Annotated in this window: 79 protein-coding genes and 1 other annotated feature; of the genes, 62 read left to right on the top strand and 17 right to left on the bottom strand. The window is 44.2% G+C overall.

Going from position 1 to position 81,607, the window contains the following annotated elements; genetic code table 11:
* The 3 genes from RT269_RS10530 to RT269_RS10520 all read left to right on the top strand — a co-directional run.
* On the top strand, positions 1–802 hold an 802-nt coding region (locus RT269_RS10530), incomplete at its 5' end, for an MBOAT family O-acyltransferase (protein WP_313182454.1).
* 11 nt (positions 803–813) lie between these two features.
* Positions 814–1,920 carry a DHHW family protein gene (locus RT269_RS10525; protein WP_313182452.1) on the top strand — a complete coding sequence of 369 codons (1,107 nt, stop codon included), beginning with the start codon at positions 814–816 and terminating at the stop codon, positions 1,918–1,920.
* A 63-nt stretch (positions 1,921–1,983) separates the two neighbouring features.
* Positions 1,984–2,580 carry a DNA-3-methyladenine glycosylase gene (locus RT269_RS10520; RefSeq protein WP_313182450.1) on the top strand — a complete coding sequence of 199 codons (597 nt, stop codon included), beginning with the start codon at positions 1,984–1,986 and terminating at the stop codon, positions 2,578–2,580.
* Positions 2,581–2,709: 129 nt separating this feature from the next.
* On the opposite strand, the gene RT269_RS10515 is transcribed toward RT269_RS10520, so the two are convergent.
* Positions 2,710–3,042 (bottom strand): winged helix-turn-helix transcriptional regulator, encoded by a 333-nt coding sequence (locus tag RT269_RS10515; RefSeq protein ID WP_313182449.1) that lies wholly within the window; start codon positions 3,040–3,042, stop codon positions 2,710–2,712.
* Between the two features lie 114 nt (positions 3,043–3,156).
* Here RT269_RS10515 and RT269_RS10510 point away from each other — a divergent pair, with 114 nt between their 5' ends.
* Genes RT269_RS10510 through RT269_RS10500 form a run of 3 tightly spaced genes read left to right on the top strand, consistent with a single transcriptional unit; the run spans position 3,157 to position 4,780 of the window.
* A complete protein-coding gene (locus RT269_RS10510) occupies positions 3,157–3,807 on the top strand; it encodes a flavodoxin family protein (RefSeq protein ID WP_313182447.1) in 651 nt (216 codons plus the stop codon).
* Positions 3,797–4,192 carry a VOC family protein gene (locus RT269_RS10505; protein WP_313182446.1) on the top strand — a complete coding sequence of 132 codons (396 nt, stop codon included), beginning with the start codon at positions 3,797–3,799 and terminating at the stop codon, positions 4,190–4,192. The genes RT269_RS10510 and RT269_RS10505 overlap by 11 nt, the downstream gene beginning before the upstream one ends.
* 60 nt (positions 4,193–4,252) lie before the next feature.
* Positions 4,253–4,780, top strand: a complete 528-nt coding sequence (locus tag RT269_RS10500; RefSeq protein ID WP_313182444.1) for a nitroreductase family protein — start codon at positions 4,253–4,255, stop codon at positions 4,778–4,780.
* A 216-nt stretch (positions 4,781–4,996) separates the two neighbouring features.
* On the opposite strand, the gene RT269_RS10495 is transcribed toward RT269_RS10500, so the two are convergent.
* On the bottom strand, positions 4,997–5,728 hold the full coding sequence (locus RT269_RS10495) for a class I SAM-dependent methyltransferase (protein WP_313182442.1): 732 nt from the start codon (positions 5,726–5,728) through the stop codon (positions 4,997–4,999).
* Between the two features lie 364 nt (positions 5,729–6,092).
* Between RT269_RS10495 and RT269_RS10490 the strand changes: the two genes are divergently transcribed.
* The 5 genes from RT269_RS10490 to RT269_RS10470 all read left to right on the top strand — a co-directional run bounded on the left by RT269_RS10490 (position 6,093) and on the right by RT269_RS10470 (position 10,928).
* Positions 6,093–6,668: an NUDIX hydrolase gene (locus tag RT269_RS10490; protein WP_313182440.1), complete on the top strand. Its 576-nt coding sequence runs from the start codon at positions 6,093–6,095 to the stop codon at positions 6,666–6,668.
* Positions 6,669–6,721: 53 nt separating this feature from the next.
* Positions 6,722–7,672, top strand: coding sequence for a peptide-methionine (R)-S-oxide reductase MsrB (msrB, locus tag RT269_RS10485; RefSeq protein WP_313182438.1), 951 nt, complete (start codon positions 6,722–6,724; stop codon positions 7,670–7,672).
* A gap of 39 nt (positions 7,673–7,711) precedes the next feature.
* Positions 7,712–8,254, top strand: coding sequence for a beta-class carbonic anhydrase (locus RT269_RS10480; RefSeq protein WP_313182436.1), 543 nt, complete (start codon positions 7,712–7,714; stop codon positions 8,252–8,254).
* Positions 8,255–8,319: 65 nt separating this feature from the next.
* A complete protein-coding gene (locus tag RT269_RS10475; RefSeq protein ID WP_313182435.1) occupies positions 8,320–9,309 on the top strand; it encodes a Gfo/Idh/MocA family protein in 990 nt (329 codons plus the stop codon).
* Between the two features lie 78 nt (positions 9,310–9,387).
* Positions 9,388–9,642, top strand: a binding site (T-box leader).
* 68 nt (positions 9,643–9,710) lie between these two features.
* The gene (locus RT269_RS10470; RefSeq protein WP_313182457.1) at positions 9,711–10,928 is read left to right on the top strand and encodes an aminotransferase class I/II-fold pyridoxal phosphate-dependent enzyme; all 1,218 of its coding nucleotides are present in this window, start codon (positions 9,711–9,713) and stop codon (positions 10,926–10,928) included.
* Positions 10,929–10,984: 56 nt separating this feature from the next.
* On the opposite strand, the gene RT269_RS10465 is transcribed toward RT269_RS10470, so the two are convergent.
* The 8 genes from RT269_RS10465 to RT269_RS10430 all read right to left on the bottom strand — a co-directional run bounded on the left by RT269_RS10465 (position 10,985) and on the right by RT269_RS10430 (position 19,275).
* Positions 10,985–11,950, bottom strand: a complete 966-nt coding sequence (locus RT269_RS10465) for a hypothetical protein (RefSeq protein ID WP_313182433.1) — start codon at positions 11,948–11,950, stop codon at positions 10,985–10,987.
* Positions 11,951–11,961: 11 nt separating this feature from the next.
* Positions 11,962–13,545 carry an MBOAT family O-acyltransferase gene (locus tag RT269_RS10460; RefSeq protein WP_313182431.1) on the bottom strand — a complete coding sequence of 528 codons (1,584 nt, stop codon included), beginning with the start codon at positions 13,543–13,545 and terminating at the stop codon, positions 11,962–11,964.
* Positions 13,546–13,548: 3 nt separating this feature from the next.
* Positions 13,549–13,776, bottom strand: a complete 228-nt coding sequence (locus RT269_RS10455; RefSeq protein WP_313182430.1) for an acyl carrier protein — start codon at positions 13,774–13,776, stop codon at positions 13,549–13,551.
* Between the two features lie 13 nt (positions 13,777–13,789).
* A complete protein-coding gene (locus tag RT269_RS10450; protein ID WP_313182428.1) occupies positions 13,790–14,962 on the bottom strand; it encodes a diaminopimelate decarboxylase family protein in 1,173 nt (390 codons plus the stop codon).
* Positions 14,959–16,476, bottom strand: a complete 1,518-nt coding sequence (locus RT269_RS10445; protein WP_313182426.1) for an amino acid adenylation domain-containing protein — start codon at positions 16,474–16,476, stop codon at positions 14,959–14,961. The genes RT269_RS10450 and RT269_RS10445 overlap by 4 nt, the downstream gene beginning before the upstream one ends.
* Positions 16,477–16,482: 6 nt before the next feature.
* Positions 16,483–17,811, bottom strand: a complete 1,329-nt coding sequence (locus tag RT269_RS10440; RefSeq protein WP_313182425.1) for a HAMP domain-containing sensor histidine kinase — start codon at positions 17,809–17,811, stop codon at positions 16,483–16,485.
* Entirely contained in the window at positions 17,801–18,514 is a 714-nt protein-coding gene (locus RT269_RS10435; protein ID WP_313182423.1) for a response regulator transcription factor, read from the bottom strand. The genes RT269_RS10440 and RT269_RS10435 overlap by 11 nt, the downstream gene beginning before the upstream one ends.
* Positions 18,515–18,636: 122 nt before the next feature.
* On the bottom strand, positions 18,637–19,275 hold the full coding sequence (locus RT269_RS10430) for a DUF1801 domain-containing protein (protein ID WP_313182421.1): 639 nt from the start codon (positions 19,273–19,275) through the stop codon (positions 18,637–18,639).
* Positions 19,276–19,434: 159 nt separating this feature from the next.
* Here RT269_RS10430 and RT269_RS10425 point away from each other — a divergent pair, with 159 nt between their 5' ends.
* From RT269_RS10425 to RT269_RS10360, 14 genes are all read left to right on the top strand, one after another.
* Complete coding sequence (locus RT269_RS10425) at positions 19,435–20,301, top strand: MBL fold metallo-hydrolase (RefSeq protein ID WP_313182419.1); 867 nt, start codon at positions 19,435–19,437, stop codon at positions 20,299–20,301.
* 440 nt (positions 20,302–20,741) lie between these two features.
* Positions 20,742–22,649 (top strand): NADH-quinone oxidoreductase subunit 5 family protein, encoded by a 1,908-nt coding sequence (locus tag RT269_RS10420; RefSeq protein ID WP_313182417.1) that lies wholly within the window; start codon positions 20,742–20,744, stop codon positions 22,647–22,649.
* A 1-nt stretch (position 22,650) separates the two neighbouring features.
* Positions 22,651–23,511, top strand: a complete 861-nt coding sequence (locus RT269_RS10415; protein ID WP_313182416.1) for a respiratory chain complex I subunit 1 family protein — start codon at positions 22,651–22,653, stop codon at positions 23,509–23,511.
* 48 nt (positions 23,512–23,559) lie between these two features.
* Positions 23,560–23,982, top strand: coding sequence for an NADH-quinone oxidoreductase subunit B family protein (locus RT269_RS10410; protein WP_100303978.1), 423 nt, complete (start codon positions 23,560–23,562; stop codon positions 23,980–23,982).
* A gap of 18 nt (positions 23,983–24,000) precedes the next feature.
* A complete protein-coding gene (locus tag RT269_RS10405; RefSeq protein ID WP_313182414.1) occupies positions 24,001–24,342 on the top strand; it encodes an NADH-quinone oxidoreductase subunit C in 342 nt (113 codons plus the stop codon).
* A gap of 36 nt (positions 24,343–24,378) precedes the next feature.
* Entirely contained in the window at positions 24,379–25,458 is a 1,080-nt protein-coding gene (locus RT269_RS10400; protein WP_313182412.1) for a hydrogenase large subunit, read from the top strand.
* Positions 25,459–25,512: 54 nt separating this feature from the next.
* The gene (locus RT269_RS10395) at positions 25,513–25,878 is read left to right on the top strand and encodes a 4Fe-4S dicluster domain-containing protein (RefSeq protein ID WP_025233828.1); all 366 of its coding nucleotides are present in this window, start codon (positions 25,513–25,515) and stop codon (positions 25,876–25,878) included.
* Entirely contained in the window at positions 25,845–26,183 is a 339-nt protein-coding gene (locus RT269_RS10390) for a hydrogenase maturation nickel metallochaperone HypA/HybF (RefSeq protein WP_313182410.1), read from the top strand. The genes RT269_RS10395 and RT269_RS10390 overlap by 34 nt, the downstream gene beginning before the upstream one ends.
* 14 nt (positions 26,184–26,197) lie before the next feature.
* On the top strand, positions 26,198–26,860 hold the full coding sequence (hypB, locus tag RT269_RS10385) for a hydrogenase nickel incorporation protein HypB (protein WP_313182409.1): 663 nt from the start codon (positions 26,198–26,200) through the stop codon (positions 26,858–26,860).
* Positions 26,824–29,181, top strand: coding sequence for a carbamoyltransferase HypF (gene hypF / locus RT269_RS10380; RefSeq protein WP_313182407.1), 2,358 nt, complete (start codon positions 26,824–26,826; stop codon positions 29,179–29,181). The genes hypB and hypF overlap by 37 nt, the downstream gene beginning before the upstream one ends.
* Positions 29,138–29,353 carry a HypC/HybG/HupF family hydrogenase formation chaperone gene (locus RT269_RS10375; RefSeq protein WP_100303984.1) on the top strand — a complete coding sequence of 72 codons (216 nt, stop codon included), beginning with the start codon at positions 29,138–29,140 and terminating at the stop codon, positions 29,351–29,353. The genes hypF and RT269_RS10375 overlap by 44 nt, the downstream gene beginning before the upstream one ends.
* A 3-nt stretch (positions 29,354–29,356) precedes the next feature.
* Positions 29,357–30,394, top strand: coding sequence for a hydrogenase formation protein HypD (hypD, locus tag RT269_RS10370; RefSeq protein WP_313182406.1), 1,038 nt, complete (start codon positions 29,357–29,359; stop codon positions 30,392–30,394).
* A gap of 23 nt (positions 30,395–30,417) precedes the next feature.
* Positions 30,418–31,395, top strand: a complete 978-nt coding sequence (hypE, locus tag RT269_RS10365; protein WP_313182405.1) for a hydrogenase expression/formation protein HypE — start codon at positions 30,418–30,420, stop codon at positions 31,393–31,395.
* Positions 31,396–31,506: 111 nt separating this feature from the next.
* Positions 31,507–32,076, top strand: coding sequence for an N-acetylmuramoyl-L-alanine amidase family protein (locus tag RT269_RS10360; protein WP_313182403.1), 570 nt, complete (start codon positions 31,507–31,509; stop codon positions 32,074–32,076).
* Between the two features lie 107 nt (positions 32,077–32,183).
* Here RT269_RS10360 and RT269_RS10355 read toward each other — a convergent pair whose 3' ends face one another.
* Entirely contained in the window at positions 32,184–33,146 is a 963-nt protein-coding gene (locus tag RT269_RS10355; protein WP_313182402.1) for an aromatic acid exporter family protein, read from the bottom strand.
* Positions 33,147–33,296: 150 nt separating this feature from the next.
* Here RT269_RS10355 and RT269_RS10350 point away from each other — a divergent pair, with 150 nt between their 5' ends.
* The 13 genes from RT269_RS10350 to RT269_RS10290 all read left to right on the top strand — a co-directional run bounded on the left by RT269_RS10350 (position 33,297) and on the right by RT269_RS10290 (position 54,428).
* Positions 33,297–33,815, top strand: a complete 519-nt coding sequence (locus RT269_RS10350; RefSeq protein WP_313182400.1) for a DUF1456 family protein — start codon at positions 33,297–33,299, stop codon at positions 33,813–33,815.
* 214 nt (positions 33,816–34,029) lie between these two features.
* Positions 34,030–34,809, top strand: a complete 780-nt coding sequence (locus RT269_RS10345) for a hypothetical protein (protein WP_313182398.1) — start codon at positions 34,030–34,032, stop codon at positions 34,807–34,809.
* A gap of 155 nt (positions 34,810–34,964) precedes the next feature.
* On the top strand, positions 34,965–35,288 hold the full coding sequence (locus tag RT269_RS10340; RefSeq protein ID WP_313182397.1) for an RNHCP domain-containing protein: 324 nt from the start codon (positions 34,965–34,967) through the stop codon (positions 35,286–35,288).
* A 14-nt stretch (positions 35,289–35,302) separates the two neighbouring features.
* Positions 35,303–35,989, top strand: coding sequence for an MgtC/SapB family protein (locus RT269_RS10335; RefSeq protein ID WP_313182395.1), 687 nt, complete (start codon positions 35,303–35,305; stop codon positions 35,987–35,989).
* Positions 35,990–36,082: 93 nt separating this feature from the next.
* Entirely contained in the window at positions 36,083–36,796 is a 714-nt protein-coding gene (locus RT269_RS10330; RefSeq protein ID WP_331664131.1) for a DUF554 domain-containing protein, read from the top strand.
* Positions 36,797–36,927: 131 nt separating this feature from the next.
* Positions 36,928–37,797 (top strand): shikimate dehydrogenase, encoded by an 870-nt coding sequence (locus RT269_RS10325; RefSeq protein ID WP_313182393.1) that lies wholly within the window; start codon positions 36,928–36,930, stop codon positions 37,795–37,797.
* Between the two features lie 45 nt (positions 37,798–37,842).
* On the top strand, positions 37,843–38,316 hold the full coding sequence (locus RT269_RS10320) for a GNAT family N-acetyltransferase (protein WP_313182391.1): 474 nt from the start codon (positions 37,843–37,845) through the stop codon (positions 38,314–38,316).
* 225 nt (positions 38,317–38,541) lie between these two features.
* Positions 38,542–39,531, top strand: a complete 990-nt coding sequence (locus tag RT269_RS10315) for a LacI family DNA-binding transcriptional regulator (RefSeq protein WP_313182389.1) — start codon at positions 38,542–38,544, stop codon at positions 39,529–39,531.
* A gap of 323 nt (positions 39,532–39,854) precedes the next feature.
* Complete coding sequence (yiaK, locus tag RT269_RS10310) at positions 39,855–40,862, top strand: 3-dehydro-L-gulonate 2-dehydrogenase (protein ID WP_313182388.1); 1,008 nt, start codon at positions 39,855–39,857, stop codon at positions 40,860–40,862.
* Between the two features lie 400 nt (positions 40,863–41,262).
* Positions 41,263–45,978 carry an Ig-like domain-containing protein gene (locus tag RT269_RS10305; RefSeq protein ID WP_313182386.1) on the top strand — a complete coding sequence of 1,572 codons (4,716 nt, stop codon included), beginning with the start codon at positions 41,263–41,265 and terminating at the stop codon, positions 45,976–45,978.
* Between the two features lie 59 nt (positions 45,979–46,037).
* Positions 46,038–51,545 (top strand): polysaccharide lyase family 8 super-sandwich domain-containing protein, encoded by a 5,508-nt coding sequence (locus RT269_RS10300; RefSeq protein ID WP_313182384.1) that lies wholly within the window; start codon positions 46,038–46,040, stop codon positions 51,543–51,545.
* A 16-nt stretch (positions 51,546–51,561) separates the two neighbouring features.
* Positions 51,562–52,581, top strand: coding sequence for a hypothetical protein (locus RT269_RS10295; protein ID WP_313182382.1), 1,020 nt, complete (start codon positions 51,562–51,564; stop codon positions 52,579–52,581).
* A 236-nt stretch (positions 52,582–52,817) separates the two neighbouring features.
* Positions 52,818–54,428, top strand: a complete 1,611-nt coding sequence (locus tag RT269_RS10290) for a response regulator (protein WP_313182381.1) — start codon at positions 52,818–52,820, stop codon at positions 54,426–54,428.
* Positions 54,429–54,575: 147 nt separating this feature from the next.
* Here RT269_RS10290 and RT269_RS10285 read toward each other — a convergent pair whose 3' ends face one another.
* Positions 54,576–55,160: a class I SAM-dependent methyltransferase gene (locus RT269_RS10285; RefSeq protein ID WP_313182380.1), complete on the bottom strand. Its 585-nt coding sequence runs from the start codon at positions 55,158–55,160 to the stop codon at positions 54,576–54,578.
* Between the two features lie 18 nt (positions 55,161–55,178).
* Positions 55,179–56,987 carry an aminotransferase class I/II-fold pyridoxal phosphate-dependent enzyme gene (locus RT269_RS10280; protein ID WP_313182379.1) on the bottom strand — a complete coding sequence of 603 codons (1,809 nt, stop codon included), beginning with the start codon at positions 56,985–56,987 and terminating at the stop codon, positions 55,179–55,181.
* A gap of 205 nt (positions 56,988–57,192) precedes the next feature.
* On the opposite strand from RT269_RS10280, the gene RT269_RS10275 reads away from it, so the two are divergent.
* From RT269_RS10275 to hcp, 3 genes are all read left to right on the top strand, one after another.
* The gene (locus RT269_RS10275) at positions 57,193–57,804 is read left to right on the top strand and encodes a sugar O-acetyltransferase (protein ID WP_313182377.1); all 612 of its coding nucleotides are present in this window, start codon (positions 57,193–57,195) and stop codon (positions 57,802–57,804) included.
* A gap of 151 nt (positions 57,805–57,955) precedes the next feature.
* Positions 57,956–58,177 carry a permease of phosphate ABC transporter gene (locus RT269_RS10270; protein ID WP_313182376.1) on the top strand — a complete coding sequence of 74 codons (222 nt, stop codon included), beginning with the start codon at positions 57,956–57,958 and terminating at the stop codon, positions 58,175–58,177.
* A 241-nt stretch (positions 58,178–58,418) separates the two neighbouring features.
* Entirely contained in the window at positions 58,419–60,050 is a 1,632-nt protein-coding gene (gene hcp, locus RT269_RS10265) for a hydroxylamine reductase (RefSeq protein ID WP_313182374.1), read from the top strand.
* A gap of 71 nt (positions 60,051–60,121) precedes the next feature.
* On the opposite strand, the gene RT269_RS10260 is transcribed toward hcp, so the two are convergent.
* Positions 60,122–60,493: a nuclear transport factor 2 family protein gene (locus RT269_RS10260; RefSeq protein WP_313182372.1), complete on the bottom strand. Its 372-nt coding sequence runs from the start codon at positions 60,491–60,493 to the stop codon at positions 60,122–60,124.
* Between the two features lie 129 nt (positions 60,494–60,622).
* Positions 60,623–60,865, bottom strand: coding sequence for a cytidine deaminase (locus RT269_RS10255; protein WP_331664130.1), 243 nt, complete (start codon positions 60,863–60,865; stop codon positions 60,623–60,625).
* 253 nt (positions 60,866–61,118) lie between these two features.
* Between RT269_RS10255 and RT269_RS10250 the strand changes: the two genes are divergently transcribed.
* The 8 genes from RT269_RS10250 to RT269_RS10215 all read left to right on the top strand — a co-directional run bounded on the left by RT269_RS10250 (position 61,119) and on the right by RT269_RS10215 (position 69,747).
* Positions 61,119–61,307 carry a ferredoxin gene (locus RT269_RS10250; RefSeq protein WP_024346194.1) on the top strand — a complete coding sequence of 63 codons (189 nt, stop codon included), beginning with the start codon at positions 61,119–61,121 and terminating at the stop codon, positions 61,305–61,307.
* A gap of 101 nt (positions 61,308–61,408) precedes the next feature.
* On the top strand, positions 61,409–62,629 hold the full coding sequence (locus RT269_RS10245; RefSeq protein WP_313182370.1) for a DUF438 domain-containing protein: 1,221 nt from the start codon (positions 61,409–61,411) through the stop codon (positions 62,627–62,629).
* A 687-nt stretch (positions 62,630–63,316) separates the two neighbouring features.
* A complete protein-coding gene (locus RT269_RS10240) occupies positions 63,317–65,011 on the top strand; it encodes a methyl-accepting chemotaxis protein (protein ID WP_313182368.1) in 1,695 nt (564 codons plus the stop codon).
* Positions 65,012–65,224: 213 nt separating this feature from the next.
* A complete protein-coding gene (locus tag RT269_RS10235; protein WP_313182367.1) occupies positions 65,225–66,007 on the top strand; it encodes a shikimate kinase in 783 nt (260 codons plus the stop codon).
* Positions 66,008–66,118: 111 nt separating this feature from the next.
* Positions 66,119–66,544: a bacteriohemerythrin gene (locus tag RT269_RS10230; RefSeq protein ID WP_313182365.1), complete on the top strand. Its 426-nt coding sequence runs from the start codon at positions 66,119–66,121 to the stop codon at positions 66,542–66,544.
* Positions 66,537–66,983, top strand: a complete 447-nt coding sequence (locus tag RT269_RS10225; RefSeq protein ID WP_313182363.1) for a chemotaxis protein CheX — start codon at positions 66,537–66,539, stop codon at positions 66,981–66,983. Before RT269_RS10230 ends, RT269_RS10225 begins: the two co-directional genes overlap by 8 nt.
* 139 nt (positions 66,984–67,122) lie before the next feature.
* On the top strand, positions 67,123–69,000 hold the full coding sequence (locus tag RT269_RS10220) for an urease accessory protein UreH domain-containing protein (protein ID WP_313182361.1): 1,878 nt from the start codon (positions 67,123–67,125) through the stop codon (positions 68,998–69,000).
* A 192-nt stretch (positions 69,001–69,192) separates the two neighbouring features.
* Complete coding sequence (locus RT269_RS10215; RefSeq protein WP_313182360.1) at positions 69,193–69,747, top strand: DUF2318 domain-containing protein; 555 nt, start codon at positions 69,193–69,195, stop codon at positions 69,745–69,747.
* Here the strand turns inward: RT269_RS10215 and RT269_RS10210 are convergent.
* Positions 69,744–70,112, bottom strand: a complete 369-nt coding sequence (locus RT269_RS10210) for a winged helix-turn-helix transcriptional regulator (RefSeq protein ID WP_313182358.1) — start codon at positions 70,110–70,112, stop codon at positions 69,744–69,746. The genes RT269_RS10215 and RT269_RS10210 overlap by 4 nt on opposite strands.
* A gap of 230 nt (positions 70,113–70,342) precedes the next feature.
* Between RT269_RS10210 and RT269_RS10205 the strand changes: the two genes are divergently transcribed.
* The 9 genes from RT269_RS10205 (at position 70,343) to RT269_RS10165 (ending at position 78,457) form a co-directional block, all read left to right on the top strand.
* On the top strand, positions 70,343–72,823 hold the full coding sequence (locus RT269_RS10205; RefSeq protein WP_313182357.1) for a heavy metal translocating P-type ATPase: 2,481 nt from the start codon (positions 70,343–70,345) through the stop codon (positions 72,821–72,823).
* A 7-nt stretch (positions 72,824–72,830) separates the two neighbouring features.
* Complete coding sequence (locus tag RT269_RS10200) at positions 72,831–73,553, top strand: hypothetical protein (RefSeq protein ID WP_313182355.1); 723 nt, start codon at positions 72,831–72,833, stop codon at positions 73,551–73,553.
* Positions 73,554–73,575: 22 nt separating this feature from the next.
* Entirely contained in the window at positions 73,576–73,782 is a 207-nt protein-coding gene (gene copZ, locus RT269_RS10195; RefSeq protein ID WP_313182353.1) for a copper chaperone CopZ, read from the top strand.
* A gap of 83 nt (positions 73,783–73,865) precedes the next feature.
* Positions 73,866–74,573, top strand: a complete 708-nt coding sequence (locus RT269_RS10190; protein ID WP_313182352.1) for a response regulator transcription factor — start codon at positions 73,866–73,868, stop codon at positions 74,571–74,573.
* The gene (locus RT269_RS10185) at positions 74,570–75,955 is read left to right on the top strand and encodes a HAMP domain-containing sensor histidine kinase (protein WP_313182350.1); all 1,386 of its coding nucleotides are present in this window, start codon (positions 74,570–74,572) and stop codon (positions 75,953–75,955) included. The genes RT269_RS10190 and RT269_RS10185 overlap by 4 nt, the downstream gene beginning before the upstream one ends.
* 128 nt (positions 75,956–76,083) lie before the next feature.
* Positions 76,084–77,055, top strand: a complete 972-nt coding sequence (pta, locus tag RT269_RS10180) for a phosphate acetyltransferase (protein ID WP_313182348.1) — start codon at positions 76,084–76,086, stop codon at positions 77,053–77,055.
* Between the two features lie 253 nt (positions 77,056–77,308).
* Positions 77,309–77,704: a YbaN family protein gene (locus RT269_RS10175; protein ID WP_313182347.1), complete on the top strand. Its 396-nt coding sequence runs from the start codon at positions 77,309–77,311 to the stop codon at positions 77,702–77,704.
* A gap of 13 nt (positions 77,705–77,717) precedes the next feature.
* Positions 77,718–78,002, top strand: coding sequence for a DUF4491 family protein (locus tag RT269_RS10170; protein ID WP_313182346.1), 285 nt, complete (start codon positions 77,718–77,720; stop codon positions 78,000–78,002).
* A gap of 263 nt (positions 78,003–78,265) precedes the next feature.
* Complete coding sequence (locus RT269_RS10165; protein ID WP_313182345.1) at positions 78,266–78,457, top strand: hypothetical protein; 192 nt, start codon at positions 78,266–78,268, stop codon at positions 78,455–78,457.
* A 118-nt stretch (positions 78,458–78,575) separates the two neighbouring features.
* Here RT269_RS10165 and RT269_RS10160 read toward each other — a convergent pair whose 3' ends face one another.
* On the bottom strand, positions 78,576–79,112 hold the full coding sequence (locus RT269_RS10160) for a PadR family transcriptional regulator (protein WP_313182344.1): 537 nt from the start codon (positions 79,110–79,112) through the stop codon (positions 78,576–78,578).
* Between the two features lie 128 nt (positions 79,113–79,240).
* Between RT269_RS10160 and RT269_RS10155 the strand changes: the two genes are divergently transcribed.
* The 4 genes from RT269_RS10155 to RT269_RS10140 form a co-directional block, all read left to right on the top strand.
* Positions 79,241–80,641 carry an MATE family efflux transporter gene (locus tag RT269_RS10155; protein ID WP_313182342.1) on the top strand — a complete coding sequence of 467 codons (1,401 nt, stop codon included), beginning with the start codon at positions 79,241–79,243 and terminating at the stop codon, positions 80,639–80,641.
* Positions 80,642–80,782: 141 nt separating this feature from the next.
* Positions 80,783–80,944, top strand: coding sequence for a hypothetical protein (locus tag RT269_RS10150; RefSeq protein WP_313182459.1), 162 nt, complete (start codon positions 80,783–80,785; stop codon positions 80,942–80,944).
* On the top strand, positions 80,923–81,105 hold the full coding sequence (locus RT269_RS30380) for a DUF4368 domain-containing protein (RefSeq protein ID WP_313182341.1): 183 nt from the start codon (positions 80,923–80,925) through the stop codon (positions 81,103–81,105). The genes RT269_RS10150 and RT269_RS30380 overlap by 22 nt, the downstream gene beginning before the upstream one ends.
* A 262-nt stretch (positions 81,106–81,367) precedes the next feature.
* On the top strand, positions 81,368–81,607 hold a 240-nt coding region (locus tag RT269_RS10140), incomplete at its 3' end, for a hypothetical protein (RefSeq protein ID WP_313182339.1).

The raw sequence follows: 81,607 nt of genomic DNA, 5'->3' as shown, positions 1-81,607 counted from the left end.
CGCCAATACACTTGGAGAATTGTGCAAGGTCTTTGCAGATTCTCCGGAACGAAATGTTTTATTCTACTGGCTTTATGCAGCGGCCTTTACTTTACAGATTTACTTTGACTTTTCCGGATACAGTGATATGGCAATCGGTTTAGGCAAGATATTTGGCTTTGATTTTCAGGAGAATTTCAATTATCCGTTTATTTCCCAAAGCATTACTGAATTCTGGCGCAGGTGGCATATGTCCCTGGGAACCTGGTTTAAGGATTATTTATACATTCCTTTAGGAGGAAACCGTGTTGGCCGGACGCGCTGGCTCTTTAATATTTTTTTGGTATGGATGCTGACCGGCTTATGGCACGGCGCTGCATGGAATTTTGTTATATGGGGAATGTTATTTGCTGTTCTCCTGATGCTTGAGAAGCTGTGGCTCGGCAGTTTCTTAAAGAAAATGCCGAAAAGCATTTCTCATTTGTATGTCATGCTTCTTGTAATCATAAGCTTCGTCATATTTGATGCGCCTGATCTGAGTACAACAGCAGAACGGCTTCGTTCCATGTTCGGGATGAGCGGTCTGCCGCTCACAGGAGTCCAGTCAGCCTATTATTTAAGAAGCTATCTTATCCTATTTGTGATAGCCATAACCGGAAGTACTGATTTGCCAAAGAGAGTCATAGGCAGGATCCGCAAAACACCATTTGGAGCAATTGCCCTAGCTGGGGCAGAGCCTGTGGTATGTGTGGCACTGCTTCTGCTGACAACGGCATACTTAATCGATGCTTCCTTTAATCCATTTCTGTATTTTCGCTTTTAAGGAGGGCAGGAATGAAGAATAGAAAAACAAATCGGATGTTAGTGATTCTGGTAGGGACGGTATGGTTTCTTCTGGCACTTTCTTCCTGGCTTTCACCAACACAGGAAATATCAGCCAGCGAAAGAAGAAAGCTTGCCGGGTTTCCGGAATTTACCTTAAAAAGCTTTGCCACGGGAGATTTTATGGAGGGCTTTGAGCAATATGCCAAAGACCAGTTTCCCTGCAGATTTTTATATCGTACCATAAAAGCGTATGTCAAGTTTTATCCATTGGGTCAGAAGGATAATAACGGCATCTATATTCAGGACGGCTACGCCGTAAAAATGGAATACCCCTTGAATGAAGCTTCCATTCAAAAAGCGGCGGAAAAGTTCCGGTATCTTTATGAAAAGTATATGGATGGTAATAACGTAAAAACATATCTGACCATTGTTCCTGACAAGGGGTATTTTCTCTCTCAGGCAAATGGCTATCCATCCATGGACTACCAGAAGCTGTTTGAAATGATGAAGGCGGATACAGACTTTGCGAAGTATATCGATCTATCGGATATTTTGGAAATCGATGATTATTATAAGACAGATATTCACTGGAAGCAGGAGAGGATTACTAAGGCTGCGGATAAAATCCGTAATGCTTTAGGAAAAGAGAAGGAAAGCGCCGGACAATATAAGGAAATCGAAGTAGAAAAACCCTTTTACGGAGTATATTATGGGCATTCTGCCCTTCCCATGAAACCGGACAAACTGAAATACCTTACCAGTGATCTCATAGATGCCTGTACGGTTTATAATTGGGAGACAGGAAAAACCACGTCCGTGTATGATACCCAAAAGCTTACAGGGAATGATCCTTATGATGTGTATTTATCCGGTGCGGCGGCCCTTTTGGAAATCACCAATCCAAATGTAAAAAACGGAAAAGAGCTGGTGATATTCCGGGATTCCTTTGGAAGCAGCCTGGCGCCCCTTTTGCTTGACGGGTATTCCAAAGTGACCATGGTTGATATCCGTTACATTGCCAGTGATTTGATCGGTGATTATATTACCTTTGATGATCAGGATGTGCTTTTTGTATACAGTACTTCGGTACTAAATTCCAGTGCAATGTTCAAATAGGGCAGATTATAATCTGCTTTTAAATATTTATCGCAGCTATCATACGAAAGGAAGGCTGAGGGGATGAAAAAACTAGACAGAGAATTCTATAACAGGGATTCGGTCCTGGTTGCCAGGGAGCTATTGGGAAAGGTGCTTGTCCACGAGATTGAGGGACAGAGACTCGCCGTTAAGATTATAGAGGCAGAGGCATATATGGGCGTTGAAGATAAGGCTGCCCATTCTTACGGCGGAAAGAGGACACCAAGAGTGGAGATCATGTATGGAGATCCCGGTTATGCTTATATGTTTCTTATCTATGGGATGTACTGCTGCTTCAATGTGGTAACAAGGGAGAAGGGGACCCCGCAGGCAGTTTTAATAAGGGCTGCTGAGCCATTGGAGGGATTCCAGTGGATGGCGCAGCAGAGATATGGAAAGCCTTATGAGGAGCTGTCCAAAAGCCAGTTAAAGGGCTTTACAAACGGGCCGGGAAAGCTGTGTAAGGCATTATCCCTGGACCGAAGCCATAACGGCATAGACTTATGCGGTGATCAGATATATCTTGAGGAGGGCACAGGAGAGAACTTTCATATCATAGCCACAAAACGTGTGGGAATTGACTATGCTGAGGAAGCAAAAGACTACCTTTGGCGATTTTATATAGAAGGGCGCCTGTAGGTGCTTTAAAATATTTTCCATAAGAAACAAAGAATCTGCAATGCAGATTCTTCAGGCCGTCGGCATTTGATCTGTTGACGGCTTTTTAATATCTTTTTATCGTAATAGGACCATGTTATCAGGGTTGTATCAGTCAGCTTTTATCGCCGCCATTTGTTCAGCTCCCCACTCTTTTATCGCCATTAGAGCAGGTATCAATTTTTTACCTGCCTCCGTGATAGAATATTCCACATGAGGCGGTATTTCAGAATATTGGTTACGATACACAAGGCCGTTTTCCTCAAGTTCTTTCAAACAACGAGTGAGCATGATATTAGTAATGCCGTTTGTTTTTCTTTTCAATTCATTATATCGCAGATCAGATTGCGATAAATACCATAAAATAGGCATTCTCCATTTCCCGCCAATAACATTCAGCGCATATAGTACAGGGCAATTATTATCGTATAAATTATCTTTCAATGTAAATACCTCATTCCTAAAATAGCTAAGGCACAAAAAAGTGCGTACTTGCTTTTTTGTCTCCTCTGCTTATAATCATAAATTACAGATTGATTTTTGTAAAGGGGGATTTAAATGCCAAAGGTAATCGCAATAAATGGTAGTCCGAGAAAAGATAATAATACGGCAACACTTTTAAAAGAAGCTCTAAAGGGAGCTGAGTCCGCAGGCGCTCAAACGGAGCTGGTTCATCTTTATGACATGACATATAAAGGTTGTGTCAGCTGTTTTGCCTGCAAACGAAAAGGAAATACTCAGCTAGGCAGATGTTTTATGAAAGACGACTTAACAACGATTCTCGAACAAATAATGGAAAGTGATGCTCTGATTTTGGGATCGCCAATTTATCTTGGTGATGTTACTGGAGCCATACGTTCGTTCATGGAAAGGCTTTACTTTTCAAATCTTTCTTATGATAGTACGGAGAATCGTTCAGTCTGCAAAAAAAGCATTTCGACGGCTTTTATCTATACGATGGGTGTAACCGCGGAGCAAATGGAGCAGTACGGCTATAAAACGATGTTTAATCTTCACGAATTGTATATGTCACTTCTGAAAGGTAAGGTTGAACGGCTTGTATCTTACGATGCTTACCAGTTTGACAATTATTCAGACTATGCCGCATCTAATTTTGATGAAACGCACAAGGCGAAAATTCACTTAGAACAATTTCCAAAAGACTGTCAGAATGCTTTTGAATTGGGATATAGAATAGTTGATTGCTGATTCAAATAAAGGAAGAGGTCATCAAATGCAGGTACATAAAATTGTAACTCCTGTTTATGTTAATGATTTAGAAAGCACAATTGCTTATTATGAAGAATTTTTGAACAAAAAAGTAACTAACAGATTTTCATACAAGGAAAAGGGACTAGATATTGCGGTTATAGATACATTACTTATCATTGCCGGAAATGAGGAGGCTCTTAAATCTGTTAATTCAATATCTCTGTCTATTTTGGTTGATAATATAAAAGAATGCAGGCAATGGCTCCTTGCTCATGGGGCAACGATTGTAGAAGATATAACAAATGTGCCAACGGGTTTTAATATGATCGTACAACAGCCTGATAATTTGACTGTAGAAATCGTTGAACATGTCAAGCATTAAGAAATTTTCTGAATTATTTATATGTTATAAGACTTTAAAACTGAAATGAAAGGAGACTATATGGAACTATCAAAGGTAATTGCAACAAGAAAATCTACTCGTAAGTATAAAGAAGACCAGATTTCACGGGAAGAACTAGATGCTATATTACTAGCAGGAAGTTCTGCTCCTGTTGGTATGGGAGCATACAATGATCTTCATTACACTGTGATTCAAAACAAGGAATTGCTGCTTAAAATATCAAAAGCCTGTGCCAAAGCCATAGGAAATCCTGATTTGAATCTTCTTTACGGTGTGCCTACACTTGTTATACTTTCATCAGTAAAAGAACTTCGGTTTCCGGGCGCTGAGTATGCCAATGCGGGCTGTATGATTGAGAACATGCTATTAACAGCGACCGACCTCAATGTTGGCAGTGTTTATTTAATGGGATTTCTTTTAGGGCTTCAAACTGAGCCTGAACTCATTACCCAACTTGATTTGCCCGATGGATTTTCTCCTGTTTCGGCTGTTGGGCTTGGTTATCCTTTAGAACCATTCACAGAGAAGGAAATGAAAATGAAAATTGATGTAAATATAATATCTTAAAATAACCTTAGATAAACGTATAATAAGCAAAATGTTTTTAGCTGATAGTTTCCCATTATACCATAAATATTTAGCGTATACAGATGAAAAAGTATACGCTATTTTTGTACGCTCCCCCAAGAAACAACAGAAATGAAATTGCTTCTTGATTTTGAACAAACCAAGAAGCAATAAGCCAAGAATCTGAAGAGCCTGCAAAGCAGACTATTGTGTCGGTTACTTTTTTCTTGCTGAAATGATCAGCATCATGGGCCTGCGAAGCTCATTTTCCATGCCTTCCACGGTTTGAAGCAGGTGTTCTGATGGCTGAGGCTCCACAACACCGGTTAGTTCAAAACCTGCCTGTATCAGACCATTCAAATAGGTGGTCAGGGTCTTATGATATTTCGTAACATTTTCTCCAAGGAAGCTGGCCTGTCTCTGTCCCTCAAAAAAGTAATTGTCGACCGGAAAGTGAAGGATCTTTCCGGTTTCATCGTAATACCATTCCTGACTGCCATAAGCTGTAAAAACCGGATGCTCTACAGAAAAGACAAAATCACCGCCCTTTATAAGGCAGCAGGAGACCTTTTCAACAATCTGTTCAAAAAATTCTAAATAGTGGAACGCAAGAGAGCTTATGACTGCATCAAATGAATTCTCACTGAATGATATCTCTTCTATTGGCATGTGGTGATAGCAGATTTTATCACTTGTCTTTTCCTTTGCAATTGCAAGCATTTTTTCGGAAATGTCAATGCCTGTGACTGCTTTGGCCCCATGCTCTACGGCATACTGACAATGCCAGCCAAATCCACAGCCCAAATCCAGAACCCGCCTGTCTTTAAATTCAGGCAGCATTGATTCAAGAGTCTTCCATTCCCCTGCACCGGCAAGTCCTTTTGTGGAGCGGTCCATTTGGCTGTATTTTTCAAAGAATGCTTTGTTATCGTAAGGATTCTGTTTCATTGTTGCTTTCTCCTCTTCCTGCATTTTTATCGCATACCCCCATGGATATGTTTCTTTTATTTGAAGATTTAAAAGGATTATAGCATAATTATCTGTAAAAAGCTCTAAAATTCCAATCATAGCTCGCGGCAGCTATAGGTTTGTCCGATATTATTCTGCAGTTCTGGCACATGGAAAAAAGGATGAATATATAGTATATAAGTAGGAATTACTATTGTTATTATATAAGATTTAGTGTAAAATTTATATAGCATTTATCCCATGATTTTGGGGACCGGTCCATGCCTGGACTGATTTGCAAAACGACTAGTGGAAGGAGGCCATTATTCTGGAGAAAGAACATTTTTCAATCCGGCATCCTGGAATGATCGGAGAAGAAAGATTCAGGAAGTATGCAGTTCTGATTCCCCTGATTCATATTTCAGGGGTTACTTATTTATTATTTGAAAAAAGGTCTAATGAGTTAAAGCGGCAGCCGGGAGAGGTTTGTTTTCCAGGCGGAAAGCTTGAAGCCGGGGAATCCCTTCAGGAATGTGCGGTACGTGAGACAGTTGAAGAACTGAACATACTGCCGCAGCAGATTGAAGTGATGGGACCTGGAGATATTTATCTGTCACCCTTTCACTTAATGATCCATCCTTTTATAGGCGTTATAAGTGATTATCAGGACACATTCAGCAGAGATGAAGTAGAAGAGGTCATAAAAATACCACTGGATTATCTCCGCAGTCAGGAACCGGAGAGATTTGTGAGTAAACTGATTTCGGAGCCGCCGGAAGATTTTCCGTATGAATGGATACCGGGAGGGGTAAAATACCCTTGGGCAAAAGGAACTTATGACGTCTTGTTTTATAAATATGAAGACTGGATCATATGGGGTATGACGGCTCAGATCGTAGAGTCAGCGGTGAAGCTGATGGAAGAATATCAAATCATTTGATTCCATGACAGAGAAAAAGACAGTTTTTATACGTCTAAAGAGAGGTGTTTTCTATGAAGAAAGAAATTTATCTGGCAGGCGGCTGCTTTTGGGGAACAGAAAAGTATCTGGAAAATATCCCGGGCATCCTGTTTACAGAGGTGGGATATGCCAATGGCAGTACAGAGAATCCGACTTACAAAGAAGTGTGCAGCCATGATACCGGACATGCAGAAACGGTGAAGGTGGAATACGACGACAGCATCATAGGCCTTACCTATTTGCTCCAGCTTTATTATGATGTGATCAATCCCATAAGCGTGAACCGCCAGGGAGGCGATGTTGGTTCCCAGTACCGGACAGGAATTTATTTCACGGATGACAGGGATGAGACGGTGATCCTGGATTCCATAAATGAGCTTCAGAAAAAATATAAAGAAAAAATAGCGATTGAAGTGAAACCTCTTTCCAGTTACTACCGGGCAGAGGAGTACCATCAGAAATATCTGGACAAAAACCCAGGCGGATACTGCCATATTGGTACCGATAAATTTGAAAAGGCAAAGAAGGCAGAGGATAAAAGCAAGAAATACGGAAAAAGAACATCGGAAGAATTGAAAGAAAACTTAACGAGCCTGCAGTTTGAAGTAACACAGAACAGTGCAACGGAGCCTCCCTTTCAAAATGAATATTTTGATAAATTCGAAGAGGGAATTTATGTAGATATTACAACAGGGGAGCCGCTTTTTATGTCGACTGATAAATTTGAGTCAGGCTGCGGCTGGCCCAGCTTTTCTAAGCCGATTGACTTAGGAACTCTGAATAACATTGAGGACCGGAGCTTTGGAAGGATTCGTACGGAAGTGAGGAGCAAGCTGGGAGATGCCCATCTGGGACATGTATTTGAAGATGGTCCTATAGACCGTGGAGGACTGCGCTATTGTATTAACAGCGCTTCTTTAAAGTTTATTCCCAAAGAAAAGATGGAGAAAGAAGGATACGGAGATTATTTAAAGCTGTTTTAATGGCAGGACTGAAAGAATGATGCGGAAGAAGAATGAAGGATGATTAATGAAATACTGAAATTTAATAAAGAATTTGTTGAAAACAAAGGATATGTAAAATATATTACCAATAAGTTTCCGGATAAAAAAGTCGCCATTGTATCCTGTATGGACACTAGATTAACGGAATTACTGCCGATGGCCCTTGGGCTTAAAAACGGGGATGCAAAAATCATCAAAAATGCCGGTGGAATTATATCCCACCCATTTGGAAGTGCCATGAGAAGCCTGCTGATCGGTATTTATGAATTGGATGTCAAGGAAATCCTCGTAATCGGCCATACCGATTGTGGGGCCAGACATACGGACAGCAGGAAAATCATTGAAAAAATGAAACAGCGTGGAATCGAACAAAAGAATATCGACCTGGTAAAATACTATGGCATTGATTTTGATTCATGGCTGGGAGGATTTAAGGATCTGGATTTATCCATTAAAAAGTCCGTTGAGCTGATACGCAACCATCCCTTTGTCCCGGAGGAGATCCTGATACACGGTCTGGTAATAGATTCTGTTACAGGAGAATTAAGAAAGGTCATTTAAGAAGCGGATGCCGGCGATAGTATGGGATAAAGTAACCACTAAATTGTACTTGAGAGGAGATAGGGATGAAATTAGGTATCGTTGGATCAGGAATGATTGTAAAGGAGTTTCTGCCAATCGTTCATTATTTGGATAAGGTGGAGCTTGCGGCCATTTGCTGTACGAAAAGAAGTGAAGCAGTGGGAAGAGAGCTGGGTGAAAAATATAATATAAAACATATTTTTACAGATTATCAGGACTTCTTAAGCAGTGATGTGGATACGGTTTATGTGGCTCTGCCTAATCATCTGCACTTCCAGTTTACGAAAGAGGCACTGGAGGCAGGAAAGCATGTGATTGTAGAAAAGCCCTTTACCACAACCTTTAAAGAAGCTCAGATATTAAGCGGGCTGGCAAGAGAGAAAAAGCTGTTTTTATTTGAAGCGGTTACAACCCTTTATCTGCCCAATTATAAAAGAATAAAAGAGCTGCTGCCATCCCTGGGAAATATAAAAATCGTTCAGTTCAACTATTCCCAGTATTCCAGAAGATATGACAGCTTCAAAGAAGGCTGCATTCTGCCCGCCTTTGACCCCAATTGTTCCGGCGGTGCGCTCATGGACATTAATATTTATAACATCCATTATGTTGCAGGATTATTTGGAAGGCCGCTTAAGGTGGAATACTTCCCCAATGTGGAGAGAGGGATTGATACCTCGGGAATCTTGATTTTGGACTACGGTACTTTTAAATGCACCTGTATAGGCGCAAAGGACTGCAAGGCTCCTGCCGTAAATTATATCCAGGGGGAGAAGGGGGTCATCCGTCAGGAGACGCCTGCCAGCATCTGCAGAGGCTTTGAAATCATCATGAATGATGAGACGAAAACCCTTGTAAATGAAGATGATTTCGATCACCGGATGGTGAATGAATTTATGGAATTCCAGGATATGATCTGCGGTCATGATCTGGAAAGGTGCTATCAGCTCCTGGACCACACCCTGCTTGTAAGCGAAATCCAGACAACTGCAAGACATAAGGGAGGAATCCGGTTCCCGGCAGATGAGGAAATTTAAGACGGGGTTATCTGTGGTGTTAAAATATTTTTAGTAATTGACAATTACTCCTGCCTGTGTTATTATTGCGGAAATAGTGAAAAGGCAATGAAGAGAAATAGTACATATACAATGAATTTCAGAGAGAAGATGGTTGGTGCGAATCTTTATTTTAGTATATCGAAGCAGTCTCGGAGCTTTGAACCGAAAAATGGTTTCCCTGATTCCAGGGAGATGGTTTAGTAGGCTTCAACGTTTTCCCACGTTACAGGGGCACGATATGATGGTATCGTAGAGAGTGCAGAGATTTCTCTGAATTTAGGTGGTAACACGGATTGTACATTCGCCCTAAACGTTTCGACGTTTAGGGCGTTTTTTTATTACCTTCACTTATTAAATTACATAGAAAGAGGAGAGCAATGATGAGAAATTTTGAAAAATCCAGTAAGCTGGATCATGTGTGTTATGATATCAGGGGCCCGGTCATGGATGAAGCAAACCGGATGATCGATCAGGGAGTTGATATATTAAAATTAAATATAGGAAATCCGGCTCCCTTTGGTTTTCGTGCGCCGGAGGAACTGCTTAAGCGAATGAACGAAAACCTGTCCCATACGGAAGGCTACTCGGATTCCAAAGGGCTGCTGTCAGCCAGAAGGGCCATCGTAAAATACTGTCAGAAAAAAGGGATCGAACAGGTCACTGTGGATGATGTATACACGGGAAACGGCGTAAGCGAGCTGATCACCTTAGCCATGCAGGGGCTGTTAAATTGTGGGGATGAGATTCTGGTCCCTTCTCCGGACTATCCTTTATGGACTGCTTCCGTAACCCTTTCGGGAGGAACCGCTGTCCATTACATGTGCGACGAAGGGGCGGAGTGGTACCCGGATATCAACGATATCAAAAGTAAAATTACAAGCAGAACCAAGGGGATCGTCATCATCAACCCCAACAATCCCACCGGTACCCTGTATCCCAGGAAAGTCCTTAAGGAGATTGTGGAAGTATGCCGGAAACATGGGCTGATCATCTTTGCAGATGAAATTTATGACAGGCTTGTTTTTGACGGCCTGGAACATGTATCCATTGCCTCTCTGGCACCGGATCTTTTGACCGTCACATTCAACGGCCTTTCAAAGTCCCATTTAATCGCAGGATACCGCTGCGGCTGGATGAGCCTTTGCGGCGATAAATCCTTTGCTAAAGGCTATGTGGAAGGGATAAACCTGTTGTCCTCCATGAGGCTTTGCTCCAATGTTCCTGCCCAGTCCGTGATCGAAGCTGCACTGGAAATGGAAGAGGAAACAAAACAGTTGATGATACCGGGCGGGAGAATATACGAACAGAGAGAATACACCTGCCAGGCGTTAAATGAGATTCCGGGAATTTCCGTCATAAAGCCCAAAGCAGCCTTTTACATGTTTCCTAAAATCAATACCGGTAAATTTAATATCTATGATGATGAAAAGTTTGTATTAGACTTTTTAAAGGATAAGAAGATCCTGCTGACTCATGGGGGCGGGTTCCACTGGGAAAAACCGGATCATTTCCGGGTCGTTTACCTTCCGGAGCTAAGCCAGTTAAAAATGGCATGTGACAAGCTGTCGGATTTCATGTCCTATTACATACAAAAATAGTGATAAAAGAGCATTGGAAACAGCCTGTATTCCAGCTGCCCAATGCTCTTTAAGTGTTAATGCTGTTCTGTCAGTTTGAGATAATTTTTAAACTCTTTGTTCCAGCCTGCAAACAGATCATTCTTCCGGTGGTCGGTTAAGTCGGTGTGCTCTGTTAAATATTTTCCCATATAGTCTGACACTTTTTTTGCTCCAAAGTAATTTAAGTGATCCCCGTCATCCCGGGAATCTTTTGCCCAGTCAATGCCCAGGGTATCGATGTCTAAATTTAAGTCGATGTAAGTCAGCTGATTTTCGTTGGCAAAAGCTGCGGCTGCATTGTGCTTGGCGTAGGACCAGCACTTTGGCGACGGCGCGCTGTATAGGATCAGCTGGATATCCTTATCCCTGCACAGGCCTGCGATTTTGTTTAAGTATAATAAGGGCTGCTCGTCGATCACATAAACATCGTCTGTTTCAGTGACATAAGGTCCGCGTTTGTAGGGATTCACGATTGCGCTGTACTGATATCCCTTATATACCGTAATTTGCTCCTGCGTTATCTTATGGCCTAAAGATTTCAGCATATAAAAATGAAAGTATTTCCAGTTGTCATGGTATTTGTAAATAGGAAATATTTTTTTGACTGTTTCTTCGATGGAAGTTTCAAGGGTATTGATGTATTTAAAATCCCGGTAAAATGTATTGGTTTCAAGGAAAACAACCTTTGGATGCTGGTTTTTAAGCACCCGCTCCAATAGATAGTAAGTATCCTGAAGCTGCTGGCTTGGGACGCCGCAGTTATATCCTGTGTAGCCATAATCATTCCATACCTCCATGGGTGAAATGCTGGCGCTGCATTCGCTGTCCCCGATCGCCACATAGTCTATGGTATTTCTGGGTTCCTTTAGGATGCCGTTTGCCTTTTTATACAGGCTGTCTCCCATGTTATTGTAGGGAATCAGCAGGTAGGAGGCAATGTATAATAAAAGAAAAAGTCCGGTTAAAAATGATATTGTTTTTATCCTGTTTTTGCTCTTCATCTCATCACCCCTTAAAATCCGGCATAAATCAGTTTTGCAGGTATATATCCGTCGCCGTAAGCCCCCAATACTATGACAAGAAGGATAGCGGCGTAAAGAAAGCTCCAGCGGGCGAACATATTCCAGCCGGAAATACTATCACGAATAGAGATCCCACGTTCATGGATCACGCCCACGGTATATACCGTAAGAAAACCAAAGAATACGGCAATGAAATCAGGCAGAGACAAACCAAGCTTAAGGAGTGAACCGTCAGTGACCGCAGACCAGTGGAAGCCGGTAAAAATGGACCGGAACATATTCATGCCGGTGGTCAGATTGTTGGCCCGGAAGAAAAGTTCTCCCGTAAAAACAATGAAAAGCAGCTTCACTGTCTGAAAACTCCTGTACAAGCAGCTGGTCCGGTCGATCCTTAAGGTACTTGTAATCCTTTGGACCGCCGGTTCCAACAGATTCCCCATGAGAATGAGGACAAAATAATACATTCCAAAGAAAATATAGTTCCAGCCCGTTCCATGCCACAGTCCGTTTAAGATCCACACGCCAAACAGAGCGGCAGAAGAAGAGATGATCTGCCCAAAATGCTTTCCGAATTTAGCCCGTGATTTCTTTCCAAGATTCTTGACAAATTTGGTTAGGGATATGGGATAAAAGATATAATCCTTTAACCAGGCGCCAAGGGTGATATGCCAGCGTCTCCAGAATTCCGATGCGGTTTTGGAGAAAAAGGGCTGACGGAAGTTTTCGGGAATGGTTACTCCAAACATTTCTCCTGTACCGATGGTCATGTCAATGCAGCCGGAAAAATCCGCATATAGCTGAAAGGTATATAAAACGGCACCTGCGATAACGATGATCCCGCCGTAATGATTGGGGGTGTCGAAGATCGTTTCCACAAGCAGATTAAGACGGTCTGCAATAACAAGCTTTTTAAATAATCCCCATATGATCCGCTGAAGGCCGTAAGCGACGTTCTTGTATTCCAAAGGTTTTCCCTGACAGAGGGCTTTGGCAGTCTGAGAGTAGCGGCAGATAGGACCTTCCAACAGGGTTGGAAAAAAGGAGAGATACAAGGCCAGTCTGCCTAAATTGTCATCAGCCTCTATTTTTTCATAATAAACGTCGATCAGGTACGAGATCGCCTGCAGGGTGTAAAATGAGATACCGATAGGCAGGGCAAACTTCATGGCAGGCAGAAGCCTTGGGAAAGAGATGGCTTTTAACACCAGGTTAAAGTTTTCAAAAAAGAAACCAGAGTATTTTAAAATCAATAAAAAGCTAAGCTGCAATCCGATCCCAAGCCATAAGATCCTGCGGCATTTGGCCTCATAGGCTGCTTTTTCTGCCTTTTTATTCTCAGGGGCGTGAGCCGCCGATCGAAAGTCCTTTTTACAGGAAGTAAGCCATAGACCGATGTGGTGAATGGAAAGGGTGGAAAAAAGCAGGTATACCAGCAGCTTTCCGCTAAAAGAAAGAAAAAAGACATAACTGGCAGTAAGCAGTACTTTATAACGGAAGCTTTGGGGTGCAAGCTGGTAGGCCAGCAATACAACCGGCAAAAAGATGAAAAGGTACAGGAGTGAATTGTAGGCCATCTTTTATTCCTCTTTTAACCGATGGATCATATCCCAAATTGCCTGTGCAGAGTTAAAATTAGCGGGTACCATGTCTATGGGAGTGATCTCAATGCCAAATGCATCTTCAAGCTCCGGAATGAGAGAGAGAATGGAAAATGAGTCTAAGAGTGCTCCGTCAATGAGCCTTGTTTCTGTTTCATAATCAATTCCTGGGTTAATATCGTTTAAGATCTCTAATAATTGTTCCATGGTTTTGTCTCCTTTATAGTTGAAAATAATTTAAAACATTCGTTTGTAAATGAGGTCTTGCAATACGGAAGCTGTCTCTTGCAGAATAAAGAAGGATCTGGGGTAGATCCCGGCTTAAAAATAAGGACATGCCTTCTGTTGCTGAATAAGCACCGGTTTTTTGAAAAATAAGCCGGTCTCCGGTCTGCAGGTTTTGAAAAGGATATTTCTTTACAAGCACATCATTCACCGTGCAAAGAGAGCCGCAGACCGTCCAATCTTTTTTCTCTCCTTCCCGGTGATTAAAAGGAAGGATAGGCGGCTTTTTCATGGCCAGCATTTGCCCGTAATAATTTAGCTGGTGGATACCGCCGTCAACAATGCAGTAGGACTCTCCCTTGTTTGTTTTCTGATCCACCACGCTGGTCACGTAGAAACCGCAGGGGGCGGCGATAAATCTACCCAACTCCAGTGCGACCCTGCCGCCGAACGTAAGATTTTTGATAAACCCGGCAAGGCCATTTAACATCTGATCTTCCTCATTTTTCTCTTCTTCAAAATAGCAGACAGGAAGACCGGGACCATACTCCAGCCGTTTGACAGGAAAGCCGTATTCCTGATTTAAATCCCGGCAGAACTGGTCCAGCATATGAAGTTCGTTTTCCAGTTTTGCTACTGATTTCTTTTGGGTTCCGGAAAAGTACTGGATCCCTTCAATGGTTATAAATTCATGGGCGCCGCCTTCCATGATTTGCCGGATCAGGCTTTCATCCATACCGAACTGATTCCCGGAGGTCAGGCGGAGGAGGACGCGAATTGGTGTTTGAAGCATTGAGCTGCAGTCTGCAAGAATCTGCCAGTGGGAGAGGGACTCGGCGGTATAAATGATCTTATCTCCATAATGTTTCAACACGTATTCCAGGTCCTCATGCTTCTTATGTACACCGGACATGATAACTTTCCCCATATTGATTCCGGCTCTTTCGCAGATGGCGAATTCACCGGGAGAGCAGACCTCAAAGGAATCCACCACTTCCTCTAAATCCTTAATTACAAATGGATTGGCCTTCATGGCATAGCATAATTCCACGTCCTCTCCAAGGACACCCCTGATTTTTCTGACCTGTTCAGCCAGGATATCCGTATCAAAAATGTAGAAAGGGGTTTGGTACTCATGAATGTCATATTCAAACCTCATCTCGTTCATGGCTGTTTTCCTTTCCGCACTTCCAATAATTTTTTTCTGTCTATTTTTCCGTTGGCGGTGACTGGCAGTTCCGGCAGGGAATAAAACGCGGATGGAACCATATAAACCGGAAGGGATTCCCTCATCCGTACAGAAATTTCCCTTCCTTCCATCTCTCCAACATAAAATGCCCCGATCCGGTTTTTCTCCTCATCAAAGACGCAGCATGCCCGCTGAATGAGAGGGTAGCTGTTTAAGACGGCTTCGATTTCTTCCAGCTCTATGCGGTGTCCCATATGCTTGATCTGAAAGTCCTTGCGTCCGGCAAAGCAAAGCTCCCCGTTCTCATGATAGAAGGCCAGATCCCCGGTCCGGTAAATCGTTTCCAGGCAGTGAGCGTTAAGGGGATTCTGGACAAATACCTTTTTTGTCTGCTCCGGATTGTTATAATATCCCAGGGCCAATGCGGTTCCGGATACGCAAAGCTCTCCAATCTGGTCCTTTTCTGTGACCAGTTTGTCATCCTGATCCAAAAGGAAGACCTTTTCATTGGGAAATGCCTTTCCTATGGGAAGGGTTTCATGGGCTTCAAATTTCCGGTCCACAGGATAGTAGGTACAGTTGCATGTGATTTCTGTAGGTCCGTATAAGTTTACGTATCTCGCATCAGGAAGGTATTTCTGCCAGGTTGTTAAATGCTTAACAGGCATTGCTTCACCGCTGAATAAGACTTTATTAACCCTGGAGGGGACCTTATAGGTAAACCCCTTTAATTGGGGTATCAGGCACAGGGCGGAAACCGCCCAGATCAGGGTCGTTACCTGGTGTTCGCATAAGAAGTCAAGGAGCTCCGTCGGAATGGAAAATAATTTTTTCGGGATAATGACCATGGTGGCTCCCACTTTAAGGGTGGAGTAAATATCCTTAACAGACACATCAAAGTCAAAGGGGGCCTGATTCCCGATTTTATCCTCCCCGGTTATTCCGAACATGGAAGGAAAATATTCCATAAAATCAATCACCGACCGGTGGCTGACCAATACCCCCTTAGGAACGCCGGTAGAGCCTGAGGTAAAGTTGCAGTACAGAGGATCGATATCCAGGGACAGATTGCGGATGAGCTTTAGGGGATCCTCCCTGATTTCGCTATTCACCATCTCATGGTAATCAAACAGATTGCCGGAAAATTCCACGCCTTCCGGCAGGGCGCTGGAATCCCCTAAGGTGATGATGGAATCTGCTTCCAGCACCTTAAGAATCTGGCTGATCCGCACAGCAGGCTGCGCGGGGCTGATCAGTACATAAAAGCATCCGGCATATACAATGCCCATGAATGCGGTAAGAGCCTCCACGCTTTTATCCATAAAAACCACAACAGGGTTTCTGGGTGATTCATAACCGGAAAGAAAGCTGCCGATCCGTTTTGCATGTAATAACAGTTCCTTATAAGAGCAGCTGTTTGCCTGATCTGCCGCAGCAATTTTCTCCGGATAGATGCTTGCAGAGTGCTCAAGATACTCCAGTACGTTTCTCATGGGTTGTTACTCCTCTCTGTCTGGTTCGATTGGAAACGTCACACGGACTTTAAAATTTGTCCGGTTTTTTTGTATCTCAAAGGTACCATTCATCTGTTCTACTATTTTCAGGCAGGTTTTGAGTCCAATGTTGGTACTTTCTAAAAACATGCTGTCCCTGCGGATCTCATTGGAGATGGTGATAATCAGGTCATTGCCGTCTATATGGCTTTTGACAAAGACCGGTCCATCGCTGCCGGCGTATTTTCTTACATTGGAAAACAGATTATCGAATAATCGTCTTAAATATTGGATATCAGCGGTTATGCTGCAGGATTCCTCTGCAAATTCTGTTTTAACGTCAAGCCCCAGGTTGCCAAGATCAAATACGTATTCCATAAGCAGCTGCTGGAGAAGGATCTTAGCGTCAAAGGTCTCCAACTGCATCAATATCTTCTCTTTGCCGAACACAAGAAAATACTGGAACAGCCGGTCAGATAAATCCTTTAGCTGAATGGATTTATCCCTGCAGCTTTTGATGTATTTGTCAAACTGTTCTTCCGAATGATAGCTTTTTGAATCCAGTATTTCCAGGTAGCCGATCAGTGAAGTAAGGGGAGTCCTGATGTCATGGGACATGGAAGTGATCAGCTCACTGTTTGCTTCCCAGGCTTCTTTTTCGCTTTTATACCTTGTTATGATGGAATTTCTCATGTTATCCGCATTTTTTGCCAGCAATGCAATTTCATCGTTTCCTTTATAGAAAATCGGCTGCTCCAAATCCCCTTTTTCAATCAGGGATACCTCTTTTGACAAAAGCATGATCCGGGCAATGATCCGGTGGTTGTAGAAAATCAGGATCACAAACAGAAACAGGAAAAAGACTCCCCATGAAATATAAGTTACCAGGTTATACCATTTGATTTCCGAGGAATCAATGATGGATACGGAATAGGTGCCGTCGCTGAAGGAAATATCCCGTATGGCCTGTTTGCTGTCTTCCCCAATGGAGCTGGCGGTTTCATAGGGAGCGTATGCATCATTCCAGAATCCGGATTCGTAGATGATCTCGTTGCCGTTAAAAATAGTTACGTAAACGTATTTATGGTTCTTTACCCATTTGGAAATGGATCTGACATTTTTCACTGATATGTTATATTTATTAATGTAATTTTCAAACGAGTTTTGATAACCGGTCAATCGTTTCCAGGCGGCATCTTCATTCATATGGTTCCTGGATACCAGATAATCGCCAAAAGCCTGGGAGGCAAAGTACATCCCAAAGCTGATGACCGCGCCAAAGATCAATACAAATATTTGCTTATATCGTAAAGACGAGATCCACTTATGCTTCATCGATCTGATAGCCCTTTCCCCAAACGGTTCGTATGATGACAGGATTGTTAAAATCCAGTTCCAGTTTTTTCCGAAGCTTTAAAATGTGTACCATAACAGTATTCGTGGAAGAAGGGAGGAACTTATCATTCCATACGCCCTCGTAGATTGACTGTGCATCCTTGGCTTTTCCCCTGTTCTTGACCAGATACATCAAAACCTGGAACTCTGTGTCCGTAAGCTCGATTTTTTGATTTTCCCGATAGACAAAATGGCCTGCGGTATCGATCATAAGATCCTGCAGCCGGATTTCCGAACTATTGGAAGGAGGTGTTCCTTTCCCTTTATAAACAACATATCGTCTTAAAAGAGAACGGACCTTCATGAGAAGCTCTGCCTGTGAAAATGGTTTTACAAGATAATCATCACCGCCGTTTTCATAGGCTTCTGTTTTATCGCTTTCTTTTGACTTTGCGGTTAAAAACAAAACGGGGGCAGAAGATATCCCCCGGATCTGGGTACAGGCATCGATTCCTGATAAACCTGGCATCATGATGTCTAAAATAATAAGGTCAATATCAGGATTATCTGCGACTGCTGCGACTGCGTCACTTCCGTTTGCTGCTTCTGACACGGAATAGCCTTTGCTTTCCAGCTGAATGCGAAGGACTTCCCGGATGTCAGCATCATCATCCACTACCAATATCTGCTGCAATGTACACATGGATCGGCAGCCTCCTTTTATTATTTTAATATGAAAAATTATATCATTTATGGATAGAATAACAATGAAATCCAGGGGAATTAAGAATTATTAAGATTTGGTCCGCGAGTAAAAAAGACCGGTCAGGAAAGACCGGTCTTTGTGTCCTTTTTAGGGGAATATACCATGCCCATATAGGCATCGCCGGACCGCAGCTCATCTAGCATCTGGCCGATCCGCTTTCTGCGGGTTTCCGGACGCCTTGCCCTTGTGATCCAGCCGATATAATCATTTTTTTGATAGGGAGGACGGGCATTGTAGGCCTCTGTTAGATCCTCCTTTTGAAGCTCCGCCATTACATCGTCGGGCATGGGATAGCGGGGACGCAATGTCTTTTCCTTTGCTTTCCCCGCTTTTTTCTCTTCCAGAAGAACGGCCTGTTCGGCTGTCCGAAAGCGGACGATCCTTCCTATGAGTTCAAGGGGGAGGGGCTTGTCATATGGAAACTGGACCGTACCCTTTGAGTAATGGTATTCCTTCAGTTCTTCCTGAAAGGCATTGATGGCGGATGGAGCCGGATGAAATCCGACATGCTTTTTCCCTGCTGAGAAATGTACCAGATTGCCGTAATAGTCAAATGTGGCCATTCCCCAGCTGATTTTTTCCGTCGCTTCCGGTGCTGCCTCTTTTATGGTCTGGTACAGCTTTTCCAGAACAGGCTGTATGTCCAGGCGTTGGCCTGCAATGTATTCTCCAATGGTAGTTGGAAGCTTCTGTTCCATAGGATACCTCCTCTTTCTGCATCTTTGTTATATAATATCATATTTCCAATAATTTTGCCTGAAACCAACCCTGGTTATACGAAAATATTATGGAATTGTTGAAATTATGATATGATAAACATACCAGAGAAAGCAGCAAAGACGAAAGGTGGAAAACATATGGCCATTACGGAAAGCAATTCTGAAAACTGTGGTACCGGGATTATGAAAGAAGGTGAGGAATTAATACATGAGATGAATGAGAGCGCTCCGGCTTATGGAGAAGCAGCTATCTGGTGGCTAGGGCAGATGGGCTTTGCCGTAAAGCTTGCCGGCAGGATTTTTTATCTGGATGCGTTCTTATCCCAGCATCCAAACAGGAAGATACCGTCCCTGTTGAAGCCCGAGGAAGTGACCAATGCAGATTACTTTTTTGGCAGCCATGATCATACGGACCATATTGACAGGAAGGTCTGGCATCAGCTGTCAGTCAGCTCTCCTAATGCCAGATTCATAGTGCCAAAGCTGCTTATTCCTTCACTTTCCAATGATCTGCATATAAACCCGGACCGGTTCATTGGCCTTGACGATGGGATCACCCTGGAGCTTTTGGAGGGGATCCGCATAACAGGAATCGCGTCTGCCCATGAATTCCTTGACCAGGACCCGGCTACAGGTTCCTACCCCTATATGGGCTGTGTTTTGGAAGGCGGCGGATGCTCCCTGTATCATTCCGGCGACACCTGTGTTTATGAAGGAATGTACGGGAAGCTTAGGAAATTCGGGAAATTTGATGTAATGTTCCTTCCTATTAATGGGCGTGACGGCAGGAGATACAGAGAGAACATCATCGGCAACATGACGTATCAGGAAGCAGCGGATATGGCAGGGACTTTTCGGCCCGGCCTGGTCGTTCCGGCGCATTATGAGATGTTTGCTAAAAACAGTGAAGACCCATTGCTGTTTGCGGATTATCTTGCGGCCAAATATCCTGGCATAAACCACTGGATCGGCAGGCATGGAGAGAAGTTTCTGATTAAGCGTTAAGTGAATAGAAAAGGGCATCCGAAGGACTATTTGGATGCCTTTTTCTATTAATTTAACGGTTTCTTCACACTCCGATTTCTGTAAAGAAATTAAGAATTCGTTAAAGAATCGTATATTTTCTTTGGAAGTATGTTAAGAAGTTGTATATATTTTTGCAAAAATACATAATTTATTCCTGTATTTTTCCGTTTTATTCTAATTTGTTAGGAACTCTCACTTTCTTTTGAATTGATTTTTTATACTGTGTTTTTAGGTGTAAAAACTGTGTAAATTGTACATAAAACAAAACATTGACAACCACTTTTAGTGTGATATAATGAGCACGAATTAATCGATGATGCGGTAAAGAGCATACAGCTGGAGAATTTTGACGGTATCGTTGATTTTTTTTATTCTCAATTGTGACAGATATAATAAAACAAAAGCAAGGTGATGAGTGTATGGGTGCGATTACAGTATTGATTTTATTTCCATTGGCTGCAGCGTTAGGAATCTTACTGGTCAAAAATGATGAGGTAAGAAATATGATCGTCAGGGTAGGAGCCGTAGGTACGGCTGTTTTGACACTGACAGTTGTAGGGTTATATTTTAAGAGCGGAATTGCTTTGTCCTTCCGTTTGGAAAAGGCAATTGAGGTTATCATGGCAATTACAGAGACGGCAGTCGCTGTGTATGTAATCTCCATCGGAATCAGGTATAAAAAGTATGTTATTTCGGTTTTGTCGTTTGTACAGGCGGCTGCAATGCTTTGTTTTGAATTTACGGTAAAACATAATATTGAAGTTAAGCAAGCCATGATTTTCGACAAACTTACGGCAATTATGGTACTGGTTATTGGACTGGTAGGGAGCCTGATTTGTATTTATGCCGTGGGATATATGAAGACTTACCATATCCACCACAAAGAATACAAAGAAAGGAAAGGTTTCTTCTTCGCAGTTCTATTTTTATTCCTTTCTGCCATGTTTGGAATCGTATTGAGCAATAATCTTACCTGGATGTATTTTTGCTGGGAGCTTACGACACTTTGCTCCTTCCTGCTGATCGGTTATACAAGGACAAAAGAAGCCAGAGACAATTCCTTCCGTGCCCTGGTGATTAATCTGGGCGGCGGCATTGCTTTTGCGGCTGGGATCATTTTCATCGGCATTTATTATAAAACCTTGGAATTGTCAGTGGTCACTTCCATGAAGCCGGAAGCGGCAATGATGATACCCGTATTTTTCCTGTCCCTGGCTGCATTGACCAAATCAGCCCAGCTTCCATTTTCCTCCTGGCTTCTCGGAGCAATGGTGGCACCAACTCCTTCTTCCGCTTTGCTGCATTCCGCCACTATGGTAAAAGCAGGTGTGTACTTAATCATCCGTCTTGCGCCACTGTTAGGATCGACTCCTGTTGGAAGAACCGTAACCTTTGTGGGAGGAATCACGTTTCTTGCCTGTTCCCTGATGGCTATTTCCCAAAGTGACGCCAAGAAGATTTTAGCTTATTCCACTTTGGCAAACCTAGGGCTCATCGTAATATGCGCCAGCATCGGAACCCAGGAATCCTTATGGGCTGCCATTCTTTTGATCATATTCCATGCAGTATCCAAATCCCTGCTTTTTATATCCGTTGGTTCCATCGAGCATCAGATCGGAAACCGGGATGTGGAAAACATGGATGTCCTCCTTGGGATTTCAAAAAAGCTAGCGCTCTATATGATGATCGGTATTGCCGGAATGTTTCTTGCCCCCTTTGGAATGCTGATATCAAAATGGGTAGCCATGAAGGCGTTTATTGATTCCAATAACGTTATCACTGTTATTATTCTGGCCTATGGAAGCGCCGCCACCTTGTTTTACTGGACAAAGTGGATGGGGAAACTGGTTTCAAGGGCCAATATGAACCAGCAGATTGAGAGCAAATTCCACCTGGATGAGGAGATTCCTATTACAATCCTTGCGGGAATGGTCGTGGTATCCTGCTTTACCTTTCCGCTGATATCAAAATACGCTCTGATTCCTTATCTGACGGAGGTATTTGGAAAGACGGCTTTGATCCCCATCGGAACGAGTGATATTAAGCTGATGCTGTGCATGCTTAGTATGCTCATCCTTCTGCCGATCAGTTTTATTCCGATGTATAAAAATGATAAAAGAAGAAAAGTTCCGGTTTATATGGCAGGAGAAAACACCGGAGATAACGAAACCTTCTACGGAGCCATGAATGAAAAACGAAAGATGGAACTGAGCAACTGGTATATGGAAGATTATTTCGGCCCCAAGAGATTAACTCCATGGAGTGATATGATAGCTGCCGCAATTTTAGTTGGCGGAATCATAATGATGATAGGAGGAATGGCGTAATATGAATATTTTAATCATGATAGGGATCGCCGTGCTTGCTCCTCTGGCCGGAGGGCTGCTGACAGGAATTGACCGTATTATATCAGCCAGGCTTCAGGGGAGACAGGGACCGCCCTTATTTCAGCCATTTTATGATGTACTGAAGCTGTGTCAGAAGGAATCCATTGAGGTAAATTCCATGCACCGTTTCTTCGTGTATATCTCCCTTGCATTCGTGGTATTCACCACGGTGATCCTGCTTTCAGGGGGAGATATCCTGTTAGCGATATTTGCCCTGACTCTTGGCTCTGTATTTTTCGTATTAGGCGGCTATGCATCCAATTCTCCTTATAACACCATTGGTTCGGAAAGGGAATTGCTGCAGATCATGGCTTATGAGCCAATGGTACTGCTTACCTGCGTTGGCCTTTACTATGCGGAGAACAGTTTTTTTGTAAGGGATATCGTAATGGCGCAAACGCCCTCGATCATCTATCTTCCGGGAGTGTTTGTTGGACTTTTGTTTATCCTGACATTTAAGCTTAGAAAATCCCCCTTTGATTTAAGCATGTCCCATCATGGACATCAGGAAATCGTAAAGGGAATTACCACCGAGTATTCCGGTAAGGATCTGGCTGTGATTGAGGTAACTCACTGGTATGAGGTGATTATTACTCTGGCTCTTGTGTATGTGTTTTTTGCAACGGCTGCGCCGATGAGCCGTGTGTTTGCGGTCATCGTATGCCTGTTTGTTTATTTTCTTGAAATCATCATAGATAACGGAGCTGCCAGGGTGAAATGGCAGCAGGCTCTTAAATCAGCGTGGATCGTAACCGGAATCATGGGCACGGTGAACTTAATCATCCTGTCATTTTTCAGATAAATTCCCGGCAGATCATGAAAGCTGCCAAGAGGCGGAATGGAGGATATTATGAGTGTTGTAAAAAAATCGCCATGGATTCTGCATTATGACGGAACCAGCTGCAATGGCTGTGACATAGAGGTACTGGCATGTCTTACGCCTCTTTATGATGTGGAGCGTTTTGGAATCATCAATACAGGCAATCCGAAGCATGCGGATATTTTACTAATTACCGGCAGCGTAAATGAGCAGAATATCCCAGTTGTAAAGCAGCTGTATGAACAGATGCCTGATCCAAAGGCAGTGGTGGCTGTTGGAATCTGCGCCACCTCAGGAGGCATATTTGCAGAGTGCTATAACGTGGTTGGCGGAGTAGGGAAGGTGATCCCGGTGGATGTTTACGTGCCGGGCTGTGCAGCTCGTCCGGAATCGATTATTGATGGCGTTGTGAAAGCGCTTGATATTCTGGAAGAAAAGAGAAAGAAACATTGATTCATTAGGAGGCAAATTATGGCTGAACAGATATTAAAAGAGATCTCCGCAAATGATCTGCTGGCGGAGACACTGAAAATAAAAAATGACGGTTACCGACTTGTTGCTGTTACCTGTACCAATAAAGACGGAATGGAATTGACCTATACCTTTGATAAGGATCATGAGCTTATAAACCTGCGGATCTTAACCGATACAGAGACAGAACTGCCTAGTATCAGTATTATTTATCCCTATTCCTTTCTATATGAAAACGAGATAAAGGAACTGTTCGGAGTAAAGATCACGGGTATAACGCCGGACTTTAACGATACCTTATATAAGATTCCGGTCAAAACACCGTTTCATATGAACGATTAGGTATGATGCCATTTGGCGTCAGAATGGAGGCTACTTATGGGAAACAGGACAATTGTTCCGTTTGGTCCTCAGCATCCGGTGCTTCCGGAACCGATCCATCTGGATCTGGTTTTGGAGGATGAAAGGGTTATTGAGGCGATCCCCAGAATCGGATATATTCACAGAGGTCTGGAAAAACTGGTAGAAAAGAAGGATTATCAGCAGTATGTCTATGTTGCGGAGCGGATCTGCGGCATCTGTTCCTTTATGCACGGCATGGGCTACTGTATGTCTATAGAAAGCATTATGGAGGTGGAAATCCCGGAGCGGGCAAAATTCCTGCGGACCATATGGGCAGAGCTGTCCCGTCTCCACAGCCACCTTTTATGGCTGGGCCTGCTGGCAGATGCCTTTGGCTTTGAAAGCCTGTTCATGCATTCCTGGAAGTTAAGAGAGCAGGTTCTGGATATTTTTGAAGAGACTACCGGAGGCAGGGTCATATTTTCCGTATGCGATGTCGGCGGTGTGAAAAAGGATATCTCTTCTGAGACCTTAAATAAGATGAAAGAGGTCTTAACCGGCATGGAGAAGGAATTAAAGGAGGCTGCCGCCGTATTTTTAAACGATTCCACCGTAAAGCTCCGCACAAAAGGAGTTGGCGTACTGTCTAAGGAGGCAGCTTTCGAACTGGGAGCGGTCGGTCCCATGGCAAGGGCCAGCGGGATTGAAATGGATATAAGGTCCCAGGGATATGCTGCATATGATCAACTGGATTTTAAGCCGATCACAGATCAGGGCGGGGACTGCTATGCAAGAACCAAAGTCCGGATCGGGGAACTGTTCCAGTCCATTGATCTTATCAGGCAGTGCATTGCCATCATACCCGATGGTGAGGTAAAAAGAAAGGTGACTGGAAATCCAAAGGGAGAGCATTTTACCCGTTTGGAGCAGCCGAGGGGAGAGGTGCTTTATTATGCAAAGGCAAACGGAACAAAATTCTTAGACAGAGTCAGGGTCCGTACTCCTACCTTTGCCAATGTCCCGGCCTTGCTGGAGACTTTAAAGAACTGTTCTCTTGCCGATGTGCCGATTCTGATTCTAACCATTGATCCATGCATCAGCTGTACCGAGCGATGACAGGCCCGGTTCATAGATATCATTGCTGGGAAGAACAGCGGAATTGAGGATAGTATGTCGATATTAAGGATGTCAAAGACGCTTTTAAAAAACCTGTTACATGGTCCCTATACGGTTCCATATCCGGTTAAGCGTAAGGAAACATATGAACGCACCAGAGGAAAGATCGAGATATCGGTGGATGATTGTATATTCTGCGGGATGTGTGAAAGAAAGTGTCCCACAGGAGCCATTCAGACAGATAAATCGAAAGCTCTTTGGAGCATTGAGAGGCTTCAGTGTATTCAATGCGGTTATTGCAGTGAAGTATGTCCGAAGAAATGTCTGAGGATGGAAAATCAATACACAGAGCCATCATACGGAAATGTAAGGGATGAATATGTGAAATGCATGAATACCCAATCACCCAGCGAATCATAGAAATTGCCGGAGAATATGCTGAAAAGCACCACGCAGAGGAAGTAAAGGTCATCAATCTGGTGGTGGGAGATACCTGCGGTTATGTGGCAAGTTCCATTGAACTTTATTTTGACATAATAGCGGAAGGAACTCCTTGTGAAAAAGCAAAGCTTCATATTAAGAGGGTAACACCCAAGCTTCAGTGCAGCATTTGCGGAAAATTATTTGTCCGGAAGCCCTTCACCTTTGAATGTCCTTTTTGTAAAGGAGAAGGCCGTCCCACAGATATCGGACAGGAATTTTATGTAAAGTCGATTGAAGTTTAGAAATGGAGGAAACGATGTCTGAGAATAAGGAAATAGAAATCATGGAGTCTGTCTATGACAAGAATGACCAGGTTGCATCACAGATCAATGCATCATTAACGAATAACGGCATTTATGCCATCAATGTAATGGGAGCACCGGGAGCGGGAAAAACCACTTCCTTGATACAGATTATCAAACGCCTTACGGATGTGACCTCTTATGTCATCGAAGGAGATATTGAGGCGGACTTTGATACAAAAACCCTCCAGTCCCTTGGGGTAAAGGCCATTCAGATCAATACGGGGGGAGCCTGCCATCTGGATTCTCCCTTGATCGGAGCTGCGGTGGATGAACTGGAGATCAGCGATGGAATCCTGTTTATTGAGAATATCGGCAATTTAGTGTGCCCTGCCGAATTCATGATCGGTGAACATGCAAAGATGCTGATTTCAACCGTAACAGAGGGCAGCGACAAGCCATATAAATATCCCCTGGCATTTGAAAAAGCCGATTTGATTTTATTGAATAAATGTGATCTTCTGCCATATATTGATTTTGACGAGGACTTTTTTATGAAGGGAGTCCGGGCTTTGAATCAAACGGCTCCGGTGATCAAGGTATCGGGAAAGACGGAAGAAGGTTACGAAAAGGTAGTAGAATGGATCGAGGAAAAAACAAGGTCATTACAAAAATAATAAAGGTTTACGGCATTGTACAAGGGGTTGGATTCCGGCCCCTTGTTTATCGTGCAGCCAAACAATACGGAATAAAGGGAACGGTCCGCAACGTAGGCGGCTATGTTGAGATCGTGGCACAGTCTGAAGAGGCATCTCTTAGCCGGTTCCTATCTGACCTTAAGGAAAACAAGAGGGGCGGCTATGAAATCATAAAGATGGAAGCAAAGGAACTTCCTTTCGCGGAGTTTAAAGATTTTCTCATTGTAAAGAGTGAGTCCAGTGCGGAAATATTGGTGATTCCGCCGGATCTGCCGGTTTGCCCGGAATGTATGAGAGAGCTTTCCGATGCATCGGACAGAAGATATCAGAATCCCTTTATCAGCTGCATGACCTGCGGTCCCAGATATACCATCATGGAAGACCTGCCTTATGACAGAAACCGGACTTCCATGGAGGACTTTCCCATGTGCGATGCCTGCCGGGAAGAATACACCTCACCTGAAAGCAGGCGTTTTCACGCCCAGACCATTTCCTGCAATGACTGCGGCCCTTACTTAATCTATCAGGATAAGGAAGATGGTTTTCATGAATTGCTGGAAAGAGGAGCGTATGAAAAGACGGTTAAGGTTCTGTCTCAAGGAGGAATTGTTGCGGTTAAGGGGATCGGAGGCTTTCATCTGGTTTGTTCTCCTTTTATGGAAGAAACCGTGAACCGGCTTCGTAAATTAAAGGGGAGGGAGAAAAAGCCTTTTGCGGTCATGTTTCCGGAAATTTCGGAGATCAGAAAGCTCTGTCTGGTCTCTGAGGAAGAAAAGGCATTGCTGGAATCAAAAGCAAGGCCAATCGTGCTGTTATCCATGAAACAGGATCTTATGGCACCCTCCACAGGGAATGGAAGTCTTTATTGCGGTGCTTTTCTGCCTTATACACCCCTTCAGCATATGCTGACTGCAGAACTTGGGCCTCTTATCATGACAAGCGCCAATTTTTCCGGACAGCCTGTGATTCGGGAGGATGGCCCCATGCTGGCTCTTGCCTCCCCTTATTTAAGCGGTGTATTATATAACAAAAGAAGGATCGTCCGTTCGGTGGATGATTCTGTTGCCAAAATCATAGAGGGTAAGCCCCAGCTGATCCGAAGAAGCAGAGGCTATGTCCCTTATCCTGTTTTTCTTTCTAAGGAAGAGGAAGAAAATCGGATAAATACCGGTATTTTTGCGGCGGGTGGAGACTTAAAGGCCGCCTTCTGTCTCTGCCAGAAGGGAAGTGCAGTGGTATCCCAGTATTTCGGAGACTTAGAAGAAGACGCAGTAATGGAGGAATATCAAAGATCCTATGAAGATCTGACCAGGCTGCTACGAATGGCTCCGGAATTAGCGGTATGTGATCTCCATCCAAACTACCACTCCGCACGTTTTGCTAAAGCCCTGGGGCTCCCGGTTCTTAAGGTGCAGCATCACCATGCTCATATTGCGTCGGTCATGGCGGAACACAATTTAAAGGGGCCTGTGATCGGAGTTGCGTTCGACGGGACAGGCTATGGAACGGATGGGAATATATGGGGCGGAGAGTTTCTTATCTGTGAAGGTAGTGGCTTCATACGGGCAGCCCATGTAAGCATGTTTCCCATTCTGGGAGGTGACGGATCTATGAGGGATGCCAGGAAAACGGCGTCCTGCTGTCTGCTTCACGCAGGCCTTGAAGCTTACGTCCAGGATGAGAGAATCAGTGTGATAAAAGCAGCCCTTGAGCATAACGTCAACAGGGTCTTTACTTCCAGCATGGGGCGTCTGTTTGATGGGGCAGCGTCCGTATTAAATATCGGCCATGAGAACCGTTATGAAGGGGAATGCGCCATATTGTTTGAAAAAGAGGCAGTGCTTGCAGAAAGAAACAATAAAAAGCCGGCTGACTTATGTTTTGGCATAAAGGAAAGAGATGGGATCCTGGAATTAGATCCCCGGCCGGTTTTTAAGGCTCTTTGCACCATGAGAAACAAGGTGGAGACAGGTTCCCTGGCACTTGGTTTTCATCTTGCGCTGGCACAAGCCACAGCATCTGTGTGTGAAAGGATGGAGAGAAAATACTTAAGCAATACCGTAGCCTTAAGCGGCGGCGTTTTTCAGAATTCCCTGCTGGCAGGGCATACGGTCAGGCTTTTAAAGGAAAAGGGATTTAACGTATACTTAAACAGGGCGGTTCCTCCAAACGATGGAGGAGTGAGCCTGGGCCAGGCTTATCTGGGAAATAAATATTTAAAATCCGATCATATGGATTTGGAAGGGACAGGATGCCATGTGTGTTGCAGTACCGGGAAAAATAATTCAGATAAAAGGTGATTATGCAAAGGTCAATATTATGGACAACATCACCGATGCCAATATAAAGCTGGTGGATGCGAAAATAGGAGATTATGTTCTCATACATGCCGGCTGTGTTATTGATGTCTTAAAGGAAGACGTAGCCGAGGAAATTCTCACGATATTTTCCCAGCTCCAGGAGGAACTGTAGAATATGATTGACCAGGTGATAAAGGAACTGAAAAATTATGACGGAAGGCCGGTGAAGATCATGGAAGTATGCGGGACCCATACGTCCAGCATCTTTAAAAACGGCATTCGTTCCATGATCTCTCCTAAAATCCAGCTGATTTCAGGACCAGGCTGTCCGGTCTGTGTTACCCCCTCCGCCTACATTGATCAGCTGACGGAATATTCCCTAAAAGAGAACCATTGTGTGCTGACCTTTGGAGATATGATGAAAGTCAAAGGAAGCAAGATGACCCTGACAGAGGCAAAGGCGGCCGGAGGCAGGGTAAAGATCCTCTATTCCCCGCTTATGGCAGTTGCGGAAGCGGAACAAAACAGAGAGATCCAATATATTTTTGCAGCTGTGGGGTTTGAAACCACGGTTCCAGTTTATGCCCTGCTTCTTGAAGAAATCCAGCAGAAGAAACTGGAAAATTTAAAACTCATGACCTCCTTAAAGACGATTGTACCGGCTCTTTCCTTTATCTGCGAAAATGAGAAAAACATTGACGGCTTTTTAAGCCCCGGACATGTCAGCGTGATCACCGGAAGTATCGCATACCGGGAGCTGGCAGCCAGATACCGGAAGCCTTTTGTAATAGCAGGCTTTGAAGGAGAGCATATCCTGGCCGCCATATATGAGATCATGACCCAGATAAAGAAGCAGCGCTTTGAGGTGAAAAATATGTACGCCAGCGCTGTGACAGAAGAGGGGAACCAGAAAGCGGCTGCTTTTATCAAGGAATATTTTGAAGCTGCAGATGGCTTTTGGCGAGGAATCGGGGTCATAGAAGGATCCGCTCTGAGACTTAAGGAAGAATACGGAGCCTATGATGCAGGAAGCGCGGAAGAAGAGCATATAGAGGTTATGCCAATTGGCTGCAAGTGTACGGATGTGATACTTGGGCGGATCAATCCGTCGGATTGCCCGCTGTTTAAGACTGTCTGCAATCCGCTTCATGCGGTAGGCCCCTGCATGGTGTCTCCGGAAGGATCCTGCGGCATCTGGTATCAGAATTCATGATCATAGGAAGAGGAGGCAAAGCCATGAAAATCGATATGTCCTACGGCAGCGGAGGAAAGCAGACCGGCAATCTCATCAATGAGGTATTCCTAAAACACTTTAATAATAAAACCTTAAATAAACTGGAAGATGCCGCAGTATTAAATATAAAGGGGAAAATTGCCTATACCACGGATTCCTTTGTAGTCACGCCCCTGTTTTTTAAAGGCGGAAATATCGGAAAGCTTGCGGTATGCGGGACAGTGAACGACCTTTCCATGATGGGAGCCGTCCCCAGATTTCTGACTGCAGGGTTTATTATAGAAGAAGGGGCTGAGCTTGAGATCATCGAGCAGATTGCCGCCTCCATGGCCCTGGCAGCAAAAGAGGCAGGCGTAAGGATTGTAGCCGGTGATACAAAAGTGGTGGAAGGAAACGGTGGAATTTATATCAATACCTCTGGAATTGGAGAGATCCGAAAGGGAGGGATCAGCATCTCAAACTGCAAGCCCAAGGATGCCATTATTCTTTCCGGGAATCTGGGAGAGCATCACGCGGCCGTTCTATCTCATCGGATGGGGATAGAGAATCAGATCGCAAGTGACTGTGCTCCACTATATTCCATCGTAAAAAATCTTCTTGATGATAATATCCGGGTCCATTGTATGAGAGATGTTACCAGGGGAGGGCTTGCTACGGTCCTTAATGAGGCGGCGGACCAGTCCTCCTGCAAAGTGGAGATATGGGAGGAAGCTCTTCCGGTCAGCGCCCAGGTGAGAGGCTTCTGCGGTATTCTTGGCCTGGACCCTCTCTACATGGCAAATGAAGGGAAAATGATAGCAGTTGTCCCTGGAAGCCAGGCACAAAAGGCTTTACAGGCAGTTCAAAAAAGCAAATACGGCAAAAATGCCAGAATCATCGGAACTGTTATGGAAGGCAGGGGCGTAACAATGAAAACCAGGCTGCAGGGAAGCAGAACCATTGATGTGTTATATGGAGAGGGCCTGCCCAGAATCTGCTAGGGAAAAATCGTGTTTTTGTATGTAAAAATAGCCAAAAAACTGGATAAAATGTGGCATTTGCAGGATCATGTCATATATTTATTATAGTTAAGTATGAAAGGAAATGCTAATATGGCTATTAAAATATTTATTGATCAAGGTCATAATCCTAGCGGATTTTTTAACAGTGGGGCGGAGGCCAATGGTTTAAGCGAGTCTGAAATCAATTTTCAGGTTGGAATTTATCTGCAAAATTTGCTGAACAGTGACCCAAGGTTTGAGGCGCGCGTATCAAGGCCGGAACCCAATACCGTATTAGGAACCAATAATACTACCAGTTTGGCGCAAAGAGTAGCGATGGCAAATGAATGGCCGGCCGACTATTTTATCAGCATACATTGTAATGTGAATCCCAATCCAGCAATTAATGGTACGGAAGTATATATTTATCAATTTTATACCCAGTCCCAGTGGCTGGCAGAACATGTTATGGAAGGGATAAACCAGGTGGCCGGAACGGCAAACAACGGAATCAGGGAAAATCCGTCTCTGTATGTATTAAGAAACACAAACATGCCGTCAAACCTTGTTGAATTAGGCTATTTAAGCAATTTGTCGGATGCCAATAAGCTGCGAGATGATCAGTATGGATTTGCTTATGGCATTTTCTTAGGCCTTATGAGATATTTTGGTTTTGCATAATGTTTTCAAACAGGCTGCTGCGATATGCTCCCTTTGTGGTAATTGGATGAGGAATCCGTCTATTTGCTGCAAGGAGGGCATTTTTCCGTATAAGGCAGCAAGCGGTCCTATCTATGGTGGGCCAGAATGAATTCCCTCTTTATCATCAACAGTTCTTTTGTCTGCTTTAAAATATAAAACAGGATCGCCCTGGCCTCAAATTCCTCCCGGTTAGAAGGAAGCTCATGATTTTTTAATTCCTGAAATAAAAGGTCTAAATTCTTTAAAAGACCTTCTGCCGTATTTTCTCTGTGATACCCTTGTTCAATTCCTTCAAAAAGCAGCGCCACCTGCTTTGCCTGTCTGGGCAGGCAGGTGATGCTTTTGATATTTTCATAGATTTCCTGAAGCACCATGCTTTGCTGCTGGCGCATCTGGATATAATCAATTTCATAAGAGTCCTTTTTCCAAAGGGCATTGTTGTAATTATTAAGCGCGCATGTTCTTGCCAGGTCCAGGCTTTCCTTAAGCTGTATCAGACAATCCGGGTTATATCCGCTTTTATCTTCCTCCATCAGCCAGTGGGACATGCGGCTTAGGATCCCCTTTATCTGTGAATCCACATCATTTGCCAGCTTCTGAAATGCTTTTTCCTTTTTCCGAAGATGCATATTGACCAGGACCCCAACCGTAGTGCCGATCAGGAACAGGGCAATCTCATTTCCTATGAGAGGCGCAGACATGGACCGCTCGGACAGAAAATGAGTGATGAGGACAGAATCCATGGCAATTGCTTCCCCCCAGTCCGCATACAGGCAAAGCAGGGCGAATAATAAAAGGTACCAGGCAAATGCAAAAAGAGTGAAGCCCAAAAGTCGGAAGGAAGCGGCAGCAAGTATTAACGCGCACACAAAGGCCAGCGTCCGGTTTCTGGCGCTTTTAATGGTTTCTCTCTTGGTATTCTGGATGCTGAGCACCGTGATGATGCCGGCCGTAGCAGAATATTTTAAGCCAAGCTCAGCCGCAATGGTAATTGCCAGCACAGCGGCGGCTGCAATTTTAATGCTTTTAATGATCGTTTCCTTATCCATGTGTGTTACCTCTTAAAAAGCAGTTTGTATTACCAGTATACCATATTTTTAAAAACATCCCATCAGAAAGATTGCTATTTCCTTCACAAATTAGTATAATTCCTATATTGCAGTTTTCATGTATAAATGTATTTCCTAAGGAGGAACCGTGTGGATAACAACGATATATTAATAAGATTGCGGTATGCAATGGATATTAAGGATTCTGATATAATTGAAATATTCAAACTGGGCGGAATCACGATTACAAAGGAAGGGGTCCGAAGGCTTCTGGCAAAGCCTCAAGCCGATTTAAGTGATTCCGGAGAGCAAAAGGCAATTGCTGATAAAAACAGGGACATCTGCAATGATTTTACGCTGGAGTCCTTTTTAAACGGTTATATTATTTTTAAACGGGGAAAGCAGGAGTCAAAGCCGGGAGAGCCGGAAAAACCGCTGTTCATGGTGAAGGATCACCGATCAGTCAATAACGTCCTGCTTAAGAAAATTAAAATTGCTCTGTCCCTCACCGGTGATGACATGCTTGATATTTTTAAGTCTGTTGGAATCAATCTGTCCAATGGTGAATTAAGTGCACTTTTGCGAAGGGAAGGGCAGCGCAATTATAAGGAATGCCAGGACCGGTATGTGAGAAATTTCTTAAAGGGCCTTGCAATCAGATACAGATAGCCGGAAGAAGATGGTGGAGAGGGGCCTTGCTAATTCCTTTTTTTTGTGTTATAATGTAATCAGACGTTAAATCCGAGCGTTGAAGAAGATTTGATGTTTCATGAACAATCTTATAATTGACATGTAAAGAACCGTCTTTTTAAGAAGGGCTTTTAGTATTGTGCCAATGGCATGGATATGAAAAGCCCTTCTTTTTTTTGAAAGGAGGAATATTATGCAGTTGGAAGGAATGGAAGTCAGCCACATGAAGTTCGGTGAAGGGAAGGTCATGGAGCTTAAGGAGAAATACATCACCATACTGTTCCCTCAGGGTGAAAAAAAGTTTTTGTATCCAAATTCCTTTAACAAATTTCTTACACTCAAGGATAAAAAAGTGCAAACAGAAATGAACATTATGCTGAAGCATATCATGGAGGAAGAAGAAAGCAGGCGGGCAGAGGAGATCAGTGAGCAGGAACGTATGGAGGAAATACAAAACTTAAAGATCCGTCCCGATTCTCAGGCGTCCTTTGGATTTGTAGAAAATAGCAAGGAATGTGTTTTTTCTACGTGGTCAGTCTATGCTGGTTCCTATCAGAGCGGAGCCTCCAAAGGAAAGCCCAAGCTTCCGGTAAGGCTTAAGCTGAATTCAGCCTGTCTCCTTACGGAATGTCCCAAGGGAGTGGCAGAAAAGAGGCGGCGCATCATAGGGGCCTTTATGCTGCAGGATAATTTTGAAAGCTCTGCTTGCAGAGATGGGATGATTCAAAGTCACGAAAAATACAGGATTCAGCTAAATGATAAAGAAACTTTGTTCTACTGGGATTATTTTTCCGATGGAGCGGAGATTACGAAATGGGGAAATGTGGAACTTAAATATTTTTCCAATATGATCATGCAAAAGATTCTTTTTGATATGAAAAATGGTCTGACTGATGCGGAGCGTCGGAAAGATGCAGAAGAATTTTACCAGTACTTCTGTCTGATAAACAGGTTAAAGCCTTTGGATCAGTAGAGAGTTGGGGAAAGAATAGGAGTGATGCGTATGGAATATGAGCGGAACAGAAGAAGAGAATATGAAAAACGGAGGCTGCATATGTTTTAATATGCGGCTCATTGTCATAGGATCATGAGATACCGCCTCCGTTTTTTTTATGGAGGCGGTTTTTTGTGAAGAAAAGAAAATTGAATACAGCATTCGTCTGTCAAAATTGTAAAAGAGAGGTACTGCCGATACCAAACGGCAGCTACAGAAACCATTGCCCCTTTTGCCTGTTTTCTCTCCATGTAGATGGTGAAGTCCCTGGTGACAGAAAAAACAGCTGCAAGGGGCTTATGGAGCCGACAGGGATCCGTTATCATTCGAAAAAGGGATTTCAATTGGTCCACCGGTGTACCAGGTGCGGGACATACAGGCACAATGTCATTTGTGAAGGTAATTGCCAGCCAGATAATAGAGAATTAATTCAGGAACTTATGTATCTGATTACATAGAGCGGGAGAGGTGATTGATTCATTATATGTTATCACAGGTAAATATAGCCTCCATTGCATTCCGGCTTTTTCTGTCCATTATTTTATGCGGGGCGATCGGAATGGAAAGGGGCTTAAGAAACCGACCGGCAGGTTTTATGACTTACCTTCTGGTGGGATGCGGCTCAGCCCTTATTATGATTACCAATCAATATATTGCAACAATCTATACCAATGTGGATCCTACCCGAATGGCATCCCAGGTGGTGAGCGGAATTGGCTTTTTAGGAGCCGGAACCATTATCACCACCTCTAAAAACGAGATCAGGGGCTTGACAACAGCAGCAGGCATCTGGGCGGCCGCAGCAGTTGGGCTGGCGGTTGGAATCGGTTTTTACGGCGGAGCCATTCTGGGAAGTATTTTTATTATTTTTTCCCTGATGTATTTAAAAAAGATTGACCTTTACATAAAAACACATGCAAAAACCATGGAAATATATCTGGAATACAACGAAGAATTTTCCATGCAGAATCTATCTCTGTATACAGAACAATCCCAGTACGAAATTTTTGATATGGAAGCAGGCAAAATAAAGACCCTAAACGGGGAATTCGGCACCCTGACCTTTGATGTCAATTTCCGCCATAAGGTAAACCATTTAAAGATTATAGAAGAGATCAGGCAATTGCCTGGTATTCTTTATGTGAGAGAGGTGGCATAAGCGGGCAAAGAATCGTAGAACTGGACGGATACAATATCTTGCAAAATGGAAGGAATCTGTTATACTGTTTTTCATAGGAAAAACATGAAATCTATGGAAGACTTGTTATTACAGAGAGGAAGAATGACCGTGATAGGGACTATTGTAAATACAGCTGCGATTCTGACCGGCAGTTTAATCGGTACTTGTGTGAAAAAGGGGATCGAAGAGAAATATCAGGATGCATTATATAATGCCATGGGACTTTCCGCCTGCGGACTGGGCATTCATGCAGTCGTACAGAATATGCCAAAAAGCAGCTTTCCTGTGCTGTTTATCATCAGCCTTGCAGCAGGCAGCCTCCTTGGCGCCAGGCTAAATCTGATGGAGAGATTTGATAAGGTGGTAGCCCGCTTCTCAAAAGGAGATTTGGGTCAGGGGCTGTCTACGGCCATATTGCTGTTTTGTATCGGAACGCTTTCGATTTTAGGTCCCATGGAGAGCGCTCTTCATGGAAACAATACTTATCTTTTTACAAATGCAACTTTGGACTTTGTTACATCCATGGTTCTGGCTTCCACCTATGGGATCGGGATTGCATTGTCCGCTGTGGTTCTGTTTTTGTGGCAGGGAAGCATTTATCTTTTTTCCGGCCGCCTGTCTGTTTTTTTAACTCCTGAATTATTGACCGAGATTTCACTTGTAGGCGGTTTTTTAATCTTTAGCTCCGGTCTTTCCATATTAAAAATCAAGGACTGTAAGGCGCTAAATATGCTTCCTTCATTGTTTGTGCCTGTCTTATGGTTTTTAATAAAAGCCATTCTATGATTGAAAACGGCTTTAAGTCTGCCGAAAGGAAATTGTTGACAAGCCGGTGAAATAAGTGTATCTTATCGTTAATACAGACATACCTTTACACCTGGTAAAGATGGGCAATAGAGTGAGAAGGAGAAAAAACGATGGAAAAAAGAATTTCGGGAAAAACAGGTTTGTTAGGTTTGATTGGCTCGCCGGTAGGGCATTCCGGTTCACCGGCTATGTATAATTACTGTTTTGAGAAGCTGGGGCTGGATTATGCATATCTTGCTTTTGATATCAAGGTAGATGAGGTAGAGAAGGCAATTGACGCCATAAAAACATTCCGCATGAGGGGCTGCAACGTGACCATGCCCTGTAAAAATGAAGCTGTGAAATACATGGATGAGTTATCGCCAGCCGCCCGTATCATAGGCGCAGTCAATACTATAGTAAATGAAGATGGAAGACTGATCGGACATATTACAGATGGTCAGGGCTTTGTAGACAATCTCCGGGATCACGGAGTAGAAATCGCTGGCAAGAAGATCATTGTCTGCGGCGGAGGCGGAGCGGCAGCCGCAATCCAGGTGCAGTGCGCCTTAGAGGGAGCCAGGGAAATTTCTGTTTTTAACATAAAGGATGCATTCTTTGAAAGAACCCTTCAAACCGCAGAAAAGATCAGGCAGGAAAAGCCGGAATGCGTTGTAAATGTATTTGATATTGCGGATAATGAAAAGATGAGAGAAGAGATCGCGTCCAGTGATATTTTGGCGAATGCCACCATTGTTGGGATGAAGCCAATGGACCAGGAGAGCGTTGTAAAGGATGTGACCATGTTCCGCCCTGGCTTAGTCGTGGTTGATGCGGTATATAATCCAAAGGAAACGAAGATGTTAAGAGAGGCAAAGGCTGCCGGCTGCACATGCATTGACGGACAGGGAATGCTTGTATGGCAGGGGGCTGAGGCTTTTAAACTCTATACCGGGCAGGAGATGCCTGTACAGGAAGTGAAGGAACTGTTTTTTAGTTAATGAGTTTCCCGGTTATGTGGATCTGAATGAGAAAGTGATGAGCGCATGAAAAGGATCGTTGTAACAACAAAAAGACTTTGTATGATGCCTCAAAGCATGGCAGAACTCGCCGCACTTTATGAAAAAGAGCTGGATGGGGACATGAAAAAGGCATACGGGGATATGATGGAAACCATGAGTCGGCTGCCTGGTCAGGAAGAATGGGGCGCGAATTGGAACATCAATTTGGCATCCGGATTGACCATAGGCGGAATTGGCTTCAAAGGAGCACCTGATGCAGAAGGAACTGTTGAAATCGGATATGGGATTGATGAGGAATACCGGAGAAACGGCTATGGGACGGAGGCTGTAAATGGTTTGGTAAAATGGGCATTTGAGCAAAAGGATGTCCATTGCATCACTGCACAGACAGAGCCGGACAACGATATATCTCAAAAGGTGCTGATGAACAATGGCTTTATCCGTGACGGATATGGAGAGGAAGGGCCCCTTTATAAAATTACATTAAAATGTACATAGCTGTTGATTCCATGTGGGTAAAAATGGAGTAATCATCAATCAAACGGTTTAAATGGTTGATTGTTCGTTATTAATTATAAAAAACGCAGGCTAAGTCCGGGGCAGCAGTAACGACCTCAGGGCTTAGCCTTTTAAATTCCTGTGGGAAAATAATTAAAATTCGTGACAAACCTGGAAAAATCAGATAAGATAAGCTTAGGAAAGGGCTTTCAAGGGTGAAGACTGATGAATATTTATGATATTGCGGCAGAAGCAAAAACTTCCATATCCACCGTTTCCCGTGTTTTAAACAATAAGGGAAATGTGAATCCGGAGATACGCAAGCGTGTGGAAGAGGTGCTGAAGAAATACGATTATAAACCCAGCGCCATTGCTAGGGGACTGGTTTCAAAGACCATGAAAAGCATTGCCATCCTGACCGTGGATGTAAGAGTGACCCATTATGCCCGGATGATTTATGTGATTGAGCAGGAGTTCAGCAACAGAGGATATAATGTGACGGTGTGTAACACAGGAGGCTCTATAGAAGAATGTGATAAATACATGGAAATCCTGTCAGAAAAGCAGGTTGATGGGATCGTGCTCATTGGTTCCATTTTCAATGAGCTGATCAACTATCCTGACATCACTTCCAAAATAAAGAACATCCCGGTGGTAGTGGCAAACGGCAAGGTGAACCTCCCTGATTTTTATTCTGTTCTGGTGGATGACACTAAGGGGATCAGGGCTGCGGTGGACTATCTGTATGACAAGGGACACCGGGAGCTGGTTTACGTTTATGACTTGGAAACCGACAGCGGGTGGGCAAAACGTCAGGGATTTTTGGAAGCTATGAAGCTTCATGACATCCTTGAGGCGGAAAAACGGGTGATACCCAGCAAACACGGCCTGGAAGGCGGATTAAAGGCGGCGGAGACCTTGTGTTCCTCTGGTATCAGTTTTACCGGTGTGGTGTGCGGAGAAGACATTACTGCCATTGGCCTGATGAAAGGCTTAAAAAAACAAGGCTTTTCCATTCCGGATCAGGTGGTGGTCACAGGATACAACAATTCACCGGACTCCCTGATCTGCGAGCCGGAACTTACGACCGTCGACAATAAACCGGAATTACTGGGAGGGCTATGTGCCCAGCTTCTGCAGGAGGTTCTGGAAGGTAAGACGTCAGCTTCCAACCTGGCAATCCAGCCGGAACTGATTGCGCGGGGAACCACATGACAAGGGAAGTGTTTAAACTGGACAAGCAGAAAGAAAAAATGCTTTTGTTATGCGGCGGCTTATTTTCTGAGAGTATTAGAAGATAAGCGCCGCTTTTTTGATATGTCAAGAAAACGCTTTTACAAAAATCGAATACATAGAACTATTTTACGATAAGAAACCGCCAAAATATATATAAAATACTAATATAAAGAAGGATAACCAGGTTTATATTGACATATGAGCGAATGTTGTTATAATTATTCATACGAAAGCGCTTTCTTGGTGTGGATAAGATGATAATAAGAGACCCGGCGCACGGGAGCGAAAAGGAGGACAAAGATATGAGAGTGCAGTATGAGGACTTATTAAAGAAATTTCAGAGGATTTTAGAGAGCAGAGGGTTTTCGGCAGAACATGCAGAAGGGGCAGCTACTGTATTTGCCAAAAACAGCCTGGATGGAGTTTACTCCCACGGCATAAACCGTTTTCCAAGAGTGGTCAGCTACCTGGATAAGGGAGAAATCAATCCGGCAGCCATTGCCACCTGTGAATCTTCCATGGGGACCATAGAACGCTGGAATGGGCATCGGGGATTTGGCCCTTTGAACGCAAAGCTTGCTATGGACCGGGCATGTGAACTGGCAAAAGAGCATGGCGCAGGTGTTGTGGCCCTGGGTAACAACAACCACTGGATGCGCGGCGGAAGCTATGGATGGCAGGCGGCTGATGCAGGCTGTATCGGAATCTGCTGGTCCAACACCATGCCCAACATGCCTGCATGGGGCGGCAAGGACAGAAAGATCGGAAATAACCCCATCATCATGGCAGTTCCCAGAAGCAATGGTAATCATGCTGTCATTGACTGTGCAGTATCCCAGTTCTCCTATGGAAAGATCGAAGAGGCAAGGCTGAAGGGACAGAAACTTCCGGTTCCAGGCGGCTATGATACAAATGGAGATATCACTACAGATCCGGCGGAGATTGAAAAAACATGGAGAGTCCTTCCTATGGGCTACTGGAAGGGAAGCGGGATCTCCGTTGCTCTTGACCTGATTGCAACGGTACTCACCAATGGAAACTCCGTGAGAAAGATCGGTACCTTTGGGGATGAAGTAGGTCTGTCCCAGGTGATGATCGCGATTGATCCGGGTAAGTTCAATTCCGTGGAAGAGACAGATTCCATCGTGGATGAGATCTTAAAGGACATTAAGTCCTCTATACCCGCTGCAGAAGGCGGGGAAGTATTCTATCCGGGTGAGCTGGAATTAAAGACAAGAGAAGACAATTTAAAGAACGGCATCCCGGTGATAGAGGAAGTGTGGGAAACTTTAAACTCCCTGGAGAAATAAGGAATCGTTCACAGCATGAGAAAAAGAAGAGGTATAAAAAAGGTTCAGAGAATCGTCTGCGGTTCTCTGGACCTTTTTTGCGAGGGGTATTGCTTATTATTTGTTTGTGCTATAATATTATCGGCCATTCAATTCAGACATTGAATGGTAAAACGAACCTAAGAAATATCAAATAAGAAAAGATGATGAAAATATAAAAATCGTAAAATTCTGTAAGAAATAAAAACTGAAAAATGAAGATATTGCCAAAAACCTTAAGATGATTTATTTTTACGCCGGTCCATAAATGCTATACTTTTTATATAACGAAACGCCATAATTCCGCTGTTTGATAGAATGTGCTTATGGGTTCAGAAGGAACGGATATGGGCGTAAAAAAAAGTAAGGGGGATCTTTTCTTATGCTTAAAAGCAGCAGGCTTTTCAAAAGAAAAGCGGCTGGCATGATGGCAGCAGTGATGATGATCGGTATCTTGCCCGTGAACATGATCGGATTTGCTGATGTCCTGGATATGCCGCCGGACAGCTATGAAGACTTGGATGAACACAAGGCGACAAGTTCCAATGCCAGCTATGCCACTGCATCCAATGCACAGAAAACACAGGAACTGCAGGAAGAGGGAACTGTGTATTACGTGGATGCCAAAAACGGCAATGACAGTGGAGACGGAAAAACAGAAGAGACTGCGTGGAAGACCTTTGACAGAGTCAATTCCAAAACCTTTCTACCTGGTGACAAGATACTGTTAAAAGCAGACTGCATCTGGAATCAGGCGCTGAATCCAAAAGGCAGCGGCAGAGAGGGAGCGCCCATCATCATTGATACATACGGAGAAGGCCGCCGCCCTTTGATTAACGGCAATGGTACCTCCGGACCTTCCATTACCGGCGCGGTGACGATTTACAATGAAGAGTACTGGGAAATTTACAACCTGGAAGTGACGAATCTGGAAAATACGGATAAGATGGGGGAAGCCATGGACAGCGGTACCAGTGAACGAGCCGGGATCCTGATCTATTCTTCCAATCAGAAAAAGATATACAAACACATTACCGTAAAGAATTGTTATGTACACGATGTCAACTCCAGCTTCAAAGGCGGAAAAACTTCCGGCGGCATTATTGTTATGGGCCATTACCTGGACAAAGACGGAAACAGGGTCACCATTGATGACAGCGGCAATCTGACCGCCAAAGCCATGGGGCGGGCAGCTTTTGAAGATGTGATGATTGAGGGGAATTATGTAAAGAATGTGGCGATTGAAGGAATCCGGAATAAATGCAATACGGATATATCCGGTTCCGGCTGGGGGAAAAACGAATTCCTTAAAAACTATTCCAATGTAACCATTCGCAATAATTATCTGGAAAATGTCGTAGGCGACGGCATCGTTCTGACGGAAACAAAAGGTGGACTGATCGAGGGAAATATGGTGAATTCTTCCTGCGGCTTTGACCGGGGTGCAGTAAACTATGCCCAGTGCTGGACCATGTTTGCAGATGATGTTACCGTACAGTACAATGAAGTTTACGGCAACCGGTACGGGTACGATGACGGCGAGGCCTTTGACTCCGATATGATGAATGTGGACAATATTTTCCAATACAATTTAAGCCATGACTGCGGAGGCGGTGTCATGCTGTTTATGTCAAGCCAGAAAAATACCATATTCCGTTATAACATAAGCATTAATGACGGTACAGGCACTTATCCCGGGGGAAACAGGATGCAGCAGCAGACCTTCCATTATGACAATACAACTTCTGCAGGACCCGGCGTAGGCAAGATATATAACAATACCATCGTTGTCTTTGGAGAAGATAAAAAAACCTCACTGTTTGGCGGAATGAGCAAAAGAACATGTTTTGTGGATTTCAAAAACAATATCGTTCTGGCCAAGGATGGAGCAACCATTGACTTTGCAGTTTTAGCCCAGGGATCCACCATCCATAATGACAGCGTGATAGAAAACAACTGTTTTTATCCGGATACCATTGCAAACACCAGTGCCGGTCCTGTTTTGAATAAGGAGAGCCTGGAAGCCAAAGGAAATATATTTAAGGATCCCATGCTGATCGATTATAAGGCGGGAAAGGATTATTCCGAATTTAAGTTTCCTTTGGAGGAGCTGGAAGACCTTATGGATTCCGATTTTACCAAAGACAGGATCCAGATGCTGGCAGAGCCGTATCAGCTGACGGATGGATCTCCTTGTATCCGCGCCGGTCAGAGGCTCGAAGGCATGCCTACCGAAGATATTATGGGCAATACCATTGCCGGACGTGTGGATATAGGCGCTTTGGAATATTCCAGTGAGGATGAGCTGGCAGAAGAAGTGGAAGAGGTTCATATTATAACGACTCCCGGAGTTGTGCCGAAACTGCCGGCAGCCTTAAAGATCGTTCTGGATGGGGAATCCTATGATTATCCGGTTAAATGGGATGAACTGACAAAGGAGGACTGCATGCAGGCGGGAGTGATCGAACTTGCCGGAATCCTTCCGGGATTATCCAATCAGGTTGTGGCTTCTATCATTGTGGCAGATGCACCGGAACGCTTTGAGCCGGTTGAAGTATGGACGTTTGCAGGAATCTACCCGGTACTCCCTGATAAGGTTACAGCAGAATTTACAGGCGGTTTGACTCTGGAGCTTGGGGTGACATGGGAAACGCTAACCCTGGATCAGTATTCCCGCGAAGGTGAGATCACGGTAGAAGGGACCGTTTCCGGTCTGAAGGAAAGATGCAGGGCAAAGGTAACGGTCATCGGTGAACTGGGAGATGGAACAAGCGTAAAGGAAAAGGTGGCTTTTAAGGATGCCTATACCCAGCAAAGCGACGGAAATAAGGCTTACGGAAGCTCCGACCCCAATGTCATTAAGGTCAAAACAGCCAATAACTCGCCTTCCTATACAAGAAATGGGCTGATCGGCTTTGATTTAAGTGATGAAGAGCAGATCCTGAGATCCGCCGCCAGCATTACCATAAAGCTGCAGATGACAAGACCGGTTTCGGAGGCGGATTATAAAACCATTAACAATCATTTTTATCTCAAGGTTTATGAGGTGGATGACGTTTGGAATGAAGGAACGGTGACGTGGAACAACTCTCCCAATGCTTCTTCTGATCACCTGGTGATCAAAGATCAAAAAATTGTGTATGCCGATATCCGGGATGCCCATGATAATATTGTGGAACTGGATGTGACCGATTGGGTAAAGAAAGCCTATTCGAAAAAAGGACAGACAAAGTTTTCCTTCCTTATGACAACCGATTATTTTGGCGAGTATGCAAACGGTGATAACGGCGGCATTGATTTCGCTTCCAAAGAGGCAAGCGGAAAGATGGCTCCCACCATGGTATTAAGCAATGTTTACGAAACGGATGTGGATGCTGTATCCGTATCAACACCGGCAGGGAAGAGCCCGGTTCTGCCGGAGACAGTATCAGTCAGTTACTCAAGCGGAGAACAAAGGAAGGTGACCGTAGAATGGAACAGCATTGATTCCGCAAATTACCAGAGCGAGGGGAACTTTGTGGTGTATGGGAAGGCAAGCGGGGTAAAGCTTCCCATAAGGTGTACGGTTTATGTCATGGAAGCGATGCATAAAGTCGTCTCGGTCAGGGATATTGCTCCGGTCATCCAGCTGGTTGGAACGCCATGGGAGGAACTGGGACTTCCGGGGACAGCGGCAGCACTGTTGGATAATGGGCAGGAAGCGGAAGTACCCATTGCATACTGGTTCCCGGATAATGCGTATGACCCGGAAAAAGTATTTTCCTATACCTGCATCGGATATCTGGATCTTACCGGCCATGAGACTATTGAAAATCCAAATCAGAAGTTTGCCGCGGTAACCGTGAACATCATTGAACCGGAAGACAAGAATGCACTCCTTGTTCTCTATACCGAAGCGGCGGATCTAGTCAATCAAGGCGCATTGGATAAGCTGACCGATGTGGCTAAAAACCGTTTTATAAAGGCATTCAGCCAGGCCGCCTCCGTACTGATTAATGCAAAGGCAACCGAATCAGAAGTACATAAGGCTTATGTCAATTTGATGGAGGCAATCTGGAATCTGGATTCAGAAGAGAATTTAAAACCTGATACTTCTGCCCTCCGGGATCTGGTGCTCATAGCGGAATCCAAGAACAAGAAGGATTATACCGAGGAGTCCTATGAGACATTAAAGGATGCTCTTTCAGAAGCTAAGTCTGTTTTAAAGGATAAGACTCTTACAAAGGGCGATCAGGACCGGGTAGACCAGGCATACGACAATTTGAAAGAGGCTGTTGATGGCCTGGAGTTTAGCGGGAATTCGGGAACGGAAACCAGGATTGTCACAGGGATAAAAATTGTCGCATTACCGGACCAGACAAAATATAAAGCGGGAGAGCGGATCAGCCATTTCGGCTTAAAGGTGGCTGCCGTGTACAGCGATGGCTCATTAAAAGTCATTAATGGCTATGAGATATCAGATGTAAACACTTCGTTGCCAGGGGTAAAGGATGTGATCATCACTTATCGTACAGCGGTCAATCATGCCATTAAAGTGTTCACAGACGTTTTCCAGATAACGGTGATAAAGGAGACTTCCCAGGGAGGCGGCTCCGGCAGCTCAGGAGGAGGCACATCCTCGCCAAAAACGGGGGCCGGTATAAGTGGACAATGGCAGAAGGTCAATGGAACGGCATGGAGATTTTTAAAGGCTGACAAAACCTATGCTTTAAACGAATGGGCAAAAATCAATGGGCAATGGTACCGGTTCGATAAAGACGGCATGATGCAGACCGGCTGGATCGTGGATCAGGGCATATGGTATAGGCTAAGCCAGGAGGGCTCCATGGAGTCGGGCTGGGTCAAAGATGAATCAGACGGGTACTGGTATTACCTTGATGAGTCCGGCGCCATGAGAACCGGCTGGGTTCTTATCAATGGAATCTGGTATTACTTTAACCCTGTTACCCAGGGAGAATCCGGCTGGCATAAAACAGAAGACGGCAAATGGGGACATCAGACTGGAGAAAGCGGAAGCAGGCCAATGGGAGCCCTTTGTACCAATACCACAACGGCTAACGGATATCGGGTGGATGATAACGGAGCCTGGGTCCAGTGATAATTTAACTTAAAAGAGGGAAATCCCTCTTTCAGGAACCATTTGGGGGAAGCGGTCTTATGAAGGTAAAATGGAAAAAAATATGCGGGGCGGCGCTGATTAGTTCTATGCTTATGGAGACTCTTATTTATGCAGCTCCTTTACCCGGGAGTCCTGGGTTTGATACGGATCAAAACGCTCTGGAAGCGGTTTTAAATGATGGGCTGGTCATGCATTCTTCCTTTGATGAAAGCAGTATATCCGGGAGCAGGGTAAAAGACCGGACCGGAAGAGGAAATGACGGAATCATTTACGGTCAGCCGGTCTTTGTAAAGGGGATCCGGGGAAACGGCGTTTCCGTGGATAACGGAAGCAAAGCCGGGCAGCCAAACACCAAAGCCGACCATTATATTTCCTATGGTCAGACTGGGGATTTGAAATTTGGAACGGAAGATTTTTCCCTGTCCTTCTGGATGAAGACGGAAAATCACGGGCAGAATAACGGTACCATCCTTTCCAATAAAAACTATATAAGCGGCAGCAATACGGGGTGGGCATTTGGTAATTTTAATAATGCCAGTGATGTGGATATGAGAATGAACTTTTCAGGAACAGGAAACAGCCGGGTGGAATTAAAAGGAATCCCTGCCAACGATGACAAATGGCATCATGTAGCCGGCAGCTTTAACAGGAATGGCGACATGACGGTTTATCTGGATGGAGAGAAATATTCGTCTGCATCGATGACAGGACACAAAGGAAAATCTGTTGATACAGGACTGGACTTCATCTTAGGCGGCGATGGCAGAGGTTGCTATGGCATGAGTGGCTGTACCGTTGATGAGCTCCGGGTGTACAAAAAGGCAATCAGTGCCTCTACCGTAAAAACAATCTATGAAGCAGAAGGAGTGATGGCAGCAGTGGAACAAATGAAAAAACAGCTTGACTCCATCAAGCCGGGTTCCCAGTATTCTCTGGATGGGATCCGCGCTATGGAGCAGGAAATTGAGAATGTAGAAAAAGAACTGGAGGGCATGACAGCCGCCGCAGCCATGGCAGCCGTCAGCAGTCTGAAAGAAAAGTACAATGAATTTTTAGAAGGCAGCGAGCCGCTTTGCAGTTTCCAGGTGGTATCAGATGTCCATATAAAGTCTGATAACCTGTCGGAAACCAATGCAGTGAATTTTATAGCTGGGTTAAGGGATATGAAAACCATAGCCCCTGACTCTCTGGGGGTATTAAATCTGGGTGATTTTACACAGAACGGCACAGAGGCCCAGTATCGTGGGATTTATAATATCATGGATCAGTATTCGCCGGTTTCCGACGATAAGGTTATTATGGTTCTTGGAAATCACGATGTCAGGGGATCCAATTCTGCTGACTGGAACAAGGATGAAACTGTTATCAGTGCCTATTGGCCTACGGCAAAAGCTCTTTATCTGAAACATAATAAAAGATATATGCCAGGAAGCGGTGAAACCCTTTATTTTGACCGGTGGCTGGGAGGGTATCATTTTATCGTACTCAATACGGAAAACGGCTTAAAGGATACCATGTACCTTTCCGGAGAACAGTTAAACTGGCTGGAAGAGACTCTGGCTGAAAATGCCAGTCCGGATAAGCCGATTTTTGTCATGGGACACAATGCATTAAAGGACAGTCACTGGAGAAGTAATATCCTTCTGGACTTCGGTAATCAGGATTCCAAAGTAAAGGAGATATTTGCCAAATATCCCCAGGTGATTTACATGTCCGGCCATATTCACAACGGTTTCGGCGTGGCGGAAGCCATAGACAGGGAATACGGCACCTTGATTGATCTGCCCTCTTATAATGAGACGGAAAACGGAGTAAAAGAAGCCGGAACAGGTTACCATGTAAAGATTTATGAAGACAGTGTGGTATTTAAAGCAAGAAACTTTAAAACCTCTGCCTGGCTGCCGGAGTACGATATAACCGTGGCTCTTCCCGGACTTCCTTCCGTGTACAAAAAGGCAGAAAGCTTAGATCCCAGCGCTTATACGCCCCAGTCTTATGAGAAAATATTAAAGCTTATGGAAGAGGGGAAATCGGTTTTCCAGAAGGAATATGATCAGAGTAAGCTGACCTATGAAAATGTGGCTCCTCCTGGGGTCAGCCTGTTTACCAGGGAGGTGAGGGACAGGATCAATGAACTTGCGTCAGAACTTTCCGTGGCAATGAATGCACAACCAGTTGATTCCCAGTTTCAGGAGCTAAGGGAAAAGTGGCTGGTTACGCTGCTGGGCGGGGAGCTGGATACCGGCAATGAGGCGGTCCGCACATATATCCGGGGGCTTGATGAAAAGGCCGGGGAATACTGGGATGCCATGATAAAAGGAAACGATGAGTCCAGGACAAATCTCTGGAGCGATCTAAATATGAGCTACATCAAAGGAACCGGCGCAGAGGCCAAGGTCCATTCCGGCAATGTAGCTGTGACCTTCTACCGGTTAAAAGATGTGGCGATCGCATGGGCAACCAAGGGATGCCAGCTCTACCAGAATGAGGAAGTGAAAAAAGAGCTGATCCTGGCCCTGGATTTTATGAATGGACATCATTATAACAGCAGTGATGAAAAGACCCCGGTGTTCGGAAACTGGTGGCACTGGGAAATCGGAGGTCCCATAGCATTTCTGGATACGGCTCTGATTCTGTATGAGGACTTGACCCCGGATCAAATTGATCGCTATGCAGCGGCAGTCAACCGGTTTACCAGCGTATGCGACCGTCCCTCCGGCTATCCTGGTTCCCCGGCCATGACAGGGGCAAATCTAATCGACAAAGGCATGGTGGTGGTCCAAACCGGTCTTTTGACCGGCAGCAGGGATAAGTTTGATCATGTGAAAAAGGCTTATAAGACCGTATTTGAATATGTGACCACAGGAGATGGATTCTATGAGGATGGGTCCTTTATCCAGCACCAGGCCCTTTCCTATATGGGCGGATACGGTTCTCAGCTGTATGAGAAGCTGAGCATTCTGTTTTCCGTACTATCCGGCACTGATTTTGAACTTACCTACGAGGATCACGCAGAACAGCTGATCTTTGATATGGTATTTGAAGGGATCGAGCCATTTATCTATCATGGCCTGTGCATGGATATGGTATCGGGAAGAGATATTACCAGAAAGACTTCAAACGACAAAACAAGAGGCGCGGGAATCCTGGATGCCATGATGCTGATGGGGGAGGCCATGCCTGCTAAACAGCAGGATCGCTTTAACCGCATGATGAAATATTTCATTGGGATAGATGAGGATTATTATTACAGCCACAGTACCCATATTGCTTCTTTAATGAAGGCGAATCAGATCATGAATGATGCTTCCATTGAACCAAGGAGTGAGTATGTGCTTCACAAGCTGTTTGCAGGTATGGATAAGCTGGTACATATTATGCCGGAATTCGGATTCGCTTTATCTATGCATTCCAGCCGTACATACGGGCATGAACTGATCAACGATGAAGGCAAGCGCACCTGGAATGTTTCCGATGGTATGACATACCTCTACAACCGTGACAGAGACCAGTACGGGGAAGGCTACTGGGCTACCGTAGATCCAAAGCGTCTGGCAGGAACGACCACGGAATATGTGACCCGGCCCAACGGCGCCGGCGACCGGACAAAGAATATTTACAGCTGGGTGGGCGGTTCCAGCCTTGGCAGCTACGGTGCGGCAGGAATGCATTATAAGACCCTGGGCAACAGCGGCAGTACCAGGTCCGGCACGGACGCTAAAAAGTCCTGGTTCATGTTTGATGACGAAATCGCAGCAGTGGGAAGCGGGATCACTTCCTCCACCGGCAATTACGTGGAGACCATTATTGACAATCGGAGGCTTAATAAGGCCGGAAGCAACGAGGTGCTGTTTAATGGGGAAACAAAGGATATCAGGGACGATGGTGAGGAACGTGTATCAAAAGGAACGAAAATAGCTGGTGTCTCCTGGATCCATCTGGAGGGTAATGCGGCAGGCTCCGATATCGGCTACTATTTTCCTGGAAAAACTGATATCATGGCGTTGAAAGAAAAGAGGACCGGTAACTGGAATGCCCAGGGAACCAGTGAAGGAGAGGAGACAAACCAGTTTGCCACATTCTGGTTCGAGCATGGGAAAAAGCCATCGAATGCGGATTATTCCTATGTGATTCTCCCAGGTAAGACAGCAGAAGAAGTGGCGCAGTACAGCGAAACCCCGGGTATTGAAGTCCTGGAGTGCAGCGAAAACGCCCATGCAGTCAGAGAAAGAACTCTGGGAATCACGGCAGTGAACTTCTGGAATAACAAGGCAACGACTGCGGCGGGGATCACATCCAATAAAGCCGCTTCTGTAACAATGCAGATCAATGGAGATGAGGCAACCGTAGGGGTGTCGGATCCCACCCAGGAGAACAATGGTACCATTGAGATTTCACTTCCATATATAGGCGGAGATGTTAAAGAATCCGATGCCAATGTAGAGGTGCTTCAGAAAACTCCGTTTATCAAGCTGGCTGTAAGGGCAGCAGGAATGGCAGGCAGGACCAGCAAGATCACATTAAAGGTTCAGGAACCTAATACGTGTGAGATCATCGGTATTTCCGGAGAGTTTGACCAAATCACGGCAGCCCCCGGAACAAAGTTCACGGATCTGCAGCTCCCAAAGACAGTGGAAGCCTATGACAATGCCGGAGGCACCCATACACTGGATATCATATGGGAGAGAGGGGATTATCAGAAAGACGTATTCGGGACCTATGATTTGACCGGGCAGCTGATATTGCCTGAGGGGCTCTGCAATACGGCAGGGTTTGCCCCAAGGATCCAGGTAGAAGTCGGCGGCGAATCCACACCGGTCATGGACAATGTTTACGTACAGGGCGGATCGGACAGCGGTAAAAATTTTAACGGTTCTTCCTACCTGATCGTAAAAAATGATGCGGGAGCACAGAATTATACCAGAAAATCTCTGATGAAATTCAGCCTGGAACAGGTGCCGGAATCCGCTCAGGCAGTTTATCTGACCTTTGAGCTGTCCGGTACGCCAAGTGCAGATTTTACCAGCGCGGATATTTATCAGGTGGAGAGCGATTGGGAAGAGGCAACGGTAACCTTCAACAGTTTCCCGACCCGTATTGGTACAACTACGGCAGCTTTCTTTACAAAAGCCATGACATCGGATAGCCTGATCCAGAAGCTTGATGTTACGGAAGCTGTTAGCAGGGCTAAGAAGAATGGAGACACTGAAATCTCCTTTGAGATCAGCATACCAACGGCAGCAAAAAATAATTACCTGGACATTCACTCCTCCAGAACTTCCAAAGAAGGAGCCATAAAGCCGTCACTGGTGTGGAAATCCGATTATGTACCGGAAAAGGTAATAAAAAAGAATTTAAGCTTTATTATCGATATGGCTTCCAATATCAATGCAGAAGATTACAGCAATGTGGATGAGGCAGGTCTGACACAGCTGCTTGAAGAAGCAAAACGTATTCTTAAGGATCCGGATGCAGAAATGGAAGAAATTCATGAAATGGAGAGACGTTTGACTCAGGAACTGGTAAAATATAGAAGAAAGCTGTAAGGAGCAGGGGGAAACAATGAAACAGAAAGCGCGCAGATGGAACGTGATAATGGGAACGGTTGTATTCTTAGCTTTGTTCATGGCAGGGATCTGGTGGCTGAAAGGCCCTTCCCATGAAGTGCTGAAAATTGGAGGTTACACCATTACTCAGGACCATCTGGCGCTTTATGAAAATGACTGCCGGGCCGAAGTTACGTCCTATTTTTACAATAAGTATCAGTCAGACCCAAATGAAAACGGATTTTGGGAGACTAAAATCCATGGCGAGGTCCCCGGGGAGGTATTAAAACAAAAGGCAATGGAACGTCTTTACCGGGACACGGTGGAACGGTTAAAGGCTTCCCAATATGGGATCCCTGCGGATATCACTCTGAAAGACATTCAAAGATCCCTGGAGGAAGAGAACAAAAAACGGCAGTCCTCCCAAAGCGTTTCTTACGGTCCCGGTCAATATGGACTGATGGAATATATCTCCAGAACGCAGATGGAAGTGAGAGATGAGCTGAAGGGAAAACTCATGGAGGAAAAACTGAAGCCTTCCGAGGATCAGCTGAAGGAACTCTACGCCGGTGCAGATCCAACCCTGTTTGATAAGGGGTGCAGAGCCAGGATCGGAATCTATATGTATTACGGTATGATAGCAGGAGAGTACCCGGAGGAGCTGAAAAAGGTCTGGAGCTTTGTGGAGAAAGGATTTGCCGAAGGAAAAGAGCCTGCTGATATCGTCAATGAGATCAATGAGGGATCAGAAGTTAAAATTGAATACGAAGAAGCAGAATATGATACGGCTGATTTTCCAAGAGATAATCAGGAAATGACCTGGCTTGCAGAACAGACCCGGTCTATGGAGCCGGGGCAGAGCAGCGGCGTATTGGACTATGGACCCTCCCAGGGAATCTTAAAGGTACTGGATAAGAATGACTATGGAAGGGCGGGTTATGAGGAATCGGTGACGCTTCTAAGGAATCTGTGGCTGGAGAGGGCTTATGAGAAATACATAAAACAGTGTATGGAAGAGTATGGGTATTCCTTTTAAAGAATCCTGTTTTATGCGGTAATGAACCTGTAGAAAAGAGCGTAGTAAAAGAGCCAAATAAAAGAACGGAATATAAAGAGAACGATTAAGAGATACGAATTACGATACGGGTTAATGGAACCGGAATACCAGAAGAGAAGATACCTCAGCCCATAAATCAATGGGATAAGCACGAGGGAAACCGAGGCGAAGGTATAAATGCAGGTAACCGTAAAAATTCCTTTGGAGTAACAAATATGTATCGGATTATGATCGTAGACGACGAACCGCTGATTCTTGCAGGGATATCTTCTCTTTTAAACTGGGAAGAGCATCAGTGTAAAATAGTCAGTAAGGTCTCAAGCGGCCGCCAGGCTCTTGCGCAAATGGAAGTACTTCGGCCGGATATTGTGATAACGGATATTGGGATGCCTGTCATGGATGGGATCAGCTTTATGAAGGCATCTGTTGAACGAGGATATGCGGCATCTTTTATTCTCTTGTCAAACCTGGAGGAATTCTCTCTGGTGAAAGAAGCGCTGCGTCTGGGAGCTGTTGATTATCTCGTAAAGCTGGAGCTTGATGAGGAGGCGTTACTCGCAGCTCTGGAACGCGCCAAAGACAGATGCAATCTAACCCATCGGAGGATAGGGCTGATGGAAGGCGGAGAGGTAACCGCGGACGAGCGCATTCAAAATTATTTCAGGCATATTTTGACCTGCGATGCGGATGCGCATCCGGATGAAAGGCTGTCTGTAATGATCCGGGAACATTACCCGGTGCTTCTTTTGATGGTGCTTCATTTTAATTACAAGCACGAGGGTTTTTCCGAGACATTTACCAGGGCTGACCGGAAAAGAATCATTAATTTTGCGGAAAATATCATTCATGAAATGGTTAAAGGTTTTTTTGACAGATGCTGCCTTCTGGAAAAGGAGCAAAAAGGTTTTATCCTTGTTCTTTCCCTGGAGGGAATGGAGGATTATAAAGAGTCAGTGGAAGCAATGAGCATTAAGTTCCGCAAGGTGATCATGGATTATTTTGATATTCCTGTATCCATTGCGGTCAGCCGGCCGGTGAGGGAAGCGGAAGGCGTTCAGGAGGTTCTTTACCAGGCTGTGAGTGCTATGAATGAAACGTATGATAACAGCTCCAGTACGATTGTATATTATTTGGAAAATTGTAAAGAAAATTTCTATCACAGCAGCAGCTTCAATATTAATTTTTTAAAGAAGGAATTAACAGGCATTATCCGTCAGAATGACCGGGACGGCTTTTCCAATATCATGAACCAGATCATTCAGCTGTTTGTCCAGTGTAAGCCATCCCGTTCACAGGCGGTTAATGCATGCAGTAACCTTTATTACTATGTTACATTCCTTTTGGAAGAGAGAGAGGACCAGAGCTTTCCCTATATTTTAGATGTGGCAGGGCAGTTAAACCGGCTGTCTGATTTAAGAGCCGTGATCGTCTGGCTGGAACGGTTCCGGGACCAGGTGGCAGAAGCTTTGGAGACCTATAAGGAAAGCAGGAAGGACAAGTATATTGATCTGGCTCAGGAATATATCCGGGAGCATTACCGGGAAAAGATAACCTTAAATCAGATGTCCGCCCTGTTAAATATCAGCCAGGGACATTTAAGCTGCATTTTTAAAAAGCAGACTGGGAAAAATTTTTCAGATTATGTCTCAGAGGTTAAAATTGAAAAGGCAAAGGAGCTGATAGGAACGTATCAATATATGATGTATGAAATATCAGATATGCTTGGTTTTGATACGCAATACTATTTCAGTACCGTATTTAAAAAGATCACAGGTCATACTCCTAAGGAATATGAGAGTATAACAATAAAAAAGAGCTGCTCCTGATTGAAGGATGCAACGGGCTGTATCCGGAAGGGCAGGATACGGCGTAATGTAAAGAATAGAAAGGGAAAGGCGGTTGCCTTTCCCTTAATCTGATTCTTAATCCGCCTTAACGCATGATGACCGCACGAAACAGCCATAACACATTCCTTAGGAGAAGATATAAACTGCATTGAACCGGTCTTTTCTGTAAGGATCATAAAAACCATCGCTGATATCCCAGCCGCGAAATTCTTCCTTGGAAAACAACAGGTGTTCCTCCCGGTGAGAACGCATGGGGATCTCTCCGATCAGCACTCCCTTTTTGGCAACCCGCAAAAGCTCTTTCGTTGCCTTTTCTGCGTATTCCTTATTTTCAAAATATAGGTAGACGCCGTAGCAGATCACCTTATCAAAGGATTTATCCTTAAACGGTATGTCTGCGGCTTCGCCGGTCAGGACCGAATTCTGCAAAAACTCGATGTGCTTTTGTACCAGGGTAGGGGAATAGTCAATGCCTACGTAATCACAGTCCAGATACTGAGCCAGGGCACCTGCACCGCATCCCACTTCAAGGACCCTGTCATTTTTATGTATATCCAGCCGCCTGATGATCTGTCTTGCCACTTCTTCCATGTCTACCTTGGTGGCTTCATATCCATCGTATGCCAGTAAGTCTGTAACGGAGCTATCTGCCCGGCCTTTCCGGGTCCAGATCTGTTTCCAGGTTTCCTTTGATTCAGTTTGCGTATTCATAATAATTGCCTCCTTAAATTAACGTAATATGTGTTTCAGCGCATCCGCCAGACGTTCGTTGTCTGCCTCTGTTCTGACTGCAATGCGGATAATCTCTCTGCCTTCCATTCCTGGTTTTTTGGACAGATCCTTTACCAGGATGTTGTAGCGGTTTAACAACAGCTCCGCAATCTGGACTGCGGAACAGCCATCGGTGATTTCACACATGATGAAGTTGGCCTGTGAGGGGTAAAGCTTCAACTGCCTGATGGAATGAAGGGACTGATATAATTTTTCTCTGGTCCCTTTAAAATGTTCCAGGGCTTCCAGATAGTCTGATTGATACTTTTCAAAAATCTGAAGAAAATACTCAGCCAGAGAGTTAATGTTCCAAATGGGAAGCTCTTTCCGGACAAGGCTGATAATTTCCGGATCGCTGCAGGTGAGGAGCCCAAGCCTCAGTCCTGGAACCCCGTAGGACTTTGATATACTTTTAATAAGAACCAGGTTCGTATACTCATCAAGTATTTCCTGACACATAAGCGACGGCGATTCCTCCGCAGAGGAGAAGTCAATAAAGGATTCATCCAGAATGAAAGTGATGCTCCTTTCCTTGCAGTACCTGGCAAGAGAAAGGACTTCTTTCTTTGGGATATAATTACCCGTGGGATTATCCGGGTTGACTAAAACCAGAGCTTCCAGTTCCTTATCGTTGTAAAAGTCCATGATATCCTGGGCGGTATAAGTATAATCCGGAGTCGTAACGGAAAAATAAACGGCATTTTGGGAGCAGGCCCCATACTCTTCAAAGGAAGGGCGCAGGACTCCAACGGCATGTTTAAAGCTGCGGAGCAACGGCTTTATTAATTCTGCCGCCCCGTTGCCGGTGAGAACCTGGTTTCTGTCCAGGCCCAGGGATTTGGCAGCCAGCAGGTTATTGACATCAAGGCCGGAGGGATAGCTGGTGGTAAGGGCTTCAAAGCTGGCCTTGATTTCTCCCATGAAACGGCTGTTTGGAAAATAGGGATTGACCAGGTAGCAGAAGTCTAAAAGGCCGGGGTACCGCCAGTAGCCGCCAAAGCGCTTTGATAACCGGGACAGTCTGCTTTGGGAATCTGTAAAAATGGATTCCGCAATATCTAAATCCTGTTCATCATCGATTTCATACCAGAAGCCGTTTTCCAGTCTGGTGGCTTTTAAATCGTGGTCATCCAAAAGTGATATGACCTTTAATACCTGTTCATAATACTCATTGTTTCCCAAGGCCTTGCTGTACGCTTCCAGGAAGGGAACGTAGTGGGTGGTGGAAAAACCGCGGCTGAACTTATAGATGTTGACCGTCTTATAGTAGGAATGAATATCCTCGAAACGGAAATCCTTCCGTGTGAGGAATTTCATAATATTGTCCTGTTCATCAAGCAGGACCACTGTCCCATCCATCCAGCTTTCAAAATGGGCCACAAGTGCCAGATTGGGATAGGGATCGTTTATGATCTGGGTCAGCACTTCCTGCTCAAAAATCAGGTCAGATTCCAGCAAAATGGTATCATCTTTAAGAAGCTGGTCCTTTGCAAGGTAAAGGGAGTAGATATTGTTTGTTGTTTTGTAAACCGGATTGTCTATGTAGGTGACCGGAGTGGAGAGAGGGAGAGAGGATACAAAGGATTGCAGCTCTTCCCCTTTATGTCCGGTTACAATGATGATTCGGTCCAAATGGAAATGATCCAGCTGTTTCATCATGCGTTCGATCATAGGAATGCCATTTACGGTGATCATGCATTTTGGCTGGTTCTCTGTTAGCTTTTTTAAACGCCGTCCCATTCCGGCGGCCAGGATAATTGCCTGCATCGCATACTCCTTTGTTCAAAAATATAATATTTTATAAATTATTGAACATAATACCAGATTTATGAAGGTCTGTCAATAGATGTGAAATAAAAATATATTCCCAGCAAATATTATGGTGGACCTAACGGTTGATATCCGGCGGTTCATGATTTATCATTGTAGTATCCGTTTCAATTAAGATGAAAGAAGGAAGGGTGGAATGACCATGAACCAAAAAGAAAGAATGCTGTCTGGCCTGCCTTATAAGGCCTGGCTGGATGGGCTCCGGGAGGAGCGAATGGAGAACAAGCTTAAGATATACCAGTATAATCAGCAGCGCCCGGATGAAGAAGAAAAAATGGAAGAGCAGATCCGGAGTATTCTAGGAAAGGCAGGAAATAAAGTTCATATTGAAGCGCCGTTTCACTGTGATTACGGGACCAATATTGAGGTTGGGGATTATTTTTATGCAAATTATAACTGTACGATCCTTGATGTAGGAAAGGTGATCATCGGGGACAATGTAATGTTTGCGCCCAATGTTTCTATCTATACTGCCGGTCATCCTATTCATCCGGATTCCAGAAATTCAGGATATGAGTACGGCATTCCTGTCACCATAGGGAACAATGTGTGGATCGGAGGCAATGTAATCATTAATCCAGGAGTTACCATAGGAAACGATGTGGTGATCGGAGCCGGAAGCGTTGTGACAAAAGATATCCCGGATCGTGTGGTGGCTCTGGGGAATCCCTGCAGAGTAGTCCGGCAGATTGTAGAGGATGACAGGAAATACTATTATAAAAATAAAGAATTTGATGTGCAGGATTATCGTTGATTCCGTTTTTAACCTTGACGTTCAACTTTGGACAGGATTTTCGTTTGGAATATAATAATATTTTTCCAAAAGTGTATACTAACTAAGGATCAAACGAACAGGACGGACGAAAAGAACCAGGGAAGAAAATTCATGAAAGGAGACGGTGTGGATGAAAGAGATTTGTGAGTGCGCCGATGTATTTGTACAAAAGTGCAGCATAAAAGATTTTGCACTTTTAAAGATATGCTTGTGTGCAGTAGGGATCATGGTTGGATTATCGATCCCGGAAAAAAAGAGAAAATGGCCTCTTACGGCCGCAGGTTTTGTTTTTGTTTTCAGTTATATTTTGATTATGGCGAAATTTGTGAAGATATGTATGGATGAACGTTAAAACGGTTCCGAACGGTTAATGCCAATAAGGCACTGTTCCTTGATATGACCGGCTGTATCAGCATTTTGGGAGAGACAAATTGCTGATACGGCCGTTTTATTGTGGGAAAAAAATAAAAATCCAAGTATGTTGTAATAACAACGGACATAACCGTATTCCAGTGGTATCCTTTAAAAAGAAAGCAGAAGCACTGAAAAAAAGGTGCTGTGCATAGAAAATTTACATTAGGAGGTAATGGAATATGAGCATGTTTTGCTATCAGTGTCAGGAGACAGCAAAGAACACAGGCTGTACCATCAAAGGTGTCTGTGGCAAGAATGAGGAGGTCGCAAAGCTTCAGGACCTGCTTGTTTATGCGGTAAAAGGAATTTCTGAAATTGTTGTAAAGACAAAAACCAATGTAGCAGAGCTACATACAATCAACCACGAGGTGCTTACAAGCCTTTTTATTACGATCACAAACGCAAACTTTGATGCGGATGCAATTGAAAAGCAGATCGTAAAGGTTCTCGGATTAAGAGACCAGCTTGCAAAGGATACAGGATACAACGGAAACCAGGATGCAGCAGTATTTACTGTGGACTCCAGAGAATCCATGCTTTCCAAGGCTTCTTTCGTAGGAGTTCTTGCAACGGAAAATGAAGATATCCGTTCTTTAAGAGAGCTGATCATCTACGGAATCAAGGGTCTGGCCGCTTACACAGAGCATGCATTCAACATTGGAAAAGAAGATGTGTCCATTTATTCCTTCCTGTACGAAGGAATGGCTGCAACTCTTGATGACAGCCTTACAGCCGATGATCTGGTAGCCCTGACCTTAAAGACCGGTGAATACGGTGTAAAGGGAATGGCTCTTCTTGATGAGGCCAATACATCACGCTATGGAAATCCGGAAATCACTTCCGTTAATATCGGAGTCAGAAAGAATCCGGCCATTCTTATCTCCGGCCATGATCTGACAGATATGGAACAGCTTTTAGAGCAGACAAAGGGAACAGGAGTGGATGTTTACACCCATGGTGAAATGCTTCCTGCCCACTATTATCCGGCATTTAAGAAATATGACAACTTTGTAGGCAACTACGGAAACTCCTGGTGGATGCAGGTTGGCGAGTTTGAGTCCTTCCACGGACCGATTCTCTTTACCACAAACTGTATTGTTCCCCCAAAAACTCCTGAAGTTGCAGACAGAATCTTTACAACAGGTGCTGCAGGCTTCCCCGGATGTCCAAATATTTCTGCGGATGAAAACGGAAAGAAGGATTTTTCAGCTATCATAGAGATGGCAAAGAAGCTTCCTTCTCCTGATGAGATTGAAACAGGCAGTATTGTAGGCGGTTTTGCTCATAATCAGGTACTGGCACTTGCAGATAAGGTGGTTGATGCGGTGAAGTCCGGAGCCATTAAAAAGTTCTTTGTTATGGCAGGATGCGACGGCAGAATGAAATCCAGAGAGTACTATACAGAGTTTGCAAAGCAGCTTCCAAGCGATACCATCATTCTTACGGCTGGCTGTGCAAAATACAGATACAACAAGTTAGAACTGGGCGACATCGGCGGAATTCCAAGAGTTCTGGATGCAGGACAGTGTAATGACTCCTATTCTCTGGCAGTAATAGCGCTGAAATTAAAGGAAGTCTTTGGTCTTGATGATGTCAATGAGCTTCCAATCGCTTATAACATCGCCTGGTATGAGCAGAAGGCCGTTATCGTTCTTCTTGCACTGCTTTACTTAGGAGTGAAGAATATTCACTTAGGGCCGACATTACCTGGTTTCTTATCTCCAAACGTTGCCAAGGTTCTTGTTGAAACCTTTGGAATTGCAGGAATTGGTACGGTAGAAGATGACATCGAATTCTTCATGAACGCATAATAACCGGATATAGGCATAATAAAAAGAGAGGCTGCATAACGAACGGGAGTTGGTTTTGCAGCCTCCCTGTTTTATTTCTCATAGGGAAAATAATGTTCTGCTTTCGATTGAAATTCTTTCAATCCTTTGATTTTCCTGTTATCATCAAAGTCAATCATTGAAACTCCGTCAAATCCATCGATTACATTGTTATAATCGCATTTAAAATACCATTCCGCAACAATGGTATTTCCTTCTGAAACAAACCGTTTCATCGACCATTCTAAAACGGTTCCCGCCTTATTCCAATCTTCAAACCACTTTAAAATCTGTTCGATTCCATGATATTCCGGCCCATAACATTCGCTGTATATAATGTCATCTGAAAAGACCGTCTTTAGCACGTCTGCATCTTTTTCGATCCATGCCTGAAAATAACGTTCAACCAATTTTTTCTTCCACATTTTTTACTCCTGTAAATTTCATTCATAGTCACATTTATTTGATGCGTTAGGCTTGGTTAAAATGGCTGACTGTCCACCAATTCGGGCATAAATCGCCAAGCTTCACTGTTTCCAAAGTATCATAATCCATCAGTACCTCAATATTTTTACTATCCTTATTTTGCTTTCCCCATGGGTTATCATATTTGCAATAGCATTGCGTTCCGCACACATTCCAAGCGAAGAACTTGTATCGATGCAAATTCCGACAAAAATATTGTTATTTGCTGTTAATATAGCTGCGGCGACTCCCCCCGCCTCAATAAACGGCGAGATTGTTCTTGAATTTTGAACCTGTTTGGCCTTACGATACATCTCACTCCATATGTTCATCTATTTTTCTTCTTTACCAGATATATTAGCTGCCTGTCAACGTTTCCTGTTATCAAAAAATGTATCATACTTCTTCCCATACTACCATACATTTATCGGTGCTTTCCTAAAAAAATGGAAAATGTTGTAATTACAACATACAGGAAACCATGGAAGTGGTATTCTGAAAAAAATAAAACATATCTTTAGAAAATGGATAATTTGTAAAGAAATTACCAACAATAGAGATATCTTTGGGAAAGGAGTTGTTGATATGAAAGCAACGGTAGATAGAGAGGGTTGTATTGAATGCGGGCTGTGTGCATCGATTTGTCCAGAGGTGTTCCGAATGGGAGATGACGGACCTGCAGAAGCATATGTTGATGAAGTGCCGGAGTCTGCGGAGCAAACGGCAGTTGAAGCGCAGGAGGGCTGTCCTGTTTCGGTAATAACAGTAGAATAATCGGGAAGAGCGCCTCCTTCTGAGGGAAATGATCCAATCAGACGGGGGCGTTTTTTATACAATGGAATGTAGATTCAGGCCGTGGAAGAAGGAGGAATACTATGAGTGAATATATTAACAATCGTGAAATGAGGCAAAATGCGATTAAAGAGATCATTAAAAAGCTTCATGATGGAAAATCAGTGGAAGAGGTAAAGCAGCTGTTTGAGGAGGCTTTTCAAGGTGTGTCTGCCTCTGAAATTTCTGCGGCTGAGGCCGCTCTGATCGCAGATGGCCTGCCGGTGGAGGAGGTACAGAAGCTTTGTGATGTCCACGCCTCAGTTTTTAAAGGCTCTATTGAGGAAATCCATCAGCCGGATGATCCAACCTTAATTCCTGGACATCCCTTAAATGTATTGGTCAGAGAAAATAAGAAAATTGCTCATATTATTGAAAACGGAATCCGCCCGTATCTGGTTCTGACAAAAGAAAATGTTAAGGAAGAATTTTCAAAGCTTAAAGAAGGCATAAATCAATTAAAAGACTTATCCGTTCATTATGGGAAGAAGGAAAATCTGCTGTTTCCATATATGGAGAAATACGGAATTACGGCACCTCCAAAGGTTATGTGGGGAGTGGATGATGAGATCAGGAATCAAGTGAAAGAAACAGTGGAATTGCTTGATAAGAACGTAAAGATCAATGAAACCCTGGTACAGAAGATTGAAAATTTACTGGGTAAGATCACGGAAATGATATTTAAAGAAGAAAATATCATGGCTCCCATGCTTTTAGAACAGCTGACCCAGGAAGAGTGGAAAACAATTGCCGATGAAAGCGGAGAAATAGGTTTTATGATCGACCATGTTCCGCAATGGAATCCTGCTGCAGACGACAAGGGAAAGGATAAGACGGAGATAAAGGAAGCAGGTGAAGCAGGTCTTATCAGACTTCCTTCGGGAGAATTTAAGCTGGAAGAGCTGACCTCCATGTTAAATACGCTCCCCTTAGACATTACCTTTGTAAATAAGGATGATGTGGTAAAGTATTTTTCAGAAGGAAAAGAGCGGGCTTTCCCCAGAACAAAAGCCATTATCGGCAGAAATGTTTCCAACTGCCATCCGCCGGCCAGCGTTCATATTGTTGAACAGATTGTTGAGGATTTCAAAACCGGGAGGAAAGACCAGGAAGACTTCTGGATCAAAATGGCTGGAAAGTATATTTTGATCCGCTATTATGCGGTGAGAAGTCATGAAGGAGAGTATCTTGGCGTTCTGGAAGTAACCCAGGACATAAAACCCATACAGGAGATTACCGGGGAAAAGAGGCTTATTTCTGAATAGAAGTTCCAAAGTTATAGCCGTCCGGCCAGAGTTTTTTTGTGCTCTGGCCGGTTTTTTGAGTCCAGATTTTGACTGGATTTGGGTGAAATTTATGATAATATATCAGAATATATACGAAAAACTCTGCATGATTTACGAAAAACTTATTTAATTGGCAAAATAAATCATATAAAATGACGCAGTATATTTGGTACTGCGGTTACAAAATTATGTATATTTCGACGATATTCATTATACATCAGAAAAATATTATTTGTCAATTATCAAATAAATTTATAATTGAGGCAATAAAAAAGAATTTTTATCTGAATTATCGTGCCGGATTGCGAACATTTTTTTGAAAAATTGTATATCAGCCGTCAATAACATCGTCATTTGGCGGATCCATGTATTCTTTTCTTTTCCATGTGACGATAACAAAATATACTGTGCCTGCGCTTTTCTAAGTAAAAAATGTAACTCTATATCAGGAGACTTTACCGCAAGGAATTCTGCGGGAAGAAATTAAAAGCCGTCATATTCTCCGTCATGGCCTTCTGTAACCCTTTAAATACCATCTTATTTCTCACAAACCGCAGTACCAAATATACTGCGAATACGTTCTGTCAGGACAGCGTTGCGCTCCCGGATAGGGAAGCCGGATTGTCCTATTTTTAATCATACCTAAGAGAACAGGGAGGAAATAAAATGAAACGCTTTAAGGATTTCAGTATTTCGCGAAAACTGCTGACGGGTTTTTTAAGCCTGACGCTTATTATGCTGCTGGTCGGGGGCGCAGGAATTGCCGGGCTTGCCAGGATCAGTCAAATGGATACTTACATGTATAAAGGGCAGACAGCTCCAATGAAATATTTATTTGAGGCACTTGAAAGTCTTTATCAGTTCCGGGTGGACTCCAGAGCCATGGTAATCTATGCGGGAGATGCCCAGAAGCTTGATGAGCTGAAGCAAAGCTTTGACAGTGGATCGGAAAAGTTTTTAACCAGCATAGAGGCTTACCGCAAGACCATAATCATTCCGGAATCTTTTGCCCTTTTGGATGAGTCTGTTTCGCTGTTTAATGAATCCTTTAAGCCAGCCGTAGAGAAATGTTTGGATGAGGCAAAGGCAGGTAATGAGGCTGCCGCATGGGAGGCACTTCTTCAGGAAACAAATAATATTCAAAAGATGTTCGATAATTTCAACAAATTAATCGACAACCGTATGGATGAAGCCGGAAAGACCAATGATTCCAATCACGATACTGCATTGTGGCTGACCGCTGTTCTGGTTCTTTTTGTTGCATTGGGAGCTGGTGCAGCAGTATTATTAGGGGCAAGAATTTCGAAAATGATCAGTCAGCCAATTGAGCAGGTTGTGGATGCCGCCAACCGGATCGCATTAGGGCATGTGGATGTGGAGCTTGGCAATATTCATTCAAAGGATGAAACCGGTCAGCTCGCCAATGCCTTTACTAAAATGATCGACAGCATTGGAAAACAGGTGGATGCTGCCGACAGGATCAGCAACGGAGATTTTACCAATGAGGTACCCCTTCGGTCAGATCAGGATATCCTTGGGCTGGCATTGCAGAAAATCAGAAAAGATTTAAATCACACACTGTTATTAATAAGCACTGCCTCCGACCAGGTCAATGCAGGGGCTGAACAGGTTTCTTCTGCGGCACAGGCTCTGGCTTCCGGAACAGCGGAGCAGGCAGCTACGATTGAGGAACTGAATGCTTCCGTCAGCAGCGTGGCGGAGCAGGCAGAAGAAAATGCAAAAAATGTTCAAAGGGCTGCTGACTATGTTGGGCAGGCCGGTGCCGGGGTCAGTGAGAGCAACGAATACATGGGAAAGCTGAATGGGGCCATGAAGGAAATCGGATCGGCTTCTGATAAGATATCTAACATCACGAAAGTGATTGAAGATATTGCATTCCAGACGAACATTCTTGCACTCAATGCGGCTGTGGAATCTGCCCGTGCAGGAGAGGCTGGCAAAGGATTTGCGGTGGTTGCAGATGAAGTCAGGAGCCTTGCCGGAAAATCTGCGGAAGCAGCCAAGCAGACGGCTGATTTGATCAGATATTCGGTGACCAGTGTTGCAGAGGGTGAGAAATTAGCCGATGAGACGGCAAAGGTTCTTCAGGGAGTTGCAAAGCAGGCGGAGTTTGTGGAACAAGCGATTAGAGGGATCGAAGAATCCTCCTCCCAGCAGGTGCAGGTGATAGAACAGATCAATCAGGGCTTATACCAGGTATCTGCTGTTGTTCAGACAAACGCTGCAACCGCAGAAGAAAGTTCTTCCTCCAGCGAGGAACTGGCTGCCCAGGCGCAGATGCTCCAGCAGGAAGTCGGCAGATTCAGACTTTTTAAAGAAGAGGTACTACATACTCGCTAAAGCGGAGTTTCTCTATTTACTTCTCTAATGTAAATCAGATCACGTTTGCCTGCCTCCAAACAACGAATTTATATGAATAATGAGTAAATTTGTTCCATAGAACGGAAAAGTCCCTGACAAAACAATCCGAAAGAATTGCTTTACAGCTTGCCTTTATATTATGTATAATGTAAAAAATATAAAGGAACGACAAGATGATTATGGAGAGACGGTATGAGAGAACTGAATGAGATAAGAAAAGATTTGAATCGCTGTGATATGGAAATTTTAGACCTTCTGAGGCGGCGCCTTGATTACGCAGCAGAGATCATGGAATACAAGAAGGAACAAGGACTTCCTATATTTCAGATGGAAGAGGAGAAACTCCGGCACGAGACTTTACTTGCCGCAATAGGAGATCATGCTTATTGTGACGAATTGTTAAGCATCTTCAAACAAATCGATGAGGAAAGCAAAGGGGTACAGAGCAAAAAACTGTTTGACCATAACATTGCTTTGATCGGATTTATGGGAACAGGAAAGAGTACGGTATCCAAATACCTAAGGAATATGCTGGCCATGAAGGAAGTGGATGTAGATGCCTTGATCGTGGAAGACCAGAAGATGCCGATCCGGGATATCTTTGAAAAACACGGAGAGGAATATTTCAGGGACTGCGAAAGCAATGCGATCCTTAACCTGCAAAACTGCCGTCAGACGATTATTTCCTGTGGCGGCGGTGCGGTAATACGTGAGGAAAATGTTAAAAATCTTAAAAAGGGCAGTTGTATCATACTTCTGACTGCCAGCCCTGAAACCATTTTGGAGAGAGTAAAGGATGATGGCGGACGTCCGATTTTAAATGGAAATATGAACGCGGAATTCATAAAAGAGCTTATGGCAAAACGTAAGGATTTTTATGAAAAAGCAGCGGATATAATCGTAGAGACGGATCATAAAAGTGTACAGCAGATATGTGAAGAACTGATTATTTCCCTGATTCAATTTGAACATTGACTTGTATCCGGATCGTGCTATAATACAGGCATGAGCAAAGATTTCAAACGAATGATAAAGAATATACCGGCTTGATGAGCCGGTATATTTTAAAGAAAGGACAGGATAACAATGCTTTGGAAGGATAAGTATGAGCTGGGAGTTCCATTGATTGATGTACAGCATATGGAACTGTTTCAGCGGGTAGAGATTTTTATGAAAGTATTACGTTCCTCAGCTTCCTGGGATGAAAAAGTAGAAAAGGTTAATGAAACACTGGAATTTATGAATGCGTATGTGGTAGAGCATTTCCGCGACGAGGAGGCATACCAGGAGAAAATCGGTTATCCGGGCAGGGAGGAGCATAAGAAGATCCATACCGATATGGTAAATTATGTCCTTACAGTTACGGAAGAATATGAGCACAGCGGTTATGACGAGCAGCTGATGCAGAAGTTTGCTGGAAAGCTTATGGCATGGCTTATCAACCATGTTGCGGCAGAAGACCAGCGCATTGCCGCTTATGCGATTTCAAAGGGGGTAGCTAAGAATGACTGATCTTTATGGCACTTTTTTAGAAGCGACCCGGAATGTACTTAAGCTGATGCTTGAACTAAATGATGTTTCCGATCACCCGGCAGATGCCTTTGCATGTGAGGAGGAACTAGACGTTTCCATCGGCTTTATTGGAGATCTTAAGGGGGAAGTGATTTACCGTCTTCCTCATGAGACGTCTCTCGGTATCGTAACTATCATGAGCGGCATGGAATTTGATGCAGTGGATGAGTTTGTTACCTCTGCCGTATCTGAAGTTGCCAATATTATCAGTGGAAATGTTCTTACCATGCTTGCAGGTGAGGATCTGACCTGTGATATCCTTCCACCGGTTTTACGTAAGCCGGCTGAGCGCGGAGAATATACATTTCAAACTGCCTGCTGTGTGAACACATCCATCGGTGATGTTTGTCTGGATATAAGGCTTAATCAGGCTGAGTAATTATAAATACATAATAAACTCGTGTATATCATTTGAATGAATGGGATACACGTTTTTTTTTGAAAAAAATCTTATCTACACAACTTCTACAAATCGCCCTGCTATTCTTTGTTTCAGAAATTGAAAAGGAGGACAGACGATGGGATCTGCTGTAAGAACTAAAAAATTACGAATCGGCGGGATGACCTGTATCAGCTGTCAAAATAAAATTGAAAAAAAATTGCGCAACACGGCTGGAATCGAAAAAGCAGAAGTCAGTTACAGCGCCGGAACTGCTGTCATCACCTTTGATACGGATATTATTTCGTATAAAAGCATTGCAGGGATTATTGAAGGTCTGGATTACAAGGTATTAACAGATCATGAAAAGCAGGGACCGGATAGCAGCCGGGTCATAGGAATCCTGCTCATCATTGTTTCCTTATATATGCTGATCCAACAGTTCGGGCTTTTAAATCTGCTTGCACCCAGCCAGCTGGCAGACGAAAAGATGAGTTATGGAATGTTGTTTGTCATCGGCCTGGTTACATCCGTTCATTGCGTGGCAATGTGCGGCGGAATCAATCTGTCCCAGTGCATTCCCAAAAGCGGAGATGCTGTCTCAGAAAAGAACCGTTTTTCTACATTCCGGCCGACCTTTCTTTACAACCTGGGACGGGTGATCTCTTACACTGCGGTAGGCTTCCTGGTGGGAGCGCTGGGTTCGGTGGTAACGTTCTCTAATACTCTTCAGGGAGTATTAAAGCTGGCTGCCGGAGTGTTTATGGTCATTATGGGCATAAACATGCTGGGGATTTTACCGTGGCTGCGCAGGCTGAATCCGAGAATGCCTCAAATGTTTGCAAGAAAAATTGACAAAGAAAAATCAAAAAGCAGCAGTCCTCTGATTGTGGGCCTGCTAAACGGCCTTATGCCATGCGGCCCCTTACAGGCCATGCAGATCTATGCATTGTCTACCGGAAGCCCATTTTCAGGCGCGCTGTCCATGTTCCTGTTCAGCCTTGGTACCGTACCTCTGATGTTCGGACTTGGAGCACTTTCCTCAGCACTGGGAAAAAGGTTCACAAGCAAGGTCATGACAGTGGGAGCGGTGCTGGTTGTGGTACTGGGCATGTCCATGTTTTCCCAGGGGTTGAGCCTGTCAGGATTCCAGGCACCAGACTTGTTTTCTAATGGAGGAAACAACGCCTATGCGGCCGGTGATCAGGAGAAAAAGGATGATATAAAAATAGAAGATGGAGTTCAGATCATAAACAGTACACTTTCTCCCGGTAGATATCCCAACATCAATGTTCAGAAAGGGATTCCGGTAAAATGGATCATCGATGCGCCCCAGGGAAGCATAAACGGCTGCAATAACCGGATGATTATCCGGGATCTTGGCATTGAATATTCCTTTAAGACCGGCGAAAATGTCATTGAATTTACTCCCGAAAAAACAGGTAAGATATCCTACAGCTGTTGGATGGGGATGATCCGCGGGTCCATCTACGTGGCGGAAGAAGGAGATGCAAATAACAGCACAGGCTCTGATGGAGAGGGCGTATTAAAAGAATATGCGCCGGAAGAACCGGTAGCAGCCGGTTATACGATTCCAACGGATGAGATAGCAGTTGCGGAAGACGCCACGGATGAATACGGAAACAGCATTCAGAGAATTACGATGGAACTTACTGATGAAGGTTTTAAGCCAGCGGCGGCAGTGGTGAAATCCGGTGTGGATGTGGAATGGAATATTATTGACAATACGTCTGGTGACACCTATGGAACCCTGCTTCTTGTACCGGATTTTGCAACCCAGCTTCCACTTGAAGCGGGAGAAAACAACCTGTATTTTACACCCGCAGGGAGTTTTGACTTTTCCACCGGGGACAATGCCTTTTATGGGTATATCAAGGTTGTGGATGATTTAGATAACTTAGATATGGACGCCATTAAGAAAGAAATAAGCAGTTTTAAGACCCTTATCTGGCCCGAAGATACCTTCCAGGGAGCAGGCGGTTCCTGCTGCGGGTAAACAGGGGATCCAGGGATATCTCTATGCCCTGGGAAGATGGGCAGGAAAGAGAAAAGGAGAACTGATTGATGAGTTTATTATTGAGTCATTGGCACTGCATACTCCCGGTTTTAGGTATTATCATAGCAATGTTTTTTATGGGAGACAAACAGAAAAAGGATTAACAAAGTATAAATTCAGGAGGACATTTTCATGTTACAGAAATTTCAGAACGGATATGACAAAGGAAACGGAAAGAAACGCAGTGGACTTCTAATGAAGCTTGCGGTACTGATGATAGCTGCCGCAGCCCTCACAGCATGCGCTCCAAAGGAAACGGGGGAGAAAACAGAATCAGCCAAAGCAGCGGCAGAAAGCGCCCAAAAGGTAGAGAATGGAGAGACACTTGTGATTCCAGTAAAGGATATTTCAAGTACGGCCCAATTTTATCCGGTTGATGTAGACGGAACTAAGATGGAGGTCATTGCTGTCCAGGCTCCCGATGGAACGATCCGGACAGCATTTAACACCTGCCAGGTATGCTATGATTCAGGAAGAGGATACTATAAGCAGGAAGGAGATGTTCTTGTGTGCCAGAACTGCGGAAACCGTTTTCCCATGAACCGGGTGGAAGTGGAGGCAGGCGGTTGCAATCCATGGCCTATTTTTGACAAGGAAAAGACCGTGACAGACGAGTCCATCACGATCTCTTATGATTTCCTTAAGGAATCCAAGGAGATATTTGCCAACTGGAAAGCTTCTTATTAAGAATCTTCAGAGGGGAATTTCATGGAGCAGCTTACGGTAAGGCCATTCTGCCTTAAGTAATCTGCTCCCCAATTATACATGGTTTCCAGAATAGGGCGTATACTGTTTCCCAGATCCGAAAGCATATACTCCACCTTTGGCGGCACTACCGGATATACGGTACGTATGATCAGCTGATTCTCCTCCAGTTCCCGCAGCTGCTGGGTGAGCATTTTGGGGGTTGCCTGGGGAATGAGCTTGCGAAGCTCTCCAAACCGAAGGGTATTGTTAATTAAGTGCCATAAGATGAGGGCTTTGTATTTCCCTCCGATCATATCCAACGTGGCATCTACCGGGCAATGATAAGTTGTGCAGTTGCTGTTCATTATAAGTCTCCTCCCTTAGTATCATTTTGGGTACTATAATACAAAAAAGTGCATACTTGCAAAATTCGCAATTAGTGCCATAATAATAACATGAGCGCTCGAAAAATACAAGATAACAGGATAGCATATTTTTGGAGGCCATGGAAAAAATTAGTAATATTGTGATCTTTGCCGACGCCGGAGGGGACGCCCAAAGGAAGGGGCAGTAAAAAATAGTGAGGTGAATCAGAATGGAAAGTCAAATTTTAAATATAAGAGGCATGACCTGTGCAGCCTGTGCGCAGAGAATTGAAAAAACAGTTCGGAAACTTTCCGGTATCAGCCAGGCGAATGTAAATCTGGCAAGTGAAAAGCTGTTTGTGGAATATGACGGCAGCACCCTTGAACTTTCTGCGATTAAAGCAGCAGTATCAAAAATCGGATATGAAGTGGTGGAAAAATCCGAAAATGCCAATGTGACCATACCAATCGGCGGAATGACCTGTGCGGCCTGCGCGAATCGTATAGAAAAAGTTGTGGGGAAGCTGGATGGTGTGATAAGTACATCGGTTAATTTTGCAACAGAAAAAGCTACGGTTACCTACGATCCTCAGAAAGTCAGGATGTCGGCCATACGGGCAGCCATTGAAAAGGCAGGCTACAAGGTCCTGGAAATAAACAAAGCAGATGCAGCGGATGAGGACCGGGCCCGCAAGCAGCGGGAGATTAAGACCCTATGGACGAAGTTCATCGTGTCTGCGGTATTTTCCATACCTCTTCTCTACGTTGCCATGGCGCCCATGATCAAGATCGTCAGTCTGCCTTTCCCGGCAGCGATCGCTCCTATGCAGTACCCCCTGACCTATGCTCTGGTGGAACTACTGCTGGTGGTTCCAGTCATAGGCGTTGGATATAAATTTTATACCATTGGTTTTAAAGCTCTGTTTCAGAGAAGTCCGAACATGGATTCCCTGATCGCTATAGGAACTACGGCTGCCGTTCTTTTCAGCATCTACAACACGTTCCAGATTGCAGAAGGACATTTTATGGCCGTGGATTCCCTGTATTTTGAATCTGCGGGAGTTATCATCACCCTTATCCTGCTGGGAAAATCCCTGGAGGCAGTTTCGAAGGGAAGAACCAGTGAAGCGATCAAGAAGCTGATGGGCCTTGCGCCTAAGACAGCGATCATTCTTGAAGACGGCGTGGAAAAAGAGATTCCTATTGACGAAGTTGAAATCGGTGATATGATTTTAGTAAAGCCAGGCGAAAAGATCCCGGTAGACGGGACCGTGATAGGCGGCCACACTGCTATCGATGAATCCATGCTGACCGGTGAAAGCATGCCGGTGGATAAAAAAGAAGGGGACCAGGTATATGCCGCCTCCTTAAACACCACAGGAACCATTCAGTTCAGAGCGGAAAAGATCGGCAGCGATACGGCTCTTGCTCAAATCATCAAGCTGGTGGAGGACGCTCAGGGTTCAAAGGCTCCGATCGCTCAGATGGCAGACATTGTTTCCGGATATTTCGTTCCGGTCGTTTGTGTGATTGCCCTGCTTTCCGGTATTGCCTGGTATATCGGCACCGCCGGAGACTTAAAGTTTGCACTTACCATATTTATTTCAGTTCTGGTTATCGCCTGCCCATGTGCCTTAGGTCTTGCGACACCTACTGCTATCATGGTTGGAACCGGAAAGGGCGCGGAAAACGGTATCCTGATCAAGGGCGGAGAAGCTCTTGAGACAGCCCATAAAATCAGCACGATCGTATTTGATAAAACAGGCACCATTACCGAAGGAAAACCGACGGTGACCGATGTTCTGGCCGTAGAAGGGGTCTCCAAAGAACTGCTGCTGCAGCTCACGGCTTCTGCGGAAAAAGGCTCCGAGCACCCTCTGGGGCAGGCAATTGTCCACGGTGCGGAAGATGCAGGACTTACCTTATCTGCAGCGGAACAGTTTGAGTCCTTAACCGGACGGGGGATAGAAGCGAAGATAGACGGAGAAGATATCCTTGCCGGGAACCGGAAGCTGATGTCGGAACGCAGCATTTCCTTAACAGGAATGGAGGAAGCGTCAGACCAGCTGGCTGGGGAAGGAAAAACACCGATGTATGTAGCCATTAACGGCAAGCTGGCAGGTATTGTAGCCGTTGCGGACGTTGTAAAGGAGTCAAGCAGGGCTGCCATTGAACGCCTGCATAAGATGGGTATAGAAGTAGCCATGATTACCGGTGACAATAAGAGAACTGCAGAGGCTATTGCAAAGCAGGTAGGAATCGACCGGGTGCTGTCCGAGGTGCTTCCTCAGGATAAATCCGATGAGGTCAGGAAGCTGCAGGCCGAAGGCCGTAAGGTAGCCATGGTCGGTGACGGAATCAATGATGCCCCGGCACTTGCCCAGGCGGATATCGGTATCGCAATCGGTTCCGGTACGGATGTAGCCATGGAATCCGCTGACATTGTTCTCATGCGTTCTGATTTAATGGATGTGCCCACAGCTATCAACTTAAGCAAGCAGACCATCCGAAACATCAAGCAAAATCTTTTCTGGGCCTTCGGTTATAATGTGATTGGAATCCCCATCGCTGCAGGGCTTTTACATCTGCTCTTTAACGGGCCGCTTCTTAACCCGATTTTTGCTGCAGCAGCCATGAGCTTAAGCTCAGTTTCCGTACTGACGAATGCATTGCGGCTGAAACGATTCAAACCAACTACAGGAACGAGGTGAACCGGATATGAAGAAAAATGGAAAATTAATTGCAGCAGTGGGAGCAGTCGTAGTATTGGTGGCAGTGATCGTTGCAGCGGTTGTGCAGACAGCGGGGAGAAATCTGGATGTAGTCGGAAAACAATCTGCCGAATCCTTTGAAACAATATTAAATACGATTCCCGACAATGTGAAAGCTGATGAAATCAATGGAGGCTGGTCCCTAAATGCACCGGATGGAAGTGTACGTTTTATTTGGGCCAAAGATTATAGCCAGAGCCCTCTTCATGACGTAATGCTGGAGTTTGATGCGGCCCCATTTGCAAGTGCAGGGCTTGATACGGATAAGCTGCCGGATAATTATGCAGCCTATGATGGAATGCTGATGGTAGGAACAAAGCTTGGAACTGAAAAACCGGATTCTAAGGGAGAGGCAACTCCTCTTGCAGCCTATGAGCAGATCGTAAATAAGCACCGCAGCGTTATCAACTACCATATGGACATGGATCACTATGGGGTAAAGCTGGGAGACGGCAATATGTTTGAATGGGCAAAAAATTTGGAGACAAATACCATAAAAAACGAAAATCAGGATAAGGACATTGTATTTGTATTAAATCCCGAACCTCTCATTGCAGCCGGTGTTGATCCGGAGAAAGTGGAAGGCTGGGCATATGCTCCGGTTTCAGTAATGGAAGACGGAAAGACTTTAGAGGTTTATAAATTTTTAAAACCTTTTAATTTAAAATAAAAATATAGCGGAGGTAACTCAAATGGCAAAATCAGTTATAAATGTAGATGGAATGGCATGTGAACACTGTGTAAAGGCGATCACAAATGCGGTAGGTGCTTTATCTGGCGTATCCGGTGTATCGGTGGATCTGGAAGCAAAAACCGTAACCGTGGATCATGACCCGGATCAGGCATCCGTAGAAGCGATCAAAGCTGAGATTGAAGATCAGGGCTATGATATCATTTAGCAGTAAATAAAGAGGACGGGAACCGCACCACCAAGCGGTTCCCGCTTTTCGCGTTTTAATTTCTATTAGATAGAGGTGCTAAAATGCTTAGAAGCAGCAAAAATGTATTGGTTGTGGATGATGAGCCTAAAATACTGGAGGTTGTCTGTCTGCTTTTGGAAAGCAAGGGATTCCGCACATTCCCTGCCGAAAACGGCAGGAAGGCCCTGGAGATATTTGATTCGGAAAATATTTCTCTTGTTATTCTGGATCTTATGATGCCGGATATCTCAGGAGAAGAGGTGTGCATTGCTATCCGCAAAAAGTCCCGGGTTCCCATCATCATGCTGACCGCCAAGGTGGATGAAAGCGATGTAGTGGATGGGTTGGGCCTTGGGGCGGATGATTATGTGACTAAGCCCTTTGGTTTAAAAGAATTGTATGCCAGAGTTGAAGCGGTTCTCCGCAGGACAGAAAGTGACCTGGTGCCCCTTGTTAAAAGGAATTCCTGGAGAAACGGAGATCTGGTCATTGATTTTGAGAAGAATGAGGTTCGTAAAAAAGGAATCAGCCTGACCCTGACGCCCAGCGAATTGAAAATCCTGTCGGTGCTCATCAAATATCCTGGGAAGGTCTTTACCAGAGAGGAACTGATCGAGGCGGCTATGGACAAGGGCTTTGCCGGATATGACCGGGCGATTGACAGCCACATTAAGAACATAAGGAAAAAGGTTGAGGATGATCCCAAAAATCCGGTGTATGTGCGGACGATCCCGGGACTGGGATATAAATTCGGAGGAGATGGAGATTGAAGAGCTTAAGAAAACAGTTGTCTCTTTCAATTTTGCTGACGCTATTGATCACCATTGGGCTTATTGGCCTTCTTTCCAACTGGTTTATGAACCGGGAGTTTGAGAAGTATATCACTGAGCTGGGACGGGAGCGCCGGGAAAATATTGTAGATGATTTAAGCAGGCAGTACGATGGATTCAAACGGAACTGGAAGCTGGATTACGTCCATGCCATCGGTATGAATGCCTTGTATGACGGGTATATTTTGAAGCTGTATGACGCAGGGGGAAACATGGTATGGGATGCGGAAAACCATGACATGAGCCTATGCGGACAGATTATGAATGAGATATCAGCGCGTATGGAAGAGAGGGGCGCTGAGGGCGGCTTTGTAGACAACACCTATGGGATTGATCAGAATGGGAAAAAGGTGGGAGCCGTCTCTATTAAGTATTACGGTCCTTTCTTTATGAATGAGGCTGATTTTAATTTTATCAATGTCATGAATACAGTCCTTCTTGTCATAGGAATCTTATCCAGTGCCTGCTCGGTGGTGGTAGGGTGTCTCCTTGCCCGCAGAATATCCCGTCCGGTTACAAAAACGGCTTATATTGCCAAACAAATATCAAAGGGCAACTATGATATCCGTTTCGAGCCAGGTACAAGGATACGGGAGCTTGATGATCTGGCAGACGCAATCAACCATCTCTCCGATGCCCTTAAAACACAGGAAGGACTGCGCAAACAGATGACCGCGGATGTGGCTCACGAACTGCGGACACCACTGACTGCCTTGGGTTCCCATTTGGAGGCCATGATCGAAGGCTTATGGGATGCAACGCCTGAACGGTTGAAAAGCTGCCATGAGGAGGTAATGCGTCTTGGAACACTGGTTGAGGATCTGGGGCAGCTGGCGAAGATAGAGGGTGAAAACCTGGTCTTAAATAAATCCCGGATGGATTTGCTGGAGATTGTACAAACGGTGTCAGATACGATGAAGGGAGAAATCAGCAAGAAGAATTTGTCACTTACCTTAGAGGGCCGTCCGGTCTTTGCCGAAGCGGATAAAAACAGATTCAGCCAGGTCGTGGCCAATCTGCTTTCCAATGCCGTCAAATACACGCCAGAGGGCGGAGCTATAGGGATTAAAGTATATGAAACGGACCGGTGGGGGATTGTTAAGGTAAAGGATACGGGAATCGGGATTCCTGAATCGGAATTGCCGTTAATCTTTGAACGCTTTTACAGAACCGAGAAATCCAGGAACCGGAAATCCGGAGGCGCCGGAATCGGCCTTGCTATTGTTAAATCCATCGTTGCCGCCCATGGTGGAACTGTGACGGTGGAAAGCGTACAGGAGCAGGGAAGCTGTTTTACGGTAAGCATTCCAAAGGAAGGTTGATGAAACCAACGGTATGAGAGATTATAATGATAAGTTTTGGGCAGTTAGGGAAACGTTATTGATTTATTCATGTGATTTGGTTTATACTTGATAGAAAAAGTATCATTTAACCAGAGGAGGAAATGAATATGTTCGAAAATATGGTTGCCGCATTGAAAGTTCAAAAAAGAAAAATCGTATTTACCGAAGGCACTGATCCAAGAATCCTGGAGGCAGCCAGCCGCCTTTACAAAGAAGGTGTTCTTATGCCGGTCCTTCTTGGCAATCCTGGTAAAATAGACGAAGCTGCAAAAGAATTTGGCTGGTCCGTCGATGGCATTGAAACAATAGATCCGCTTAATTATGAAGGATCAGAAGAAATGGCAGCCAAAATGGTAGAATTAAGAAAGGGTAAGATGGATGAAGCAGCCTGCCGGGCAGCACTTGAAAAATCCAATTATTTCGGAACCATGCTGGTCAAAATGGGAAAAGCAGACTGTTTGTTAGGCGGAGCAACCTATTCGACTGCTGATACGGTAAGACCGGCTTTGCAGTTGATTAAAGCCAGACCTGGCAGCAAAATTGTTTCCAGCTGCTTTATTCTATACCGGCAGACAGAAAGCGGCAATGAAATGTATGCGATGGCTGATTGCGCCATTAATGTTAATCCCGATGAAAATGAGCTGGTGGAAATTGCATTAGAGACAGCCAGAACGGCCAGCACCTTCGCAATTAATCCCAATGTTGCACTGCTTTCTTACAGTACGCTTGGTTCCGGCAAAGGCGAATCCGTTGATAAAATGCACAATGCCGCTGAGAAACTGAAGGCCATGAATTTAGGTTTTCCGGTAGACGGTGAGCTGCAGTTTGATGCCGCTTTTTCTCCCACGGTAGCAAAGGTAAAGGCTCCGGACTCTCATGTAGCCGGACATGCCAACACATTTATTTTCCCGGATATCGATGCCGGCAATATCGGTTATAAAATTGCACAGCGCTTAGGAGGCTTTGAAGCTTTCGGCCCCATTCTACAGGGTCTCAATGCTCCGATCAATGATCTCTCAAGAGGATGCAATGCAGATGAGGTCTATAAAATGTCAATTATAACAGCGTCTTTGATATAAGCCTGCTTTAAATGCAGAGATAACTTGAATCGCCAAAAGCATCAGAATGGAATATACTGATGCTTTTGGCGATTTATATGTTGAAAAATATTACCTATTAAAGGGGAAGAAACCTATGACAATGCACATTGCCTCGGATACCAAGGCGGCGGCACGAATAATCAACTCATAGCTCCAATACTATTATATAGATCATGATAAATATATCCGGACAACAGGAAGCGTCAGTGGGGAATGAACAGGGGGGTCTTGTTTGTTAAAAAAAGTCATATATGCTTGTATTGGAATCGCAGCCATGGCCCTGGGAGTTGTGGGAACGGTTGTGCCTGGCCTGCCTGCCACACCGTTCTTCCTGCTGGCCTTGCTCTGTTTTACAAAAAGTTCTGAAAAACTTAATTGCTGGTTCAGAGGCACAGGTCTGTATGCAAAATACGTGAAAGGGTATGAATATGGCCGGTCAATGACAAGAAAGCAGAAGTTTACCATTCAGGCTGCCGCAGGATTGATGATGCTTATCTCCTTTCTATCGATCGGAAATCTTGCTGTACGTCTGCTTCTTATCGTAGCCTTTATTCTGCACAATTATGTTTTTATTTTTGTTATTAAAACGCGTCAGGCAGGTAGAACAGAAACGACAAAAAAGGGATAGGTTGGTGACAAATATGAATTATGATGGGATTCTTATCGGTATTGGAACATTTCTTATCATCGGATTATTACATCCTGTTGTTATCAAGGCAGAATATTACTTTAGCAGCAGAAGCTGGCCGTTTTTTCTGATAGGGGGAATCATATGTATCGGCTTCTCTCTTGCATGTGCTAAGGTAGTATCTTCCGCACTTTTGGCAGTTTTGGGCTTCTCGCTTTTATGGAGTATAAAGGAGCTTAAAGAGCAGAAAGAAAGGGTGGAAAAGGGCTGGTTTCCCAGAAATCCCAAAAGAAAATAATAATGACAAACAAAAAACGATCCATAAAGGCAGTCCGTCATAAGACAGTATGAAAACTTAAACTGTTAATGGGCGTCTGCCAAGTAAAATGTCTAAAACAAACGTATCGTTTTTAGTGGGCGATACGTTTGTTTTTTGTTTTGTGTCCTTATAAGTAGAACGAAATATTTGTATAGGAGACAAAGCAATATGCCAAAACGGAAACGAGATCTACGGCTTCATATTAGGTGACTCATGAAGAATTAGATGCCATACGAGAACACATGGCAGAAGTGAATAGTCAAAATCAGAGTGCTTTTCTTCGCAAGATGATGATTGACGGATATGCCGTAAATGTTGACCTTGCGTCTGTAAAAGAACTCCTATCCTTGCAACGTCGAAGTGTAAATAACCTTTCTCCAATTGCTAAATATGCAAGTGTGTATATACTTGCCCTGCTTGCCATTAGCGAATAGGCTAAATTTACAGTAAAAACGGAAGCGCTGTTTGAGTCACCTCCGTTTATCATTTACTTTGTATTTCAATTTTAATGACCTGAGAGATGCCGGCAATACCTTCATCACACATTCATAATTATTCATCGTCAAGCTCCTTTTCATATTGAGATTTCAACTGTGCTATCCAATTTTTAAGCGTTTCTGCTAATGCAAATTGCTGTTCCAAAACACTTTTTCCTATCATTGGGCTATGAGGCTTTGCAATAATATTCTCGTTTAGGGTTTCAACCAAATTCAATATGTTGGACTCGATTTGCATTAAGCATTTAAGCTTTGTTTCCAACGACACACTCTCTAAATTAACGATTACGGCATTGAGATCCAAAAAGATATTAACTGTTTGGTCGGATATCTTTTCCATCAATTCTAAAAAGTAAGTATTACCTTTTTCTGTTAATTGATAAACAGCTTTTTCAGGCATCTTACCTTCTTTCGTAATGGAACCCCGGATATATCCCTTTTCTTCTAATTGAATTACCTTTTTATAGATGGAGGGAACGCTAACTCTAACCCACCGAGAGATATTTCGGCTTTCCAATTCCTTTTGAATATCATAAGCCCCTTGGGGGCGTTGCTTTACTAAACCCAACACGATTAAATCGATAGTTGACATATTTTTCACTCCTTCATAACGCTATACTTTATATTACTATAATGTATAAATACATTATTGACAACTACTATAAAAAATAGTAGTATAATTTATTGTATATGTCAATAAAATAAGCGAGGAGAATGAACATGAGTGAAAAAAATCCCCAATTAAATTTGGGAACAGAACCGGTTAAAAATCTCATATATAAGTTAGGCGTTCCAATCATGATTGGAATGGTCTTTACTGCTTTGGACAATATAGGTGATGCCCTATTTGTCAGTGGATTAGGAGTAAGCCAACTATCGGCAATTCTTATTTGTGCGCCACTTGGACAGGCAATTGTTGCATTAGGCTTGTTGTTTGGCAATGGAGCTGGAGCCTATATTCCAAGATTGTTAGGCTCTAAAGATATGGATAGAGCAAACAAAGTTGCTTCAACTGCATTATACGGAAGTTTGCTGTTGGGAATGATAGCAGCAGTTTTAATTTCTATCAATTTAGAAGCTATTTTAAGGGCATTAGGAGGAAGCAATGAAAATATTAGTTTTGCTATTACCTACGCCAGAGTATATGTCCCGTCTTTGCTTCTTAACATATTTATTGTCACCATGAATAGTTTGAGCTCAAGTGAGGGACGAGCTAAATTAGTGATGGTAGTAAATATATTAACTGCCATTTTGAATTTTATTCTAAACCCCCTCTGTATTTATACGTTCAAGATGGGGATTGTTGGGGCTGCTTATGCAACTGTGATAGCGCAAGGATTAGCGACATTGGTGTTGCTCTTCAACATCATGCTGAAAAAAAGTGTTTTCAATTTCAAGATTTCCAATATCAGCTTCAATAAGGAAATCCTATCGCCAGTATTCAAAATTGGCGTTTCCACGCTGATTTTCCAACTTTTAACAAGTATGGCTACATGGTTTACAAACAGGCAGGCAGCACGTTTTGGAGAACCCACAATTGCCGCTTTAGGAACAACAATGCGTATATTCTCAATTGGAACCTTGCTTGTATATGGTTTTTCCAAAGGGTTTCAAGCCATTGCCGGTTTTAATTTTGGGGCAAAGAAAATTGATAGAGTGAGAGAATCCGTCCATCTTGCTATAAAAAATACAACGATTTTCTGTTTCGCCTTTTCTGTGGCGTGTGCGGTATTTACTAAAAACATAATCAGCATTTTTGCTGACAACAACCAAGAAGTTATCACGATTGGTATTCAAGCAATATTGATTCAGAGTTTTTCATTTGTATTTTTTGGTTTCTATACGATTTACTCTCCTTTATTACTCTCGGTTGGAAAGGTGAAAGAGGGGTTTATACTTGGACTGTGCAGACAAGGAACCTGTCTGATTCCCATGCTATTCATTCTGCCGAACATGTTTGGCAGAACTGGAATTGTAATAGCTCAACCGGTTGCAGATATCCTATCTGTTTTAATCACATTTATTTTCGTTCGGATAACCTCAAATTTCTTAAAAGAAACTGAAAATAAAATACAGGCAGATGGGGATTCATGTAATTACCCTTTGTCTAAAAATGATTAACTGAATATAATTATTAGCCTATTTTACTTCGGGCCAAGTTGGCCCGAAGTCCTACCACAACTGAAAGGAGTTGACAAAATAAAAAGGAAACAGTATGTCATCGGCTTTGTAACAGCGTATGAGGATAATGTAAACGGAAAATTGAGTGATATTCGTTTTGAAGAATTGTCCAACGATTACGAAACCGAACAGACTGATTTGGAAAACAAGCTGGAACAGTGGCAAGCCGAACAGGACGAACAAGAACAGCACTCTGAAGATGTGGAACGGTTTATCCGCAAGTGCAAGCAAACACAGACTTAACGGAACTTACCCCCACAATACTGAACGATTTGGTTAGCAAGGTGTTTGTTGAAACACCGGATAAATCCAACGGAAAACGCAGGCAGAATATTCATATCAGCTATAATTTGGTTGGGATTCTGCCGGAGCTAAATACCCCCATACATGAAGAAATGGCGTAGCTTTTACGCTACGCCATACTTCTAAAATATACTGTCCTATTAAGGACGCTCTAAAGGATCGCTTTTTGAGTTGCGAGGAAATTGCCGTCAGGTGCAAGAAAACATATCGATTCGGTTTAGTGATATTCCGGTATATGACCAACCAAACCTTCGGTCCCAACGGAATCCTACGACGGTATTTGCCCAGATCTGAACTGGGAAAAACCAAAACTCCAATCCGTTGCTTAACCATACATAAGTAAATCGTCCAATGCAATTTCTCATGGACCCAGGATTGACAAATCTGACTCCAGGGCTTGGAGGACCAGGCCTTCGGGGAACGCTGGATGGTGGAGGTCCCATAGGTACCGGACCGCCTCCTCCTGGTGGTCTGCCAGTAGGCGGAGATGGCGGCCTGCCAGTAGGCGGAGATGGCGGCCTGCCAGTAGGTGGAGATGGCGGCCTGCCGGTAGGCGGAGATGGCGGCCTGCCAGTAGGTGGAGATGGCGGCCTGCCAGAAGGT

The sequence above is a fragment of the Lacrimispora sp. genome, assembly GCF_032078915.1.
Lineage (GTDB): Bacteria > Bacillota > Clostridia > Lachnospirales > Lachnospiraceae > Lacrimispora.
The sequence above is the reverse complement of the archived record's forward strand: the minus strand, read 5'-3'. Positions and strand labels throughout refer to the sequence as shown.

What these genes read in the sequence shown, in the direction of transcription:
- RT269_RS10330 (WP_331664131.1), top strand. Translation starts at nt 36,083, where the DNA reads ATGGAAGACTTGTTATTACAGAGAGGAAGAATGACCGTGATAGGGACT.
- hcp (WP_313182374.1), top strand. Translation starts at nt 58,419, where the DNA reads ATGAGCATGTTTTGCTATCAGTGTCAGGAGACAGCAAAGAACACAGGC.
- RT269_RS10245 (WP_313182370.1), top strand. Translation starts at nt 61,409, where the DNA reads ATGAGTGAATATATTAACAATCGTGAAATGAGGCAAAATGCGATTAAA.
- RT269_RS10495 (WP_313182442.1), bottom strand. Translation starts at nt 5,728, where the DNA reads ATGAAACAGAATCCTTACGATAACAAAGCATTCTTTGAAAAATACAGC.
- msrB (WP_313182438.1), top strand. Translation starts at nt 6,722, where the DNA reads ATGAAGAAAGAAATTTATCTGGCAGGCGGCTGCTTTTGGGGAACAGAA.
- RT269_RS10400 (WP_313182412.1), top strand. Translation starts at nt 24,379, where the DNA reads ATGGGAAACAGGACAATTGTTCCGTTTGGTCCTCAGCATCCGGTGCTT.
- RT269_RS10170 (WP_313182346.1), top strand. Translation starts at nt 77,718, where the DNA reads ATGAATTATGATGGGATTCTTATCGGTATTGGAACATTTCTTATCATC.
- RT269_RS10360 (WP_313182403.1), top strand. Translation starts at nt 31,507, where the DNA reads ATGGCTATTAAAATATTTATTGATCAAGGTCATAATCCTAGCGGATTT.
- RT269_RS10220 (WP_313182361.1), top strand. Translation starts at nt 67,123, where the DNA reads ATGGGATCTGCTGTAAGAACTAAAAAATTACGAATCGGCGGGATGACC.
- RT269_RS10445 (WP_313182426.1), bottom strand. Translation starts at nt 16,476, where the DNA reads ATGAGAAACGTACTGGAGTATCTTGAGCACTCTGCAAGCATCTATCCG.
- RT269_RS10160 (WP_313182344.1), bottom strand. Translation starts at nt 79,112, where the DNA reads ATGTCAACTATCGATTTAATCGTGTTGGGTTTAGTAAAGCAACGCCCC.
- RT269_RS10240 (WP_313182368.1), top strand. Translation starts at nt 63,317, where the DNA reads ATGAAACGCTTTAAGGATTTCAGTATTTCGCGAAAACTGCTGACGGGT.
- RT269_RS10430 (WP_313182421.1), bottom strand. Translation starts at nt 19,275, where the DNA reads ATGGAACAGAAGCTTCCAACTACCATTGGAGAATACATTGCAGGCCAA.
- RT269_RS10435 (WP_313182423.1), bottom strand. Translation starts at nt 18,514, where the DNA reads ATGTGTACATTGCAGCAGATATTGGTAGTGGATGATGATGCTGACATC.
- RT269_RS10410 (WP_100303978.1), top strand. Translation starts at nt 23,560, where the DNA reads ATGAGTGTTGTAAAAAAATCGCCATGGATTCTGCATTATGACGGAACC.
- RT269_RS10460 (WP_313182431.1), bottom strand. Translation starts at nt 13,545, where the DNA reads ATGGCCTACAATTCACTCCTGTACCTTTTCATCTTTTTGCCGGTTGTA.
- RT269_RS10230 (WP_313182365.1), top strand. Translation starts at nt 66,119, where the DNA reads ATGCTTTGGAAGGATAAGTATGAGCTGGGAGTTCCATTGATTGATGTA.
- RT269_RS10285 (WP_313182380.1), bottom strand. Translation starts at nt 55,160, where the DNA reads ATGAATACGCAAACTGAATCAAAGGAAACCTGGAAACAGATCTGGACC.
- RT269_RS10165 (WP_313182345.1), top strand. Translation starts at nt 78,266, where the DNA reads ATGGCAGAAGTGAATAGTCAAAATCAGAGTGCTTTTCTTCGCAAGATG.
- RT269_RS10255 (WP_331664130.1), bottom strand. Translation starts at nt 60,865, where the DNA reads ATGAACATATGGAGTGAGATGTATCGTAAGGCCAAACAGGTTCAAAAT.
- RT269_RS10315 (WP_313182389.1), top strand. Translation starts at nt 38,542, where the DNA reads ATGAATATTTATGATATTGCGGCAGAAGCAAAAACTTCCATATCCACC.
- RT269_RS10425 (WP_313182419.1), top strand. Translation starts at nt 19,435, where the DNA reads ATGGCCATTACGGAAAGCAATTCTGAAAACTGTGGTACCGGGATTATG.
- RT269_RS10325 (WP_313182393.1), top strand. Translation starts at nt 36,928, where the DNA reads ATGGAAAAAAGAATTTCGGGAAAAACAGGTTTGTTAGGTTTGATTGGC.
- RT269_RS10395 (WP_025233828.1), top strand. Translation starts at nt 25,513, where the DNA reads ATGTCGATATTAAGGATGTCAAAGACGCTTTTAAAAAACCTGTTACAT.
- RT269_RS10205 (WP_313182357.1), top strand. Translation starts at nt 70,343, where the DNA reads ATGGAAAGTCAAATTTTAAATATAAGAGGCATGACCTGTGCAGCCTGT.
- RT269_RS10200 (WP_313182355.1), top strand. Translation starts at nt 72,831, where the DNA reads ATGAAGAAAAATGGAAAATTAATTGCAGCAGTGGGAGCAGTCGTAGTA.
- RT269_RS10290 (WP_313182381.1), top strand. Translation starts at nt 52,818, where the DNA reads ATGTATCGGATTATGATCGTAGACGACGAACCGCTGATTCTTGCAGGG.
- RT269_RS10405 (WP_313182414.1), top strand. Translation starts at nt 24,001, where the DNA reads ATGGCTGAACAGATATTAAAAGAGATCTCCGCAAATGATCTGCTGGCG.
- copZ (WP_313182353.1), top strand. Translation starts at nt 73,576, where the DNA reads ATGGCAAAATCAGTTATAAATGTAGATGGAATGGCATGTGAACACTGT.
- RT269_RS10190 (WP_313182352.1), top strand. Translation starts at nt 73,866, where the DNA reads ATGCTTAGAAGCAGCAAAAATGTATTGGTTGTGGATGATGAGCCTAAA.
- RT269_RS10210 (WP_313182358.1), bottom strand. Translation starts at nt 70,112, where the DNA reads ATGAACAGCAACTGCACAACTTATCATTGCCCGGTAGATGCCACGTTG.
- hypF (WP_313182407.1), top strand. Translation starts at nt 26,824, where the DNA reads ATGGATCGAGGAAAAAACAAGGTCATTACAAAAATAATAAAGGTTTAC.
- RT269_RS10415 (WP_313182416.1), top strand. Translation starts at nt 22,651, where the DNA reads ATGAATATTTTAATCATGATAGGGATCGCCGTGCTTGCTCCTCTGGCC.
- RT269_RS10440 (WP_313182425.1), bottom strand. Translation starts at nt 17,811, where the DNA reads ATGAAGCATAAGTGGATCTCGTCTTTACGATATAAGCAAATATTTGTA.
- RT269_RS10500 (WP_313182444.1), top strand. Translation starts at nt 4,253, where the DNA reads ATGGAACTATCAAAGGTAATTGCAACAAGAAAATCTACTCGTAAGTAT.
- RT269_RS10480 (WP_313182436.1), top strand. Translation starts at nt 7,712, where the DNA reads ATGATTAATGAAATACTGAAATTTAATAAAGAATTTGTTGAAAACAAA.
- RT269_RS10305 (WP_313182386.1), top strand. Translation starts at nt 41,263, where the DNA reads ATGCTTAAAAGCAGCAGGCTTTTCAAAAGAAAAGCGGCTGGCATGATG.
- hypD (WP_313182406.1), top strand. Translation starts at nt 29,357, where the DNA reads ATGATTGACCAGGTGATAAAGGAACTGAAAAATTATGACGGAAGGCCG.
- RT269_RS10215 (WP_313182360.1), top strand. Translation starts at nt 69,193, where the DNA reads ATGTTACAGAAATTTCAGAACGGATATGACAAAGGAAACGGAAAGAAA.
- hypB (WP_313182409.1), top strand. Translation starts at nt 26,198, where the DNA reads ATGTCTGAGAATAAGGAAATAGAAATCATGGAGTCTGTCTATGACAAG.
- RT269_RS10250 (WP_024346194.1), top strand. Translation starts at nt 61,119, where the DNA reads ATGAAAGCAACGGTAGATAGAGAGGGTTGTATTGAATGCGGGCTGTGT.
- RT269_RS10295 (WP_313182382.1), top strand. Translation starts at nt 51,562, where the DNA reads ATGAAACAGAAAGCGCGCAGATGGAACGTGATAATGGGAACGGTTGTA.
- RT269_RS10280 (WP_313182379.1), bottom strand. Translation starts at nt 56,987, where the DNA reads ATGCAGGCAATTATCCTGGCCGCCGGAATGGGACGGCGTTTAAAAAAG.
- RT269_RS10510 (WP_313182447.1), top strand. Translation starts at nt 3,157, where the DNA reads ATGCCAAAGGTAATCGCAATAAATGGTAGTCCGAGAAAAGATAATAAT.
- pta (WP_313182348.1), top strand. Translation starts at nt 76,084, where the DNA reads ATGTTCGAAAATATGGTTGCCGCATTGAAAGTTCAAAAAAGAAAAATC.
- RT269_RS10525 (WP_313182452.1), top strand. Translation starts at nt 814, where the DNA reads ATGAAGAATAGAAAAACAAATCGGATGTTAGTGATTCTGGTAGGGACG.
- RT269_RS10465 (WP_313182433.1), bottom strand. Translation starts at nt 11,950, where the DNA reads ATGAAGAGCAAAAACAGGATAAAAACAATATCATTTTTAACCGGACTT.
- RT269_RS10155 (WP_313182342.1), top strand. Translation starts at nt 79,241, where the DNA reads ATGAGTGAAAAAAATCCCCAATTAAATTTGGGAACAGAACCGGTTAAA.
- RT269_RS10345 (WP_313182398.1), top strand. Translation starts at nt 34,030, where the DNA reads ATGCAGTTGGAAGGAATGGAAGTCAGCCACATGAAGTTCGGTGAAGGG.
- RT269_RS10320 (WP_313182391.1), top strand. Translation starts at nt 37,843, where the DNA reads ATGAAAAGGATCGTTGTAACAACAAAAAGACTTTGTATGATGCCTCAA.
- RT269_RS10455 (WP_313182430.1), bottom strand. Translation starts at nt 13,776, where the DNA reads ATGGAACAATTATTAGAGATCTTAAACGATATTAACCCAGGAATTGAT.
- RT269_RS10375 (WP_100303984.1), top strand. Translation starts at nt 29,138, where the DNA reads ATGTGTGTTGCAGTACCGGGAAAAATAATTCAGATAAAAGGTGATTAT.
- RT269_RS10450 (WP_313182428.1), bottom strand. Translation starts at nt 14,962, where the DNA reads ATGAACGAGATGAGGTTTGAATATGACATTCATGAGTACCAAACCCCT.
- RT269_RS10475 (WP_313182435.1), top strand. Translation starts at nt 8,320, where the DNA reads ATGAAATTAGGTATCGTTGGATCAGGAATGATTGTAAAGGAGTTTCTG.
- RT269_RS10420 (WP_313182417.1), top strand. Translation starts at nt 20,742, where the DNA reads ATGGGTGCGATTACAGTATTGATTTTATTTCCATTGGCTGCAGCGTTA.
- RT269_RS10490 (WP_313182440.1), top strand. Translation starts at nt 6,093, where the DNA reads ATGATCGGAGAAGAAAGATTCAGGAAGTATGCAGTTCTGATTCCCCTG.
- RT269_RS10520 (WP_313182450.1), top strand. Translation starts at nt 1,984, where the DNA reads ATGAAAAAACTAGACAGAGAATTCTATAACAGGGATTCGGTCCTGGTT.
- RT269_RS10275 (WP_313182377.1), top strand. Translation starts at nt 57,193, where the DNA reads ATGAACCAAAAAGAAAGAATGCTGTCTGGCCTGCCTTATAAGGCCTGG.
- RT269_RS10260 (WP_313182372.1), bottom strand. Translation starts at nt 60,493, where the DNA reads ATGTGGAAGAAAAAATTGGTTGAACGTTATTTTCAGGCATGGATCGAA.
- RT269_RS10270 (WP_313182376.1), top strand. Translation starts at nt 57,956, where the DNA reads ATGAAAGAGATTTGTGAGTGCGCCGATGTATTTGTACAAAAGTGCAGC.
- RT269_RS10300 (WP_313182384.1), top strand. Translation starts at nt 46,038, where the DNA reads ATGAAGGTAAAATGGAAAAAAATATGCGGGGCGGCGCTGATTAGTTCT.
- RT269_RS10355 (WP_313182402.1), bottom strand. Translation starts at nt 33,146, where the DNA reads ATGGATAAGGAAACGATCATTAAAAGCATTAAAATTGCAGCCGCCGCT.
- yiaK (WP_313182388.1), top strand. Translation starts at nt 39,855, where the DNA reads ATGAGAGTGCAGTATGAGGACTTATTAAAGAAATTTCAGAGGATTTTA.
- hypE (WP_313182405.1), top strand. Translation starts at nt 30,418, where the DNA reads ATGAAAATCGATATGTCCTACGGCAGCGGAGGAAAGCAGACCGGCAAT.
- RT269_RS10390 (WP_313182410.1), top strand. Translation starts at nt 25,845, where the DNA reads ATGCATGAATACCCAATCACCCAGCGAATCATAGAAATTGCCGGAGAA.
- RT269_RS10235 (WP_313182367.1), top strand. Translation starts at nt 65,225, where the DNA reads ATGAGAGAACTGAATGAGATAAGAAAAGATTTGAATCGCTGTGATATG.
- RT269_RS10225 (WP_313182363.1), top strand. Translation starts at nt 66,537, where the DNA reads ATGACTGATCTTTATGGCACTTTTTTAGAAGCGACCCGGAATGTACTT.
- RT269_RS10470 (WP_313182457.1), top strand. Translation starts at nt 9,711, where the DNA reads ATGAGAAATTTTGAAAAATCCAGTAAGCTGGATCATGTGTGTTATGAT.